Genomic DNA, 98754 nt, shown 5'->3' on the forward strand with positions numbered 1-98754 from the left:
CCCCCCCCCCCCCCCCCCCCCCCCCCCCCCCCCCCTTTTTTTTTTAAACCCACAACCCGCCAACCCCGATGTGTATAAGAGACAGGTGTAACAGAAACACCGAGTCGCTTGCATCGCGAGCAAGCCCGCTCCCACCGTTTTTTGTGCTACATCAAATCGGGCAGGTCACACCGGTGCCGCCGATACCGCAATAACCCTGCGGGTTTTTCGCCAGGTACTGCTGGTGGTATGCCTCGGCGAAGTACACCGTTGGCGCCTGGTCGATTTCAGTGGTGATGGTGCCCAGCCCGGCCTTGTCCAGTTCCGCCTGGAACACCTTCTTGCTTTCCAGTGCCTGCTCAAGCTGTTCAGGGGTGGTGCAGTAGATCACCGAGCGATACTGGGTGCCGATGTCGTTGCCCTGGCGCATGCCCTGGGTGGGGTTGTGCAGTTCCCAGAACATGGCCAGCAATTGCTTGTAGCTGACCACTTCCGGTTCGTAGACCACCAGCACCACTTCGGTGTGGCCGGTCAGGCCCGAGCAGACTTCTTCGTAGGTCGGGTTCGGCGTGTAGCCGCCCGCATAGCCCACTACGGTGCTGACTACGCCTTCGCGCTCCCAGAACTTGCGTTCTGCGCCCCAGAAGCAACCCAGGCCAAAAATCGCGAAGTCCACGTTCATCGGGAACGGGCCCAGTAGCGGCTGGCCGGTGACGTAGTGGGTTTCCGGCAGTTGTACGTGAGTGTCACGGCCGGGCAGGGCTTGTTCTTTAGTGGGTAGCACGTTTTTATTCACCAGGATTTCCGAGCGCAAGACCATGTTTCATGTCCTCTCAGTCAGAGTGTAGGAAGTCAGGCTGCTAGTGTGCCCGAGTGTTACGGCGCTGTCAGGCCAGTGGGCCACGCGGGTAGCGTTTGAGTTTTTCTATCAGTTCGCTGCCGGGGATAGGTCGGTCGAACAGATAACCCTGGCCTACATCACAGCGATGGCGGCGCAGGAATGCCAACTGTGCAGCGGTTTCTATGCCCTCGGCAACCACTTTGAGCTTGAGGTTGTGGGCCATGGCAATCACGGCGGAGGTGATTTCCATGTCGTTCTGGTTGTCGGGGATGTCTTTGATAAAGCTGCGGTCGATCTTGATGATGTCGATCGGAAATTTTTTCAAGTAGCTGAGCGATGAGTAGCCGGTGCCGAAATCGTCCATGGCCAGGGTCAGGCCCAGTTTTTTCAGTTGGTCGAGTTGCAGGCGGGTGTCGTCGGTGGCTTCCAGCAGCAAGCCTTCGGTCAGCTCCAGCTCCAGCAGCGCAGCCGGTAACTGTTCTTCCTTGAGGATACTGGCAATCGAGGCAACCAGGTCCGGGTCGGAAAACTGCTTGGGCGACACGTTGATCGCTACTTGCAGACTGCCCAGCCCGGCCAGGCTCAGTTGCCGGCTCATCCGGCAGGCCTGGCGGGCGACCCATTTGCCGATAGGGATGATCAGCCCGGTTTCTTCGGCCACGCTGATGAACTGATCGGGGCGGATCATGCCGTTTTTAGGGTGGTTCCAGCGCAGCAGGGCTTCCATGCCCAGCAGTCGTCCGGTACGCAGGCACAGCTTGGGCTGGTAGAACACCTCAAGTTCGTTCTGGGTCAGGGCGCGGCGCAGGTTGTTTTCGACAAACAGTTTGTAGCTGGCTTCGGCATTCAGGGCTTCGGTAAACACCTGCACCTGGTGCTTGCCGCAGGCCTTGGCCTTGTGCAGCGCCAGGCCTGCGTTGCGCATCAGGGTTTGCGGATCCCGGCCATGCAAGGGCGCACAGGCTACCCCGACCGAGCCGGTGACGCTGATCAGCTGGTTATCGACGAACATCGGCTTGTCGAGGGTCATCAGCAACTGGCTGGCAATTTGCTGTCCGGTCGTCAGGTCAGTATCGTCCAGCAATACCGCGAATTCGTTACTGGCAAAGCGCGCCAGCCCATCGCTGGCGCTCAGGCTGTTGCGCAGGCGCCGGGCCAGGCTGATCAGCAGCTTGTCGCCGGTCTGGTGGCCAAGGCTGTCATTGATGCGCTTGAAGTTGTCGATGTCCACCAGCAACAGGCACACCGGCGTGTTGCTGTTGCGGGCGAAGCGTTCATCGAGGTTGCGGATAAAGGCCGGGCGGTTGCCCAGGTTGGTCAGGTTGTCGGTGTAGGCCAGGCGTTCGATGCGCTGCTGCGCCAGCTTGGCCTCGGTGATGTCTTCATAAATACCGATGTAGTGGGTCAGCTCACGGTTGTCGCCATACACCTTGGAAATCGACATCTGCCCCCAGTAGGGTTCCAGGTTTTTGCGTCGGCTCTTGAATTCACCCTGCCAGCTGTTGCCTTTGCTCAGGCTGGAGTGAGCATCGAAGAGCAGTTCGCTGAGGTTTTCCAGAGCGGGCAGCTCGGACAGTTTATGGCCCTGGACTTCCTCGGTGCTGTATTGGGTGATGGCGGTAAAGCTGGGGTTTACGTACTCCACCACGCCATCGCAGTTGACCAGTAAAAAGGCGTTGGCACTTTGTTCGACAGCGCGCTGGAACAGGTGCAGGGCGTTGGTGGCGGCGCGGCGGTTGTGGTTGTTGATGACCTGGGCAAACTGGTCGGCCAGCTCGCCGGCGAAGGCGATTTCGTCCGCTTGCCAGGCGCGGGTTCTGCCGACCTGCTCCAGGCACAGGACGCCCACCACCTGACCGTCGATGCGGATACCTGCGTCGAGCATGGCATTGGCTTCGTGCCGGCCCAGGCTGGCCACCAGTTCGCGGGTGCGCGGGTCGCGGCTGGCGTTCGGCGCGTCGATCGAACGGCTGGTGTGCAAGGCTTCCAGGTAGTCAGGGAAGTGGCTGGCATCGAAAATGTCTTGCGCGACATGGGCCTGGGTCTCGCGTTCGAACGCCGAAACAGGCAGCAACCGGTTGCCTTCAAGATTCCACAGGCTGGCACCATCGATTTGATAGATATCGCAGGCGCTGCGGGTGATCAGCTCGGCGGCTTCTTGCAGCGAATTGTGCTGGCTGTAGCGATGACGGGCGAGGCGCAGGATCAAGTCCTGCTGGGCACGCACGCGCTCCAGATGCTGAAGTTGATCCGCCTGGGTACGCTGGTTGAGCGCCAGGGCGATCTGCAGGCGGCTGTTTTGTGTTTCAAGTTCGGCCACCGGGGCGGGCGAAGGGCTGGCAGCGCTGTCTTCAATGGCCAGCAGATAGCCGCGCAAAAAATGTCGATTGTGCTGTTTGTAGGCCTCGCCCAGCTCCATCAGGTTCAGTGGGCCCAGGGCGGTGTGCAGGGTGTAATGCACAACGTAGTGGTGGCTGGTCCTGAGCTGATGCTCGATTGCATCGTGCAGGTGATAGCGGGCGCGGGGTTCCATCAGACTGGCGTAAGGCGAGCCAACCAGCGCGCACAAGTCTGCCGCGGGCATGCCGAATTGGCGCTCGCAGTGCGGGTCGAGATAGAGCATGGCCCAGCTGGCTTCATTAAGCCGTTCGAAACGCAGCATGCCGAGCCTGGAAGGTACGGGGAGCTGGGTCACGACCTCGGCTGCCAGGCGCGGGGCAGCATCAGGCTGGCTTTTCATTGGGGCACTCGCTTCACAAATGCGGATTGCGCACGGGCTGTCACCCTGTCTCTGTGGTAGACGGCAAGGTTGCATCATGCTCGGCGTGCTGACAAGTGAACATAAAGGCTAAGTGCTATAAGGGCTTATCGGCCGGTCGGGGATTTCCTGCAGGCCGATCGGCAAGGTTTGCAGCTTATTTAAGCTCAACAGTTGCGGACTCGATAATCCGGCCCTTTTTATTGTGAAAATCAACCTTGAGTTGTTGGCCGCTAATGCTCAGGCAGACGAAGTTGTCTTCGCTGACCACTCGACTGTTGAGCTTGAGTGAGTAAGTGCCTGTGCCCACGCTGGTCAAGGGGGCGTTGACGAGCAGGTCTCTGACGTTCGCGTACGGCAGCAGTCTGGTATTGCACAGGGGTGAGGACACCACGCTGTGTACGATAAAGTCCGGGCTTTTGTCGTGGGTCAGATGACAGCAGAGCGAGCCATGAATATCGCCCGACACGAACACCACGTTCTTGATGGCGTTGCTGCGAATGGTTTCGAGGATGCGGTTGCGCTGCGCCGCAAAGGCCTTCCAGCCGTCATTGTCGCGCCGTTGGTCGGGCATAAGCATGACGCTGCTGACGATGAACTTGACCCTGGCGTTGCTGTTGATCAGCCATTTGAGCAGTGCCTGTTCCTGAGTAACGCCGATCATGCGTTTGTCACGCCCCGTAAGGGTGCGCTCGGTGCGGCAATCCATGACGAACCAGTCGATGTCAGCGTTGGCAAACCTGTACCAGTAGCGGGACAGGTTGCGGTTGATGCGCCCGTCGGGCAGCAGGTCGTGGGCCGGGCCATGGCTGCACTGGTAAGCCTCGTAAGCTCTCATGGCGTTGTTGTAGAGTGTTTTATCTCCGGTATCCCGATTGGCTGGCCAGTTATCTTCGATTTCATGGTCGTCGAGGATCATGTAGGTCGCAGTGCCTGCCATTAGCTTGCGGATATGGGGTTGTGTGAAAGCGGCGCGGTATTTTCGGGTGATGCTGGAGTAGTCGCGGTCCGGGGCCACAATATTCAGGTCATCGACATACACCTGATCGCCGGCCATCACCACAGCATCAATGCTTTGCTGGCGGGTCAGTGCATGGATGTTGCCGAAGATTTCGTCCCCTAGGTGCGGAGCAGAAGGGATGCCTGCCGTGAGCCTGAGGTAGCGGCAAGAGCCAACGACATATCGGCGAGTACGGTTGCGTGCAGTTGAGTCGGTCTTGAAGCTGTATACCGTGGCAGACCATTGAAGCGGGATCTGCTTGACGGTTTCAGTCGTGTGCCCGGGGTTTGCGGTGGCGAACCAGCCAGCCTGGTATTCGTAGCGGGTATCACTGTGCAGAGTGTTCAAGACCAGCGTATCGGACATGTCGAACTCAGGGCTCAGTCTTGAAAACACACCGACAGACCACTGGCTGTCGCCAGCCTTGCGATGCCGGATACCGGCGAAGACGGCGTTGTTTTTGTCGAGTTCGCCGCGGACAAAAATGCGCGCGTGCTGTGAAGTGGTAAAGCCCACTATCGGGCCAACGGTGGGTGGGATCACATCGAAATCCTTTCTGATGTTTGGGCGATGGCAATCGCGTGGTTCAATTCCTTTGGTTAACGGTAGAAGTGGTTGGGTGGTTGACCCATTCATGGATTCAGCGCTGGGTGTAGTGCTTGAAGGGCAGTGAGTGTCAGAAAAGGCCCTCACCCTAGCCCTCTCCCAAAGGGAGAGGGGACTGAGCGCACGCAACTTCAAAAACACCGCCAATCAGCTCCCTCTCCCTCCGGGAGAGGGTTGGGGTGAGGGGCTCTTCAAATCGCAGGCAAAAAAAAGCCCCGCCAAATGGCGGGGTTGAGGTACGAGCGTGGCGCTCGGAAAACAGTGCGCTACCCCGGCCTTCAGTGACGAAGGCCAGGGCGTGGCTTACAACAGGATAGTGCGGATGTCGCCCAGCAACTGGCTCAGACGCTGGGTGAAGCGTGCAGCAGCAGCGCCGTTGATCACGCGGTGATCGTAGGACAGCGACAGTGGCAGCATCAGCTTCGGCTGGAAGGCTTTACCGTCCCAGACTGGCTGGATGGTTGCCTTGGATACGCCGAGGATCGCCACTTCCGGTGCGTTGACGATCGGCGTGAAGCCGGTGCCGCCAATGTGACCGAGGCTGGAAATGGTGAAGCACGCGCCTTGCATGTCGTCTGCGGTGAGCTTCTTGTCACGGGCCTTGGCGGCCAGTGCAGCGGCTTCAGCAGCCAGTTGCAACAGGCTCTTCTGATCAACGTTCTTGATCACAGGCACCAGCAGGCCATCCGGGGTGTCAACGGCGAAGCCGATGTTGACGTACTTCTTGCGGATGATCGCTTTGCCGCTTGGCGCCAGCGAGCTGTTGAAGTCCGGCATTTCCTTGAGCAGGTGCGCGCAGGACTTGAGCAGCAGAGGCAGTACGGTCAGCTTCACGCCGGCTTTTTCTGCGACGGCTTTTTGCGCGACGCGGAAGGCTTCCAGCTCGGTGATGTCAGCCTGGTCGAACTGAGTCACGTGCGGAATGTTCAGCCAGCTGCGGTGCAGGCTCGACGCGCCGATTTGCATCAGGCGGGTCATGGCCACTTCTTCCACTTCACCGAAACGGCTGAAGTCGACAGCAGGGATCGGCGGAATGCCAGCACCACCGGTTGCGCCGGCGGCCGGTGCTTCCTTGGCTTTTTGCATCATGGCTTTGACGTGCGCCTGCACGTCTTCCTTGATGATACGGCCGTGCGGGCCGCTCGGAGTGACTGCACTCAGCTCGACGCCGAATTCGCGGGCCAGTTGACGCACGGCAGGGCCGGCGTGAACCTTGCCACCTTTTGGCGCAGGCGCGGCGGCCGGGGCAGGAGCAGCCTCGGTTTTCGCAGCAGGTGCCGGGGCAGCAGGTGCTTCAGCTTTTGCCGGTGCAGGAGCAGCAGCGGCCTGGGCAGGAGCAGCAGGTGCCGCAGCGCCTTGAACCTTGAGCTTGAGGATAAAGTCGCCAGTGCCGACTTCGTCATCCAGCTTGACCGAAATACTCTCAACTACACCGGCGGCTGGCGATGGAATTTCCATGCTGGCCTTGTCGGACTCGAGAGTGATCAAGGATTGATCAGCCTCGACGGTATCGCCGGCCTTGACCAGGATTTCGATGATTTTAGCTTTGCCCGACGAGCCGATATCCGGGACATGAATGTCCTGGATGGTAGCAGCGGCAGGTGCAGCCGGGGCCGCAGGGGCCTCGGCAGCAGGAGCAGCAGGTTTTTCGGCCGCAGCAGGAGCTGCAGCAGGGGCCGGTGCTTCAGGCGCCGCAGCGGCGCCCTCGGCTTCCAGTTCCAGCAGTTCGTCGCCTTCTTTCAGGCGGTCGCCCAGCTTGATCTTCAGGCTCTTGACGATGCCGGCCTTGGGAGCAGGGATTTCCATGCTCGCCTTGTCCGATTCCAGGGTCAGGATGCTCTGATCGGCTTCGATACGGTCGCCGACTTTTACAAACAGCTCGATGACTTCACCGTCGCCGCTGCCGATGTCAGGTACTCGAATGAGTTCGCTCACAAATATTCTCCTCAGCAGTCCAGTGGGTTGCGTTTTTCCGGGTTGATGCCGAACTTGACGATGGCTTCTGCCACCACTTTAGGTTCGATATCGCCACGGTCAGCCAGTGCTTCCAGGGCTGCCAACACCACGAAATGACGGTCTACTTCAAAGAAGTGACGCAGTTTTTTGCGGCTGTCGCTGCGGCCGAAACCGTCAGTGCCCAGCACTTTGAATTCCTTGACCGGTACCCACTGGCGAATCTGTTCGGCGAACAGCTTCATGTAGTCGGTAGAGGCAATCACCGGACCTTTACGGCCAGTCAGGCACTCTTCAACGTAGCTCAGCTGAGGCTTCTGGCCAGGGTGCAGGCGGTTGTGACGCTCTACGGCCAGGCCGTCGCGACGCAGTTCGTTGAAGCTGGTAACGCTCCATACGTCAGCGCCGATGTTGAACTGTTCACGCAGGATGATCGCCGCTTCACGGACTTCACGCAGGATGGTGCCGGAGCCCATCAGCTGAACGTGGTGCGCCGCTTCCTTGGTGTCTTCCTCGAGCAGGTACATGCCCTTGACGATGCCTTCCTCGACACCGGCCGGCATGGCTGGCTGCTGGTAGGACTCGTTCATGACGGTGATGTAGTAGAAGACGTCCTGTTGCTCTTCGGTCATCTTCTTCATGCCGTCCTGAATGATCACCGCCAGCTCATAGCCGTAGGTCGGATCAAAGGTGCGGCAGTTCGGGATGGTACCGGCCAGGATGTGGCTGTGACCGTCTTCGTGCTGCAGGCCTTCACCGTTGAGCGTGGTACGCCCGGCGGTGCCGCCGATCAGGAAGCCACGGGTGCGGCTGTCGCCAGCGGCCCAGGCCAGGTCGCCAATACGCTGGAAGCCGAACATCGAGTAGAAGATGTAGAACGGCAGCATCGGCTGGTTGTGGTTGGAGTACGAAGTACCGGCGGCGATGAAGGAGCTCATGGCGCCTGCTTCGTTGATGCCTTCTTCGAGGATCTGACCTTTTTTGTCTTCGCGGTAGAACATCACCTGGTCTTTATCGACTGGCTCGTAGAGCTGGCCGACAGAGGAGTAGATGCCCAGCTGGCGGAACATGCCTTCCATACCGAAGGTACGGGCTTCGTCCGGGATGATCGGAACGATGCGCGGGCCGATTTCCTTGTCCTTGACCAGCTGCGCGAGGATGCGCACGAAAGCCATGGTGGTGGAAATTTCACGGTCGCCGGAGCCGTCAAGGATGGCCTTGAGGGTTTCCAGTGGCGGGGTCGGAATGCTGATGCTCTGTGCGCGGCGCTGAGGTACGAAACCGCCCAGTGCGGCACGGCGCTCGCTCAGGTAACGGGCTTCGGCGCTGCCTGCTTCCGGTTTGAAGAACGGCAGGTTTTCGATTTCGTCGTCTTTGACCGGGATGTCGAAACGATCGCGGAACAGCTTCAGGCTTTCAACATCAACCTTCTTGGTGTTGTGCGCGGTGTTTTTCGCTTCGCCGGCGCCGGTGCCATAACCCTTGATGGTCTTGGCCAGGATAACGGTTGGCTGGTCTTTGTGGTTGACCGCTTCGTGGTACGCCGCGTAGACCTTGTACGGGTCGTGGCCGCCACGGTTGAGCTTCCAGATCTCGTCATCGGACAGATCGGCAACCATCGCCTTGAGTTCCGGCGTGTTGAAGAAGTGTTCACGTACGAACGCGCCGTCTTTGGCTTTGTAGTTCTGGTACTCGCCGTCGATGACTTCGTCCATGCGACGTTGCAGGATACCGTCGACGTCTTTGGCCAGCAGCGGGTCCCAGAAACGGCCCCAGATGACTTTGGTTACGTTCCACTGAGCGCCGCGGAACACGCCTTCGAGTTCCTGGATGATCTTGCCGTTGCCGCGAACCGGGCCGTCGAGGCGCTGCAGGTTGCAGTTGATGACGAAGATCAGGTTGTCGAGGTTTTCACGGCCTGCCAGGGAGATTGCGCCCAGGGATTCCGGCTCGTCGCACTCGCCGTCGCCCAGGAAGCACCAGACTTTCTGGCCAGCAGGGATGTAGCCACGGGCTTCCAGGTACTTCATGAAGCGCGCCTGGTAGATCGCCTGGATCGGGCCAAGGCCCATCGATACGGTCGGGAACTGCCAGAAATCAGGCATCAGCCAAGGGTGCGGGTAGGACGACAGGCCCTGACCGTCCACTTCCTGGCGGAAGTTGTTCATTTGTTCTTCGCTGATGCGGCCTTCCATGAACGCACGGGCGTAAACGCCTGGCGAGGTGTGACCCTGGAAGTAGATCAGGTCGCCGCCGTGTGCGTCGGTCGGGGCCTGGAAGAAGTAGTTGAAGCCGATGTCATACAGGGTTGCGCTGGAAGCGAAGCTGGAGATATGACCGCCCAGGTCAGAATCTTTCAAGTTCGTGCGCATCACCATGGCCATGGCGTTCCAGCGTACCAGCGAGCGAATGCGGCGTTCCATGAACAGGTCGCCAGGCATGCGTGCTTCGTGGGTTACGGGAATCGTGTTGCGATAAGGCGTGGTGATGGCATACGGCAGCTGCGAACCGGTGCGGGTAGCGAGCTCACCCATACGGGTCATCAGATAGTGAGCGCGGTCTTCGCCTTCTTTGTCGAGAACCGATTCCAGGGCGTCCAACCATTCCTGGGTTTCGACGGGATCGAGGTCTTGCATGGCTTGCTCCAGGGCGGATAGGCTTCCAGAATCGGTTGCCTGAGTTTGCGACTGGCCTTGTGGGCAGACGACATAAATTCTTGGATGGCCGGAGGTTGATTCCAGCGGCGTGTAGTTTTACTACAAATCGTCGGCCATTTCAGCCTTTCGAGTGTGTCATGCAGTAGTAAAACTACAGGAATGGTCCTGATGGCCACCTGTTTCGTTGTGCGAAAAATCGATATTGTTGGTGCTTTTATCTGCAATAAGCCGGTGATCTGCGGGCTTGATGCTAAACAAAATGATCTTACAGCTATTTATAACCTTTGTTCGACAGTCGGATTAAACCGCTGTTTCTTCCTGTCACCGTACTCGGCAACACCATAGCCGATCAAGGATAGACCATGAGCCTCCCGTCGCTTGCTCCAATTCCCGGTCTTTTACAGCCACTGGCCAGCCGTGCCGAGCAGTCGTGGCGCACGGCAGTCGCCGGGCTTGAGGGCGGGCACGGGCTCGATGACTGGTCGCCAGAGCGCTGGTCGGCGTTCAGCCGGGTCAGTGCGGCCAGCGACTTCTTTATAGAACAGTCTTTGCGTGACCCCTTGATGTTGCTCGAACTGGCGCGCTCGGGTGAGCTGGACCGCACCTTCGCCCCCGGCGAGTTGTGCGGGCAGATTGCTGCTGCCGCGCAGGCCGCAACCAGCGATGACGAACTGGGCCGCGCACTGCGTCGTCAGCGCACCCGTCAGCAAGTGCGGATTATCTGGCGCGACATCAATCGTCAGGCCGACCTGATCGAAACCTGTCGCGATCTGTCGGACATGGCCGATGCCAGCATCGATCAGGCCTATCGCTGGTTGTATCAACGTCATTGCCAGCAGTTCGGCACCCCCATTGGCAATCGCAGTGGCGAGCCGCAGGCGATGGTGATCCTGGGCATGGGCAAGCTCGGCGCCGTGGAGCTGAACCTGTCTTCGGACATCGACCTGATCTTTGCCTACCCTGAAGGCGGCGAAACCGTGGGGGCCAAGCGTGCGCTGGACAATCAGGAGTTCTTTATCCGCTTGGGCCAGCGCCTGATCAAGGCGCTGGATCCGATGACGGTCGACGGTTTTGTGTTTCGCGTCGACATGCGCCTGCGTCCTTATGGCTCATCCGGTGCGCTGGTGTTGAGCTTCAACGCGCTGGAGCAGTACTACCAGGATCAGGGCCGTGACTGGGAGCGTTATGCCATGATCAAGGCCCGGGTCGTGGCCGGTGATCAGGTGATGGGCGCGCAGTTGCTCAGCCTGTTACGCCCGTTTGTGTATCGTCGCTACCTCGATTTTTCCGCGATTGAAGCGCTGCGCACCATGAAGCAGTTGATCCAGCAGGAAGTGCGGCGCAAAGGCATGGCTGACAATATCAAGCTGGGGGCGGGCGGTATCCGCGAGGTCGAATTTATCGCCCAGGCATTCCAGCTGATTCACGGCGGCCGCGATCTGAGCCTGCAACAACGGCCGCTGCTCAAAGTCCTGACCATCCTGGAAGGCCAGGGCTACCTGCCTGCAGAGGTGGTCGGCGAACTGCGCGAAGGTTATGAGTTCCTGCGTTACACCGAGCATGCAATCCAGGCCATTGCCGACCGCCAGACTCAAATGCTGCCCGACAATCAGCAGGATCAGGCCCGCATTGCCTTTATGATGGGTTTTGACAGCTGGACCGCATTCCATGAACAGCTGATGGCGTGGCGTGGTCGTATTGACTGGCACTTCCGTCAGGTTATTGCTGACCCTGATGAAGAAGAGGTCATCGACGAAGGCGAGCTGATTGTCGGTGGTGAGTGGTTGCCGCTGTGGGAAGAGGTCCAGGACGATGCCGCAGCCTGCGCGCAGCTGGAAGAGGCCGGGTTTGTCGATGCGCCCAAAGCCCTGAAGCAACTGGCGGCCCTGCGTTCCAGTCCGCAACTGCGGTCTATGCAGCGCTTGGGGCGCGAGCGTCTGGATGCTTTTATCCCGCGCTTGCTGGCGCAAGCCGTTGAGCACGCCAACCCTGATCTGGTGCTGGAGCGGGTACTGCCGCTGGTCGAGGCGGTGGCCCGGCGTTCTGCTTATTTAGTGTTGCTCACCGAAAACCCTGATGCTTTGCGCCGTTTGCTGACGCTGTGCGCGGCCAGCCCGTGGATCGCCGAGCAGATCACCCGTTTCCCGTTGCTGCTCGACGAGTTGCTCAACGAGCGCCGTTTGTTCAAGCCGCCGCTGGCCCCTGAGCTGGCCGCAGAGTTGCGTGAACGCCTGACGCGTATCCCCGAAGACGACCTTGAGCAGCAGATGGAAGCCTTGCGCAACTTCAAGCTGGCCCACCGTTTGCGGGTCGCGGCATCGGAAATCTCCGGCAGCCTGCCTTTAATGAAGGTCAGCGATTACCTGACCTGGCTGGCCGAGGCCATTCTGGAGCAGGTGCTGGCCCTGGCCTGGCGCCAGACAGTGGCCAAGTACGGCACGCCACAGCGCACCGACGGCAGCCTGTGCGATCCCGGCTTTATTATTGTCGGCTACGGCAAGGTCGGTGGCATCGAGCTGGGGCATGGCTCGGATCTGGACCTGGTATTTATCCACGATGGCGACCCGAATGCTGAAACCGATGGCGCCAAGCCCATCGACGGTGCGCAGTTTTTCACCCGTCTGGGCCAGCGGATCATCCATTTGCTCACGGCGCAGACCAACTCCGGGCAGTTGTATGAGGTCGACATGCGCCTGCGCCCGTCAGGCGCTTCGGGGTTGCTGGTCAGCTCGCTAGGTGCTTTTGAGCGCTATCAGGAAAACGAAGCCTGGACCTGGGAGCATCAGGCACTGGTGCGCGCCCGCGTGCTGGTGGGCTGCAAACAGGTGGGCGCGGCCTTTGAACAGGTGCGCGCGAGCGTATTGGGCCGCGAGCGGGATTTGCCGACCTTGCGTCAGGAGGTCAGCGAGATGCGGGCCAAGATGCGCGACAACCTGGGCACCCGTATTACCGCTGCCGGAACCGCAGAAAACGCCTTCGAGGCAACGGTGCCGTTCGACCTCAAGCAGGACGCCGGAGGTATCGTCGATATTGAATTTATGGTGCAATACGCGGCCCTGGCGTGGTCCAGGGAACACCCGGCGTTACTGCGCTACACCGACAATATCCGCATTCTGGAAGGGCTGGAGCAGGTCGGGCTGATGCCCGCCACCGATGCCAGCCTGTTGCGCGAGGCTTACAAGGCCTTTCGCGCCGTCGCCCACCGGCAAGCCTTGCAGAAGGAAGCCGGGGTGGTCACGGGGGATCAATTTGTGGTCGAACGCCAACACGTACGGCGCATCTGGTCCGAGCTAGGATTGAGCTGATTTGCTGGCTCACACACAGAGTTAAAGCTGTAAGAACGTATCCGGCGGGTCCATAAGGCCCGTCCAATTTGCCTGCCGCCTCGTGGTGCGGGTGCTGGATTCTTTGAGGAGCGTAATGATGTCGATGGCTGATCGTGATGGTGTGATCTGGTATGACGGCAAGCTGGTGCCGTGGCGTGATGCCACGACCCATGTGCTGACCCATACATTGCACTACGGCATGGGCGTGTTTGAAGGTGTGCGCGCTTACGAAACCCCGCAGGGCGCGGCGATTTTCCGCTTGCAGGCGCACACTGACCGTCTGTTCGATTCGGCCCACATCATGGGCATGAAGATCCCGTTCAGCAAAGACGAAATCAACGAAGCGACCCGCGTAGCGGTGCGTGAAAACAACCTCGACAGCGCCTATATCCGCCCGATGGTGTTCTACGGTTCCGAAGCCATGGGCCTGCGCGCCACCGGCCTCAAGGTGCACGTGATCATCGCCCCCTGGAGCTGGGGTGCCTACATGGGCGCCGAAGCGCTGGAAGTCGGAATCAAGGTGCGTACCAGCTCCTTTACCCGCCATCATGTGAACATCTCCATGACCCGGGCCAAGGCCAACGGCCATTACATCAACTCGATGCTGGCCCTGCAGGAAGCGATTTCCGGTGGAGCCGACGAAGCGCTGTTGCTCGATCCGGAAGGCTTTGTGGCTGAAGGCTCGGGCGAAAACGTATTCCTGGTCAAGGATGGCGTGATCTACACCCCGGACGTGACCGCGTGCCTGAACGGCATTACCCGCAGCACGATCCTGACCCTGGCCACCGAGCTGGGGTACAAGTTTGTTGAAAAACGCATCACCCGCGACGAGGTGTATATCGCCGACGAAGCGTTCTTTACCGGCACTGCCGCTGAAGTGACGCCGATTCGCGAAGTCGACGGGCGTCAAATCGGGATCGGCCGCCGTGGCCCGATCACCGAAAAACTGCAAAAGGCTTACTTTGACCTGGTGACCGGCAAGACTACGGACCATCCAGAGTGGCGTACACTGGTCAAGTAATGTCGGCATAGCATCACAGCAGGGAGGCGAATGCCTCCCTTGCTTGTTTATGGAAACTTATGAATATTTTGATCGTTGGGCCCAGCTGGGTCGGTGACATGGTGATGGCGCAGACACTGTTCCAGTGCCTCAAGCAGCGCCACCCGCAGTGCGAAATCGATGTGCTGGCTCCCGAGTGGAGCCGGCCCATCCTTGAGCGCATGCCTGAAGTTCGCAAGGCCTTGAGCTTCCCGCTCGGCCACGGCGCGCTTGAACTGGCCACGCGACGCAAGATCGGCAAGTCCCTCAAGGGCCAATACGATCAGGCAATCTTGTTGCCCAACTCGCTTAAATCGGCCCTGGTGCCATTTTTTGCGGGTATTCCCAAACGTACCGGCTGGCGCGGCGAGTTCCGCTACGGCCTGCTCAACGATGTGCGCAAGCTCGACAAAGAGCGCTACCCGCTGATGATCGAGCGCTTTATGGCCCTGGCCTATGAGCCTGGGGCCGACCTGCCCAAGCCGTACCCGCGCCCTGATTTGCAGATTGACCCGCAAAGCCGTGCCGGCGCACTGGCCAAGTTCGGCCTGGAGCTGGATCGTCCGGTGCTGGCGCTGTGCCCGGGTGCCGAATTTGGCGAGTCCAAGCGCTGGCCGTCCGAGCACTACGCCAAAGTTGCCGAACAAAAGATCCGCGAAGGTTGGCAAGTGTGGCTGTTCGGCTCCAAAAACGATCACGGGGTAGGCGAAGATATCCGTTCGCGCCTGATCCCGGGGCTGCGCGAAGAGTCGGTCAACCTCAGCGGCGAGACCTCACTGGCCGAAGCCATCGACCTGTTGTCCTGTGCAGATGCCGTGGTATCCAACGATTCCGGGCTGATGCATGTGGCCGCTGCGCTGAACCGCCCGCTGGTGGCGGTCTACGGCTCCACTTCGCCAGGTTTTACCCCGCCCTTGGCGGACAAGGTCGAAATTGTGCGGCTGGGCCTCGATTGCAGCCCCTGTTTTGACCGTACCTGCCGTTTTGGCCACTACAACTGCCTGCGCGAACTGATGCCGCAGCCGGTGATTGAAGCCTTGCAGCGCCTGCAGGGTTCACCGGTCGAGGTTAACTAGGTGCGCGTTCTGTTGGTCAAAACTTCATCCCTCGGGGATGTGATCCATGCCTTGCCGGCGCTGACCGATGCGGCGCGGGCGATTCCGGGCATCACCTTTGACTGGGTTGTGGAGGAGGGCTTTGCCGAAATCCCGACCTGGCACCCCGCGGTGGGCAAGGTGATTCCGGTGGCGATCCGCCGCTGGCGCAAAAATATCTGGCAGACCCTCAAGAGCGGCGAGTGGAGCCGCTTCAAGCAAAGCCTGCGCGCCGAAAAATACGACCTGGTGATCGACGCTCAGGGCCTGGTGAAAAGTGCCTGGTTGACCCGCTACGTGAAAGCCCCGGTTGCCGGGCTGGATAAAGACTCTGCCCGTGAGCCGCTGGCCAGCCGCTTTTACCAGCGCCGCCTGGCGGTAGCCCGCGGGCAGCACGCGGTTGAGCGTCTGCGTCAGTTGTTCGCGGTCGCGCTGGGCTACGACCTGCCCAAAGGGCTGGGCGATTACGGCCTGGATGTCGAAAAACTGGTTGAGCTGCCGCGCAAAAAGCCCTTCGTGCTGTTTTTGCATGGCACCACCTGGGACACCAAGCACTGGCCCGAAGTCTATTGGCGCGATCTGGCCCAGCGCATGGGCCATCTGGGCGTCGAAGTGCGCCTGCCGTGGGGCAATCCGGCTGAAAAAGCCCGGGCCGAACGTATTGCCAATGGCTTGAATAATGCCGTGGTGCTGCCCAAATTGAATCTGGCCGGTGTCGCCAAGGTACTGGCCAGCGCCAGTGCCTGTGTGGCGGTCGATACCGGGCTGGGGCATTTGGCCGCTGCACTGGATGTGCCGACCATTTCCCTGTTCGGGCCTACCAATCCGGGCCTGACCGGGGCCTATGGCAAGGTGCAAATTCACCTGGCCAGCGATTTTCCGTGTGCGCCATGCCTGCAGAAAAAATGCACCTACACTCCGACTGCACAGGACCAGCAGCGGTTTGATCTGAAAAACGAGTGGCCACTGTGCTTCACCCGTTTGAACCCTGAGCGTGTCGCGAGTCGATTAAGCACGTTGTTACTGGCTGAGGAACTGCGCTGATGCAACTGGCTTTTGTGCTGTACAAATACTTTCCGTTTGGTGGGCTGCAACGGGATTTCATGCGCATTGCGCTGGAATGCCAGAAGCGCGGCCATCAAATCCGCGTCTACACCATGATCTGGGAAGGCGATATCCCGCCCGGATTCGAAGTGCTGGTGGCGCCGGTCAAGGCGTTCCACAACCATACCCGCAATGAAAAAATGCTCGCCTGGATGCAGGCCGATCTGGCCAAGCGCCCGGTAGACCGGCTCATCGGCTTCAACAAGATGCCGGGGCTGGACGTGTACTACGCGGCGGACGGCTGCTTTGAAGACAAGGCGCAAAACCTGCGTCATTCGTTTTATCGCTTCTTCAAACGCTACAAGCACTTTGCCGAGTACGAGCGCGCGGTGTTCGCCAAGGACGCCAAGACTGAAATCCTGATGATTTCCGAAGTCCAGCAGCCGCTGTTCATCAAACACTACGACACCCCGCTGGAGCGTTTCCATCTGCTGCCACCGGGTATCGCCCTGGATCGCCGCGCGCCGAACAATGCCGCCGAGATTCGCGCCGAGTTCCGACGTGAATTCAATCTGGCAGACGACGACTTGCTGCTGGTGCAGATTGGCTCGGGCTTCAAGACCAAGGGTGTGGATCGCAGCCTCAAAGCGCTGGCGGCCTTGCCGGGTGAGCTCAAAAAACGTACGAAATTGTTTGTAATCGGCCAGGACGACCCCAAAGTCTTTCAATTGCAGAGTGCCACTTTGGGTTTGGGCGATCATGTGCAGTTCCTCAAGGGGCGCAGTGATATCCCGCGCTTCCTGCTGGGCGCCGATTTGCTGATTCATCCGGCCTATAACGAAAACACCGGCACTGTATTGCTTGAGGCACTGGTAGCGGGTTTGCCGGTGCTGGTCAGCGCTGTTTGCGGCTACGCCCATTACATCAGCGACGCCGATTGCGGTCGGGTCCTGGACGAGCCGTTCGAGCAGGCGCAACTCAATGAATACCTGACACACATGTTGTCCGACGACACTGCGCGCGCGGCCTGGAGCCGAAACGGCCTGGCCTACGCGCAGACGGCCGACCTCTACAGCATGCCGCAGCACGCTGCGGATGTGATTCTGGCGGAGCAACACTGATGAAACTGATTCTTGCCGAACCGTTCAAGAGCTTGTGGGCAGGGCGCGATGCGTTCACCGAAGTCGAGCGTCTGGAAGGCGAGGTTTACCGCGAACTGGAAGGCCGGCGTACCTTGCGTACCGAAGTCGACGGGCGCGGTTTCTTTGTGAAAATCCACCGTGGCATTGGCTGGGGTGAAGTGTTCAAGAACCTGCTGACGGCCAAGCTGCCAGTTCTTGGCGCCGGCCAGGAGTGGCGGGCGATCAAGCGCCTGCACGAAGTGGGTGTGCCGACCATGACGGCCGTGGCTTACGGCGAAAAGGGCAACAACCCGGCAGCCCAGCATTCCTTCATCATCACCGAAGAACTGGCGCCGACGGTCAGCCTCGAAGACTTCAGCCTCAACTGGGTCAAGCAGCCACCGCAGCCCAGGCTCAAGCATGCGCTGATCGCTGAAGTGGCACGAATGACCGGCATGATGCACCGTGCCGGGGTCAACCACCGTGACTGCTATATCTGCCATTTCTTGCTGCACACCGACAAACCGGTGACCGCAGACAACTTCCGCCTGTCGGTGATCGATCTGCACCGCGCCCAGACTCGCGCCGTGATCAGTAAGCGCTGGCGCAACAAGGATCTGGCGGCACTGTATTTCTCGGCCCTGGATATCGGCCTGACCCAGCGGGACAAACTGCGCTTCCTGCGCGGTTACTTCCAGATGCCCCTGCGCCAGATCCTGCGCGAAGAAGCCCGCCTGCTGGCGTGGCTCGAAGGCAAGGCGAACAAACTCTACGAACGCAAACAGCGTTATGGAGATGCACTGTAATGGCGGGTTGGAATCTGGAACCTGCTTACAGTGCGTTGGCGTCTGATTTTGGCAGTCTGGAGGCAGTATTTGCCTTGCAGGGGGAGCATCTGACGCGCGATCCGCTATCGGAAGTCATCCGTGTGCAGCGCGATGGCGTGAATTATTACGTCAAGCGCTACACCGGGGCCGGCAAGGGCCTGCGCCGTTATCTGGGCCGCCCGCGGGTCAAGTCCGAATGGCAGAACCTCAAGCGCTTCGCCAAGTGGGGTATCCCCACGGCCGAGGTGGTGGCTTGGGGCCTTGAACGCAGTGGGTTCGCCTACTCCCGTGGCGCCATGATCACCCGCGAACTGCCCAATACCCGGGATTTGTCAGAGTTGGCGGACAACCATGATCCGCTGCTCAAGGATCGTGCCTGGGTAGATTGTGTCAGCCGTCAGTTGGCGCGTTATACCAAGACCATGCATGACCATCGCTTTACCCATAACGACCTGAAATGGCGCAATTTGCTGATCGATGAGCAGCCCAAGCTGTTTTTGATCGATTGCCCCAACGGCGATTTCTGGCGCGGCTTCTGGCTCAAATACCGCATCACCAAAGACCTGGCGTGCCTCGATAAAGTGGCCAAGTACCATTTGTCCTACACCCAGCGTTTGCGTTTCTATTTTCAATACACCGGGCGCACGACGCTCAATGCGGCGGATAAGGAACGTGTCCGTCATATCGTGCGTTTTTTCGAGGGCCGGGAATGACAGACTTTATGGCAGACGCCGACCGGGCATTGCTTGAGCGCAATGGCCTGGCTGACTTTGATGCCCTGTGGGCCGTGCAGCTGGAAGCGGTGGACGAGCCCAATACCAGTGGTGGTGGCTGGAGTAGCGTGTTTCGCATGGATCTTGAAGGTCAGGGCTATTACCTCAAGCGTCAGAGCAATTACCTTACGCGCACGCTGCACAGTCCGCTGGGCGAGCCGAGTTTTGCCCGCGAATTCCGTAATATTCAGCGCTATAAGCACATAGGTATTCCTGCGCTGGAAGCGGTGTTTTTTGGTGAGCGAAAAGTGCCGGGCGAGCGTCGTGCAGTGCTGATGACCCGTGCGCTGGACGGTTGGAATGACCTCGACTCGCTGCTCGAGCAATGGCCCCAACTGACCACAGAGCAGCAGCAGGCGATTTTGCGCGAATGCGGCCAATTGGCTCGTCGGCTTCACGCTGCGCGGCAGGTGCATGGTTGTTTTTACCCCAAACATATCTTCCTGCAGGCCGATGGCGCGGGGGGGTATCGCGCTCAATTGATCGATCTGGAAAAAACCCGGCCCTTGTTGCTGGGCCAGCGGGACAGGGTCAAGGACATTGAGCCGTTGTTGCGTCGGGCCGATGTCTGGAGCGAAGCAGAGGTGCGCGCCTTGCTCGCTGCTTATCTGGAACAGCCCGTCGACAGTTCCTTGGTCGATGCCTGGCTGACGCGACTGTATGTGCGGCGCAATCAAAAAGGGGGGCGCTGATGCGTTTGTCCGAACTGCTGAAGGCTGGCCGTGCGCCAGGCTTGCCGCTGAGTATCGAACTGGCCGACGCAGCAGGGCCTGCGCAATTGCAACTGCTGACCTTGCTGCGGGTATTGCCGGGCCAGCGTTATGTCGGTGCCGGGGTGTGGCGCGGGCGTACCGTACTGGCCAAGATGATGGTCGGCAACAAGGCTGCGCGCAACTTTCAGCGCGAGCTGACCGGGGTGCGTCTGCTGGCTGAACAAGGCTTGACCACGCCGCAACTGCTGGCCGATGGCTTGCAGGAAGGTGAGGGGGGCTGGTTGCTGTTCGAGTACCTGGAGGGCGCTCAGAGCTTGGGCGATGCCTGGGATGCAGTCGCGTCGTTGCCGGTGCTGGCTGATGAACAAGTGGCCGTACTTGCCGAGGCTTTGACTGCCATCGGGCAGATGCACCGCAAGGGTCTGTGGCAGGAAGACCTGCATCTGGACAACCTGTTGCGTCAGGACGGCAAGCTGTATTTGATCGATGGTGCAGGCATCTGTGTCGAAGAGGCAGGCAAACCGCTGTCGCGGCAAAAAGTGCTGGAAAACCTCGGCGTGTTTTTTGCCCAGTTGCCCAAAAGCCTTGAGCCGTTTATCGAAGAATTACTCGTGCACTACCTGCTGAGCAACGGCGAGCATGCCTTGCCGCTTGAAGCGCTGCTCAAGCAGGTCGAGAAAGTCCGTGCCTGGCGCCTGAATGACTTTTTAAACAAGGTTGGCCGTGATTGCTCATTGTTCAGCGTGCACCGCGGGGCGTTTGCCTTGCGTGCCGTCCTGCGCGAAGAAGAGCCGGCGATGTTGCCCGTTTTGGCCAGGGCTGATGCGTTGCTTGATCAGGGGCATCTGTACAAGACCGGTGGCGCGGCGAGTGTCGGCAAGGTTGAAGTAGCGGGCCGCATGCTGGTGGTCAAGCGCTATAACATCAAGGGCTTTGCCCACTGGCTCAAACGTTTCTGGCGCCCGAGCCGGGCCTGGCATTCATGGCGTGAAGGCAACCGTCTGGCGTTTTTGGGGATTGCCACGCCTAAACCGTTGGCAATGCTGGAGACCCGTTTTATGTGGTTGCGGGGCAAGGCGTATCTGGTGACGGAGTTTTTGCCGGGGCCGGATATCATCGAGCGTTTTGCGCCGTATGTTGAGCACGGAGATGCGCCCGAAGCCGAATTGATGGCTTTGGAGCGGTTGTTTGCCGATTTGATCCGCGAGCGTATCAGCCACGGTGACCTCAAGGGCCATAACGTGTTCTGGGATGACGGGCGCTGGGCGCTGATTGATCTGGATTCGATGTGCCAGCATCGCTCATCGAGCAGCTTCGCTTCAGCGTACGCCCGCGATCGTGCACGCTTTATGCGCAACTGGCCGGTGGGCAGTGCGTTGTATCAGGTGATTGACGGGCGATTGCCGACAAACCCTGACTGAAACCTAGCCAGGACTTTCTGTGGGAGCGAGCCTGCTCGCGAATGCTCTTCGCGAGCAAGCCCGCTCCCACAGGGGCGTGCCCGTGCTGTCAGAAGCTGTACTGCGCCCCGGCTCCGGCATACCACGAGCGGCCCGGCGCAGCTTCGTAGTAGCGACTGTTGGAGTCGCCGACAATCACCGAACCCACATACTGACGGTCCAGCAGGTTGTCCAGACGCAAGGTCTGGTGGAAGGTCCAGTGCTCGATCTTCTGTTCAAACTTCGCCCGCCAGTTGAATACGGTATAAGCAGGTGCTGCCTTGGCGGTGTTGGTGTCTTCCACATATACCTTGCTGCGGTACATGCCTTCAATAGCCGTACTGACCCAGTCGGCCGGCTTCCAGTTCACCTCGGCAAACAGCGTGGTCTGCGGTACGCCCGGCAGGTAGTTGCCTTTGTCTACGGTACCGCTGGTGCTGGCGAAGTCGCTGTCGTAGGTGGCTTGCAGGCGAGTGTAAGCGAGGGTTGAGGTCCAGTGTTCTGCGAGCTGGCTCTCTACACCCAGTTCAAAGCCCCGGCGCAAGGTGCGGCCGGCGTTCTGGTAGGTCGTACGGCCACCGGTATTACTCAGCACCACCAGTTCATCTTCTGTGGTGATCTGGAATATGGCCGCATTGATCCGCGTATTGTTGAGCTGCGCCTTGAGGCCCATTTCATATTGGGTGCTCTCGGAAGGTTTGAGGCCGAAATTGAAGCCCTGGCCGCTGGGCGAGTATGCCAGTTCGGCCTGAGTCGGCGTTTCAAAGCCTTTGCCTGCACTGATATAACCATGCAGCTCGGGGGTAAAGGCATACATCACGCTGACGGATGGCGTGGCCTTTTCGTAACGCTTGGTGCCACTGGCGTCGCCGTTGCTCAAAAATTGATCATCGACGTCCATCTCCATGGTGCTGTAGCGCAAGCCGGCCTGTACCGTCCAGTTGTCCAACGCCCAGTTGGCCTGTACATACGGGTCGAGACTGCGGGCGGTATCTACCTCATCACGCACCAGTGCGCCTTTGACCCCCAGCTCACTGCCGATAAAGTTTTGATAACCGTGGCGGCTGTCCTGGCTCTGATCGAAGTCCAGGCCGCCAATCAGGGTCAGATCGCCCGGTACACCGTAGACCGGTTGCATCCAGCGCAGGCTGCCGCCGTAGAACTTGCGATCGAATTGCACGACACCGCCGCCCTGTTTATTGCTGGCTGCTGTGGGCGGAATCGCCAGATACTGAATAACGCTGCGCGTACCGGTATAGGCATTGACCTGCAGGGTAGCGTCACCGATATAGCGCTCGTAGTTCAGGCCCAGTTGCTGATGGTCGATGCTCTTACGGGTGTTGTAGGTAATGGCATTGGGCGTTACCGAGCGCGGGTCGGCCTTGTAGGCTTCCCAGCTTTGGCCCAGCGGATCCTGTGTGCCGTTTTGCTCAAGGCTGCTGTAGATCAGCGCCAGCTTGCTGTCTTCGTCGGGCTTGAGGTTGAGCTTGGCGAAGGTCTGGTCCCGGCGTGCGGCGCTGTGGTCGCGGTAGCCGTCGGTGTCCATGCGTGAGGCATCAAGCACAAAGCCGACGTCGTCGGTGGCGCCCTCGGCGGTCAGGTGGTTCTTGCTCATGCCGTCGCTGCCGACCAGGGTCTCGGCGCCAATGCGCGGCGGGCCCTCGCCGTCGCGGGAGAACATTTGAATCACGCCACCGGCGTTACTGCCATACAGGGTTGCCGCCGGGCCGCGCAGCACTTCAATGCGCTCGGCGGTATCGAGGTTGAAGGTTGCAGCCTGGCCCTGGCCGTCGGGGGTGCTGGCCGGTATGCCGTCGGCAATCAGCTTGATGCCGCGCACCCCAAACGCCGAGCGGGCACCAAAGCCACGGGAAGATATTTGCAGGTCCTGGGCATAGTTCTGACGGTTTTGCACCACCAGCCCCGGTACACGGGACAGCACCTCGGATGCATTGATGCCCAGTTGGCCATCCTGGATTTGCTCCTGATTGATACTGTCCACCGAGTACGGCAGGTCAAAACTCGGGCTGGCGCTGCGCGAGCCGGTGATGACACTGGGATCCAGCTCCAGGGTTTCGGCGCAGACGACAGGTGCCAGGCACAGGCCTGGCAGTAACAGGGCAAGGTGAGCAGGTGTGAAATATTTCATGGGCAAATCGGGTTCCGTGTGACGCGACCCGTCCAGGGCGACGGGGGGAGGCTAGCAGAGGGCGCGCAGTTTAGCGGCTGAGGTGCGGATATCCAGCAAAACAAGTGACAAGGACGCGCTGAGCCGTCCCTGTCTTGAACGTGATGAGCGTCGGGCGCGGGGTTATTGCACTTGGGTCATGTTGATGTCTTGTAAGCCATGGATCAGGTCTTTGAGGGTGTCGTAGCGTTTTTGGTGGATGGTTGGCCAGCTTTCACGTTCGATAAAAATCTGACCATTGGCGTCGGTTCTCAAAGGGGTATGCACAATTTCGTGGTTATTTGAGCGATGTATCAACTGGGCGCCTTGAGGGGATGCGCTGTCCAGGCGGAAGAACCCCGGAACCGGTAGCCTGTTATTGGTTTGCGATGGGGAGAGGGCTGGTAAATGGGGCTTTGTGCCTGGAATGTCGATTTGCAGCCAGTAATCGTTTTTCAAAAAGCGGTAGTTAGCATGTTTGTTATCCGCGGGGATGATTTCACCGATGTCCTGACGCAAGCCGCGGCTGGTGCCCGGGGCTGAATCCGATACTCGCACGGATATCGCCCCTTCAAGTTCGGCCAGCCCCGGTATGCCCTCAAAGGTGTTGGCATGTGAGTTGCCCGTCAGGGCTATCCATTTGCCTCCTGGGTTTTGGGCCTGATGAGCGCGAATCGTACGGGAGGCAAAGTAGCTGAACATTTCATAACGGTTTAGCCAGGGCGTTTCGCTCGGTGTGCTTTTCGGGTAGTAACTGGCCGAGCAGTCAACCGCGATAACCCTGATGCCATGCCGTCTGGCCTCGCGCACCAGTTGGCTGAAGGTATGGCGGCTGGAGGGGTTGATCTGATGACCAAAATCCTGATCCTCAAGGTATTTGTTCAACCTGAGGGGCATTTTTCCGCTTTGGAAGTAGTCATCCAGAAGGCTTTGGTGCAGGTCGCTTTGCAGGTGCTCCATGTAGAGGACCTTTACGTCGTGCCTGGCAAACTCGGCCATGTTGTCGATCAGGATCTTTTTACTCGATTGGTGAGAGTGGGTTTCACCCCACACGATGCCATCTGACTGCTCGAACAGGTGGTTGATCAACGCTTGTTCCTGCACGTTGCCAGGTAATTGCGGGCGGGTGGCCCGGGGTTTTGCAGGTTTTGTCAGGAAGTAGGCCTTGGCATCCGCGAGCAACTTGATCCGCAGCTCCTTGAATGCCCGGTGGGCAAGGCTGCGCTCGGACGCAAAATCCATAAAGTCAGTGATGCCATCGAGTACTGAACGATGGTTCTCGGTGATGTCCCGAAGTGCTTCCTGGTACTCGGCGGGCATGTCGTAGTCGCTGTATTTGAGGTGGGGCACATCGCCAGGCAACTCGGTGAGATGCCCGGTCAGAGGTACCCAGCGTTTGCTGTTGTCCGCCAGCCTGTGCTTGATTTGCCAGCGGCCTGCGGTGCGCCGGACCTTGAAGCTGGCGCTTGCGCCAGCGCTTGAACTCGATTGCGGTTGCAAGTACCAGTTGCGGCCCAGCCAGCTGCTGTAGACTTCGAACACGTCGCTGTCCTGCTTGATATATCGCATGTTGTCTATGCGATAGATGCCCTGCTCGTCAGGGGTGTAGCGGCTGAGATCGACGCCTCTGACGCGCGCGTTGTCGATTACCCTTTCAATGCCGGGTTTTTGTTTGAGCAAAGGGGTTGTTGGATCGACATCCCATTGCCCGGCCGAGAGTTCGCGCAAGGGGATGCTGTACGGTGCGTTGGGTTTGCGCTCATCCAGTGCGCGCCAGGTGTTGTCCAGGTTGTCGTACTGGCTGCGATAGAACCTGCCGTTTGTGTTTTTGGTGTAGCAGGCGGTCTGACCATTGGCAGTGGGCGCTTCATACACACCTGCACCGTATTCATCCCCCGTGCGCAGCCTGAGCCTGGCACCGGGATAATGGCTGGCAGCAGCGGGACTCAACGAGGGTACGGGCTGTTTTGCGCGTTGACGTATCGAATTGCCGAATACGGCTGAGCCGGTAAAGTCCGAGGCGCCGTCAGTCAGGTAGGTGATGGACTCCATAAAGTGCAGCAGAGCTTCGTGTTTTTCGTCGCGCTGCAGGGCATCAAGGCCTCTGATGATCTGAGCGATAAACCGCGCCAGTACGATGGGCAGCAGCACTCGGGTGGGCAATGCGAAAGACAGGATGTCGATTGCCGTCAGTACGGCCTCTTTGGCAGTGTTTACGTTGCTTTCCCAGGTAGAAGTCGACTGCTCGTCAGCATCGCGGATGGCGTGCAAGGCCTCGGTGTCGTAGGACGCTTCGAACAGGTCATGGCTGATGCCCTGCAGTTGCAGATTGGCCTCGCTCAGTCCCCGCTCCAACAGCGGCTTGATATACGGCTGTTGCGCCGGTGTCACGTGGCGCATCACATAGGCTCGCCAAATAGGCCGTGACAGGATCTGGCCCAGCTCGTTGCGTGAGTTGGCAACCAGGAACCAGCGGCTCTCAGGCCCGCCGGGGGTGTAGCACAGCAGTTGCCCGGAGCCGGTGGCGCTGAACACCAGCAAACCCGGTAGTGGTTTATAGCGCAACATCAGCAGATGGACTTTGACCTGCTCACCGTTGATTTGTGCACGGTTGTTCTCTACGGGCTGCTCAAGCGCAGCCCTGACCCATGACACCTGTTGGGTGGTCAGCGCACCCGCCAGCGTGGCTTCAAGCAAGTCCAGGTTCAGTTGTGCCTGCTTAAAAGCGACATAGCGCTCCTTGCGCCATTGGGCCTGGCTGGAGTTGACCAGCAGCTCCTTGAGATTTTTTTTGTAGCGCTCGCCAATATCCAGCTGGCGCACCAGCGTTTTCAGATAGCTGCTGGTCAGCACGGCATGTTTCTGGCCCGCTCCATCCTTGACTTGTGCAGTGAGGGCGAAAGTGACGTCCCAGATACCGACATTGGACAGCGCCAGCTCACTCAGGCTACGGCGTGTGGTGTGGTAACTGATGATCGGCCCGGTTCTGCCCAGGCTCATGCCTGCAGGAAACCCGGAACCACTGACAGGGTTGATCAAAGGGCCGGTGCGCAGGGCTTCAGTGGTCGAGATGAAGATCTCGTCCGGGTCGACGTCTATGCCGTGGTCTTTTTTGATCTGTTGCTGTAACTGAAGGCGGGCATAACCCAGCAGTGTATGTTTGCGGCCGATTTCGCTGAGGGGTTGGGCGTCATCGGATTCTGCCGCCAGGCGCTCGTGATTCAGGCGCTCAACGGCCAGCCGCCACTGGGTTTTTTGGCTGTCTGAAGCAGTCTTCAACCAGTCGGGCAATTGGCTTTCCAGCAATCGGGTATAGCGCCCGCGCAGTATGTTGGCGGGATTTAGGGGCAGGCTTGCAGCCAGGGATTGGTCGACGCAGTCGGATAGCTGATCGAGGGATGTGTCTTGCTTGAGATTGCGTGCCACCGACCAGGCATGGTGCATGTCGCTTTTTTGTTTGTTGATCAATTGATCGCTGAAGACGGTAGCTATGGCGCTGTCTGCAACCGGGCTGTAGTCGACTTGCTCATGGGCCAGGGCGCGCTCCCGATCTTCGGTGAGTACGCACGTGAGCAGTGTTTCACGCTGGTAAGGATCGTTGAGCCGGGTCGACAGTTCCTGGCTGAGGGCGGCGAGTGAATCGAACACTTCCAGGCCAGTGTTCGGCAGGTAAAGCACTGAAGGCCGCGGGGTGGGATCCAGGGCAGTGCGCTTGTCCTGCACGCTGGCTGAGATCAGGGGCAGGTGTTTCGTGGTAATCACGAAGGCGCCGTGCAGCACTGCAGTCCTTTGCATGAGACGACTGCTGAGTGCCAGCGTGTAAAAGCCGTAGGGGCCGGGCGTTTTTGGCGCGGGAGATGGGCTGGCATCAGGGAGTACCTGATTGATCATGTCCAGGGCGGTGGGGCTGAAGGTGCTGTCCTCGTGGCGCACGGAGGCTTCTGCGCGGATCAGCCTGTGGGCAAATTGCGACAGCCAGTCTTTGGGCGCTTGGCCATTGAGGTCCTTGTGGGGTGTGCGCCAGAAGTCGTTAAGGGCATCCCTCACACACAACTGCGGGGAGCGGACGACAAACTCAAGGTATTTTTCGAGTTCAGGGGCGGATACCCCGGCCGTTCGATCCTCCTCGTCAAGGGTATAGGCGTAGTTGTAGACGCGGGTGGCACCCTGTACGAAGGTCGGGATCTGGCCGGTCAGGTAGCACTGGTCTATCAGGGCAGTCACCGACTGGCTGGTGATAGTGGGGTTTTGGCCAGGCTGGGCTGCGATCTCTTCATTGATGAAAAGAAAGTCGGTGCAGGTGTCAGCGGGCAACCGCGGAAAAAATACCCGCAGGCAGTGATCCAGCGACAGATCAAGGTTGGGCAAGGCATTGCGCAGCACGAGCAGTTCGCGCTCTGCGTCTTTGAGGTTAGCGAGTGCACTGGGCATGGGGTCGTTCCTGTCTATTGACGCGTACGTCGGTGTATCCACAGGAAATCCCAAAACGTTCGGGTGTTAGGGCTACATATATGTGCCCCGGCGATTTTTTTGCAGATGAGGGCGCGCAATAGGGCGTGGCAAATCGTGCAGGGTCACTGCGGGCGTCTTTACGCTATAATCCCGCTCTTTAGCTGTTTCTCGAACTGCGAGGAACGCATCATTTTTTCAGGCGCCCGCCGCCTGCCTGCATTCAAAAGAGGCTAATCCAGTGGCATTGACGATTCTTGGCCTGTCCGGCGCCCTTAGCCATGATCCCTCCGCAGCCCTCTATATCGACGGCAAGCTGGTAGCGGCGGCTGAAGAAGAGCGCTTCGTACGCGATAAGCATGCAAAGAACCGCATGCCCTACGAGTCCGCAAAATTCTGTCTTGAACAAGCGGGTATCAAACCTTCCGACGTTGACGTGGTGGCGATCCCGTTCGCTCCGATCAGCTTGTTCGGCAAGGCTCGCTGGCACTACGCCAAGCGCTACTGGTACGCCCCGGACCGCGCCCTTGACGCGATCCTGATGGGCAACCGGCGCTACAAGCGCTACCGCAACAAGATCGTGTTCTGCCTTGAGCAGCTGGGCTTCGACCCGAAGAAAATCAAGATCGAACCGGTCGAGCACCACCTGGCTCACGCATCCAGCGCCTACCATTGCTCGGGTTTCAAAGAGAAAACCGCGATCCTGGGCATCGATGGCAAGGGCGAGTACGCCACGACCTTCTTCGGCTACGGCGAAAATGGCAAGATCACCAAGATCAAGGAGTTCTTCGACCCGGACTCCCTGGGTGGCCTGTACGGTGCAATCACCGAGTTCCTCGGTTTCGAGATGCTCGATGGCGAATTCAAGGTCATGGGCATGGCGCCGTACGGCGACGCCAGCAAGTACGACTTTTCGCGTCTGGCCTCGTTCGAAAACGGCGAACTGGTGATCAACACCGAATACGCCAACGTGATCGGCCTGCGTCGCTATAAAGAGAACGGCAAGGGCTTCTACTTCTCGCCAAAACTGATCGAGTGGCTGGGCCCCAAGCGCGAAGGCGATATCGCCGACGAGCCGTACATCCACTACGCGGCCAGCATGCAGGCGCTGTTTGAAAAACTGTCTCTGCAGATGATCGACTACTACCTGGGCGACATCCTCAAGGAAACCGGCAAGATTGCCTTTGCCGGCGGCTGCGCGTTGAACGTGAAGCTGAACCAGAAAATCATTGCCCGCCCGGAAGTCAAAGAACTGTTCGTACAGCCTGCGTCCGGTGATGCCGGTACCGCAGTCGGCGCAGCGGCGTATGTATCCCACGCTCGCGGTGTGCCGGTCGAGAAGATGGAACACGTCTACCTCGGCCCTGCGTACAGCAACGAAGACGTGATCGCGGCCTGTGCCCGTCACCCTGGCAAACCTGCCTACCGCCGCATCGAAAACACCCCGGAGCGCATCGCCAAGATCATGGTCGATGGCAACCCGGTAGCGTGGTTCCAGGGGCGCATGGAGTTCGGCCCGCGTGCATTGGGCGGTCGCTCGATCATCGGTTGCCCGAGCAGCGAAGGCGTGGCAGACCGCATCAACGAACAGATCAAGTTCCGCGAGCGCTGGAGGCCTTTCTGCCCGTCGATGCTCGACACCGTAGGCCCGCAGATGATCAAGGTCGATCACCCGGCACCCTTCATGACCTTCACTTTCGAAGTGGCTGAAGAGTGGAAGACCCGCGTGCCGGAGGTTGTCCATGAAGATGGTACTTCCCGCGCCCAGGTGCTCAAGCGCGAATACAACCCGCGTTATTACGACATGATGAAGGCGCTGGAAGTGCTGACCGGTAACGGCGTTTCGCTGAACACTTCGCTTAACCGTCGTGGCGAGCCTATGGTTTGCTCGCCGACTGACGCGCTGAACATGTTCTTCGGTTCCGATCTGCAGTACCTGATCATGGAAGACATCCTGGTGGTTAAAGACGGCGCCGAGACTTATGAATCGCTCGACTGAGCGTCATGTGCTGCAGTTCTGCCACGGCTATGACGGGCCGTTCCTGGACTGTGCGCGCCAGTACGCGAGCCTGTTTGCCGGTACCGGGTACAAGGTCACCACGGTCTTCCTGACCGGAGCAACCGACCCTGAAGTGGCAGCAGGCTGTGCGTCTGATGAAGTGATCTTTATGGAATTCAGCTCCAGGGCCATTCGTGGCCTGAAGCTGGGTGCCATCGCCAGGCTGCGCAAGATCGCAGCCTCGCGCAATTTCAGTTTTTGCATCGCCCACCGCTTCAAGCCGATTTATATCGCCTTGTTGGCCACCGGCTTGCCGGTGATCGGCGTGCATCATGCGTTTGGCGATTATCAGCGTCGCAGCCGCAAACTGTTTGCCCACCTGTTTCGCAAGCGCCTGAGCCTGCTCGGTGTTTCCGACGCGGTGCGTGACGACATGCGCAAGTGCCTGCCCAAGTGGCCATCAGGGCGTATCAACACGCTCTATAACCGTATCGATATCGATGCGGTCCAGGCCGGGCAATTGTCTGGCACCCCGGCGCGCGAAGCGTTGGGGCTGTCGGTCGATGGCTTTATTGTCGGCAACGTCGGTCGCCTGCATCCGGACAAGGACCAGGCCACGCTGATTCGCGGTTTTGCCCTGGCGTTGCCCAATCTGCCGACTGACAGCCAACTGGTCATTATGGGCAAGGGGCGTCTGGAGGAGGATCTCAAAGAGCTGAGCAATGAGCTGGGGATCGGCGATCAGGTGCTGTTTTTGGGCCAGGTGCCTGATGCACGCCGCTATTTCAGGGCCTTTGACGTGTTTGCGTTGAGCTCTGATCACGAACCGTTTGGCATGGTGCTGCTTGAGGCTATGGCTGCCGGTGTGCCGTTGCTGGCAACGGCCTGTGGCGGTGCCAAAGAAGTGGTCGAGGGCGTGGGGATTTTGTTCCCGCTGGGCGATGCCGAGCATCTGGCCCAGGGCCTGCAGCACCTGGCTCAACTCGATGATGAGCAGCGCATGGCTTGCGCCGAACTGATGCTTGAGCGTTTGCACGAACGTTTTAGTGATCGGGCGGTGCGCAATACCTTCTGGCACTTGGCGCAAGTCACCGACCTGATTGCGGAGTCCTGATGCTCAATCGATTTCAAGGCTGGCGTGAGCGCGGCTGGAGCGTTGTGGATTCCGGCACTTATGCCGATGCCTGGCAGCGTTTTGGCGGCAGCGTCGCTACCCACCCGATGGTCGTTGAACGTCTGGCGCAGTTGGCCGGTATTCCTGTGCGTTATCTTGCCTGGGAGCAGGACGGCAAGCTGAAGGCGGCGATCCCGACCTGGGGGCGCGATCTGGCCTTGTCCAAGGATGTGCTCAAGCGTCATGGCAAAAAAGGTCTGTTCGATCTGGGCAACGCCGAGCTGATCCTGCCCGCAGCTGCGGATGCAGCGGCGCCTTTGCGTCATCGAGCACGCTACCTGTCGCAGCTCAATGAGGGCCGTTTCAGCAATCTGCTGCCGCAAGCCGAGCAGTTGGCGATGGCTCGCACGCCGGAAGAACTGTCGAAAAAATTCCGCTACAACCAGCGCCGCGAACTGCGTTTGCTGGAGGAGGCGGGTGGGGTAGTGCGCCCGGTTTCGGAGTTTTCCAGCGTTGAGCTGGCAAGCATTTATTGCGATCTGTTTTTGCGCCGCTGGGGCTTTGTTGCCACAGGGGCCGAGCGGATGGCCGAGGTCATCGAACTGTTGCGCGAGCTGTTGATCGGCTCGGTGATTTTCCTCAACGATGCGCCGATAGCGATTCAATTGGTGTACCGCGCTGAGTCGCCCGAGTGGATCAGTGTCGAGTACGTCAATGGCGGTGTTGACCCTCAGACCCGTGAATTCAGCCCTGGCAGCGTGTTGAGTTTTATCAATACCCAATCTGCCTGGGAGCAGGCCCGCAGTCTCAACAAGCCTTTGCGCTTCTCGTTCGGCCGCGCCGACCGTGAATACAAAGAGCGTTGGTGCAACCCGGTGCCCGTGTTCAAAGTCTGAAACACAAATCTTGTAGGTGCGGACTTGCTCGCGATGGTATCACTGCGTTTTTTAACATCCCGCAGTGCCTGCATCGCGAACAGGTTCGCTCCCACGAGAGATCAATCACAAGAGCCTAGCCATGAGCCAACCCGCCTCGCGCAAACAGCAACTTCTCAAGCGTCATCGGCGCAACAAGCGTATTGGCCTGCTGATCGGCCTGCTGGTGCTGATTGCCAGTGGCGTGTTGCTGGCCTGGTGGTTGCCGCCGGTGTTGGCGGTGCTGGGCTGGGTGGCCCATGAAGCATGGTTTGCCGATCATCTGTTCTATTCGCCCAAGGACGATTACCAGTACAGCTTCCCGGCCGGCAGCGAGCAGCCGGCGGTGCGCCTTGAGGGCGACAAGCTGGTAGCGGAGCACCCGCTGCAACTGGCAGGAGATGAAACCCTGATCCTGGAGGTCAAGGTTAAAAGTGGCTGGCTGGGACGCTTTGTTGACCCGTATGTGCAACTGTCGGGTGGCGAGTCGGCGGACCGGCAAACTTTCGAGCGTGGCGTGAATGGCCAGCGCTACCTGAACGTGAGTGGTTGTGCGCAGGCGCTGGTCGCGGGGCAGTTGCGTGTGCGCGGGCGCTACTGCCGCGTTTTGGGCCAACCTGAACTGCGGATTTTCCGTCAACCCGATTATCGCCAGCAGCGGATCATGGTTGTTGCGCCCCACGCCGATGATGCAGAGCTGGCCGCGTTTGGCCTGTACAGCCAGGCCAAAGAAGCCTGGATCGTGACCCTGACCGCTGGCGAAATCGAAGCCGGGCATTATCAGCAAATGGGCCTGCCACGGGCAGAGGCCGCCCGCCTCAAGGGCCGTTTGCGCGCGTGGGACAGCATGGTCGTACCGCGCTGGGCCGGGGTGCCTGAAGCCCATTGCGCGCAATTGGGTTATTTTTGCCTGCAATTGCCCGCCATGCAGGGCGCTCCCGATCAGCCGATGGCCTCGCGCGAGGCCGATTTGAGCGACATTCGCGTATTCCGCCAATTCAACCCGTTCCCGTTGCCCGCCGATCAGGACGGCGCGCCGACCTGGCATAACCTGCTGGCCGACTTGCGTGCATTGATTCTGCGCGCGCGCCCTGAAGTGATCGTGCTTCCGCACCCGTCAATCGACCCGCACCCGGACCATATCTGTGCCCATGACGCTGTCATCGAGGCCCTTGAAGGCCTGGAGTGGCAGCCGACCACGGTGCTCGGCTACGCCAACCACCTGCATGACAACGATCGCTGGCCGATGGGTAACAGCGGTGACGGCATTGCCTTGCCGCCGGTGTTCGATGCCACGCTCTGCCTGCGCCCTTGCAGCCTGCCGTTGAGCCTTGCACAGCAACGCGACAAGGCCATGGCGCTGGGGATGATGCATGACCTGCAGCCACGGGCTGCGCTCAAGCGCAGGATTAGACGATCGATACAGCAACTCCTGGCAGGCAGAAAGCCATCGCCTTATGGCGAGAATGAGTTTTTCCGCAAGGCCGTCAGGCGTCATGAGCTGTTTTGGCAACTAAAATAATAAGCACATATAAAAAGCGGTCATGGCATTGACCCTAATCTCGACCTTTACATTGAGTTCCCTGTGATAAAACCATCACCGCGTATTTTATTTGTGATCCCGTACTTCGGCCGGTGGCCGTTCTGGATGCCGTTTTTCCTAGAAAGCTGTCGGCACAATCCCGATATTAACTGGCTATTTTTCAGCGACTGTGGGGTACCTGAAAATCTGCCGGCCAATGTGACCGTTGAATCGATCAGCTTTACCGACTATTGCCGTAAGGTTTCTGAGCGCCTGAAGATCAATTTCGCACCCAAAGAGGCTTATAAACTGTGCGATATCAAGCCGGCGTTGGGCTATATCCACGAAGATCGTCTGCAGGGCTATGATTTCTGGGCCTTCGGCGATATTGATCTGGTGTACGGAGACCTGCGCAGTTATTTCACCGCCGAGCGGCTGGCCCGCTATGACCTGTTTTCAACCCACGAACGCCGGGTCGCGGGGCATTTGTGCCTGATGCGCAATACGTCATGCAAGCGCGAGCTGTTCATGCGGATAAAGGACTGGCAGCAGCGCTTTACTGACAATCAGCATCATGCGCTGGATGAAGGTGCCTTCAGCCGGATCTTCCTGTGGCGCAAGAACCTGCCCAAACCGCTGTTCGAGCTGGTGGGCAAGTTCAACCCGCTGCGTCGCACCAGTGAGTTTACCGAGGCCTTCAGTACCCCCGGCGGCTGCATTAAGTGGCATGACGGCACGGAAAATTTCCCGGGCAAGTGGTTCTGGAAAAACGGCATATTGAAAAACGATCGTGACGGCGATCACACCTTTCCTTACTTTCACTTCGTGTGCTGGAAGCGTAACGAGTGGGCCAAGCTGCCTGCTCCCGATCCAGTTGCAATCCAGCGTCTGGCGGCAGAGCCTGCCTGGGTTATTGATGCCACCGGATTTCACCGGGGAGAGTTATGAAGCGTTCCAAGGTTTTGCAATTGCAGCCCGACTACAACGTCAAGTCCCATGACTTTGCCGACCTCGCCGAGCAGATCGTACGCGCATTGCCCCGTGAGCATTACGAGATCACGGCGGCCTTTTTGCGTGGGCGCCCGGGGCCGGGCGAGCCAGTGAGCAAGGCCGACCACTCGGTGTATTTCGAGTTCAGCGACAAGTCGCTCAAGGGCATGCGGTTGCGCGCCATGTGGGCGTTGTACAAGTTCTGCCGCAAAGAGCAGTTTGATGTGGTGATCTGCAACCGCTTCAAGCCGGTGAACATGATGCTGCAGCTCAACCGCTGGCTGAAAATCCCGCTGTGCGTGGGTATTTCCCACGGGTTTGGCGAGTACGACCGTTTTTACCGGCGCAGCCAGGCCAAGCGCCTGATCGACAAGCACTGGCGCTTTGTCGGCGTGTCGCCTGCGGTCAAACAGTACCTGCTGGACTGCCAGTGCGGTTTCACCGACGCCAATACTTACGCGATCACCAACGCCATCGATATCGAGCAGGCCGAAGCCCTGCAGCTGCCACGCCAGCAGGCGCGTGAAAAGCTCGGCCTCGATCAGGATGCGCGGATGATCGGCGCGCTGGGACGTCTGGTGCCTATCAAGGGCCACCGCTTTTTGCTGCAAGCCTTCGCGGCATTGAAAGACAAATACCCGAACGCGCAATTGGCCATTATTGGTGCCGGCCGCGAGGAGTCGCGTTTGCGCGAGCAGATCGGGCAACTGGGGCTCGATGGTCGTGCGCATTTGTTGGGCTTCCAGGAGAACGCCCTGCAGTACGTGCGTGCTTTTGATATCTGGACCATGCCTTCACTGGCCGAAGGCCTGGGGCTGGCGCTGCTCGAAGGCATGAGTGGGCACTTGCCGGTGATCGCCAGCAATGTGCCGGCCATGCTGCCGCTGATTGAAGGGGCGGGTGGCCTGGCGGTGAAGCCCAGCGACGTGGCAACGCTTACCGCAGCGCTGGACGAGTACCTGGCCCTGTCGGACGACGCTTTGCGAGCCAAGGGCGAGCAGGCGTTCCGCTACTTGCAGCAAAACCACGACATTGAGGTATTCCGCCAGGAGTATCTGGACCTGATCGACTCGGGCCTGCGCCAGGCCCGTAAGGAACACCCATGACTGACTCGCAACCCCTGGTGACGGTGATCATCGCCTCCTACAACCACGGGCCCTACATAGAACAAAGCATCCAGAGCGTTCTGGATCAGACTTATCCCAATATCGAATTGCTGGTGATCGATGACGGCTCGCCTGATGACAGCGTGGAGCGTATCCAGCGTTTGCAGGCGGTACATGGTTTCGACTTTCGAGTGCAACAGAACCAGGGCCTGACCAATACCCTCAATGGTGCGATTGCCCGGGCCAAGGGCAGCCTGATCGTGCCCTTCGGTTCCGATGACATCATGATGCCGGACCGTATCGCGGTGCAGGTTGCCTACATGGATGGCAAGCCGGAAGTAGGTATTTGCGCGGGCAATATCGAGTTGATCGATGCCAATGGCAACCTGTTCCCGGAAAAACGCCAGCGCCGTGATGTACCGTTCCGGCGCCTGGACTTCGATGATATGTTCCTGGAGCGCAAACCGTATCCGCCTGCGCCGACCCTGATGATCCGCCGTGAAGCACTGGACAAGGTGGGGGGGTTTGACCCGAGCATTCGCCTGGAAGACTTGTATATCGAGCTGAAGATTACCCATGCAGGGTACTTTATCGACGGCCTGAACGTGGTGATGGCGCGCTATCGCAAGCACGCGACCAACTCGTACAAGAACCACCGGTTCATGATCGACAGCATTCTGCGCATTTATGCCCAGTTCAGCGATCACCCGCTGTACGACGAGGTGCGCTACAAGTTCCTCAATTCCATGTTCCTGAAAACGGCCAACCGCAATCGTGCCCTGGCTCGCGAGCTGTTGGCGCAGATTCCGTTCAAGCGCTGGACGGGCAAAACCTGGCGTGGGCTGGGGCGGCTGTATTTCTCACCCCTGGAAAAAGACTGACGGCGTGCGAGGGGTTATTCCGGCTCGACCTGTGAGGTTGTCCGGGTACGCCGGCGCAGTCGGCGCACAACCCTTTTGCCTGCGGCCATGCCCGGCTTCTCGATGTAGAGGAAGCTCAGGCTGCTGAGCACAATCAGCAGGCAGCTGCTCAGGGCCGCCAGCAGCAGGAACACCAGCGGCTCTCTGGTATCCAGTGGCAGCCCCAGTGGCAGGCGTTGCAACATCAGCCAGATCAGGAAGCCGTGTAACAGGTAGGTGCTGTAGCTGATTTCACCCATCCAGCGAATGCTGCGCTTGGCCAATGCGCCAAACAGCGTATGCCCGGAGGCGATGATCGAGAACGCCAGGGTAAGCAACAGCAGCGGGAAGAACGCAAAGCTCTTGCGGAACAGGGTCAGCACGGCCATCAGCACAACCAATGCAATGACCCCTGCAACGGGCGTCCGGCTCCAGGCCAGCAGCCTGGGCGTGCGTACCCAGTACGCCGCGGCCACGCCACCGAGAAAGCTCATCAGAATGTGCTTTTTCAGCGAGTGCTCCCAACCTACCACCTGATACAGCGCATAGATGGCGATCAGGCACAGTGCAGTCTGTCGCCAGTCGCTGCGGTACAGAAACACCATCCCGAATAGCGGCAACGCCATATAGAAGAACACTTCGTAGCTCAGGGTCCAGGTGACGTTGGCAATCAGCCCGCCGGTTTGCGGGAATTGATTGATGTCCGGGCGATCAAAAAACAGCCAGGCCAGTATCTGGCCGGCAATCTCCAGCGGGGTGTCCTTGAGTGTCCAGTCCTGGATGTAGAACACGCTGACAATCACCAGCAGCATCAGCGGCAAATATAGCGGGTACAGGCGGAAAACCCGGGACACGGCGAAGGCCAGCCAGTCGTATTCACGGCCTTTCTCGAGCAAACGCCCCCAGAACAGAAAGGCCGTGATCATGAAAAACAAGGCCACGCTGGCCAGGCCGATCTGGGCGTAGAACCGGGTCGAGGGCATTTCAAATGCCCCGGTATGCAGGAACACCCAGGTAATGGCGGTATGGTGAATGAACACACCAAAGGCCAAATAGCCGCGCAAGCCATCAACACTGCTATAGCGGCCTTGAGCTGAGTGCTCCAGATTGCGCTGGATGGTCGGCGACCACCGCAGCAGCAATGCTGACGTCATGATCGCCAGGCCATAGGCCAGCACCGCCCACAAGGGGTTACTGCTGTCCAGGCTCAAGGTGCGTTGGTTTGAGCAAGTGCCATAACCTGGTTGCGCAGGCTTGTAACGGCAGGGGCGGGAGCCAGGGTGGCATAACCTTGCAGCAGTTCGGGCAGTTGCTCTTCGAACAGCCAGCGACGGTCTTCGGGGTAGCGTTGCATATGCCGCAAGTTGCGCTGGCGCAGGGCTATGCGCAGTGCCGAAGGATAAAGATGCATGTCGGCGATATCGATCAGGGCGAACTCGCCATCGTCCATCAACAACACATTGCCCAAGTGCAGTGAGCGGAAGTAAACGCCCTTGTCATGCAGGATCGCCAGGAACTTGCCGAAGCGCTCGACCAGGGCCTGGCGCATGGCCGGCGAACCCATCGACTGCATGACCTGGCGCAGGGTCTGGCCGGGCAGTGGTTGGTACAGCACGGCAGTGCTGCCATTGCGCAACTGAAACAGGTCGAGGATTTTCGGCGCGGGAATGCCCATCGCCTGCAAGCGCTCACTGTTGACGGCAAAACGTTCCGAATAAGGGTTGAAGCTGCCCGAGGTATAGCAGCGGCGTGCGCGGAACAACTTGAGGAAGTTGCCGTTTTGCAGGCGCAGCACCTTGGGGCCCAAGCCATCTTCTTCAATCACCTGGGCATGGCTGGCAAGGGTATTGAAGGCGGCATCGGACAGGCGGTGAACCGGCCTGTCGCGCAGGGTCTTGAGGCGCAGGCCGATATTCAGTGCGGCGATCAGGGCCAGCGGGATCCACAGCAGATACCAGTGTTCCTTGGGGCGCGAGATGATCCCTCCACCCTCGGTCAGGCCGGCACCGATACCGTATACCAGCCAGGCGGAGGCCAGGATGAACAACGGCTGCACGCGGTGACGCCAGCTGCTGTACAGGCCCCAGGCCTGCATGAACAACCAGGGCAGCAGGCCGAGCAAACCGACGTAGAAAAGTACCCCCAGGAAAAAATTATGGGGCTCGCTCAGGGGGTACTCGGGGTGCTCGGACAGCGTCAGGGACAAGTGCGCGTCATAGCCATGGCCGATCCACGGGTTTTGCGCGATCAAGTCCAGCGCCATTTGCCACAGTTCAAAGCGGAACGAGCTGCCACGGCCGACGAGCATGTCCCAGAACAGTGCCGCCACCACCACGCTGCCGATGGCCAGCATACTTATTAGGGCCAGCGAGCGCCGGTTCCAGCAGATGAAGCTGAGCCAGACCATAGCCATCACGATGGCCACCAGTGGAGTTCTGGAACCGGTGGCGATCAGCGCGACGAACATGATGACACAGGCGGGAATGGCCACAAACAGGGCTGGCGGGCGCTTGCAGGTCATGCCCAGGGTTAGCCAGTAGATGCAAAAGAACCCGAATGCGTGGGAGCTGAGCAGCGGATTGTCGAACGCACCGGCTCCGATCATCCGCAGTTGCGGATCATGGTTGGGGTAGAACATGTACAGGTTGTACAGGGTCGCGACCAGGGCAATGACTGCGGCACCAAAAATGACCGGCTGCAGGCTGTCACTGCGGTATTTGACCAGCAAGGTACCGCCCGCGAACAGCATGAACAGGTGCAGCGGGGGTTTGAGCAGGCCGAGAACGCTCTCCTCGGTGTTGCTCCAGATCAGGCTGACCATGGCCCAGGCAGCAAACAGCAGGAAGCCTGCGATCAACGGTTCACGCAAGATGTCCCGGAGTTCTTTGGGCCGCAAGACAAGGGCAATCAGGGTCGGAATGCTGAACAGCCCGTAATACAGTTTGTGATGCAGGCTTCGTCCAGGCAGAAAATAAAGGTCGGATAAAAGTAATAAAAGGCCGACAGGCAGCAGCCATAGGCAAATGAAATCAAACACCCGTTGTTTTGAATAATTTAAGTAGCTCAATTGCATGCTGAAAGGTTCGTTCCAGATTTTGGACGGCCATACTAGCGCACTGGCCCTGTAGTGTCGTTTTTACTGCCCCACGAGGCCGGGCTACAAGCGGCAGTCAGTACACCAGAGAAGCTGTGATAAAGTCAGCTTCCTTTTTTACTAACCGCCGCGTGATATGACCGAATCCAGCCCCAGCACAAGCGAATCGAGCTTGAAGATATATCTGCGCCTGCTCAGCTATGTCCGGCCTTATGTCGGCCTGTTCCTGCTGAGTATCGTCGGGTTTCTTATTTTCGCTTCGACCCAGCCAATGCTTGGTTACATCCTCAAGTATTTCGTCGATGGCCTGTCCAATCCGGACGCAGTGCTGTTTCCTTCCGTTCCCTATTTGCGTGATCTGCGCCTGTTGCAGGTCGTGCCGATCCTGATTGTGTTGATCGCCGCATGGCAGGGCCTGGGATCCTTCCTGGGCAACTACTTCCTGGCCAAGGTCTCCCTGGGCCTGGTACACGACTTGCGGGTTCAGCTGTTCAACAACCTGCTGGTCTTGCCCAACCGCTATTTCGACAAGCACAACTCGGGCCATCTGATCTCCCGTATTACCTTCAACGTGACCATGGTCACCGGTGCTGCCACCGATGCGATCAAGGTGGTGATCCGTGAAGGCATGACAGTCGTATTCCTGTTTGGCTCGTTGCTGTGGATGAACTGGCGCCTGACGCTGGTTATGGTCGCGATCTTGCCACTGATTGCGGTCATGGTGAGCACAGCCAGCAAGAAATTCCGCAAGCAAAGCAAGAAGATTCAGGTTGCGATGGGTGACGTAACCCACGTTGCTTCGGAAACCATCCAGGGCTACCGCGTTGTGCGCAGCTTTGGCGGTGAGGCGTATGAGCGCAAGCGCTTCCTGCAGGCGAGCCAGAGCAACACCGACAAGCAACTGCGCATGACCCGCACCGGGGCTATCTATACCCCGATGCTGCAACTGGTCATCTATGTAGCTATGGGCATCCTGATGTTCCTGGTGCTTTACCTTCGTGGTGACTCGTCGCCTGGCGACATGATCGCCTACATTACCCTGGCCGGCCTGTTACCCAAGCCGATTCGTCAGCTGTCTGAAGTCAGCTCGACGATCCAGAAGGGTGTAGCGGGTGCCGAAAGCATCTTTGAACAGCTGGATGAGAAACCGGAAGTCGATACCGGCACTGTTGAGCGCGACCACGTCACTGGCCGTCTGGAAGTGCGCAATCTGAGCTTCACCTACCCGGACACCGACCGTCAGGTGCTCAGGGACGTGAGCTTTTCGGCCGAACCGGGGCAAATGGTGGCATTGGTGGGGCGTTCCGGCAGTGGCAAGTCGACATTGGCGAACCTGATCCCGCGTTTCTATCACCACACAGCGGGCGAAATTCTGCTCGATGGTGTTGAAATCGAAGATTACCGTCTGCTCAACCTGCGCCGTCATATTGCCCAGGTAACCCAGCATGTGACCCTGTTCAGCGATACCGTGGCCAACAATATTGCCTACGGTGACCTGGCGGGTGCCCCGCGTGCCGACATCGAAAAAGCCGCGCGTGATGCTTACGCGATGGACTTTATCGAGCAATTGCCACAAGGCCTGGACACCCAGGTCGGTGAGAACGGCGTGCTGCTTTCCGGCGGTCAGCGTCAGCGTCTGGCAATTGCCCGGGCGTTACTCAAAAACGCACCGCTGCTGATCCTGGATGAGGCCACCTCGGCGCTGGATACCGAGTCCGAGCGCCATATCCAGGCGGCACTCGACCACGTCATGAAAGGTCGCACCACGCTGGTGATCGCTCACCGGCTGACCACCATCGAGAAAGCCGATCTGATTCTGGTGATGGATCAGGGCCAGATTGTCGAGCGCGGTACCCATGCCGAGCTGATGGCGCAAAACGGTTACTACGCACGCTTGCACTCGATGGGGCTTGATGCGCCTGAGGTCTCCGGCGATATCGCCTGAGGCCTATACTGATACCTGTGGAGGCAGGCCTGCCTCCACGGGGAATCTTCATCTTGAGTCTTGTAGCTCATGTCTGATTCTCATTCGCTGCGATTAATACCGTGAACTGACCTGCGTTCACCCTGTGTTAATATCGCGCCCCTGTTCATTTTGTATGTGGGTTGTCCATGAAGTTGTCCATGCCGCGATTCGATCAAGCCCCTGTCTTGGTGGTAGGCGATGTCATGCTCGACCGTTATTGGCATGGCGGGACCTCACGGATTTCCCCTGAGGCGCCGGTGCCGGTGGTCAAGGTCGAGCAAATCGAAGACCGCCCGGGCGGCGCTGCCAACGTTGCGCTCAACATCGCTGCACTGGGCGCGCCTGCCTCGCTGGTGGGGGTGACCGGCGACGACGAAGCCGCCGACAGCCTGGCCAACCGGCTCAAGGGTGCGGGTGTTCGTGCACTGTTCCAGCGTATTGCGCACCAGCCGACCATCGTCAAGCTGCGGGTCATGAGCCGTCACCAGCAATTGCTGCGTATCGATTTCGAAGAACCGTTTGCCACCGACGCCCTGGCGTTGGGCGCTGAAGTTGAAAACCTGCTTGAAGGCATCAAGGTGCTGGTGCTGTCCGACTACGGCAAGGGTGCCCTGAAAAACCATCAGGTGCTGATCCAGGCCGCACGTGCCAGGGGCATTCCGGTGCTGGCCGATCCCAAGGGCAAGGATTTCTCGATCTACCGTGGCGCCAGCCTGATTACGCCAAATCTCAGTGAGTTTGAAACCATCGTCGGTGGTTGCACCGACGAGGCCGACCTGGTGGCCAAGGGCGCCAAGCTGATGGCAGATCTGGACCTGGGTGCCTTGCTGGTGACCCGTGGCGAACATGGCATGACCCTGTTGCGTCCGGGCTTTGCCGCCATGCACCTGCCGGCCCGTGCCCGAGAAGTGTTTGACGTAACAGGGGCTGGCGATACCGTCATCTCAACCCTGGCCGCAGCCATTGCTGCCGGTGAGGAACTGCCCCACGCCGTGGCCCTGGCCAATCTGGCGGCGGGTATTGTGGTCGGCAAACTGGGTACGGCAGCCATCAGCGCGCCGGAGCTGCGCCGGGCGATCCAGCGCTCAGAAGGGTCGGAGCGTGGTGTGCTGAGCCTTGATCAGCTGTTGCTGGCCATCGAAGATGCGCGGGCGCACAACGAAAAAATCGTCTTCACCAATGGTTGTTTCGATATTTTGCATGCCGGGCATGTGACCTATCTGGAGCAAGCGCGGGCCCAGGGCGATCGTTTGATCGTTGCAGTCAACGATGATGCATCGGTGAGCCGCCTCAAAGGCCCGGGTCGCCCGATCAACAGTGTGGACCGTCGCATGGCTGTACTGGCCGGTCTGGGCGCCGTGGACTGGGTGATCAGCTTTCCTGAAGCCACGCCGGAAAATCTGCTGGCTCAGGTCAAGCCTGACGTGCTGGTCAAAGGCGGTGATTACGGCATCGATCAGGTGGTTGGCGCCGATATCGTGGCCGCCTATGGCGGTACGGTTAAAGTGTTGGGGCTGGTTGAAAACAGCTCGACCACAGCTATTGTCGAGAAAATTCGCGGTCAGTGATCGACCGCACACCCCCTGTGGGAGCGGGCTTGCTCGCGATCGGGTCGACTTGGTCTAACTGAAAAACCGAGTTGTCTGAATCGCGAGCAAGCCCGCTCCCACATTTGTATCTAAGACTTTTTCACCACCTTCCTGAATATCTGCCGCGCCTTGCCGGTCAGGCGCTTGAGCCGTGACTCGGGTTTGGGCGGGGTTAAACCCTGTTGCCGAACCCAATCCTTCCAGCGAATCCGCTCGTCATGGACCACCCAGCCGTCCTGCGGTGCAAAGCTCTCGGCCAGCCGCACGCCACGGGTACTGGCAGGTTGCAGGCGGTCTTTGCTCAGGGTGTATAACTCGGCGCAGGGCCGGCCTTCCGTGAGCGGGATCAGGTACAGATCCGGGCGCTTGCGGTCCAGCCGCGCTACCAGTTGATCCCCTTCAAGCCGCTCTTCGACATGGAAAAGGCTCAGGGACTTGGCCTCTTTGGGCACTTCCAGACGCAGGTCGTAAATCAGTTGCAGCGATGCTGTCGGCAAGTGCACGTAGGTCCGTGGCCGCTCCAGCAAGGGCTGGCTGCCACAGCTTACAGGCCGTGTCGCACCGGACAGGGGGGTCAGGCGAAAGGGCATGGCCTCGCGGTAATGCAGCGCGGCGGCGTAGGGCGCAGGCAGCCATGTTTCATTGAACCGCCCGCTCAGCCAGCCTTCGGGGGTTTCCAGCAGGCACTCTTCGGCAATCTCCTGGATGGCTGTGTGCAGGGGCAGGCTGACCTCGTGGGCTGGCACGTAACCAGAGATCAGCTTGAGCACCACATCGCCCCGATCCTGACGACGCTGACGTACCAGCACCCAGTAGTCGCGACCTTGCCAACTCATGGTCAGTCGCACGGATACGCCAAGGTTGGCCAGCTCCAGCGAAAAACGCTCATTATCGGCAACCTTGACCGGGCGGCGCTTTAGCAGGGTCTGCGCGAAGTTCAACGGCATGCCGATGCTTTGATAGCTCAAGCCCTCTGGCGTGGCTTCGACAAATAACGGCAGGGTTTTGAAGTCGCTGGGGTTCTTGCGGATCAGCATGCGCGGCATGTCGGCTCCTCCTTGCGTCGGGGTCGGCCGCGTCGGCGGCTTCAGGTTTTACGCAGAACCTGCGCAACGGTCGCCACGTTATGGGCCAAGTGCAGCGGATTGATGGTGCCGACAATAGCACTGGCAACCCCGTGATGGCCAAACACCAGTTCGAAGCTGGCGCGCACCGGATCGACCCCAGGGCTCAAGCACACATGCCCGCTGGCCAGCGCCTTTTTAACCAGAATGGCCTTGCCGTGGGCCGCGGCGTAATCGATCACCGGCCGCTCGGCCTGTTCATTGAGGTTGTAGGTGACCATCGCGCAATCACCGGTTTCCAAGGCCTTGAGCCCTCCTTCAACGGTTTTGCCCGACAAGCCGAAACCGCGAATCTTGCCCTCGCGTTTGAGTTCGGCCAGGGTCTCGTAGACCTCGCACTCATTGAGAACCGCAAGGTCATTGCCGTCAGAGTGCACCAGCACCAGATCGATAAAGTCCGTTTCAAGACGTTGCAGGCTGCGTTCCACCGAGCGCCGGGTATGTGCGGCGCTGAAATCATGACTCGACTGGCCGTCGACAAACTCTTCGCCGACCTTGCTGACGATCACCCAGTCCTGGCGCTGACCACGCAATAGCGGGCCAAGGCGTTCTTCACTGCGGCCATAGGCGGGGGCGGTGTCGATCAGGTTGATGCCCAGATCGCGGCTGAGCTTGAGCAGCATCTGCGCTTCGTTATCATCCGGAATCTTGAAGCCGCTGGGGTACTTGACCCCCTGGTCGCGGCCCAGCTTGACGGTGCCCAGCCCCAGTGGCGAAACCAGCAGGCCGGTACTGCCCAGCGGGCGATGGAAGTCGTGCAGGGTTGGCTGGCTCATGGCAAAAGTTGCTCCCACGCGGTTTTTCCCAGGGGTGGACGTGGCAGCGGGGGGAGGGCCGGTGCATTGCCCGGTTTGATTCCGTCGTGCTCCAGCGCTTGCAGCACCCGGTCAGAGAAGTCCGGTGCCAGTGCCAGCTTGGTCGGCCAGCCGACCAGCAGACGGCCCTGGTCCGAGAGAAAAGCGTTGTCCGGGCGTACCAGCCCCGACTGCGCAGGCTCGGCACGGTTGACCCGCAACGTGGCCCACTGCGCCTGGCTCAGGTCAACCCAGGGCAGCAGGTTGCCCAGCTCTTTTTTCGCCACGGCGATTTGCTCGGCAGGTTCGCGAGCCACGCCATCGGCTTCGGCGATATCACCGCCCAGATACCACACCCACTCGCCATTGGCCGCGGGGTGAGTGGTTACCGTAATGCGTGGCTTGGGCCCACCGCCCAGGCAGTGGGCGTACAGCGGCTTGAGGCTGGGCCCCTTGACCAGCACCATATGCAGCGGGCGCAGTTGCTGGGCCGGAACGCTGATGCCGACACTGGCCAGCAGCTCGGCATTGCCGCCACCTGCACTGAACACAATACGCTGGGCGTGAATTTCGAGACCGTCGACCCGCAGGCCAATCAGTTCGTCGTTGTCAAACAGCGGCTCAATCACCTGCCCGGCCAGCAGGCCATCCCCCGCCAACTCCGCCAGACGCTCGATCAGGCTCGGGACGTCGACTACCAGCTCCGCCAGGCGATACACCTTGCCTTTGAAACGTGGATCTTGCAGGGCCGGGGGCAACTGGTCGCCCTTGACCTGATCGACCCGGCCACGCACGGCCTTGCTGGCAAAAAAGCTGGTGAGGTTGCCCGCGAGGGTGCCCGGCGACCACAGGTAATGGGCTTCGGAAAGAAGGCGCACACCACTCAGGTCGAGTTCGCCGTCGCCGGCAAGGGCTTCGCGCCAGCGGCGCGGCATATCGGCGATGGCTTCGGACGCCCCGGTCAGGGCACCGTGCAGCGCATATTTGGCGCCGCCATGAATGATGCCTTGAGATTTCACACTCTGCCCGCCCCCCAGGCTTTCACGCTCGACCACAATCGTGGAGAAGCCCTGGCGACGCAGGCGGGCATTGAGCCAAAGGCCGGCAACCCCAGCGCCGACAATCAGCACGTCGGTGGAAATAACAGATGGCATGGGCGACCTCGGCGTTTAAAGACAAAGACCGCAAGTATACAGCCTGATCCACAACCTGGCCTGAGCCTGTAAACCTGCGTAGCAGCTGCCGAAGGAACGAGGTGTGGTGTTTTCGTTGCTGGATTCAATGCCCCGCTGTTTTCGAGAACAGTTGAATCACCACCACCCCCAGCACAATCAGGCCCATGCCGAGCATGGCCGGGATGTCGAGTTTTTGCCCGTAGATAAACAGCGCTGCGACACTCACCATCACAATGCCCATACCCGCCCACACCGCGTAAGCCACGCCCACGGGAATGGTGCGCACCACCAGGGTCAGCATCCAGAATGCCGTGGCGTAACCGGCAATCACCAGGATCAGCGGCAGCGGTGTACTGAAACCCTTGATCGCTTTCATGGAGACGGTGGCGATGACTTCGGCGCAAATGGCAATGGCCAGGTAATAGTAGGCGTTCATGGTGGAGTCCTGAGTGTGGAGCGGGGCAATTTAGCAGCAAGGCATTCTAGTAGTTGTGAAAGTGTGTAGTGCGTTCTGGTTGCGACAGGGTAGGGAGTATTCGGTGCCATCATCGTGAATACTTTTTCAAGTAAACTCCGCACCCATGAATAGAACTCTCTACACCTTGCTGTTTCATCTGGGGCTGCCACTGGTGGCGATTCGATTGTGGCTGCGGGCGCGCAAGGCGCCCGCTTATGCCCGGCGTATTGGTGAGCGTTTCGCCTTGAATCTGCCGACCCTGCAGCCGGGGGGGATCTGGGTGCATGCGGTCTCGGTGGGCGAGAGCATCGCTGCCGCGCCGATGATTCGTGAGCTGCTAAAACGTTACCCACAGCTGCCAATCACAGTGACGTGTATGACACCCACCGGGTCCGAGCGGATCCAGGCGCTGTTCGCGAATGAGCCGCGTATTCAGCATTGCTACCTGCCTTACGACTTGCCGTGGGCGGCCGCGCGCTTTTTGAATCGCGTGCAACCCAAACTCGCGGTCATCATGGAAACCGAGTTGTGGCCCAATCATATCCATCAGTGTGCCAAGCGCGGCATACCGGTGGCGCTCGCCAATGCCCGCTTGTCGGCACGCTCGGCCAAAGGCTATGGCCGCTTCGCCCGCCTGACCCGGCCCATGCTGGAAGAAATGAGCCTGATTGCCGTGCAGACCGAAACCGAAGCCGAGCGCTTTCGTCAATTGGGTGCGCGACCTGAGTGCGTTGAGGTCACCGGCTCGATCAAGTTTGACCTGACCATCGACCCCCAGCTGCTGGTCGATGCCCGGGAGCTGCGTGAGCAGTGGCAGGCTCTGGCTCGCCCGGTATGGATTGCAGCCAGCACCCACGAGGGGGAGGACGAGATTGTGCTCGCGGCCCATCGGCAATTGCTTGGTCATTACCCCAATGCGTTGCTGATGCTGGTGCCTCGGCACCCGGAGCGCTTCAATCAGGTATTCGAGCTGTGCCAGCGCGAAGGGTTTGCCACGGTGCGCCGTTCCAGTGGCGAGCCGGTCACCGCAAGTACCCAGGTCATGCTGGGTGATACCATGGGTGAATTGCTGTTTTTGTACGCGCTGGCAGACACCGCTTTTGTGGGGGGCAGTCTGGTTCCCAATGGCGGGCACAACCTGCTGGAACCGGCGGCGCTGGCCAAACCGGTGTTGAGCGGGCCACATCTGTTCAACTTTCTGGAAATCAGCGCGATGCTGCGCGACGCCGGAGCACTGGAAGAAGTGGACGACGCCCAAGGGCTGGCGCTGGCGGTACAGCGCTTGTTCGAGTTGCCGCAAGACGCCCGGCGCATGGGCCAGGCGGGCCTTAAAGTCATGCAGCGCAATCAGGGCGCCTTGCAGCGGTTGCTCGATGGCCTGGGACGGTTGATGTCGCGCTAGTCGGCCAGTGGCAGAAACCAGCGTTCGGCCAGGTCTTTACCAATCTGGCCGCGATGCACGTTTACGATGGCAGGGGCAGTTTTAGCCTTGTCCAGCTGGACGATGTAGCTGAATTTTCGCTGCTCTTTTGTCTTCAAGTGAGCGGCCGTGTAGTTCGCTTTCGGGGTATGGGCCTCGTCATAGTGAAAATGGGCATACCACAGCGGGCTGCCCTGGCGGTCGTTGACGGCGTACTCCTGCATATAGTCCTGCCGCTCACCGGTTAACGGGATGCGCTTGCCTAGCCCCGCTATCTGGACCTGTTTCTCATCAATCAGGTACTGCAGGTTGCCATGGGTCGGCGGCAGTTCGAAGCTCAACTTGATGCGCATCTCCCTGCCTTCCCTGATCATTTTTTGGGCAGCACTGCGCATGCTGTCGATCAGGGTCTGATCGTCCTGGGACCTTGAATCCTCGGCTTGGGTCTGCAGGGCCAAGTGCAGTTCAGTGGCCAGCTTGTCGAGCTTATTGGCTTCGCGAATGAGTTCTTCCTCGACTTCCTGCGGGTAGCGGGTACTCATGCTGTGCACTGTGGCCTTGTGCAGATGCCATTCGGACAAGGCGTAAAGTTTGCGCGCATCACCCTTGATGATATTCAGTGCCCGTGTGCGCGGTGATTCAGTGCGCACGGTTTTAATCTCGATCCATTCGTCCTCGTGCTGCAAATAAGTCGACAGTAATTGCTCGTCATAGTCTGAGCGGATTTCAATGACATCACTCAGCCATTCGTTGTCTGCGGGCCGGAGTTCGCCGATCAATTTGCCCTTGCCACGGACATGAATCACTTTTTTGGAGCGACTGCCAGCGGCAGGTGGTGTGCGCTTTCCAGGTCTTTGTGCGGGGGGCTGCGGGGGCGGCTTGATCTCGGCCGCCAGTTGGCGGGTGACATCCTGATAGAGCTCTGTCAGCAACAGACGAAGCTTTTTGAAGTACTCGGGATCCAGTTCATCGGCATACATCAAGCCAATGCCTTCCAGGGCATCCAGCGCCTGGCCGTAGTTCTCCGCGAGGCTGTCCAGTACCTCCAGGCGTTTGTCAGCGTCGATTTCCAGAGTATTGAGCTGGTTATGGGTGTGGGTGTGCTCATTGAGCGGGTCAATGGCGCTATCAAGGCTTTCTTCTGTGAGACTGCTTGCGGAGGGGGTGGAGCTGGCCTGTTTCAGGCAGTCGAGCTGAAAACCCTTGAGAGTCAGGCTGGTATGTCCGGCCGCAGGTATTGAGCGGGCCAGTTCGGTAGCGGCAGCGATGCCCGCTTCGCCGAAGTTGTACAACTGCTCCAGATAGCCGTCTCTTTGCTCGATACGTTCTATCGTGATCTCGTTGATTGCCACCTGCTCGCGGTTTGACTGTGCATACCCCTGGGGGTCTGCCTGTACCGCGGCCTCGATATCAGCGTCCTCTGCATTGAACTGCGGCCACTTGTTGATCAGGGCTCTTTGTTCGTTTGCCGAGACAACCAGGGAGATGATCCGGTTGTCGAAGGACTTCTCCAGCATGGAAATCACGATCGTTTCGTGAAAGGGGATATCAAGCTTGCTGCGTTCCTCGGCAGTGGCCAGCAATGCCTGGTAACCGCTCAACTCCGCGTGCAGTGCGGTTTTGAGCCTCTCGCGTAAAGCGGCGAGCTGCTCGGCAGTGAAGCGTGGGTCTGCCATTGCACTTCTCAGGGCGCTGTGGGTGATATCAACGGCCTTCTGCCGCGGAGCTTCAAGGGGGTAAAAGTCAGTCAGCTGTGTTTGCAGTTCACTTTTACGCCGGGCTTTTTGCGCTTGCAGGGACGCTATGCGTCTGGAGAGGCCCCCAGCCTGTAAACGCAGGCGGGTGTCTACAAACCAATTACCTTTACCATCCGTTCTCAGGTTCGGGCCAATGCGATTGATATCGGTGCTTGAAGAGATGGCGACATTATCTTCGCTGTCGATGTGCACGGGGTACAGCCCTTCACCGAGCAAGGCGTGCCACTTCTGATCAATTAAATAAAGCCCCTTGAACAGGCCGTCGGGTATCGGAGGCGGTAAAGTTTCGGGTCGCGCCACCTTGAAACTGGCCAACAGCTCGCGTCTGCTGGCAGTCAGGCGATCGCTGGCGCTGGCGATGCCCAAGTCCAGCTCGGTGCTGCGGGCACCAGGCAACTCGCCGGGCAGGGCCACGATGCCCGTGACAATTTTGGGCGGCTCCGGCTCCGGCCAGATTTCGGCGATACGGGCCGGCGCCTGCGCTCGCAAGGCCTTGCTCATTAACCCTTCTGGAAGTGGTGTGAGTTTCTGCAGAGCCGTCTGGGACTGGTGGAACAGCAACATGCCCAGGTTAAGCAATACATCGGCGGCTGCCAGCTCGCGAGTCGCGGCGTCACTGCTGGCAAGAGCGGGGATGTCCTGGCTGGCCAGTTTCGCGACACTCAGCAAACCGCCGGTCAGCATGATGGGGGGTGGCAAGCCCGGCAGCAGCAACAGGCTGTTGAAAATCAGGCTACCACCTTCCAGTAGCACCCCCCAGCGGCTTTCCGTATTGGACACCGAATCTGTGTTCGCCTGCTCCACCAGCGCCCTGGCATTACAGCCAAAGAGGTACTGCATCAACTGGCCGTTCTGTAGAAATTGCAGTAACTCGTCGCTGCCGTTGGTGGCCAGCCTGGCAGGCCCCGGCCGTTCAATCGGAGCGAACTCACTGCCAAAACCGAAGCGCAGGTAATGTGGCTCCTTGAAGCCGCCGTTGTCGTAGATCGGACGGGCAATGTCACTCAACCAGGTCAGTACGCTGGTTTGCAGAGGCGAGGGCTCGACAATGGCGTCCAGCAGTGCGTCGCGGGTGCTGAACTCCAGCAGTGATGGCGAGTAAAAAGGCCGGTACAGCACATGTGGCCCATACTCGACGTTGGCCGGCTCGATGATAAACATGTTGCCCACAATGTCGGGCAGGGCTTCGGGGTGGCGTAGCAGGGCCAAATGACGAATGACCACTGCCAGTCCTTCGACCTGTTGCTCAGCGGCGCAGGTGTGTACCACTGCGGCCACATGGCGGGCGCCCAGCGGGGTCAGGCCATTTTGTTTTTTCAGGCTCAGTTCCAGCGCTTCCATCGGCAGTTGCACGCTGGTTTGAGTGGCGAAAAACCTTTCGCGCACCAGGGCGTCGGGTGTGTTGCTCAACAGTGCGTTTTCAAGATACTTGGGGTACACCCTGCCGATATCGACCTTTTCGATCAGCCCGCCGCGTCGGGTGATGTAGTCGGGCGTCAACCATCCTGGCAGTGGCTCCCCCAGGCGATGGCGCAGGCTGAGTGCACCTTCGGGCCGACCGATCAGATTTTTCAGGGACAGCTCGGTCAGGCTCATGGTGGTGCTCTCCACGATGCCGATGGTCCCGGGCAGGCCGGTGGCGGACAGAAAAGTCAGCTCGATATCATTGGGTGCAAACTGATCCATGCGCTCTTGCATGGGGATATCTTGCTCGAATTGTCGCTGGTCGGCGCGCATTTGCCAGTGCAACGCGTCGGCGGCATAGGTGTGGATGTCGCTGATGCCATACAGGTAGGTCTTGCCTTCGCTGGCCTGTTTGGCGGCATACAGGGCAAGGCTGTAATGGCGATAGCGTGCGATGCTGGCCGCTGACGCGTTATTCAGCCATTCGGGCAAGTGGTTTTTGACCGTTGTAAGGCTCTGCAAGGTGGCTTTGGGCGCGTCGGCAAAGTATGCCGAGGTATCCGTGATGGACCTGTAAACCCTTTGCAGTGCCTGCCAGCCGAGACTGGACGGCACTTTTAGCGTGGCTGTGCGTTCAAGTTGCCGGTTCAGAATGGCGGCGGCGCTGGCATCGAAAAAATTGCCCTCCAGCTCAAATTGCTTCATGCGAATTTCTTTTACGGTGTACGAACTGATGATTTTCCTGGCCCAGGCCTGACCCAGTGTGTCCATGCTTTTAAAGGTGAGGGTGTCGCCGTCAGCTTTGCACATCAGCACCTGGTTTCGGGTGACCAGAGCAATCCTTGTATTGAGCCCGGAGTAAACCACCTCAGGATTCAGCAGGGTTGCTTCGAGCCAATAGGCGCGCACAGCGTTCTCGCCATACAGGCGGATACGCTCTTCGAGGTCAGGCGTGGTGATGACCTGGTTGATGGCAGCAAGGGCGGCCGGGTTCAGACCGGTTTGCCGAATTGCCCCAATCGTCAGGGTGTCCCGCATCACATCGCTGAGCCACCGCCAGCGGCTGGTGCCGGTATCGGTTTTTTTTGTCCACCACTGGTGCAGTGCATTCTGCAGGCCGACGGGCAGGCGCCAGGGGAGTTCCTTGACCAGGCTTTCGATAACCTGCATATCCAACTCACCGTCATCGGGCTTGAGCCAGTCGGGGGCGTTATCGGTCAGGTAGTAGGGTTGTGTGTTGACGGGGCTTAAATCCAGCGTGACACCGCTACCCAGGTAATCCAGCACCCGGGGCATGAACGGCTCCAGCGACCAGCCTCCACCGGGCCTGGGCACGGCCAGGCGGGTGCGTTCGAGGCTGATTCGCAGTGAGGGATAGCGCTGTGCAATGGCCGCTGCGAGCATTTGCCGGGCGACCGTTGTGAGTGGGGGCGGGTTGGCGAACTGTGCCCGTACGGCATTTTCGGGCAGGGCGAGGGAGGGCGAGGGGACTGTAGGCATGAGCGTTCCTGTGTTGCGTTCCAGAAGGTCATACGACCGATGCCGTATTAACTTCTGGAGCGTTCAAGGAACGGTGTTAGCTGGATATGTCAGCCAATCAAATTGCGCGAAAGTCAGTTGCCCGGCGAGCGCAGATTGGCTTCGGCGGCCTTGGCCAGGTCCGGTGGCAGAAAGTCCTTGTCCGGGTTGTAGTCGGCTTTCAAATAATGTGACAGCGCTTCCAGATCCCCCGGGTTCAACGTTCCTGCAGCCTGCTTGAGGCGCAGGTTGTCGAGGATGTAGTCGTAGCGGCTGTTGTTGTAATCACGTACCGAGTTGTACAGCTGGCGCTGGGCGTCGAGCACGTCGACGATATTGCGTGTACCCACCTGGTAGCCGATTTCCGTGGCTTCCAGTGCGCTCTGGTTGGAGATGATCGACTGTTTGCGTGCCTGCACCTGTTCAACGTCGGTGTTGACCGCGCGGTGCAGGTTGCGTGTGTTTTCCACCACCTGACGGCGCAAGGCTTCACGCTGTTGTTCGGTCTGGTCCAGGCGCGAGTACGACTCGCGCACCTGGGAGCTGGTCAGCCCGCCGCTATAGATCGGGATATTCAACTGCACGCCGATGCTGCGCTGGGACACGTCGCCGCCGTAACGCTGGTTCAGGGCGTTGGGGTTGCTCAAACCGAAAGCGTCGTTGTCGCCGGTTTTGTACTGTGCCACGGCATCGAGGGTTGGCGCATGGCCAGCCTTGCGCTGCTTGAGGGTTTCTTCGGCGGCGTTTACTGCGTAATTGCTGGCCAGCAGGTTGAGGTTCTGCTGCGCGGCGGTGTCTACCCATGACTTGGCGTCATTGGGCATCGGCGGCAGGATCGGCAAGGTGTGACGCATGCCTTCAATCGCATTGTACTGGCGGTTGGTCAGGGTGATCAGCGATTCAAAAGCGTCTTCGACCTGACGCTGGGCCAGCATCCGGTTGGCCCGCGCCGTATCGTAGCTGGCCTGGGATTGCAGCACGTCAGTCTTGTCCGACAGACCCACGTCAAAACGCTCGCGGGACTGGTCCAGCTGGCGCTTGAACGCGGCCTCTTCGGCCTTGGTCGCCGCCAGTGTGTCCTGGGCGCGCAGTACCGAGAAGTAGGCATTGGCGCTTTGCAGAATCAGGTTTTGCTCGGTGGCCGAGAGTTGCAGTGCAGCCTGTTCGTTGATCGATTCGGCGGCTTTCAACTGGAACCAGCGGTCAATCCGGAAAATCGGCTGTGCCAGCGTGGCCTGATAGACCACGGCGCTGCGGGTGGTGGTCAGCGATGGCTGGTCGATGGCCGTGCGCACGTTGCTCGACTCGGCCCCCCCTGACAGGTTGGGCAGCAAGCCAGCACGGGCCTGGGGCACCACTTCCTTTTGCGCCTCGTAACCGGCGCGGGCCGCCGCCAGGTCGGCGTTGTTGTCGACCGCTTCGTGGTAAACGCTGACCAGGCCGTTTTGGCTGGACAATGGGGCGGTGGTTTCCAGCGCCATTGCGCTGGACGCCCAAGACACGGCGATAGCCAGTGATAGTTTGCGCAGCATGAGCGATCCCTAGTTCAAGAATGCGAAAAATGAAAGCCCGAGTCCGACTCGCGGTTTCAAGAAGTAGCGAGTGTAGTAGTGGTGGCACCTTGCAACAATGCCGTTCTTGCGCCTTTTATCACGCCATTGATTGAGGGGTTGGCGTTCTGCCTCACTCTTCTCTAGACTGGGCGCGTTCTTGTCGGGGTGCCTTGCTATGAGGCTGAGATCGAATAATTTCGGATCCCGTTGAACCTGATCAGGTTAACGCCTGCGTAGGGAACAAGATTTCTCGTCTCCCGGCGAGTCCTCTTGAGTGCTGTCCGGGATTGATTGGTCAAAAAATGATCAATCATTCGAGGCCGTCACTCAGCACCCAGTCCTTGGGTGCATCCGTACATTTTTCAGGTTCTCCCTCCGACAATCCGCCTGGATGCAGTCTGGAGAGCCGTGATGAGTACAAAACCAAAAAACGCGATCAATCTCAGTGATTCGGCCAAGGTCGATGAGCAGTCGGTCAAGCCGTTTACCCGCTCGCAAAAAGTCTACGTACAGGGTTCGCGCCCGGACATTCTGGTGCCGATGCGTGAAGTCAGCCTGGATGTCACACCTACCGATTTTGGCGGTGAAGTGAACGCCCCGGTATTGATCTACGACACTTCGGGCCCGTATACCGACCCGTCGGTGCAAATTGATGTGCGCAAAGGTCTGGGCGATGTGCGCTCGGCGTGGATTGACGACCGTGACGACACCGAGCGCCTGCCGGGCCTGAGCTCCAACTTTGGGCAGATGCGCCTTGAAGATGCAGAGTTGACCAAACTGCGCTTCGCCCACGTGAAGAACCCGCGTCGGGCCAAGGCCGGTGCCAACGTCAGCCAGATGCACTATGCGCGTCAGGGCATCATCACCGCCGAGATGGAATACGTCGCCATCCGCGAAAACATGAAGCTGCAGGAAGCCCGCGCCGCCGGTTTGCTTGACCAGCAGCATCCGGGCCACAGCTTTGGCGCGAGCATCCCGAAAGAAATCACCGCCGAATTCGTGCGTGATGAAATCGCCCGCGGCCGCGCCATCATCCCGGCCAACATCAACCACGTTGAGCTGGAACCGATGATCATCGGTCGCAACTTCCTGGTGAAGATCAACGGCAATATCGGCAACAGTGCGCTGGGCTCTTCTATTGAAGAAGAAGTGGCCAAGCTGACCTGGGGCATTCGCTGGGGATCGGACACGGTCATGGACCTGTCCACCGGCAAGCACATTCACGAAACCCGTGAGTGGATCATCCGCAACTCGCCGGTGCCGATTGGTACGGTGCCGATTTACCAGGCGCTGGAAAAGGTCAACGGCGTGGCCGAAGACCTGACCTGGGAGCTGTTCCGCGACACCCTGATCGAGCAGGCCGAGCAGGGCGTGGACTACTTCACCATCCACGCAGGTGTGCTGCTGCGTTATGTGCCGCTGACCGCCAAGCGCGTGACCGGGATTGTGTCCCGTGGTGGTTCGATCATGGCCAAGTGGTGCCTGGCGCACCACAAAGAAAACTTCCTTTACACCCACTTCGACGAAATCTGCGAAATCATGAAAGCCTACGACGTCAGCTTCTCGCTGGGCGATGGCTTGCGTCCGGGATCGATTGCCGACGCCAATGACGCGGCGCAGTTCGGCGAGCTGGAAACCCTTGGCGAGCTGACCAAGATCGCCTGGAAGCACGACGTGCAGTGCATGATCGAAGGCCCTGGCCACGTGCCGATGCAGTTGATCAAGGAGAACATGGACAAGCAGCTGGAGTGCTGTGACGAGGCGCCGTTCTACACCCTCGGCCCGCTGACCACCGACATTGCGCCGGGTTACGACCACATCACCTCGGGCATTGGTGCGGCGATGATCGGCTGGTTCGGTTGCGCCATGCTTTGCTACGTGACGCCCAAGGAACACTTGGGCCTGCCGAACAAGGATGACGTGAAGACCGGGATCATCACCTACAAGATCGCGGCCCATGCTGCCGACCTTGCCAAGGGTCATCCAGGCGCTCAGATCCGCGACAACGCCCTGAGCAAGGCGCGTTTTGAGTTCCGTTGGGAAGATCAGTTCAACCTGGGCCTGGATCCGGACACGGCGCGCTCCTATCACGACGAAACGCTGCCCAAGGATTCGGCCAAGGTCGCGCATTTCTGCTCCATGTGCGGGCCGAAGTTCTGCTCGATGAAAATCACCCAGGAAGTTCGTATCTACGCCGCCAACCAGCGCATAGATGCCATCGACGTGGATGTGGCCAAAGGCCTGGCCGAACAGGCCGAGCGCTTCAAGCAGGAAGGCAGCCAGTTGTACAAGAAAGTGTGATGTGAGCAGTCCCCTTGTGGGTGCGGGCTTGCTCGCGATTGCAGCACCTCGGTGATTCAGCTGCACCGAGTTGATTGCATCGCGAGCAAGCCCGCTCCCACAGGGTTTTTTAGGCGGTTTTCTCTTTGTGGGATTCATTCCTTGAACACACCCGGTACTTACTCTCCCGACCTTGCTGTTCCTTTGGACCGGCGTGCATTCGGTGGTCGCGATTTGTTCTCCCTGTGGTTCTCCCTCGGCATTGGCCTGATGGTGTTGCAGACCGGCGCGTTGCTTGCGCCGGGGCTGGGACTGTCGGGTTCATTGCTGGCGATTTTTCTCGGCACGCTGGTAGGCGTGTCGCTATTGGCTTCGGTCGGTGTGATTGGCAGCGATACCGGCCTGTCGTCGATGGCTGCGCTCAAGCTCAGCCTGGGCAGCCGCGGTGCCATGCTCCCGGCCATGCTCAACGTGCTGCAACTGATCGGCTGGGGCTCGTTTGAAATCATCGTGATGCGCGACGCAGCCAGCCTGCTTGGCGCCCGGGCTTTTGGCGAAGGCAGCCTGTTGAGCAACCCCCTGTTGCTGACGCTGTTGTTCGGCGCCTTGGCCACCTTGCTTGCGGTGAGCGGGCCATTGACCTTTGTGCGCAAGATTCTGCGCAAATGGGGTATCTGGTTACTGCTGGCGGCCTGTCTATGGCTGACCTGGAACCTGTTTGCCAAAGCCGATCTGCCAGCGCTGTGGGCGCAAAAAGGCGATGGTTCGCTGCCGTTCGCAGTGGGTTTTGACATTGCCATTGCCATGCCGCTGTCGTGGTTGCCGCTGATTGCGGATTACTCACGCTTCGGCAAGCGTGCACAAAACGTGTTCGGCGGCACGGCCTTGGGCTTCTTTATCGGTAACTTCTGGCTGATGAGCCTGGGCGTGGCTTACACCCTGGCATTCGCCCCGAGTGGTGAAGTGAATGCGCTGCTGTTGGCGCTGGCAGGGGCCGGGCTGGGGATTCCGCTGCTGCTGATTTTGCTCGATGAGTCGGAAAACGCATTTGCCGATATTCACTCGGCGGCGGTGTCAGGCGGGATTCTGTTGCGTTTGAAAGTCGAGCATCTGGCCCTGGCCATCGGCGTGGTCTGCACCTTGATCGCCTGCTTCGCGCCGCTGGCGCAGTACCAGAACTTTCTGTTGCTGATTGGTTCGGTGTTCGCGCCATTGTTCGGCGTGGTGCTGGTGGATCACTTTATCCTGCGCCAGCGCAGTGCCCGGGTTGCGCCTGAGTTGTGGCGCTGGCCGACGCTGCTGGCCTGGCTGGGCGGGGTGCTGACCTATCACCTGCTGGCGAACGTGCTGCCGGATGTAGGCGCAACATTGCCCGCGTTGTTGCTGGCCGGTGGGTTGCAGTGGCTGTTGGGGCGCGGGTCAAAAACGGCCTAGCACACTGTGGGAGCGGGCTTGCTCGCGATGCTGGCGACGCGGTTTTCAAGTGAGACCGTATCGATCCCATCGCGAGCTAGCCCGCTGCCACAGGGGCGGTTGGCGTTACCCGCGACCCGGAAACCACTCTGGCTTTAAAATCCCGTTCAAACGCGAGTACGGAATCTTCAACTCAACATGGCCCTCAGAGTACGGCGCAATGCTGTACACGTCGTACTTGAGCACTACGTTGTCTTTGAGCAGCGCCACATGCGGGGTTTTCTCGAACGGCCAGTTTTTCACGAACTCCGGATCGCTGCCGTAATGGCTGCTGATCAGCCAGTTGTTGTGAGCCACTTTGGCTGCACCCCAGAAAGCCTGTTCCTGACCCGGCAGCAGCATGTCCTGCAGGGTCACGTCCTTTTGCTGTGAGCGCGAGTAGTTGATAAAGCCGCGGCCCGGCATGCCATGGGCGCCCCCGGTATCCAGGTAGCTGGAAAGCTCGACAATCACCAGACCGTCATGCTGCTCGCGTACCTTGGCCTGCAAATAAGTGCTGTTACGGCTGTCGGCCGTACGCAGGAAGTGTTCGCGATAGGCGTTGAGCGAGGGCGCCAGTTTGTCCTCAGGCGAATTGACGGTCATTCGCAACAGGCGATTTTCGATCAGCGCATCGAGCTTGGGGGCGTCGGGAAAATGCAGTGTATCGATGTTCACCAGCGGGCAATCCTGGCCGGTGCAGCCTGCCTTGACTTGCTCGGAAGCGTCATTGGCAAACGCCAACGGCTTTTGCACCGCAGGCTGGAACACGCTTTGGCAAGCGCCCAGGGTCAGGGCGATGCAAGTCATGGAAGCAAACTTTAAAAGCGACATGGTCGTCCTTCATCGTCGGAAGAGTGGGGGAGTGATGGTGGTTCGACTGCCAGCATGGGCATCGGTTCGCCACTAAGCTTATGTAGAGCCAATTAGAGTTGTTTTGCAGGCGATCCGTCTATCCCCGTGTTAGAAAAGAGGCTGCATCCGCAGTCTCTGGCGCGTTAGGATGCGCGATGCCGAGGGTCCGCCCACGGTGAAATTCGCCAGCAAGGGGTTTGTAATGACTGACATCACCAAGGCCAGGCCAAGCACCGTCGAGATCGTAAAGCGCGAGAACGGTTATCAGGGTTTTTACAAGCTTGATCGGGTGCATCTGCGACACGAACTCTTTGCCGGAGGCATGAGTCGCGAGATCAGTCGTGAGGTGTTTGTACGACATGATGCAGTCTGTGTGCTGCCCTACGACCCGCAGCGTGATGAAGTGGTACTGATCGAACAGTTCCGCGTCGGCGCCCTGGGCAAGACTGACACGCCCTGGCTGATCGAGCTGGTTGCCGGGCTGATCGACAAGGCTGAAGTGCCCGAGGAAGTGGCTCACCGTGAAGGTGAAGAAGAGGCCGGGCTGACGTTCTCGTCGTTGTGGCCGATCACTCGCTACTTCCCGTCGCCGGGGGGCAGCACCGAGTTTGTTCATCTCTATCTCGGGCGTTGCAGCACTGAGGGCGTCGGGGGCTTGCATGGTCTGGAGGAAGAGGCAGAAGATATTCGTGTAACGGTATGGGCGTACGAAGATGCGCTGCAAGCAGTACGTGATGGGCGTATTTCCAATGCAGCGAGCATTATTGCCCTGCAATGGCTGGCGCTTAATCGCGCTGAAGTGAGGGGGTTATGGTCGTAAATGGGGTTCGCGATCGTTATCGGGTCGATCTGATCGGGCTGCAGGCCGCTTGCGAGGCCAACTATGCGCGTCTGATGCGTTTGTTGCCCGAAATGCGCGAGCAACCCGGCCCGCGCCAGATTGCCGTGACCCAGGGCGATCAGATGCTGGGCGTGCTGACGCTGGAGGTGATCCTCGATTGCCCGTACACCAGCACCCTGCGTGTCAGCCAGGAGCACAGCTTGCCGTGGTTGCCGGTGCCTCAATTGCAGGTGCAGGTGTATCACGATGCGCGCATGGCCGAAGTGGTCGCGGCCGAGCATGCGCGGCGCTTTCGCAGCATTTATCCCTACCCCAATATCGCCATGCACCAGCCCGACGAAAAGGCCCAGCTCAATGTGTTTTTGGGTGAGTGGCTAAGTCATTGCCTGGCCTGTGGCCATGAGTACGCAGATGTGCGCTGAAATCCTGGCAAGCGCACCAAAAAACTGGCCTCTGGATCAAGGCGCTTACTCCCATAATGGCCATACTCAATGGCATAATCGCGCCATTCACTGACCCTCCCCGGGAGAGCCACCTTGCCGAATGTATCCACGCTGACCACCGAAGACCCGGTGCTGCTGGTGCAGCTCTCTGACAGCCACCTGTTTGCAGAAGCGGATGGCTCGCTGCTGGGGCTCAAGACCGCGCAAAGCCTGCAGCAAGTGATTGATCTGGTGCAGGCCGAGCAGCCGCATATTGACGGCCTGCTGGCCACTGGTGATCTGACCCAGGACGGCAGTGTCGAGGCTTATCAACGCTTTCGCACACTGACCGCGCCGTTGGCACCCTTTGGCCGCTGGATCCCCGGCAACCACGATCAAGTTGCGCAGATGCGTGAAGCGGCCGTGCAAAGCCGTCTTCTGGAGCCGGTGGTCGATATTGGCAATTGGCGCATTACGCTGCTCAACTCGGCTGTTCCCCACTCCACCCCCGGTTACCTGGAGGACGATCAGTTGCAATTGCTGGCCCAGTCCTTGAGCGAAGCCCCCGATCGCCATCACCTGGTGTGCCTGCATCACCACCCGGTGTCGGTGGGCTGCCCGTGGCTGGAGCCGATCGGTCTGCGCAATGCCAAAGAATTCTGGTCGGTCATGGACCGTTATCCCCAGGCCCGGGCGGTACTGTGGGGGCATGTTCATCAGGCGTTCGACCAGCAGCGCAACGACGTTCGATTGCTAGCCACGCCCTCTACCTGCATCCAGTTCGCGGTGGGCAGCCCAGACTTCAAGGTCAGCGGCGAGGCACCGGGCTATCGCTGGCTGCGCTTGCAACCGGACGGCACTCTGCAAACCGGCGTGTCGCGCCTGGCGGATTTCACCTTTGAGCCGGATTACAGCGCCAACAATTACTGAATTATCTTGAAGCGAGTCATTGCCCCTGAGTCAGGCTAAACTGCGCGCCTTTATTGTTGCTGTGTTCAGCTTAACGGGTCTTCGGGGGTCATCGCATGTCAGGTTCCATCTTGTATATCCACGGGTTCAACAGTGCCCCCGAGTCCAAGAAAGCCATGCAGTTGACGTCGGCTATGCACGGCATGGGCCTTGGCGGGCAACTGCGGGTGCCTGCCCTGCACCATCATCCGCGCCAGGCCATTGCCCAATTGCAGGGCGTAATCAGTGAGCTTGGCAGCCCATTGCTGGTCGGCAGCTCGCTCGGCGGCTACTATGCGACATGGCTGGCCCGCCAATACGGCCTCAAGGCCTTGCTGATCAATCCGGCCGTCAGCCCGCACCGGATGTTCGACGGCTATCTGGGCACGCAAACCAATCACTACAGCGGCGAAACCTGGGAACTGACCCTCGATCACGTGCAGGCGCTGGCAGAACTTGAAGTGCCAGCCCCTCAGGACGCGCAGCGTTGTCAGGTGTGGTTGCAGACAGGCGATGAAACCCTGGACTACCGCTACGCTGAACAGTACTACGCGGCATGTACGTTGCGTATTGAGGCGGGCGGTGATCACAGTTATCAGGGCTTTGCCCAGCAGCTGCCCGACTTGCTGAACTTTGCAGGGATCGGCGCCGAACAGTTTGAAACCATCGACTTCGCGGCCCTTTAAGGCGCCCGTCGAATGGCCCTTTTTTTCACTTACGACTAACGACGAGACCCTATGGCCACTCCCAGCGCTAGCTCTTATAACGCCGACGCCATCGAAGTCCTCTCGGGCCTCGACCCGGTGCGCAAACGCCCCGGCATGTATACCGACACCAGCCGGCCCAACCACCTGGCCCAGGAAGTCATCGACAACAGCGTCGACGAGGCCCTGGCCGGTCACGCCAAGTCGGTCAACGTCATCCTGCACGCCGATCATTCGCTGGAAGTCAGCGATGACGGGCGCGGCATGCCGGTGGACATCCACCCTGAAGAGGGTGTGCCGGGCGTCGAGCTGATCCTCACCAAGCTCCACGCGGGCGGCAAGTTCTCCAACAAGAACTACCAGTTCTCCGGTGGCCTGCACGGCGTGGGCATCTCGGTGGTCAACGCGCTGTCGACGCTGGTGCGGGTCAAGGTCAAGCGTGACGGCAACGAGTACCAGATGACCTTTGCCGATGGCTATAAAGCCACCGATCTGGAAATTATCGGCACCGTGGGCAAACGCAACACCGGCACCAGCGTGTACTTCGCGCCGGACCCGAAATACTTCGATTCACCCAAGTTTTCCGTCAGCCGCCTCAAGCACGTGCTCAAGGCCAAGGCCGTGCTATGCCCGGGGCTGCTGGTTACGTTCGAAGACAAAAACACCAACGAAAAGGTCGAGTGGCATTACGAAGACGGCCTGCGCTCGTATCTGGTCGATGCAGTCAGCGAATTTGAACGCCTGCCCGACGAGCCGTTCTGCGGCAGCCTGGCCGGTAACAAGGAAGCCATCGACTGGGCCTTGCTGTGGCTGCCCGAGGGCGGCGACAGTGTTCAGGAAAGCTACGTCAACCTGATCCCTACGGCCCAGGGCGGTACCCACGTCAACGGCCTGCGCCAGGGCTTGCTCGATGCCATGCGCGAGTTCTGCGAGTTCCGCAGCCTGCTGCCGCGGGGTGTCAAGCTGGCGCCTGAAGATGTGTGGGAGCGCATTGCGTTCGTGCTGTCGATGAAAATGCAGGAACCCCAGTTCTCGGGTCAGACCAAAGAGCGTCTGTCATCCCGTGAGGCGGCGGCATTTGTCTCGGGTGTGATCAAGGACTCCTTCAGCCTGTGGCTCAACGCCAACCCCGAGTTGGGCATGCAACTGGCCGAACTGGCGATCAACAACGCCGGGCGCAGGCTCAAGGCCAGTAAAAAGGTAGAACGCAAGCGCATTACCCAGGGGCCGGCCTTGCCGGGCAAGCTGGCGGACTGCGCCGGGCAAGACCCTATGCGCTCCGAGCTGTTCCTGGTGGAAGGTGATTCTGCAGGCGGCTCGGCCAAGCAGGCGCGGGACAAGGAGTTCCAGGCGATCCTGCCGTTGCGCGGCAAGATCCTCAACACCTGGGAAGTCGACGGCAGCGAAGTGCTGGCGAGCCAGGAAGTGCACAATATCGCTGTGGCCATCGGTGTCGATCCGGGCGCGGCCGATATGAGCCAGTTGCGTTACGGCAAGATCTGCATCCTTGCCGACGCCGACTCCGACGGCCTGCACATTGCTACCTTGCTCTGTGCATTGTTTGTGCAGCACTTCCGCCCGCTGGTGGATGCCGGTCACGTCTATGTGGCGATGCCGCCGCTGTACCGCATCGACCTGGGCAAGGAGATCTTCTACGCCCTGGACGAAGCCGAGCGCGACGGCATTCTTGACCGTCTTGTCGCCGAGAAAAAACGCGGCAAGCCGCAAGTCACACGATTCAAGGGGCTGGGTGAGATGAACCCGCCACAGCTGCGCGAAACCACGATGGATCCGAACACCCGTCGCCTGGTGCAACTCACTCTTGAAGACTTCGCCGCCACGTCAGAAATGATGGACATGCTGCTGGCCAAGAAACGCGCCGGTGACCGCAAGTCCTGGCTCGAATCCAAAGGCAACCTGGCGCAGGTGCTGGCCTGATGCGCAGTGCCTTGCTGGGCTTGTTCTGTTTGGGTGCTGCGCCGGTCATGGCCGATACCTGGCCAGAACTGGCGTTGCAGTCAGAGCATCCGGTTGAAGGCATGCGCGGTGGCAATCTGTCCGGGCTGGCATTATGTTCGGGTGAGCTGTGGGCGGTGTCTGATCGTGATGATGATCAGATTTATCGCCTCGATACCCGCGAGTCTCTGTGGCAGGCCGAAGCCTTGCCTGTCGATGTGCCGCCAGCGCCGGAAAGCGGCTTGCCGTGGGGCGTGCGCATGATGGGCAAGGCCATCAGCCCGTTGCGCGGCGGCGAGCTGGACTTTGAAGGGATCAGTTGCGATGAGGCGGGCAACCGGTTCGTGGTCAGTGAGTCCCATGCAGCGGTACTGCAAATCCCTCAGGCCGGGGCGCCTTCATGGCTTAAAATCGACCCGGCGCTGGTGCGTCAGGCCCGTGCCAGCGGCATGTTGCTGCATTTCAATGCGCTGTTTGAGGGGATTGCCGTCAACTCGCAGGGTAATCAGATATGGCTGGCGGCCGAGCGTGAGCGCCGTGGCTTGCTGACGATTCGCAAAAAACAGAGTGTATGGGACTGCGAAAACGGCTGCGTGCTGATGAGCGAAGGCGGTCTTGAACAGCCGCCGACGCAACTCAACGCCAAGGCCCAGGCAAAGGACTTTGCCGACCTGGCGCTGTTCGAGGACAAGCTGTTTACCCTTGAGCGCATGGCCTATCGTATTTGCCGGCGTACCCCGAATACGGGCGAGATCGAACGCTGTTGGTCGTTTGCCAATGATGCCCTGACCGATGCCCGGCGTTACAACACCGGCTATGGCAACACCGAGGCCCTGAGCCTGGATGCCAAGGGCGCCTGGGTCGGGGTCGACAACGGCAGCCATAGACGCGCCGATAGCGAAAAACGTCCCATCGTCTGGCGCTTTGCTGCACCGCAAGGTGGCTGGAGTGCCAAGCAATGAGCCAGCAAGCACCGGGCAAAGGCGTGGGGCGTATCTTCATGATCGTGGCCTGGTGCGCGGGCCTGTACCTGGCCACGCAGTTTTTCGGGCGCTGGGAACAGCGTCAGCAAAACCCCAATACCGAAGTGACCTCGCAGCAAGGCGAGGGTTATATCGAAGTCAAACTGCTCGGCAACGTGCAGGGCCATTTCGTCGCCAGTGGCCGGATCAACAACGTGCCGGTGGAATTTTTACTCGATACCGGTGCCACCGATGTGGCAGTACCGCTGGATCTGGCCAGGCAACTGGCACTGCCCAAGGGCCTCCCGGTGACCCTGAGCACCGCCAATGGCCGCACCCAGGGCTACCAGACCCGCATCGATCGCCTGCAGCTGGGCGCCATTGTGCTGCGCGATGTGCGAGCTGTAGCGGCCCCCGGGCTGGACGGCGAGCAGGTGCTGCTGGGCATGAGTGCGCTGAACAAACTTGAATTTACCCAGCGCGGCGGCACCATGCTGCTGCGCCAGACAACGAACTGAATGAGGTCCGCATGAGCGACTCCCTTGATCTCAGCCTGGACGGCGTAGAACGCCGGTCACTGGCCGACTTCACCGAACAGGCCTACCTCAACTACTCCATGTACGTCATCATGGATCGGGCCTTGCCGCATATCGGCGACGGCCTCAAGCCCGTTCAGCGGCGTATTGTTTACGCCATGAGCGAGTTGGGCCTGGACGCTGACTCCAAGCACAAGAAATCGGCGCGTACCGTCGGTGACGTGCTCGGTAAATTCCACCCTCACGGCGACTCGGCCTGCTACGAAGCGATGGTGCTGATGGCACAGCCGTTCAGCTATCGCTACACCTTGGTCGACGGCCAGGGCAACTGGGGTGCGCCGGACGATCCCAAGTCGTTTGCGGCCATGCGTTACACCGAAGCTCGCCTGTCGCGTTACTCCGAGGTCCTGCTCAGCGAATTGGGCCAGGGCACGGCGGACTGGGTACCGAACTTTGACGGTACCCTCGACGAACCTGCGGTTTTACCGGCACGTTTGCCCAATATCCTGCTCAATGGCACCACCGGCATCGCCGTCGGCATGGCCACCGATGTGCCGCCGCACAACCTGCGTGAAGTGGCGGCGGCGTGCGTGCGTTTGCTCGACGAGCCGAAAGCCACGGTTGAGCAATTGTGCGAACACATTCAAGGCCCGGACTACCCGACCGAAGCTGAAATCATCACCCCGCGCGCCGACCTGCTGAAGATCTATCAGACCGGCCGTGGTTCGGTGCGCATGCGTGCGGTGTATCACATCGAAGACGGCGACATCGTGGTCACTGCACTGCCGCATCAGGTGTCGGGTGCCAAGGTGTTGGAGCAGATCGCCGCGCTGATGCAGGCCAAGCCGACCAAGCTGGCGATGGTAACCGACCTGCGTGATGAGTCCGACCATGAAAACCCGTGCCGTATCGTCATCATTCCGCGCAACAACAAGGTCGATCTCGACGAACTGATGCAGCACTTGTTCGCCGTCACCGAGCTTGAGTCCACGTTCCGGGTCAACATCAATATCATCGGCCTGGACGGCAAGCCGCAGCTGAAAAACCTGCGTGCCCTGCTGGTTGAATGGCTGGAGTTCCGCGTCAACACCGTGCGCCGCCGCCTGCAGTTCCGTCTCGATAAAGTCGAGCGCCGCCTGCACCTGCTGGACGGTTTGCTCACCGCTTACCTGAACCTCGATGAAGTGATCCATATCATTCGCACCGAGGAACACCCCAAGGCTGAGCTGATTGCACGCTTTGCCCTGAGTGAAACCCAGGCTGATTACATCCTTGATACGCGCCTGCGCCAACTGGCCCGTCTGGAAGAGATGAAGCTGCGCGACGAGCAGGATGCACTGCGTAAAGAGCAAGCCAAGCTGCAAGCCCTGCTGGGCAGCGAAGCCAAGCTGAAAAAGCTGGTGCGCACTGAACTGCTGGAAGACGCCAAAACCTACGGCGATGATCGTCGTTCGCCAATCGTGGCCCGCGCAGAAGCCAAGGCCCTGTCGGAAAACGAGCTGGTGCCGACTGAAGCGGTCACGGTGGTGCTCTCGGAGAAAGGCTGGGTACGTTGCGGTAAAGGCCACGATCTGGACGCTACCGGCCTGTCCTATAAAGCGGGGGATGGTTACAAAACCGCCGCTGCCGGGCGTTCCAACCAGTTTGCGGTGTTTATCGACTCCACGGGGCGCAGCTACTCGGTGGCCGCGCATACCTTGCCGTCGGCCCGCGGTCAGGGTGAACCGCTGACCGGTCGTCTGACCCCGCCGCCGGGGGCGACATTCGAGTGCGTGCTGTTGCCGGAAGACGACGCGTTGTACGTGATCGCCTCCGATGCCGGTTATGGTTTTGTGGTTAAGGGTGAAGACCTGCAGGCCAAGAACAAGGCCGGTAAAGCGCTGCTCAGTCTGCCCAAAGGCGCGCAGGTGATGCAGCCGCGGCCGGTGTCCGATCGCGAGCACAACTGGCTGGCGGCGGTAACCACTGAAGGGCGCCTGTTGATCTTCAAAGTCAGCGATCTGCCGCAGCTGGGCAAGGGCAAGGGCAACAAGATCATCGGCATCCCCGGCGATCGCGTGGCCAGCCGCGAAGAGTACGTGACCGACATCGCGGTACTTCCAGACAATGCCGCATTGGTATTGCAGGCGGGCAAGCGTACCTTGACGCTCAAGGCGGATGACCTGGAACACTACAAAGGTGAGCGTGGCCGTCGTGGCAACAAACTGCCTCGTGGGTTCCAGCGTGTAGATGCCTTGTTGGTAGAAACCCCCAATTAAGCCTGTTTAGTGCGCCCGGCCTGCGTTTTTAAGCGCAGATCGGCGCGACAGCGCTGGAGTCATGCCCAATATTCGCGGATGATATGCCGCGTTAGCGGCACGGCTTATGGCAATGTGCTTTGCGAGCCTTTCGAGAATTACACTGCGGCTCGCCCTGAGGCGGCCACCTGGATGGAATGATGAACGTTCTACGCCTTCCTATAATTGCGTTGCTGACCGGTGTGTTGGGTCTGGCGGGGTGCAGCACGCACCAGCCGGCGGCCTTGTACCAACTGGACAGCGGCACCCCCGGCCAGCCCGCGCAAAGCGCCGGCATGGCTGTGGTACTTGGCCCGATCAGCGTGGCCGACTACCTGCAACGTGAAACCCTGCTGCAACGCCAGCCTGATGGCAGTTTGAGCGCTGCGACTGACGGACGATGGGCGGGTAGCCTGTCGGCAGATATCGACCAGCTGCTGGTGCGCCAACTGGCATGGCGCCTGGACAGCCAGCGTGTGGTCCAGGCCCCGGCACCTGCGGGCTTCAGCCCGGATGTGCAAGTGTTGTTGTCGATCACTCGGCTGGACTCGGGCAAGGATCTGCCTGCAGTGCTGGACGCACAATGGCGCTTGATTGACCGTCGCGGTCAAGTGCGTGACAACCGCATCGTGCACCTGGAGCAGCCGCACGGGGGCAGTACGGCGGACCAGGTCAAGGCTCAGGGCAAGTTGTTGCAACAGTTGAGCGAGCAATTGGCGGTGGCACTCAAGCCTCTGGCCAACCAGCCGCCTCTGGTGGAAGCGCCCAAGGCGCCGTCCAAGGCAGCCCCCAAGCAGGGTGCGGATAAACCTCGTATCCCAATGGCCTCACCGATACGCACGGATATGGAAATCTTCCGCTTCTGAGGCTGTAGCCAGAAACAAAAAAATCCCGCACATGTGCGGGATTTTTTATGGCAGGTCAAAAGCCCCTCACCACGCCTCTCCCGGAGGGAGAGGGCCAGGGTGAGGGTGCTCTTGGCTTTGGCTACCCGCGACTCTCATGCATCCGCGCCAGCTGGCGCTCCAGCATCGAAGGGTAAGGCTCCATCAGGCGCTCTACGCAGCAGGCGCCTTCCGGGCTGGCAATCGGGCGGATTCGGGCGCGCTGGCGGATCAGCGGGTCATCGCTGATCTTGCGCTCTACCAGCAACAGGTTGCGGCTGTGTTGCGACAAGGCCAGTGCATCCTGCGCCGTTTCGGTCAGCAGCAGGTCAATCTGACTCATGCCGCTCAGGCCTTCACCCAGCACCAGGCCCAACTGCAATTGCAGGGTAATGCCGCTGTCTGCCACTTCGATCTGCAGGGCGTGACCCAATGCACGCAGCAGCTCGCCGCAGCAAATGGCGTTGGTCAGGTAGTCGTCGCCGCTGTCTTCACTGTGGAACAGCATCAGTGTGCTGCCATCGTTCAGCGTATGCAGTTCGCTTTGGTACAGCGAGGCTGCCTGGTTCAGACAATCACGATAGCGTTCCAGCAGTTCCATCAATCGGGCGCGGGGCAGGCGGCGCAATTGCTCCTGTGCCCCCAGTTGCACCGCGAGTACGGCACTCGGTTGCGGCGCCGCAGATGCGACCGGTTTTGGTTTGGCCAGGGCAACCGGCGCGGCACTCGCCGTGCTGGTGTCGCGCAGGTCGGCAAACGGGTCTTCGTCGTCGTTCTCGTCTTCTTCGGTGCTCACCAACTGTCGAGGTGCAGCCTTGGGCGCAGGTGCCGCCGCAGTCTCATCGAACGTCGGGTCACTCAGGTTGCGCACTTCAAAGCTCGGCTCGTTGTCTTCGGCTTCTTCGTAGTCGCTGTCGTCGTAGTCGTCTTCTTCTGGTTCCGGCTCGGGCTCTGGCGCCGGAGGGGCCAGGCGGGTGTGGAGCTGACGAGCCAGGTCGCCGATCTCATCCTGGCGCTGAATGGCCGGGGTGTAAGGATCGGGTTCGCGCAGCCATACCCGCAGTTGCAGCAGGGGCGTGGTGATATGACGGCCCAGACGCAAGCTTAAGGCCAGGGCAAGGGCCAGCAGGATGGCACTCAAAATGCCCATGCTTTGCAGGCTGATGGTCATCGGCTGCTCGAACTGGTGCATGTCCAGGCTGATGCGCAGATGCCCGGCGGTCACATCCTGAAAGGTGATCTTGGTTTGATACACACCCTCGGTTTCGCCTAGCAGGCCATTTTTGGGACGTTGCCCGGCTTCGGCGAGGATACGGTTATCCACGCTATAAATGGCCGCGTGGGCCACCAGCGGGTTTTTGGTCAGGTTGTTGAGCAGCACGTTGAGGCTGAGGATGTCATTTGACACCAGCAGCTCGGTCGCCGAGGTGGCGGTTTGCGTGGTCAGGCTCTGCCCCAGGGCGTCGGCCTGTTCGTGCATGGCCTGCTTGAATTGCAGGCCCATGACCACGGCATAGATGACCAGTGCCAGGGCGACCAGGATCACGTTATGGCTGGCGATACGCAGAGCAAGCGGAACGCGGCGATCGCGCAGGGCCCGGAAGATCAGCAGGAAGAAGTTATCGGTTTTGACAGGCGATGGCCGGTTCACTGAGCGCGGCTCTTAGTCCGTTAAGTTGGTGCGCAGTATAGCGAGCGGCCTGAGGGCGGCAAAGCCTTGGCGGTGCCCGATGGTCACTGAAAGTGGGTAGAATGCGTTTTTTTTAGCGAATGGGGGTGTGCCTTGCGCGAAATCGTCCTGATAAACATCACAGGTGAGGACCGTCCGGGTCTCACTGCGGCCATTACCGGTGTACTGGCCAGCAATGGTGTGAATATTCTCGACATCGGTCAGGCCGCCATCCATGGCGTTTTGTCATTGGGTTTTCTGGTCGAAATTCCACAAGCCGAGCTGGTTTCGGCAGTGCTCAAGGACCTGCAGCCCTTAATCGCGAAGGAAGGTTTGCAGCTGCGTTTCGACCCGATCAGCGAAGAGCATTACCAGCGCTGGGTCCACGAACAAAGCCAGACCCGGCATGTGGTCACGCTGATGAGCCGCCAGGTGACCGCCCATGAGCTGCAGCGCGTGACATCGGTGATCAGCCAGCACGGTTTGAACATTGAGCAGACGGATCGCCTGTCCGGTCGCGTGCCGCTGGATGCGTCGACCGAGTCGAGCAAAAGCTGCATCGAGCTGCGTGTGTGTGGCGAGCCTGTGGATGTTGACGCGCTGCGTGCCGATTTCTTCAACCTGGCCCAGGAGCTGGGCGTGGATATCGCCCTGCAGGAAGACACCCTGTTCCGTCGCAATCGCCGCCTGGCGGTGTTCGACATGGACTCGACGCTGATCGAAGCTGAAGTGATCGACGAGCTGGCCAAGGCGGCAGGCGTGGGGGATCAAGTGGCGGCCATCACCGAGCGCGCGATGGCTGGCGAACTGGATTTCAAGGCCAGTTTCAAGGAGCGCATGGCGCTGCTCAAGGGCCTGGACGTGGGCGTGCTGGATGCCATCGGTGCTTCGTTGCGCCTGACCGAGGGCGCTGAAGTGCTGTTCGCCGAGCTCAAGCGTCTGGGTTACAAAACTGCGATTCTGTCAGGCGGTTTCACCTACTTTGCCAAACAAGTGCAGGCCAGGCTGGGCATCGACTATGTCTTTGCCAACGAACTGGAAGTGGTGGACGGCAAGGTGACCGGTGTTGCGGTCGAACCGATTGTTGATGCCCAGCGCAAGGCAGATTTGCTGCGCGAACTGGCACAAAAGGAAGGCTTGAGCCTGGAGCAGACCATTGCGGTCGGTGATGGCGCCAATGATTTGCCGATGCTGGCGATTGCCGGGCTGGGTGTGGCATTCCGTGCCAAGCCGCTGGTCAAGAAATCGGCCAAGCACGCAATTTCGACTTTGGGCCTGGATGGCGTGCTGTACCTGCTCGGTCAGCGTGACCGTAACAGCCAGGGCTGAGCCCCCCTGTAAATGACCTGTGGGAGCGAGCTTGCCCGCGATTGCATCACCTCGGTGAATCAGATGCACCGAGTTGCCAGCATCGCGAGCAAGCCCGCTCCCACAGGGTTATGGGTTATTCGGCGTGCGCCGGTGCACCCATTTTCTGACCCATCATCACCGGCGTTCCTGCCGTCAGGCCTTCGGCCCATTTCACCTGATCCGCGCCAAACAGCACGATCGCCGTCGAACCCAGTTTGAAACGACCCAGCTCGGCACCTTTTTCCAGGTGGATCGGCGCACGGGCAGCTTCGTCGTAACGGAAGGTTTTCAGCTCGCGTTTCGGCGGGGTAACCAGACCGGCAAACACGGTTTCAATGGATGCCACGATCATGGCACCGACCAATACCACGGCCATAGGGCCGCGCTCGGTGTCAAAAATGCACACCGCACGCTCGTTGCGGGCAAAAAGCTCCGGCACGTTTTCGGCGGTGGTCTGGTTGACCGAGAACAGGCGCCCCGGCACGTAGATCATTTCACGCAGGGTGCCCGCCAGTGGCATGTGCACGCGGTGGTAGTCCTTGGGCGACAGGTAGATGGTGGCAAATTCGCCGCCCATAAACTGGGCTGCTACTGCAGCATCGCCACCCACCAGCTCCAGCACGCTGTAGCTGTGGCCCTTGGCCTGGAACACGCGGCCGTGTTCGATCGGGCCCAGCTGGCTGACCGCGCCATCGGCAGGGCTTAGCACCGCACCTGGAGTTTGATCCAGCGGGCGGGCGCCGTCTTTCAGGGCGCGGGTAAAGAAGGCGTTGAAGTGCTCGTAGGCGGTCACGTCTTCAACCAGGGCCTGGGACATGTCTACCTGATAACGCTTGGCGAACCAGCTGGTGAACGCATTCTTGAACCAGCGTACGCGGCATTCGGCAATACAGCCGGCCAGGCGTGACAGCAGGTGATGCGGCAACAGGTACTGACTGAGGAGGAACAAACGCTTTTTCATTCAAGGTCCTTAATTTTTTACAGGTAGCTCGACGGGGGTGTCGGGGTGGTTGCCCCATTCGCCCCAGGAGCCGGCGTAGCCTTTGACGCGCGGGTAACCGAGCGCCTTGGCGACGAGATAGGTAAAGCCGGAACGGTGGTGGGTCTGGCAGTGGGTAATCACTTCTTTGTCTGGCGTGATGCCCAGATCCTTGAGGATCTGCGCCATGTCCGGGCGGATACGCAGGTTACGGGTTTTATCCATGCCGGTGGTCCACTCAAGATGCTTGGCCCCGGGGATATGCCCGCCCTTGGCTGCCAGCACTTTTTCGCCGCTGTATTCGGCGGCACTGCGTGCATCCCAGATCGCCAGGTCGGCGGCGCCCAGGCGGCTTTGCAGGTACTCGCGGGTGGCAGTGGGTTCATCGTGCAAGGTCAGCGCCACCGGGCCATTGACGGCGGCAGGCACGTCCTGGCTGAGGGCATAGCCTTCGCCAATCCAGGCGTGAATGCCCCCGTCCAGATAGTGGTATGCCTTGTGCCCGATTACATCAAGCAGCCAGATAAACCGCCCGGCCCAGCCGCCGCCTTCGTCGTCATAGACCACATAGACCGCGTCGGGATTGTGCCCCAGCTCGCCGAACAGGGTTTCGAGTGACGCTTGCGACGGCAGCAGGCCGGGTGCCGGTGGCAAGCCCAGTTGCGTGCGTTTCGGGTCGACAAAACGGGCGCCCGGAATATGCCCGGCCTCGTAGCGTGCAACACTGGTCAGGTCAACCAGGATCAGTTCGGGTGCGTCGAGCCGGGCGAGCAGGTCGCCGGGCTCGATCACTAATGGCAAGCCAGAGAAGCCAGGCATAGGAAGCCTCCAGAGCAAAAAGGGGGGATTGTAGCGCTAGCGCCCGCGACTACTAAAGGTATTCAAGGCTTTCTCGATGCATTGGGCCGTTTTGCCAAAGGCTTGCACGCTGGTTTCGGAAAATGGCCCGCCGCCCTGGTCTGCCAGTATGAGCATGACCACGCGACCGTTATTGCTCAGCGAGCGTAGCAGCAGATGCTCGCCGGGGAACAGGCTGCGCAGGCTGTAGGGCAAGACTGCGGAGATCACCGCGTTGTTTTCGGGCGTCAGGCGCACTTGTGCAGGTTGCATCATCAGGCGTTGCAGCGCGGTGCTGTCACTGATGTTGACGGTCAGGTCGAAGGCGGTTCTGCCCAGGCCGGCAATCTGGTTGACGCTCAGGCTGGTCGAGGTCTTGTCGGGGGTGAGTATCATCACCCGGCGCATGCCGCACGCCTGCAAGGCTTCGCGGGCACAGGTGCTCAGATGCATCGGGTTGCTGAATGCGCTGGGTTGCTCCAGCAGCTGCCCGCAATGTTTGCGCCAGGCGACGAGTGCCTCGGCCGAGGGAGGCGGGGCTGCCTGCGAATTGTCCCCGTTGCGGCGTGAGTCCCACGGCCAGAGCAATGCCTGGGCCGGATGCCAAAGGTCGGGGCTGGAGTGATAGCGCGCGCTGCTCGCGGCCTGCTGGTGTGCCTGCTGCTGAACTTCGTCCAGGGGCATTTGCAGGTAAAGGCTGGTGACGTACTGCCAGCGCAGGTTGTGCGGTGTGTCCCAGCCCTGCTGGGCTGACAGCGCCAGGCAGTTGGCCAGCAACACACTGTTGGCAGGCTGGTTGAGCCAGCGCCGCAGGGCCGGGTCGGCGTCCAGCAGTTGTTGCTGACGCAGGGGGTGATGGGTGTCGCGGGCGATATGCAGCACCCTGACCAGGGTGCGGCGCTCTTCGGTGATCACCGTATAACCTTGCATCACCCACCCCGGCAGACGCCACAGCTCGGCCAGGCTGCGGCAGATATCAAACAGTGGCACACCAAAAAGCTGGCGCTCGACTTTACTGGCGCACTCATTGTGCCCGACCACCCGCCGTTCCCAGGTTTCGAGCAGCAGTGGGTGGGTCAGTGCCAGGGCCCATAGCGGTGACAGAAACAGCAAGCTGCTCCAGTAGATTTCCTGCCAGAGCCGCGCCAGGCGATTGCCGAACAGGCCAATGGCCTGTTGTGCGGCGTGCTGGCTGATCAGCTGGATTTGTCGGTAGGCCAGCGGGATATCCTCGATCGCCAGCGCCGGCACATGTTCGAGCAGCATCTGGGTGCGTTTGAGGCCCAGGCGGTTGATCGCCACTTCAAGGCTCTCGGCCGGCTCGCTCAGGCTGCTTTGGGCTTGCTGGTTGGCCTCGCGGATCAGTCTGAGGGCCAGCGCCGGGCTGTCCTGCATAACCTCGGCAATTTCGCGTAACGAGCGGCGACTGTCGTTGAGGGTCTTGAAGACCCGCGCATGGCTGGTTTGCGGGATCGGCAGATCGACGGCGTCCAGGTGTGCAACCCAGGCATCCAGGGTGGTGGGTGTTGATATCGGTGCGCGGGTTTCGTTGGCCATAATGAGGACGCGATGATCATCCAATCTGGGGGTCGAATGGCTTTTCGGCTCTACCGGCTATAGTCTGGCGCAGATTCGCCGATAAGGAGAAGAAGAGTTTTAGCTACGCTGGAATATGACCTTGAACCGACCCAAGAAGTACTTTTATATCTATGGCTAAAATTATCGGCATCATCGTCGTGTTCGCGAGTGTGCTCGGCGGATACGTACTTTCCCACGGCAAAATCGGGGCGCTGATCCAGCCGTTCGAGGTTTTGATCATCGGCGGTGCGGCCTTCGGTGCGTTCCTGCAAGCCAACCCCGGTTACATGACCATGCATGTGATCAAAAAATCACTGGGCATGTTCGGTTCGCGTTTCTCCCACGCTTTTTATCTTGAAGTGTTGGGCCTGGTTTACGAGATTCTCAACAAAAGTCGTCGCGAAGGCATGATGGCCATCGAGAGCGACATTGAAGACGCGGCCGCCAGCCCTATCTTCGCCAAATACCCCACTGTCCTTAAAGATGAGCGCATGACCGCGTTTATCTGCGATTACCTGCGCATCATGTCCTCGGGCAACATGGCCCCCCACGAGCTTGAGGGGTTGTTTGACATGGAGCTGTATAACCTCAAGGAAGAGCTGGAGCATCCTTCCCACGCCGTTACCGGTATCGCCGACGGCATGCCGGGTTTCGGTATCGTCGCCGCGGTACTGGGTATTGTGGTGACCATGGCCTCGCTGGGCGAAGGTGATCAGGCGGCCATCGGCATGCACGTTGGCGCCGCGCTGGTAGGTACCTTCTTCGGTATTTTGGCGGCCTATGGTTTCTTCGGTCCGTTGGCGACGTCTTTGGCTCACGATGCCAAGGAAGAACTCAACGTGTATGAATCGATCAAGGCCTCGCTGGTGGCTTCGGCCTCAGGCATGCCGCCGTCGCTGGCGGTCGAGTTTGGTCGCAAGGTCCTGTACCCCAAGCACCGGCCCAGTTTTTCCGAGCTGGAACAAGTGGTTCGTGGTCGCTGATTTATGGAAAACAACCAGCCCATAATCATCAAGCGCGTCAAGCGCTACGCCGCAGGCCATCACGGTGGCGCCTGGAAAATCGCCTTTGCCGACTTCGCCACGGCGATGATGGCGTTCTTTCTGGTGATGTGGCTGATGACGGCGGCCACGCCCGAGCAAAAGATCGCCATTGGTGGTTATTTCAAAGATCCGATCGGATTCAGCGAAAGCGGCACGCCCTACGTCATCGACCTGGGCGGCACTCCGGCCTTGGCGCCGGACAACACCCTCAACCCTGAAGAAAAACTGCAGCCCCAGCCCGACAAGATCAAGGTAGATGCCGAGCAGGTTGAAAGCATGGCCGAGCAGGTCGAGAAAGAGCGCCTCGAACTGCTGTTGCAGGAGTTGCAGAACAAGGTCGAAGAAAACCCGCAGCTGCGCAAGTTCAAGGATCAGTTGCTGTTTGAAATTACCCCGGACGGCCTGCGTATCCAGATCATGGATGCCGCAAACCGGCCGATGTTTGATGTGGGCAGTGCAAGGCTCAAACCGTACTTCGAAGATATTTTGCTGGCCATGGCCGACACCATCAAGGCAGTACCCAACAAGGTCAGTATCAGCGGCCACACCGATGCCATGCCTTATGCGGGGGGCGGTGATTACGGCAATTGGGAGTTGTCGGCCAACCGTGCCAATGCAGCGCGGCGTGCGCTGGTGGCGGGCAGCTACCCGGAAGGGCAGATTGCGCGGGTGGTGGGTTATGCCTCGTCAGTGCTGTTCGACACGGCTAACCCCAATAATCCGGTCAACCGTCGTATCGACATTGTGGTGCTGAACAAAAAGGCCCAGCAGGCGATTGAAGGCGAGCAGGGTGCGGAGTCAGTCAAGCCCCAGGAACTGCCCAAGGCGCCAGTTGACCCGATCAAGCTGCCCGCCGACAAACAGCCACTGCCGATGCATGAAGAACGGCAGAAGCTGAATCTGTTTGACGACCCGCCGCCCTCACCCTAACCCTCTCCCAGAGGGAGAGGGGACTGAGCGCACGCGGCTTCAAGAACACTGATAATTTGCCCCCTCTCCCTCCGGGAGAGGGCTGGGGTGAGGGGGCTTCTGGCCTGAATCAGTAACTCGACTCAGGCAAGCTGGCAATGATCGAGCGATAGCTGTTCATGCGCTGTTGCTGCACGCGGCCATCTTCCAGGGCCATCAGCAATGCACAGCCCGGCTCGCGGTCATGCTTGCAGTCGCGGAAGCGGCAACGGCCGATCAGGTCGTTGAACTCGATAAACCCCGCCTCGACATCGGCACGGCTGACGTGGCCCAGGCCGAACTCACGAATACCCGGGGAGTCGATCAGATCGCCGCCGCCCGGGAAGTGGAACAAGCGCGCCGTGGTCGTGGTGTGCGTACCCTGGCCGGAAATCTCCGACAGCGGCCCGACCCGAAGGTTGACCTCAGGCAGCAGGCTGTTGACCAGGGACGACTTGCCAACGCCCGACTGACCCACAAACACACTGATATGGCCGTCCAGTTGCGCTTGCAACTGCTGCATGCCATCGCCGTGATGGGCCGACACTTCCAGCACCGGATAACCCAGTTGACGATAAACCCCCAGCAACGCATTCAGCGCGGGTGCGTTCTGCTCGTCGATCAGGTCAGCCTTGTTGAGCAGCAACAGCGGGCGAATCCCGGCGTGCTCGGCAGCGACGAGATAGCGGTCGATCAGGTTGGCGTGCGGCTCGGGCATGGGTGCGAACACAATCACGATCATGTCGACGTTGGCTGCAACCGGCTTGAGCTGACCACGGCTGTCCGGGCGGCATAGCTCGGTCTTGCGCGGCAACTGGGCGACGATAACGCCGATGCCCTGATTGCCGGCGCGCCACACAACCGTGTCACCGGTTACCAGAGCGGGCAGGTTGGCGCGCAGGTGGCAACGGAACATCTGGCCTTTGAGCTCACCTTCCTGGGCTTCGACTTCGACCTGCACACCAAAGTGCGCGATCACCAGGCCAAGTTGCTCGGGGCCTAAATCGCCGCCTTCAAGCGCTTCGACGGCACTGGATTCGCGTTTGGCGGCGCGGGCAGCGCGCTCGCCCTGGATCTTTTCGATGCGCCAATTCTGACGACGGTTGAGCTGGCGTTTGGCCATGGGTGTTCCGTGTTGATAAAACGATAAGAAGGGTAAAACGCCGGGGAGTTTAGCACGAGGGCCGCGTGCCTAAGCTAAACTGCGCACCTAAGCACTGGAGGCCATTATGCAAAACGCGCAGAACCTGATCTGGATCGACCTGGAAATGACCGGTCTGGACCCTGACAACGACGTCATTATTGAAATGGCCACCATCGTTACCGACAGCAACCTCAATACCCTGGCTGAAGGCCCGGTCATCGCCATCCACCATAGTGATGCCGTGCTGGCGCGCATGGACGAGTGGAATACCCGTACTCATGGCGGCAGCGGCCTGACCCAGCGGGTCAAGGACAGCACCACTACTATGGCCGAAGCCGAAGCGCAGACCATCGCGTTTCTTGAGCAGTGGGTACCCAAAGGCAAATCGCCGATCTGCGGCAACAGTATCTGCCAGGACCGCCGCTTCCTGTACACCCATATGAAAGCGCTGGAAAGCTACTTCCACTATCGCAACCTGGACGTTTCGACGCTCAAGGAACTGGTTGCACGCTGGGCGCCGGAAGTACGCGACAGCCTGGTGAAAAAGGGTACGCATCTGGCGCTGGACGACATTCGCGAGTCGATTGCCGAGCTGCAACACTACCGCAAGCATTTCATCAAATTCTAAGCTGCCGTTGATCCCCCTGTGGCAGCGGGCTTGCTCGCGATGCAAGCGACTCGGTACATCTACCGAACCGCAGCGAAGCCGTCGCGAGCAAGCCCGCTCCCACAAAGAACAGTATTTGTTGCCCGCTTTTGGTGCCAATGCCAACTGAGAGTAGACTGCGCGCCTTCTTGCAAGGATCGCTGCCATGTTGCTGATGCTTTATTTAGTTGCCATTACTGCCGAAGCCATGACCGGCGCGCTGTCTGCCGGGCGTCGGGGCATGGACTGGTTCGGTGTGGTGCTGATCGCCTGCGTCACCGCGCTAGGCGGCGGTTCGGTGCGTGACGTCCTGTTGGGGCACTACCCGCTGACGTGGGTCAAACACCCGGAATACCTGGTACTGACCACGTTCGCTGCATTGGTGACGATCTTTATCGCGCCCTTGATGCGTCATCTGCGCTCGCTGTTTCTGGTGCTTGATGCCCTGGGGCTGGTAGCGTTTACCCTGATCGGCTGCATGACCGCGCTGGAGATGGGTCAGGGCATGCTGGTGGCTTCGGTGAGCGGAGTGATTACCGGGGTCTTTGGCGGCATCCTTCGTGACATCTTCTGCAATGACATCCCGCTGATCTTCCGTCGTGAGCTGTATGCCAGCGTTTCGTTTGCTGCGGCGTGGTGTTTCTTGTTGTGTACTTATCTGGAAATGCCCAACGAACAGGCGATTTTCGTCACCTTGTTCGGCGGGCTGCTGCTGCGTTTGCTGGCGATCCGCTTTAACTGGGAAATGCCCAAGTTCGTTTATAACGACGAGCATTAAGCAACTGTGGCCGCGGGCTTGGCTCAGGCCCGCTTGGCGTGTTGTGTCAGCGCCCACTCCACATGCTCGCGCACCAGCTCCGACGGGTAATCACGCCGCGCATTCAGGGCTTCCAGCACCGGGATCGTCGATGGCGCATTGCCCAGGCCTACCGCCAGGTTGCGCAGCCAGCGTTCGTACCCGGCCCGGCGCAGCGGCGAGCCTTCGGTGCTGCTCAGGAATTTGTCTTCATCCCACATAAACAGCTCGGCCAAGCCGGCATTGTCCAGGTTATGCCGTGGCTTGAAGTCCCCTTCTGCGGTGGTGCGGGCAAAACGGTTCCAGGGGCAGACGATCTGGCAGTCATCGCAACCGAATACCCGATTGCCGATCATCGAGCGCAATTCTTCAGGGATCGCGGTTTTCAGCTCGATGGTCAGGTACGAAATGCATTTGCGCGCATCCAGCACATAAGGCCCGACAAAGGCATTGGTGGGGCAGATGTCCAGGCAGGCGGTGCAGCGCCCGCAGTGTTCGGTTTCGTGGGGGGCGTCGACCGGTAGCGGTAAATCGACAAACAGCTCGCTCAGGAAGAAGTAGCTGCCCGCCTTGCGATTGAGCACCAGGGTGTTCTTGCCGATCCAGCCCAGACCCGCCTGTTGCGCGATGGCCTTTTCCAGTACCGGGGCGCTGTCGACAAAGGCGCGGAAGCCAAACGGGCCAATGTCCTTCTGGATGCGGTCGGCCAGTTGTTGCACGCGCTTGCGGATCAGCTTGTGATAATCGCGGCCCAGGGCATAACGTGAAACGTAGGCTTTTTCCGGTTGGGCCAGCAGCTGCGCCATATGGGTGTCACCGGGCAGGTAGTCCATGCGCAGGGAAATCACGCGCACTGTGCCGGGCACCAGCTCTTGCGGGTGTGAACGCTTGCTGCCGTGGGCGGCCATGTAGTCCATGTCGCCGTGGTAGCCGGCTTCCAGCCAGCGTTGCAGATGGTGTTCGTGTTCTCCCAGGTCGAGGCCGGCAATGGCGACTTGTTGAAAGCCCAACTCGCGGCCCCATTCCTTGATGGACCGGGCGAGAGCGGGGAGGTCGGCAGTAATAGCAGGCATGGGACAAGAGAAACCGGAGCTGAGATGCGTATAATTCTGCCAGACATCGGAGCCAAACACGCATGCCGCAGACCAAACACCTGTTAGCCGACCCCCAAGCCCTTAGCGCAGACAATCTGGCGCCACTACCTCGACGAGCCCCGAGCGCCCATAAAGGCCAGTTCGGGCATGTGCTGCTGGTGGGTGGCGATCGCGGATTTGGCGGCTCGATTACCCTCAGCGCCCAGGCTGCACTACGCTGTGGCGCTGGCCTGGTATCACTGGCCACGCGCCCCGAACACGTGCCTGCTGCGCTGGTGCGGGTGCCCGAGGTGATGGTGCTCGGCGTATCGTCGGCCAACCAGTTGATGGGCGTACTGGCGCAGGCTTCGGTGGTCGTGGTGGGACCGGGTTTGGGGCAGGCGCCCTGGGGGCGCAGTCTGTTGTCGGCCGCGGCACAGGCAAAAATGCCGCAGGTGTGGGATGCCGATGCGCTTAATTTGTTGTCCAACGCAGTCATCACGCTGGCACCAGGGTCGGTGATGACCCCGCACCCGGGTGAAGCCGCACGCTTGCTGGGTATCAGCACCGGGCAGGTACAGGCCGATCGACCGGCTGCGGCCAGGGCGTTGGTTAAAAAATACTCAGCAGTGTGCGTCCTTAAAGGTGCAGGCAGTCTGATTGCAGGGCTCAATGGCGAGTTGGCCATTTGCAGTCACGGCCATCCGGCAATGGCTACGGCCGGTCTTGGGGATGTGCTGGCAGGCGTGATCGGCGCGCTGCTGGCTCAGGGGTTGGGCGCTTATGACGCCGCATGCCTGGCGGTGTGGCTGCATGCCCGCGCCGGTGAGCAACAAGGACAATTGGGCCGTGGGCTGGCGGCCAGTGATTTGATTCCAGCCATTCGTCAGTTGTTGGAGGAACACGCACCGTGCACGAAATAACACTGCAACTGGCCGACGAAGAGGCCATGACCGCATTTGGCGCGCGCCTGGCCACTGTCACTCAAGGTCATGGCCTGATTTTTCTCGACGGCGACCTGGGTATGGGTAAAACCACCCTGTCACGTGGCCTGATTCGCGGCCTTGGTCACACGGGTTCGGTCAAAAGCCCGACCTTCACATTGGTCGAGCCCTACGAGATTGGCGATATTCGGGCCTTCCACTTTGACCTGTATCGGCTGGTCGACCCGGAAGAGCTGGAATATATGGGGATTCGCGATTATTTCGACGAAGACGCCCTATGCTTGATCGAGTGGCCCGATAAAGGTGCAGGCTTTTTGCCAAAGCCTGACCTGACCATTACCATTAGGCCGCATAACACCGGGCGTTTGCTGACGCTGACGCCCCAAGGTTCTCGTGGCGAGTCTTGGTGTGCCGCATTGGCGCCGGAATACAAATAATGATGGGGTTTGGTATGCGCTTTCGCGCGTTAGCAAGTGTGGTGGGTGTGTTGCTCAGTGTCATGGCATTCAATGCTGTGGCCGCAACCCAGGTCAAGAGCGTGCGTCTATGGCGGGCGCCGGACAACACTCGACTGGTTTTTGATCTTACCGGGCCGGTGCAGCACAGTGTGTTTACGCTGACTGCACCTGATCGTCTGGTCATCGACATCAATGGCGCGACCCTGGGCGGGCCGCTGAATGTGCAAACAGCCAATACGCCAATCACCAGCATGCGCTCGGCGCAGCGTACCCCCACCGACCTGCGCGTGGTTATCGACCTGAAAAAGGCCGTGACCCCGAAAAGTTTCGTTCTGGCGCCCAATGCCCAGTACGGCAACCGCCTGGTGGTCGACCTGTATGACCAGGGCGCCGATCTGGCGCCAAGCCTGCCGGCCACCAACGTGGCAACGGTGCCGGTGGTGCCGGTGACGCCCGCGCAACCCGACGTTAAATTGCCGCCGATCCCGAGCGGTAAACGCAGCGTGGTGGTGGTGATCGATGCCGGCCACGGCGGTGAAGACCCGGGGGCCTCGGGCTCGGCTGGCCAGCGTGAAAAAGATGTGGTGTTGGCGATTGCCAAAGAACTGCAGCGCCAGATCAACGGCATGAAAGGCTTCAGGGCCGAGCTGACGCGTACCGGCGACTACTTTATCCCGCTGCGTGGCCGCACCGAAATCGCCCGCAAGAAAGGCGCCGACCTGTTTGTCTCGATCCACGCCGATGCTGCACCGTCCAAGGCTGCCTTTGGTGCTTCGGTGTTTGCCCTGTCTGAACGCGGCGCGACTTCCGAGACGGCGCGCTGGCTGGCCGACAGCGAAAACCGCTCCGACCTGATCGGTGGCGCAGGCAACGTCAGCCTCGATGACAAGGACCGCATGCTGGCGGGTGTATTGCTTGACCTGTCGATGACCGCGTCGCTGACCTCCAGCCTCAACGTCGGGCAAAAAGTGCTGAGCAACATAGGTCGGGTCACCCCGCTGCACAAGCAGCGCGTGGAGCAGGCCGGGTTTATGGTGCTGAAGTCGCCGGACATTCCGTCGATTCTCGTCGAGACCGGGTTTATCTCGAACTCCAACGAAGCGTCCAAGCTGGCTTCGAGCAGTCACCAGCAAGCGCTGGCCCGTTCGATCAGCAGCGGCGTACGCCAGTTCTTCCAGCAAAATCCGCCGCCGGGCACTTATATCGCCTGGCTGCGTGACACCGGCAAAATCGCCCAGGGTGCCCGCGAACACACGGTTCGCCCCGGCGAAACCCTGGCGATGATCGCTGTACGCTATCAAGTGGGCGTGGCGACATTGCGCTCGAGCAACAGCCTGAAAACCGATGAGCTGAAGGTCGGCCAGAACCTGAATATTCCGGCAACTGCCCTGGCGGCACAGTAATGAGTGATGAAGCATTGAGCAGCAGCGCGCGGATTGAATTGCTCAGCCCGCGCCTGGCCAACCAGATCGCTGCGGGCGAAGTAGTTGAACGCCCGGCTTCGGTGATCAAGGAACTGCTGGAAAACAGCCTCGATTCAGGTGCCAAGCGCATTGATGTGGACGTGGAGCAGGCCGGGATCAAGCTGCTGCGGGTACGTGACGATGGCAGCGGAATTTCCAGCGACGACTTGCCGTTGGCGCTGGCCCGTCACGCCACCAGCAAGATTCGTGATCTGGAAGACCTTGAGCGGGTGATGAGCCTGGGCTTTCGCGGTGAGGCGCTGGCTTCCATCAGTTCCGTGGCGCGCCTGACCCTGACCTCGCGCACCCGTGGTGCCGATCAGGCCTGGCAGGTCGAGACCGAAGGCCGCGACATGGCGCCCCGGGTTCAGCCGGCTGCGCATCCGGTGGGCACCTCGGTTGAAGTGCGCGACCTGTTTTTCAACACCCCGGCACGGCGCAAATTTCTCAAAACCGAAAAGACCGAATTCGATCACCTGCAGGAAGTGATCAAGCGCCTGGCGCTGGCACGTTTTGATGTGGCGTTCAATTTGCGCCACAACGGCAAGTCCATCCTCAACCTGCACGAAGCCCGCGACGATACTGCCCGCGCCCGGCGTGTGGCGGCCGTGTGCGGCTCCGCGTTCCTGGAACAGGCAATGCCCATCGAGGTTGAACGCAATGGTTTGCACCTGTGGGGCTGGGTCGGTTTGCCGACTTTTTCCCGCAGTCAGGCGGACTTGCAGTACTTCTATGTCAATGGCCGCGCAGTACGCGACAAACTGGTGGCCCATGCGGTGCGCCAGGCGTATCGCGATGTGCTGTTCAATGGTCGCCACCCGACCTTTGTGCTGTTCTTTGAGGTCGACCCCTCGGTGGTCGACGTCAACGTACACCCGACCAAGCACGAAGTACGCTTCCGTGACGGGCGCATGGTGCATGATTTCCTCTATGGCACTTTGCACCGTGCTCTGGGTGACGTTCGTCCCGAAGACCAACTGGCCGCACCAGCGCCGGTGCCCGGGGCCGAGCGCCCGACGGGGCTGGATGCTGGCGAATTCGGCCCGCAGGGTGAAATGCGTCTGGCGGCTAATGTGCTGGAGCAGCCGCAGTCGGCCCCGTCACCGCATGTGGCAGGTTCGGGCGCTGGTGCGGGCTATCAGTACCAATACCGTCCGCAGTCCTCCGCGCCCCCGGTGCCCGTCGAAGAAGCGCGCAATGCCTATCGCGAGTTTTTCGCACCATTGCCTGAGGCCAATGCCGCGCCTCTGCCGGACGGGCAAGGTGATATTCCGCCGCTCGGCTTTGCTCTGGCCCAGCTCAAGGGCATTTATATCCTCGCGGAAAACGCCCAGGGGTTGGTGCTGGTGGATATGCACGCGGCCCATGAGCGGATCATGTATGAGCGTCTGAAAATCGCCATGGCCAGTGAAGGCCTGAGTGGTCAGCCGCTGCTGGTGCCGGAATCGATTGCGGTCAGCCAGCGGGAAGCCGATTGCGCCGAAGAACACGCCGAGTGGTTCCAGCGCCTGGGCTTCGAGTTGCAGCGCCTTGGCCCGGAAACCCTGGCCATCCGCCAGATCCCGGCCCTGCTCAAGCAGGCCGAGGCCCAGCGACTGGTTCACGACGTACTGGCCGACCTGATGGAATACGGCACCAGTGACCGGATCCAGGCGCACCTCAACGAGCTGCTCGGCACCATGGCCTGCCACGGTGCGATCCGCGCCAATCGCCGTTTGGCGATCCCGGAAATGAACGGTCTGTTGCGTGACATGGAAAACACCGAGCGCAGCGGTCAGTGCAATCATGGTCGTCCCACCTGGACCCAAATGGGCCTGGACGACTTGGACAAACTCTTTTTGCGCGGTCGCTGATGACAGGTTCCAACGCTTTACCCCCGGCTATTTTCCTGATGGGGCCGACGGCCGCCGGCAAGACCGACCTGGCCATCGAGCTGAGCAAGGTGCTGCCGTGCGAGCTGATCAGTGTTGACTCGGCGCTGGTCTATCGCGGCATGGACATCGGCACTGCCAAGCCGTCGAAAGAAATTCTGGCGGCTCACCCGCATCAGTTGATCGACATTCTCGACCCGGCCGAGAGCTATTCGGCGGCCGATTTTCGTCGCGATGCGCTCAAGGCCATGGCCGAGATCACGGCGCGAGGCAATATCCCGCTGCTGGTGGGCGGCACCATGCTCTATTACAAGGCACTGATTGACGGCCTGGCCGACATGCCTCCGGCGGACCCCGAGGTGCGCGCGCAGCTTGAAGAAGAGGCGCAGCGCCTTGGCTGGCAGGCCCTGCACGATCAGTTGGCAGCCATAGATCCGGAGTCTGCCGCGCGAATTCACCCCAATGATCCGCAGCGTCTGACCCGGGCGCTTGAGGTTTATCGGGTCAGCGGCATGAGCGTGACGGCCCATCGGCAAAAACAATCTGAACAAACGACTAAAGCAGCGGCTTCTGGGCACAGCCAATTGCCCTATACTGTCGCGAATCTGGCCATCGCTCCGGCGAACCGTCAGGTGCTGCATGAGCGAATTGCACTAAGATTCGGGCAGATGCTGGAACAGGGGTTCATTGACGAGGTCATAAACCTGCGCAACAGAAGTGACCTGCATGCCGGGTTGCCGTCTATACGTGCAGTGGGTTACCGCCAAGTCTGGGACTACCTCGACGGTAAGCTGACAGCGGCCGAGATGCAGGAGCGCGGCATCATAGCCACGCGCCAGTTGGCCAAGCGCCAGTTCACCTGGTTGCGCAGCTGGAATGATTTGCATTGGCTTGACAGTCTGGACTGCGACAATCTGCCACGAGCCTTGAAATACCTGGAATCGGTCTCCATATTGAGCTGAGTCTTGGCAAATGCCGTCTATCCTATGGATGTGGCGACAGCGGTCATCTAATTTTTGTTTCTATTTTTTATCCTTACAGGAGTGCGGCATATGTCAAAAGGGCATTCGCTACAAGACCCTTACTTGAATACTTTGCGTAAAGAGAAGGTTGGCGTTTCCATCTATCTGGTCAACGGGATCAAGCTGCAGGGGACCATCGAGTCTTTCGACCAGTTCGTGATCCTGCTGAAAAACACCGTCAGCCAAATGGTTTACAAGCACGCAATTTCGACAGTCGTACCAGTACGTCCAATTCGTCTGCCTAGCGCAACCGAATCGGATCTGGCAGACGCTGAACCAGGTAATGCCTAAATAGGAGCATCCTTTGTTCTTTGAGCGCCACGGTGGTGGTGAGCGAGCGATCCTCGTTCACTTGGAAGGACAGGACCCTGAGGCGCGCGAAGATCCGCAGGAGTTCCAGGAGTTAGCTGTGTCGGCTGGCGCCGATACCGTCGCGTTTTTTAACGTGCCGCGTCATCGGCCATCGGCCAAATACCTGATTGGCAGTGGCAAGGTCGAGGAGTTGCGCGATCTGGTCAAGGCCGAGAAGGTCGACATCGTGATTTTCAATCACGTACTCACGCCCAGCCAGGAACGTAACCTCGAACGTGTTTTCGAGTGTCGCGTGCTTGACCGTACCGGGCTGATTCTCGATATCTTCGCTCAACGCGCCCGTACCCATGAGGGTAAGCTGCAAGTCGAACTGGCTCAGCTTGACCACATGAGCACGCGTCTTGTACGCGGCTGGACTCACCTTGAGCGTCAAGGTGGCGGCATTGGCATGCGCGGGCCGGGTGAAACCCAGCTCGAAACCGACCGCCGACTGTTGCGTGTGCGCATCAGCCAGATCAAAGCCCGTCTGAAAAAAGTCCGCAGTCAACGCGAGCAGTCCCGTAGAGGGCGTCAACGCGCCGATATTCCTACAGTGTCGCTGGTGGGCTATACCAACGCCGGTAAATCCACGCTGTTCAACAAGGTCACCGGCTCTGACGTCTTTGCCGCCGACCAGTTGTTCGCCACGCTAGACCCGACCCTGCGCCGCCTTGATCTGGGCGACCTGGGGCCGATCGTGCTGGCCGACACCGTGGGCTTTATTCGTCATCTTCCGCACAAGCTAGTTGAAGCATTCCGGTCTACGCTCGAAGAGTCGAGCAATTCCGATCTGCTGCTGCATGTGATCGATGCGCACGAGCCTGAGCGCATGGCGCAGATCGAGCAGGTGATGGTGGTACTGGGCGAAATCGGTGCGCAGGACTTGCCGATTCTCGAGGTCTACAACAAAATCGATTTGCTTGAAGGTGTCGAGCCGCAGATCCAGCGTGATGCCGATGGCAAGCCGCAGCGGGTCTGGTTGTCGGCCCGTGATGGTCAAGGGCTGGAGTTGCTTGAGCAGGCCATCGCCGAGTTGCTGGGCAATGATTTGTTCGTGGGCACCTTGCGCTTGCCGCAACGTTTTGCTCGACTGCGTGCACAGTTCTTCGAACTGGGGGTTGTGCAAAAAGAACAGCATGACGATGAGGGCTCCAGTCTGTTGGACGTACGCCTGCCGCGATCCGAGCTCAATCGCTTGGTCAGCCGCGAAGGGATGCAGCCGCTGGAATTCATCGAAGAACACACTTTGCAATAAAAGCCTCGCAAAGCGGTCGTGCCGCTGTGATAGGCATTCTGTAGCATTGGTCGGCGCGCCGTGGGCGCGTCTTTGCTTTATCAGATGGAGAGCGCTATGGCTTGGAATGAGCCGGGTGGCAACTCGAACAATCAAGATCCTTGGGGTGGCAAACGCCCTAAAAATGGCGACCGCAAGGGGCCACCAGATCTCGACGAGGCCTTCCGAAAGCTGCAGGAAAGCCTGAATGGGTTGTTCGGTGGTGGGAAAAAACGTACTGGCGGCAGCGGCAGTGAGGGTGGTTCGAATGGCAAGGGCGCCGGCTACGGTCTGCTCGGCATCGGCCTCGTCGTGCTGGCGGCTGCCTGGCTTTACAGCGCCGTGTATGTAGTCGATGAGCAGGAGCAAGCCGTGGTGCTGCGCCTGGGCAAGTACTACGACACCGTTGGGCCGGGCCTGAATATCTACTTCCCGCCGTTCGACAAAAAGTACATGGAGAACGTGACGCGTGAGCGTGCGTACACCAAGCAGGGTCAAATGCTGACTGAAGACGAAAACATCGTCGAAGTGCCGCTGACCGTGCAGTACAAGATCAGCAACCTGCGCGACTTCGTGCTGAATGTTGATCAACCGGAAGTCAGCTTGCAGCAGGCGACCGACAGCGCCTTGCGTCACGTCGTGGGTTCCACGTCGATGGATCAGGTGCTGACCGAAGGCCGTGAGCAAATGGCCGTGGAAATCAAGGAACGCCTGCAGCGTTTCCTCGATACCTACAAGACCGGTATCACCGTGACCCAGGTCAACGTACAGAACGCAGCCGCACCGCGTGAAGTACAGGAAGCCTTCGATGACGTGATCCGTGCCCGAGAAGACGAGCAGCGTGCCCGCAACCAGGCCGAAAGCTATGCCAACGGCGTTGTACCGGAAGCACGTGGTCAGGCCCAGCGCATCATCGAAGATGCCAACGGCTACCGTGATGAAGTGGTTTCCCGCGCCAAGGGTGAGGCTGACCGCTTTACCAAACTGGTTGCCGAGTACCGCAAAAATCCTGAAGTGACCCGCGACCGTCTGTATCTGGACACCATGCAGGAAGTCTTCAGCAACACCAGCAAGGTACTCGTGACCGGTAACAAAAACGGCCAGAGCAACCTGCTTTACTTGCCGTTGGACAAAATGATCGAAGGCCGTAATGGCAGCACCCCGGCAACGGGTTCGGCAGCCGCAGCGAGCAATACTGATTCCGGCTCGCACGTCAGCACGGATCTGCCGCCACAACCGCGCACCAGGGAGAGCCGCTGATGAGCAATAAATCGCTGGTTGCCCTTATTGTTGCTGTTGTCGTGGGGATCGTTGCCTGGAACAGCTTCTACATCGTCTCGCAAACCGAGCGTGCGGTACTGCTGCGCTTTGGCCGTGTGGTCCAGGCTGACGTTCAGCCGGGCCTGCATGTGAAGATTCCTTACGTCAACCAGGTGCGCAAGTTCGACGCCCGCCTGATGACGCTGGACGCGCCGACTCAGCGTTTCCTGACGCTGGAAAAGAAAGCGGTCATGGTTGATGCCTTCGCCAAGTGGCGTGTGAAAGATGCCGAGCGCTTCTACACCGCAACTTCGGGCATGAAACAGATTGCTGACGAACGTCTGTCGCGTCGTCTGGAATCCGGTCTGCGTGACCAGTTCGGCAAGCGCACCCTGCACGAAGTAGTGTCGGGTGAGCGTGATGCGTTGATGGCTGACATCACTGCATCGTTGAACAAAATGGCTGAAAAAGAGCTGGGCATTGAAGTGGTCGACGTTCGCGTCAAGGCCATCGACCTGCCAAAAGAAGTAAACCGCAGCGTTTTCGAACGTATGAGCACCGAACGTGAGCGTGAAGCACGCGAGCATCGGGCCAAGGGTAACGAACTGGCAGAAGGCATTCGTGCTGACGCCGACCGTCAACGTCGTGTTCTGCTGGCTGAAGCTTATCGTCAGTCCGAAGAAGCACGCGGTGATGGCGATGCCCAGGCAGCTTCGATCTACTCCAAGGCTTATGGCCAGGATCAGGAGTTCTACAAGTTCTATCGCAGCCTGCGCGCTTACCGCGAAAGCTTCGCGAGCAAGAACGATGTGCTGGTTCTGGACCCAAGCAGCGATTTCTTCCGCTACCTGGAAAAATCCAAGCCTTCGCAGCAGTAAAAGCGCTTCAAGCCTGTGGGAGCAGGCTTGCTCGCGATGCAAGCAACTCGGTCTGTCTGCTAAATCGAGTTGATGCCATCGCGAGCAAGCCCGCTCCCACACTGTTTTCAGAAGGGTTGGCATGTTCATCACAGGCCCTGATTCACTCCGCTTGGCGGTCAAATGGCCTCGCAGGGTGATCCTTTTAGAAAACGGGTGTATGATGCGGCAGCCGGGAAATTCCCGGCTTTTTTGCGTCTGCATGTTTGATTGTCCGAATGGCTGTTACAGCATCGGCAGAATTTTCGAGGAATGTGCGAGCCTGTCGTTCAGGCTTTTTTGCTGTGCGCGTTCAAGACGCAGCCACGTTCTGCTTTACTCAAGGCTCGCCTGCTGGCTGGCCGCCCGGATCACAGGGGAATGGCGTAATGGCAACGGTAGACCGCTGGCTTTTGCCAGATGGCATCGAAGAAGTACTTCCACCTGAAGCTGCCCGCATTGAAGTGGCGCGCCGTCAGGTGTTGGATCTGTTCCAGAGCTGGGGCTATGAGTTCGTCGTGACCCCGCATATCGAATACCTGGAGTCCCTGCTGACAGGGGCTGGCCAGGACCTCGACTTGCGTACCTTCAAGGTGATTGACCCGCAAACGGGTCGCCAGATGGGTTTTCGTGCCGACATCACGCCGCAAGTGGCGCGTATCGATGCGCATACCCTGCGTCGTGAAGGCCCGAGCCGTCTGTGCTACGCCGGCAGCGTGCTGCATGCTCAACCGCGTGCACTGTCATCCTCGCGCAGCCCGATCCAGCTGGGCGCCGAGTTGTATGGCGATGCAAGCCCGAGCAGCGATGTTGAAGTGATCAGCCTGATGCTGGCCATGCTGCAACTGGCCGATGTGCCGGATGTGCACATGGACCTGGGGCATGTTGGTATTTACCGTGGTCTGGCCCGTGCGGCCAACCTGTCGGTTGAAGTGGAACAACAATTGTTCGACGCCCTGCAACGCAAGGCGATCGACGAAGTAACGGCCTTGACCCAAGGCTTGCCGGCCGATTTGGCGGGCATGCTGCAGGCCTTGGTTGGTTTGTGTGGCGGTCACGAAGTTCTGGCTGCTGCGCGCGAGCGTCTGGCCAAGGCTCCGGCTCAAGTGCTGGCAGCTCTGGACGACCTGGTGGCGATTGCCGAAGGGTTGTCTGTGCGTTTCCCGCAGTTGCCGTTGTACTTTGACCTGGGCGAGTTGCGTGGGTATCACTACCACACAGGTGTAGTGTTTGCGGTATTTGTACCGGGCGTTGGGGACTCCATCGCCCAAGGCGGTCGTTATGACGACATTGGTGCTGTTTTCGGGCGTGCCCGGCCGGCAACCGGCTTTTCGACCGATTTGAAAACCCTGGTGACCCTGGGGCGTGCGGAAGTCAAGTTGCCGTCTGGTGGTATCTGGATGCCAGACAGCACCGATGCGGCACTCTGGCAGCAGGTTTGCCAGCTTCGCAGTGAAGGCCAGCGTGTGGTTCAGGCGTTGCCTGGGCAACAGCAGGCTGGTGCCCTGGAGGCAGACTGCGACCGCCAATTGATTCAGCAGAATGGCCTGTGGCAAGTAGTGCCGCTGGTTTCTTGAGTTTTCCTGCCGGCGGCTGCCGGCACCAAGTTTGCGCGAATGAGGACAAGTGTTATGGGTAAGAATGTCGTAGTCCTGGGCACCCAATGGGGTGATGAGGGCAAAGGCAAGATCGTTGATCTGCTGACCGAACATGCTGCCGCTGTAGTGCGTTACCAAGGTGGCCACAACGCTGGCCACACGCTGGTAATCGACGGCGAAAAAACCGTATTGCACCTGATTCCGTCGGGCGTGTTGCGCGAAGGCGTGCAATGCCTGATCGGCAACGGTGTCGTGGTTGCTCCCGACGCCCTGCTGCGTGAAATCATCAAGCTGGAAGAGAAAGGCGTACCGGTGCGCGAGCGCCTGCGTATCAGCCCGTCCTGCCCGCTGATCCTGTCGTTCCACGTGGCGCTGGACCAGGCCCGTGAAAAAGCCCGTGGCGAGCTGAAGATCGGTACGACCGGTCGCGGTATCGGCCCGGCTTACGAAGACAAAGTTGCCCGTCGTGGCCTGCGTGTTGGCGACCTGCTGAACATGCCGCGCTTTGAAGCCAAACTGCGTGAACTGGTGGATTACCACAACTTCATGCTGGTTGGTTACTACAAAGAGCCGGCTATCGACTTCGACAAGACCCTGGCCGAGTGCAAGGAATACGCCGAGCTGCTCAAGCCGTTGATGCTGGACGTGACAGCCGAGCTGCACGACCTGCGTCGCGCTGGCAAGGACATCATGTTCGAAGGCGCCCAGGGTTCGTTGCTGGACATCGACCACGGTACCTACCCGTACGTGACCAGCTCCAACACCACCGCTGGCGGCGTTGCGACCGGTTCGGGCGTTGGCCCGATGTTCCTGGACTACATCCTGGGCATCACCAAGGCTTACACCACTCGCGTAGGTTCGGGCCCGTTCCCGACTGAGCTGTTCGACGACGTTGGCGCTCACCTGGCCAAGCAAGGTCACGAGTTCGGTGCTACCACCGGCCGTGCCCGTCGTTGCGGCTGGTTCGACGCCGTTATCCTGCGTCGCGCTATCGATGTGAACAGCATCTCGGGCATCTGCCTGACCAAGCTGGACGTACTCGACGGTCTGGAAACCATCAACATTTGCGTTGGTTACAAAGACGCAAACGGTGTTGATGTTGCACCGACCGACGCTGACAGCTACGTAGGCCTGCAGCCTGTGTACGAAGAAGTGCCGGGCTGGACTGAATCGACCGTGGGTGCCAAAACCCTGGAAGAGCTGCCAGCCAACGCTCGCGCTTACATCACGCGCGTAGAAGAGCTGATCGGCGCTCCGATCGACATCATTTCGACTGGCCCGGACCGCAACGAGACCATCGTTCTGCGTCACCCGTTCGCTTAAGTCGCTGTTGATGTAAAACAAAAGGCCCTTCGGGGCCTTTTGTCGTTTCTGCCTGTTGTGCGGCACGACCCTTGCTGTGAAAACCGTCAATAAGCGTGCTATCAAAATAATGGCACCTAAGTGGAGGGTTTTCCGTGTCTGCCGTTCTCTCACTGTTACAAAGCCGTCTGCTGCGGCCTGTATTCGTTACCCTAGGTATCGCTCTTTTGGTGCAGGTTTTGGTGGCTGTTGCACTGACACGGAGCACGGTGACGGCGTTGGAGTCTGATCTGGATGCGCGTCTGGGGGCAGACAGCCAAAAGCTCACCGCGGAACTGGAGCAGGCCGGGCGTGAAGTTAAAAGCAGCCTTGATGCGTTGTCTGCCAGCACCCGGCAGCGTTTGACCGCGGGCCTGGAGCCACGCTTGAAAGACGAGCAAATGCAGCTCAGGCAATCGCTGGAGAAGAACCTGCAGGACTCGGCCAACGACATGGCGCAACTGCTGGCAGCTGTAGCGCCGCGTGCCATATGGGATAGCGACGTGCCCACGCTGTCCGATTTCGCCCGACGCGCTCAACGTAATCCTAATGTGTTATTCGTGGTGTACGACGATGCCACGGGGCAGCATCTGACCCGCTATCTCAATCGTGATAACCCGATCAACCAGGCGCTTTTGGCCAAGGGCAATGGCGAGCGGGCGCTGGATAAAGTCCTCGATGCAGCCCGTCATGATCCGTCGGTGTACTACCTCGAAGCCTCTATCAACCCCAATGGCGTCGAGATCGGCAAAGTGCTGATGGGGGTTTCCACCGCCTCGGTTGAGCAGGACCTGGCGGCCCTCGACCAGCGCTTTTCGACGTTGATAGCCAATAGCGGGCAACTGGTCGGCGAAAGCTTGCAAGGTGCTGCCAGCGACAGTTCGGCAGCACTGGGCGCGCGTCTGGAGTCGGCGCAGGCAGCGGCGGCGCAGATGCAGGCCAATACCGCGCAGACCGTGCGCGAGGCGGCGGACACCTTGCGCTGGCGTATTGGCATGGGGCTGGCGATTGTCGGATTTGGTGTGTTGCTGTTACTGGCGGTGGTGCTGGGGCGGCGGGTGGTCAACAAGTTGCTGCTGCTGATTGCCGCGCTGGATGACCTGGCCGCAGGCGAAGGCGATTTGACCAAGCGTGTAGGCCTGAACAGCAAGGATGAAATCGGCGATATGGCGGCGGCGGTTAACCGCTTTGTCGACAAGCTGCAGCCCATCGTGCGTGAGGCGGGTGATGTGGCGCAGCGCACCGGGGTCGAGATCGGTGTGATGACCTTGCGCAATGCCGGGGCCGATGCTGCCGCGCAGTTACAGCGCGATGAAGTAGCTCAGAGCCTGCATGCACTGTCGACCATGGCAGATGCAGCCCAGTCGGAAAGCCAGGCGATGCAGGCGGCGCTCCGGCAGGTGGTTGATATTCGTCAGGCTACTGATGAAAACACTCGCACCTCGGCCAAGGTCGGGGGGCTGATCGAGGCGCTGGCCGGACAGGTGGGCGAGGGAGCCAAGGTGATCGAGCGTCTGGCGCAGCAAAGTGAGCAGATTGAAGTGGTGCTGACGGTGATTCACGGCATCGCCGAGCAAACCAATCTGCTGGCTTTGAACGCGGCCATTGAAGCCGCGAGGGCGGGGGAGACTGGGCGTGGTTTTGCTGTGGTAGCCGATGAAGTGCGGGCTCTGGCCAGCAAAACCCAAAGCTCTACCGGTGATATTCAGGCGCATATCGTGGCCTTGCAGCAGGGAGCCAGGGAAGCCGTGGCGGCCATTGGCCTGGCGGGGCGTCAGGCCGATGAGGGCCTGGCGGTGCTGCGCGGCAGCGTGCAGTTGCAAAAGACCATGCAGGTATCGGTCGAGCAGGTGCATAGCGCGATTGGTGATGCGACCAAAGCTGCCGAGCATCAGGCGCAAGGAGCGTATGCGGTGCGTGGGCGGGTGGAAGTGATCCATGCCCAGGCCGAGCGTGCGGCCGAGGCGGTGACCCAGACCACGGCCAGCGGCAAGGTGCTGGACGGGTTGGCGGCGCAGCTCAAGGCGAGTCTTGGGCAGTTCCGGGCGTAGAGAAGCGGGGCTGCCCCTGTGGGAGCGGGCTTGCTCGCGATGCGGGCAGCGCGGTGTATCTGCATGCCCCCGTCGATGCCATCGCGGGCAAGCCCGCTCCCACACGGGGTATGCTGGATCCGCTGTCAGCGGCTCAAATACATCCTGGTGGTGAGCAAGTACACCGGCAGCCCCGACACCAGAATCAACAACGCCGCATAAGGCGCCGCTGCCGCAAACTCGATATTCGAAGTATGCGACCACACTTGTGTTGCCAGGGTGTTCAGCCCGGTCGGACTCAGTAGCAAGGTGGCGGTCAATTCCTTCATCGCATCCAGAAACACCAGGGCAAAGGCCGCCCCCAGCGCGGGGAAGATAATCGGCAGGGTCACCCGGCAAAATGCCGTAAACGAAGTGGCGCCCAGGGTCCGTGCTGCTTCTTCCAGTTGCGGAGCCGCCTTGTTCAGCGCCGTGCGGATGGGTGCCTGTGCCAGTGGCAAAAACAGCAGCGCATAGGCAATCAGCAGCAATGCCGAAGTCTGGTACAGCGCCGGCACATAATGCAGGGCGAAGTAGACCAGCGCCAAGGCAATCACCAGCCCGGGCAGTGCATGTAACAGATATGGCAAACGCTCCGCCCAGATGGCCAGCGGGCCTTTGTAGCGCACCACCAGCAATCCGACCGGCACAGCCAGCACCAGGCACAGCGCCGCACCGCCCAGGGCCAGTGACAGCGACGAGAACAGAGCCTCGCCAATCTCGGCCAGCGGGAATGCTGCCGAGCTGCCCTTGATCAGCCAGTACGCCAGCATGCCCAGCGGGATGCCGCTGCCAATCACCGCCAGCGCCAGGCAATACAGTTGCCCCGGTAGCGACCACTTGCCCAGGTTCACTTGTTCCGCATGCCGTGCAGCGCCCTGGCCGATACGAATATGCCGGCCTTTGCCACGAACCTTAAGTTCCAGCCATAACAGGCTCAGGCACATCACCAGCAGCACCGCAGACAGCATCGCCGCATTGGCATTGCTGAACTCCAGCTCGAACTGCTGATAAATGGCTGTGGTAAAGGTCTGCAGGCCGATGATCGACAGCGCGCCGAATTCCACCAGCATATGCAGGGCAATCAGCAACGAGCCGGCCAGCAGCGAAGGCCAGAGCAGTGGCAGGGTGATCTTGAAAAACACCCCCCAGCGGTTCTGCCCCAGGGTTCGAGCCGACTCTTCAAGGGCTGGGTCGAGGTTGCGCAGGGTCGCCGCCACCGGCAGAAAGATCAGCGGGTACTTGGACAGGCTCATCACCAGAATGGCACCGCCCAGGCCCTCGAAACTGGCGCTGAGCGATACCCAGGTAAAGCTGCTGACAAACGCCGGCACGGCAAATGGCAGGCACAGGATCACGCCCCACAGGCGCCGCCCCGCCAGGTTGCTGCGCTCCAGCAGCCAGGCCAGGCTCAGGCCGACCAGCGCGCAGGTCAGTGTGACGCCGATCATCAGCAGCAAGGTGTTGCGCATCAGGCCAAAGACATAAGGCCGCCACAACAGGTGCAGGGCTTCAGACCACCCGGCTTGCCAGGCCTTTGTGCCGACATACAACAGCGGCAACAGGCTCAGGCCCACCAGTAGCAGTACGGGCAACAACAGCCAGATCGAAGGCTTTTTGCGAGTGGGCGTAAAGCGTGCAGGTTGAGCGGCTGACAACATCAGAGCAGGCCTACATCACGTTCAAGGTCCAGTGCTTCTTCAGCGTTACCCAGGTCGGCAGGCGTCACTTTCGGCGGTTGCAGCTCTTCAAACGGTTTGAGGCCGCGTTCCGAGACCATGCCTTTGCGCATCGGGTATTCAGCGGTGGTGTTGGTGATAACGCGCTGACCTTCTTCACTGGCCATGTAAGCCAGCAGTTGCTGGGCTTCCTTGGGGTGTTTGCTGGCCTTGATCACGCCGGCGCTGGACACGGTGATCAAACCGCCCGCATCACCATCGGTGAAGTAGTGCAGTTTGGAATCCAGCTGGCCTTTTTCGCGTTGCAGGGCAAACCAGTAGTAGTTGTTGACCAGTACTGCGGCGACTTCACCGTTTTCTACGGCTTTGAGTGCCACCATGTTGTTGGTGTAGGTCTTGCCGAACGCACGCAGACCGGTCAGCCATTCTTCGGCGGCATCGCGCCCGTGCAGCTTGATGATTGCTACGGCCTGTTCCTGGAAGGCACCGCTGGTGGGTACAAAGCCGATCTTGCCTTGCCATTGCGGGTCAGCGAAATCCAGAACCGACTTGGGCAACTGGTCTTCGCTGATCTTTTTCGGGTTGAAGGCGACAACGCGGGTACGCGCAGTCACGCCGATCCAGGTGCCATTGGCGGCCACGTACTCTTTGGGCAGCGCTTGCAGGGTGCTGTCATCGGCCTTGGCCAGAAAGCCCTGTTCGCCCAGGCTGTTCAGAGGCGGCGACTCTTCGGCGTAGAACACGTCCGCAGGCGAGCGATCGCCTTCTTCCATGATCTGGCTGGCCAGCTGGTTGCTGCTGCCTTTGCGCACATTGACGTGAATGCCGGTCTTGGCTTCAAAGGCGGCAGCGAGGTTGTCGCCGACCTCTTTGTGCTGGCCGTTGTACAGGGTCAGCGTCACAGGATCGGCAGCGTAGGCGGCGGGAGCAAGCAGGGTCAGGCCAAGTGTTGCGATGGACAAACTGCGCAGTAGAAATGTCGCAAGCTGGGTATTTCGGAGCATCATTCGCTGGTTTCCTCGCTTGGGTACTACAAAACTTGTAACAATAATAAACGATATCGTTTCTCAAGTGCGCTTGACCCAGCGTCCAATTGCACCAGTGCGACGAAATGTGATGCTGCCGGCCTGTTCTGCTTTTGTGGGAGCGGGCTTACCCGCGATGGGTATGCTGCCGTTTTACCGGTACACCGTGTTGCCTGCATCGCGAGCAAGCCCGCTCCCACAAAGTCAGGCGCTGCCTACAGTGTGTCGAGAAAGCTGCGCAAGGCCCGCAGTTCGTCCTTGTCCATGTTCAGCGCCTTGAGCCGGTCGCTGGTGCGTGGGAACAACGGGTCGTTGACCTGTTGCGCGTTGGGGCGCGGGCGGGGCATGCCCATGTTGTAGAACGCCAGCGTGCCTTCCATGTTCACAAACAGGCCGTTGTGCATCCACGGTGCGGTTTTCATCACCAGGCGCAATGACGGCGTACGAAATGCCCCCACGTCTTCTGGTTTGCGCGTTACTTCGTAGCGCCCGAGGTCTTCGTATTTACGCCCGTAGTAACTCAGGCCGACGTTATGAAACTGCTCGTCGCTCAGCGCCGGGCCGAAGTGGCAGTTCATGCAGCGTGCCTTGGTGCGAAACAGATGCAGGCCATAGAGCTGCTCATCGCTCATGCGTTGCGGGCGCCCGCGCAGCAGTTGCTCGAAGGCGGTGTTGCGCGTGGCGCTGACCAGCGTGCGCTGAAAGGTGGCCAGGGCCTGGGCGGTTTGCTGTGGGGTGATCGGGCCTGGCCCGAAAACTTGTGCAAACTCCTCCCGGTAAGCGCTATCGGTATTGAGCCGTTGCAGCAGTTGCGGGATATCAAAGGCCATTTCCACCGGGTCGACGATGGGGTGCATGGCTTGCTGTTCCAGAGTGCCACCGCGCCCGTCCCAGAACAGCGCCGGGCTGTAGCCGCTCATTACCAGGCTGGGGGCATTGCGTCGGCCGCTCTGGCGGTCATGCCCGAACGAGACGCGGCGGCCATCGGCAAAGGCCATATCGGCTTCATGGCACGAAGCGCAGGCGATTTGCCCGGAGCGCGAGAGCTTGGGGTCGTTGAACAGTTTTTTGCCCAACTCGGCCTTGGCTTCGCTGAACGGGTTATCCGGCGGTGCGGGGGCGTGGCTGTCTCTTATACACATCT

Annotated in this window: 72 protein-coding genes, 1 pseudogene and 1 riboswitch; of the genes and pseudogenes, 48 read left to right on the forward strand and 25 right to left on the reverse strand. The window is 59.8% G+C overall.

Annotated features, from left to right (window positions below; all coding sequences use genetic code 11):
• Positions 1-151: 151 nt before the first annotated feature.
• The 5 genes from msrA to aceE form a co-directional block, all read right to left on the reverse strand.
• Positions 152-799, reverse strand: a complete 648-nt coding sequence (msrA, locus tag QN377_RS07395; protein ID WP_095000899.1) for a peptide-methionine (S)-S-oxide reductase MsrA — start codon at positions 797-799, stop codon at positions 152-154.
• Positions 800-866: 67 nt separating this feature from the next.
• Positions 867-3560: an EAL domain-containing protein gene (locus tag QN377_RS07400; protein WP_095000900.1), complete on the reverse strand. Its 2694-nt coding sequence runs from the start codon at positions 3558-3560 to the stop codon at positions 867-869.
• Between the two features lie 175 nt (positions 3561-3735).
• The gene (locus QN377_RS07405; RefSeq protein ID WP_095017703.1) at positions 3736-5121 is read right to left on the reverse strand and encodes an alkaline phosphatase D family protein; all 1386 of its coding nucleotides are present in this window, start codon (positions 5119-5121) and stop codon (positions 3736-3738) included.
• A 366-nt stretch (positions 5122-5487) separates the two neighbouring features.
• Positions 5488-7119: a dihydrolipoyllysine-residue acetyltransferase gene (gene aceF / locus QN377_RS07410; protein WP_095000902.1), complete on the reverse strand. Its 1632-nt coding sequence runs from the start codon at positions 7117-7119 to the stop codon at positions 5488-5490.
• A gap of 11 nt (positions 7120-7130) precedes the next feature.
• Positions 7131-9773 carry a pyruvate dehydrogenase (acetyl-transferring), homodimeric type gene (gene aceE / locus QN377_RS07415; RefSeq protein ID WP_095000903.1) on the reverse strand — a complete coding sequence of 881 codons (2643 nt, stop codon included), beginning with the start codon at positions 9771-9773 and terminating at the stop codon, positions 7131-7133.
• 383 nt (positions 9774-10156) lie between these two features.
• Here aceE and glnE point away from each other — a divergent pair, with 383 nt between their 5' ends.
• From glnE to QN377_RS07460, 9 genes are all read left to right on the forward strand, one after another.
• Positions 10157-13099 (forward strand): bifunctional [glutamate--ammonia ligase]-adenylyl-L-tyrosine phosphorylase/[glutamate--ammonia-ligase] adenylyltransferase, encoded by a 2943-nt coding sequence (glnE, locus tag QN377_RS07420; RefSeq protein ID WP_095000904.1) that lies wholly within the window; start codon positions 10157-10159, stop codon positions 13097-13099.
• Positions 13100-13217: 118 nt separating this feature from the next.
• Positions 13218-14141, forward strand: a complete 924-nt coding sequence (locus tag QN377_RS07425; protein WP_095000905.1) for a branched-chain amino acid transaminase — start codon at positions 13218-13220, stop codon at positions 14139-14141.
• A 59-nt stretch (positions 14142-14200) separates the two neighbouring features.
• Positions 14201-15235 carry a lipopolysaccharide heptosyltransferase II gene (waaF, locus tag QN377_RS07430; protein ID WP_095000906.1) on the forward strand — a complete coding sequence of 345 codons (1035 nt, stop codon included), beginning with the start codon at positions 14201-14203 and terminating at the stop codon, positions 15233-15235.
• Positions 15236-16297, forward strand: coding sequence for a lipopolysaccharide heptosyltransferase I (waaC, locus tag QN377_RS07435; protein ID WP_095000907.1), 1062 nt, complete (start codon positions 15236-15238; stop codon positions 16295-16297).
• Positions 16297-17418 (forward strand): glycosyltransferase family 4 protein, encoded by a 1122-nt coding sequence (locus QN377_RS07440; protein ID WP_095020178.1) that lies wholly within the window; start codon positions 16297-16299, stop codon positions 17416-17418. The genes waaC and QN377_RS07440 overlap by 1 nt, the downstream gene beginning before the upstream one ends.
• The gene (rfaP, locus tag QN377_RS07445; RefSeq protein WP_095000909.1) at positions 17418-18224 is read left to right on the forward strand and encodes a lipopolysaccharide core heptose(I) kinase RfaP; all 807 of its coding nucleotides are present in this window, start codon (positions 17418-17420) and stop codon (positions 18222-18224) included. Before QN377_RS07440 ends, rfaP begins: the two co-directional genes overlap by 1 nt.
• Positions 18224-18958, forward strand: a complete 735-nt coding sequence (locus tag QN377_RS07450) for a lipopolysaccharide kinase InaA family protein (protein WP_095000910.1) — start codon at positions 18224-18226, stop codon at positions 18956-18958. The genes rfaP and QN377_RS07450 overlap by 1 nt, the downstream gene beginning before the upstream one ends.
• Complete coding sequence (locus QN377_RS07455) at positions 18955-19710, forward strand: lipopolysaccharide kinase InaA family protein (RefSeq protein ID WP_095000911.1); 756 nt, start codon at positions 18955-18957, stop codon at positions 19708-19710. The genes QN377_RS07450 and QN377_RS07455 overlap by 4 nt, the downstream gene beginning before the upstream one ends.
• Positions 19710-21152, forward strand: coding sequence for a lipopolysaccharide kinase InaA family protein (locus QN377_RS07460; RefSeq protein WP_095017701.1), 1443 nt, complete (start codon positions 19710-19712; stop codon positions 21150-21152). Before QN377_RS07455 ends, QN377_RS07460 begins: the two co-directional genes overlap by 1 nt.
• Before the next feature lie 88 nt (positions 21153-21240).
• On the opposite strand, the gene QN377_RS07465 is transcribed toward QN377_RS07460, so the two are convergent.
• Together QN377_RS07465 and QN377_RS07470 are read right to left on the reverse strand one after the other, a co-directional pair.
• Entirely contained in the window at positions 21241-23319 is a 2079-nt protein-coding gene (locus tag QN377_RS07465) for a TonB-dependent receptor family protein (RefSeq protein WP_095017700.1), read from the reverse strand.
• Between the two features lie 162 nt (positions 23320-23481).
• Positions 23482-27768 (reverse strand): membrane-targeted effector domain-containing toxin, encoded by a 4287-nt coding sequence (locus QN377_RS07470; RefSeq protein ID WP_322214016.1) that lies wholly within the window; start codon positions 27766-27768, stop codon positions 23482-23484.
• Between the two features lie 259 nt (positions 27769-28027).
• Here QN377_RS07470 and QN377_RS07475 point away from each other — a divergent pair, with 259 nt between their 5' ends.
• The 7 genes from QN377_RS07475 to QN377_RS07505 all read left to right on the forward strand — a co-directional run bounded on the left by QN377_RS07475 (position 28028) and on the right by QN377_RS07505 (position 36312).
• Positions 28028-29785 (forward strand): carbamoyltransferase, encoded by a 1758-nt coding sequence (locus tag QN377_RS07475; protein ID WP_095000915.1) that lies wholly within the window; start codon positions 28028-28030, stop codon positions 29783-29785.
• Complete coding sequence (locus QN377_RS07480) at positions 29769-30899, forward strand: glycosyltransferase (protein ID WP_095020181.1); 1131 nt, start codon at positions 29769-29771, stop codon at positions 30897-30899. The genes QN377_RS07475 and QN377_RS07480 overlap by 17 nt, the downstream gene beginning before the upstream one ends.
• A complete protein-coding gene (locus tag QN377_RS07485) occupies positions 30899-31795 on the forward strand; it encodes an antimicrobial resistance protein Mig-14 (protein WP_095020182.1) in 897 nt (298 codons plus the stop codon). Before QN377_RS07480 ends, QN377_RS07485 begins: the two co-directional genes overlap by 1 nt.
• Positions 31796-31916: 121 nt before the next feature.
• Positions 31917-33335: a PIG-L family deacetylase gene (locus QN377_RS07490; RefSeq protein WP_322214018.1), complete on the forward strand. Its 1419-nt coding sequence runs from the start codon at positions 31917-31919 to the stop codon at positions 33333-33335.
• 63 nt (positions 33336-33398) lie between these two features.
• Positions 33399-34283, forward strand: coding sequence for a DUF6625 family protein (locus tag QN377_RS07495; RefSeq protein WP_170943714.1), 885 nt, complete (start codon positions 33399-33401; stop codon positions 34281-34283).
• Positions 34280-35431: a glycosyltransferase family 4 protein gene (locus QN377_RS07500; RefSeq protein ID WP_095020184.1), complete on the forward strand. Its 1152-nt coding sequence runs from the start codon at positions 34280-34282 to the stop codon at positions 35429-35431. The genes QN377_RS07495 and QN377_RS07500 overlap by 4 nt, the downstream gene beginning before the upstream one ends.
• Positions 35428-36312: a glycosyltransferase gene (locus QN377_RS07505; protein ID WP_095017695.1), complete on the forward strand. Its 885-nt coding sequence runs from the start codon at positions 35428-35430 to the stop codon at positions 36310-36312. Before QN377_RS07500 ends, QN377_RS07505 begins: the two co-directional genes overlap by 4 nt.
• Positions 36313-36326: 14 nt before the next feature.
• On the opposite strand, the gene QN377_RS07510 is transcribed toward QN377_RS07505, so the two are convergent.
• Together QN377_RS07510 and QN377_RS07515 are read right to left on the reverse strand one after the other, a co-directional pair.
• Positions 36327-37535: an acyltransferase family protein gene (locus QN377_RS07510; protein ID WP_232527670.1), complete on the reverse strand. Its 1209-nt coding sequence runs from the start codon at positions 37533-37535 to the stop codon at positions 36327-36329.
• Between the two features lie 2 nt (positions 37536-37537).
• Positions 37538-39403 carry an O-antigen ligase family protein gene (locus QN377_RS07515; protein WP_322214022.1) on the reverse strand — a complete coding sequence of 622 codons (1866 nt, stop codon included), beginning with the start codon at positions 39401-39403 and terminating at the stop codon, positions 37538-37540.
• A 157-nt stretch (positions 39404-39560) separates the two neighbouring features.
• On the opposite strand from QN377_RS07515, the gene msbA reads away from it, so the two are divergent.
• Together msbA and hldE are read left to right on the forward strand one after the other, a co-directional pair.
• Complete coding sequence (gene msbA / locus QN377_RS07520; protein ID WP_095000924.1) at positions 39561-41369, forward strand: lipid A export permease/ATP-binding protein MsbA; 1809 nt, start codon at positions 39561-39563, stop codon at positions 41367-41369.
• 167 nt (positions 41370-41536) lie between these two features.
• Positions 41537-42958 (forward strand): bifunctional D-glycero-beta-D-manno-heptose-7-phosphate kinase/D-glycero-beta-D-manno-heptose 1-phosphate adenylyltransferase HldE, encoded by a 1422-nt coding sequence (gene hldE / locus QN377_RS07525; protein ID WP_095000925.1) that lies wholly within the window; start codon positions 41537-41539, stop codon positions 42956-42958.
• A 110-nt stretch (positions 42959-43068) separates the two neighbouring features.
• Here hldE and QN377_RS07530 read toward each other — a convergent pair whose 3' ends face one another.
• The 4 genes from QN377_RS07530 to QN377_RS07545 form a co-directional block, all read right to left on the reverse strand.
• A complete protein-coding gene (locus QN377_RS07530) occupies positions 43069-44025 on the reverse strand; it encodes a metal ABC transporter ATPase (protein ID WP_095000926.1) in 957 nt (318 codons plus the stop codon).
• A gap of 41 nt (positions 44026-44066) precedes the next feature.
• Positions 44067-44879 (reverse strand): aldo/keto reductase, encoded by an 813-nt coding sequence (locus QN377_RS07535; protein ID WP_095017692.1) that lies wholly within the window; start codon positions 44877-44879, stop codon positions 44067-44069.
• A complete protein-coding gene (locus tag QN377_RS07540; protein ID WP_095017691.1) occupies positions 44876-46051 on the reverse strand; it encodes an NAD(P)/FAD-dependent oxidoreductase in 1176 nt (391 codons plus the stop codon). Before QN377_RS07540 ends, QN377_RS07535 begins: the two co-directional genes overlap by 4 nt.
• Before the next feature lie 124 nt (positions 46052-46175).
• On the reverse strand, positions 46176-46508 hold the full coding sequence (locus tag QN377_RS07545; RefSeq protein ID WP_095000929.1) for a DMT family transporter: 333 nt from the start codon (positions 46506-46508) through the stop codon (positions 46176-46178).
• 145 nt (positions 46509-46653) lie between these two features.
• Here QN377_RS07545 and waaA point away from each other — a divergent pair, with 145 nt between their 5' ends.
• Entirely contained in the window at positions 46654-47931 is a 1278-nt protein-coding gene (gene waaA / locus QN377_RS07550) for a lipid IV(A) 3-deoxy-D-manno-octulosonic acid transferase (protein ID WP_095017690.1), read from the forward strand.
• On the opposite strand, the gene QN377_RS07555 is transcribed toward waaA, so the two are convergent.
• Both QN377_RS07555 and QN377_RS07560 read right to left on the reverse strand, forming a co-directional pair.
• Positions 47928-52610: a dermonecrotic toxin domain-containing protein gene (locus QN377_RS07555; protein WP_323567616.1), complete on the reverse strand. Its 4683-nt coding sequence runs from the start codon at positions 52608-52610 to the stop codon at positions 47928-47930. The genes waaA and QN377_RS07555 overlap by 4 nt on opposite strands.
• A gap of 113 nt (positions 52611-52723) precedes the next feature.
• Complete coding sequence (locus tag QN377_RS07560) at positions 52724-54160, reverse strand: TolC family outer membrane protein (protein WP_095017688.1); 1437 nt, start codon at positions 54158-54160, stop codon at positions 52724-52726.
• A 172-nt stretch (positions 54161-54332) separates the two neighbouring features.
• Positions 54333-54438, forward strand: a riboswitch (TPP riboswitch).
• A gap of 154 nt (positions 54439-54592) precedes the next feature.
• Between QN377_RS07560 and thiC the strand changes: the two genes are divergently transcribed.
• Together thiC and cytX are read left to right on the forward strand one after the other, a co-directional pair.
• The gene (gene thiC / locus QN377_RS07565; RefSeq protein ID WP_095000933.1) at positions 54593-56482 is read left to right on the forward strand and encodes a phosphomethylpyrimidine synthase ThiC; all 1890 of its coding nucleotides are present in this window, start codon (positions 54593-54595) and stop codon (positions 56480-56482) included.
• 141 nt (positions 56483-56623) lie between these two features.
• The gene (gene cytX, locus QN377_RS07570) at positions 56624-57895 is read left to right on the forward strand and encodes a putative hydroxymethylpyrimidine transporter CytX (protein ID WP_169916129.1); all 1272 of its coding nucleotides are present in this window, start codon (positions 56624-56626) and stop codon (positions 57893-57895) included.
• A 105-nt stretch (positions 57896-58000) separates the two neighbouring features.
• Here cytX and QN377_RS07575 read toward each other — a convergent pair whose 3' ends face one another.
• Positions 58001-58747, reverse strand: coding sequence for an RsiV family protein (locus QN377_RS07575; RefSeq protein WP_095000934.1), 747 nt, complete (start codon positions 58745-58747; stop codon positions 58001-58003).
• A 223-nt stretch (positions 58748-58970) separates the two neighbouring features.
• Here QN377_RS07575 and QN377_RS07580 point away from each other — a divergent pair, with 223 nt between their 5' ends.
• The 9 genes from QN377_RS07580 to QN377_RS07620 all read left to right on the forward strand — a co-directional run bounded on the left by QN377_RS07580 (position 58971) and on the right by QN377_RS07620 (position 68279).
• Positions 58971-59588, forward strand: coding sequence for an NUDIX domain-containing protein (locus tag QN377_RS07580; protein WP_095001096.1), 618 nt, complete (start codon positions 58971-58973; stop codon positions 59586-59588).
• Positions 59579-60031: a DUF1249 domain-containing protein gene (locus QN377_RS07585; RefSeq protein ID WP_095017687.1), complete on the forward strand. Its 453-nt coding sequence runs from the start codon at positions 59579-59581 to the stop codon at positions 60029-60031. The genes QN377_RS07580 and QN377_RS07585 overlap by 10 nt, the downstream gene beginning before the upstream one ends.
• Positions 60032-60145: 114 nt before the next feature.
• Positions 60146-60961, forward strand: a complete 816-nt coding sequence (gene cpdA / locus QN377_RS07590) for a 3',5'-cyclic-AMP phosphodiesterase (RefSeq protein ID WP_095000936.1) — start codon at positions 60146-60148, stop codon at positions 60959-60961.
• A 95-nt stretch (positions 60962-61056) separates the two neighbouring features.
• Positions 61057-61665 (forward strand): YqiA/YcfP family alpha/beta fold hydrolase, encoded by a 609-nt coding sequence (locus QN377_RS07595; RefSeq protein ID WP_095000937.1) that lies wholly within the window; start codon positions 61057-61059, stop codon positions 61663-61665.
• Positions 61666-61716: 51 nt separating this feature from the next.
• The gene (gene parE, locus QN377_RS07600; RefSeq protein WP_095000938.1) at positions 61717-63621 is read left to right on the forward strand and encodes a DNA topoisomerase IV subunit B; all 1905 of its coding nucleotides are present in this window, start codon (positions 61717-61719) and stop codon (positions 63619-63621) included.
• Positions 63621-64601 carry an esterase-like activity of phytase family protein gene (locus QN377_RS07605; RefSeq protein ID WP_095017686.1) on the forward strand — a complete coding sequence of 327 codons (981 nt, stop codon included), beginning with the start codon at positions 63621-63623 and terminating at the stop codon, positions 64599-64601. Before parE ends, QN377_RS07605 begins: the two co-directional genes overlap by 1 nt.
• A complete protein-coding gene (locus tag QN377_RS07610; RefSeq protein ID WP_095000940.1) occupies positions 64598-65119 on the forward strand; it encodes a retropepsin-like aspartic protease family protein in 522 nt (173 codons plus the stop codon). The genes QN377_RS07605 and QN377_RS07610 overlap by 4 nt, the downstream gene beginning before the upstream one ends.
• Positions 65120-65130: 11 nt before the next feature.
• Entirely contained in the window at positions 65131-67395 is a 2265-nt protein-coding gene (gene parC / locus QN377_RS07615; RefSeq protein WP_095000941.1) for a DNA topoisomerase IV subunit A, read from the forward strand.
• Positions 67396-67574: 179 nt separating this feature from the next.
• On the forward strand, positions 67575-68279 hold the full coding sequence (locus QN377_RS07620; protein ID WP_170943716.1) for a PqiC family protein: 705 nt from the start codon (positions 67575-67577) through the stop codon (positions 68277-68279).
• 121 nt (positions 68280-68400) lie between these two features.
• Here QN377_RS07620 and QN377_RS07625 read toward each other — a convergent pair whose 3' ends face one another.
• Positions 68401-69948: an AhpA/YtjB family protein gene (locus QN377_RS07625; protein ID WP_095000943.1), complete on the reverse strand. Its 1548-nt coding sequence runs from the start codon at positions 69946-69948 to the stop codon at positions 68401-68403.
• A 132-nt stretch (positions 69949-70080) separates the two neighbouring features.
• On the opposite strand from QN377_RS07625, the gene serB reads away from it, so the two are divergent.
• Positions 70081-71295, forward strand: coding sequence for a phosphoserine phosphatase SerB (serB, locus tag QN377_RS07630; RefSeq protein WP_095000944.1), 1215 nt, complete (start codon positions 70081-70083; stop codon positions 71293-71295).
• Between the two features lie 115 nt (positions 71296-71410).
• Here the strand turns inward: serB and asd are convergent, their stop codons facing one another.
• The 3 genes from asd to QN377_RS07645 are packed head-to-tail and all read right to left on the reverse strand — an operon-like array spanning position 71411 to position 74689.
• On the reverse strand, positions 71411-72277 hold the full coding sequence (asd, locus tag QN377_RS07635; RefSeq protein WP_095017685.1) for an archaetidylserine decarboxylase: 867 nt from the start codon (positions 72275-72277) through the stop codon (positions 71411-71413).
• Between the two features lie 9 nt (positions 72278-72286).
• Positions 72287-73114 carry a rhodanese-like domain-containing protein gene (locus tag QN377_RS07640; RefSeq protein ID WP_095017684.1) on the reverse strand — a complete coding sequence of 276 codons (828 nt, stop codon included), beginning with the start codon at positions 73112-73114 and terminating at the stop codon, positions 72287-72289.
• Between the two features lie 36 nt (positions 73115-73150).
• A complete protein-coding gene (locus QN377_RS07645) occupies positions 73151-74689 on the reverse strand; it encodes an HDOD domain-containing protein (protein WP_095000945.1) in 1539 nt (512 codons plus the stop codon).
• Between the two features lie 152 nt (positions 74690-74841).
• On the opposite strand from QN377_RS07645, the gene motA reads away from it, so the two are divergent.
• The gene (gene motA / locus QN377_RS07650) at positions 74842-75693 is read left to right on the forward strand and encodes a flagellar motor stator protein MotA (protein ID WP_095000946.1); all 852 of its coding nucleotides are present in this window, start codon (positions 74842-74844) and stop codon (positions 75691-75693) included.
• 3 nt (positions 75694-75696) lie between these two features.
• The gene (gene motB / locus QN377_RS07655) at positions 75697-76683 is read left to right on the forward strand and encodes a flagellar motor protein MotB (protein WP_095000947.1); all 987 of its coding nucleotides are present in this window, start codon (positions 75697-75699) and stop codon (positions 76681-76683) included.
• A gap of 109 nt (positions 76684-76792) precedes the next feature.
• On the opposite strand, the gene rsgA is transcribed toward motB, so the two are convergent.
• Positions 76793-77824 carry a small ribosomal subunit biogenesis GTPase RsgA gene (gene rsgA / locus QN377_RS07660; protein ID WP_095000948.1) on the reverse strand — a complete coding sequence of 344 codons (1032 nt, stop codon included), beginning with the start codon at positions 77822-77824 and terminating at the stop codon, positions 76793-76795.
• A gap of 106 nt (positions 77825-77930) precedes the next feature.
• Between rsgA and orn the strand changes: the two genes are divergently transcribed.
• Positions 77931-78473 carry an oligoribonuclease gene (gene orn / locus QN377_RS07665; protein ID WP_086799078.1) on the forward strand — a complete coding sequence of 181 codons (543 nt, stop codon included), beginning with the start codon at positions 77931-77933 and terminating at the stop codon, positions 78471-78473.
• Between the two features lie 184 nt (positions 78474-78657).
• On the forward strand, positions 78658-79269 hold the full coding sequence (locus QN377_RS07670; RefSeq protein ID WP_019826256.1) for a trimeric intracellular cation channel family protein: 612 nt from the start codon (positions 78658-78660) through the stop codon (positions 79267-79269).
• Positions 79270-79292: 23 nt separating this feature from the next.
• Here the strand turns inward: QN377_RS07670 and queG are convergent, their stop codons facing one another.
• Positions 79293-80360, reverse strand: a complete 1068-nt coding sequence (gene queG, locus QN377_RS07675; protein WP_095000949.1) for a tRNA epoxyqueuosine(34) reductase QueG — start codon at positions 80358-80360, stop codon at positions 79293-79295.
• Positions 80361-80422: 62 nt separating this feature from the next.
• Here queG and QN377_RS07680 point away from each other — a divergent pair, with 62 nt between their 5' ends.
• The 13 genes and pseudogenes from QN377_RS07680 to QN377_RS22850 all read left to right on the forward strand — a co-directional run bounded on the left by QN377_RS07680 (position 80423) and on the right by QN377_RS22850 (position 94888).
• Entirely contained in the window at positions 80423-81283 is an 861-nt protein-coding gene (locus tag QN377_RS07680; protein ID WP_095017682.1) for an NAD(P)H-hydrate dehydratase, read from the forward strand.
• The gene (gene tsaE / locus QN377_RS07685; RefSeq protein WP_016783300.1) at positions 81271-81741 is read left to right on the forward strand and encodes a tRNA (adenosine(37)-N6)-threonylcarbamoyltransferase complex ATPase subunit type 1 TsaE; all 471 of its coding nucleotides are present in this window, start codon (positions 81271-81273) and stop codon (positions 81739-81741) included. The genes QN377_RS07680 and tsaE overlap by 13 nt, the downstream gene beginning before the upstream one ends.
• 2 nt (positions 81742-81743) lie before the next feature.
• On the forward strand, positions 81744-83165 hold the full coding sequence (locus QN377_RS07690; RefSeq protein WP_198417412.1) for an N-acetylmuramoyl-L-alanine amidase: 1422 nt from the start codon (positions 81744-81746) through the stop codon (positions 83163-83165).
• Positions 83166-83179: 14 nt separating this feature from the next.
• Entirely contained in the window at positions 83180-85078 is a 1899-nt protein-coding gene (mutL, locus tag QN377_RS07695) for a DNA mismatch repair endonuclease MutL (RefSeq protein ID WP_165446536.1), read from the forward strand.
• Positions 85078-86058: a tRNA (adenosine(37)-N6)-dimethylallyltransferase MiaA gene (miaA, locus tag QN377_RS07700; protein ID WP_095000952.1), complete on the forward strand. Its 981-nt coding sequence runs from the start codon at positions 85078-85080 to the stop codon at positions 86056-86058. The genes mutL and miaA overlap by 1 nt, the downstream gene beginning before the upstream one ends.
• 90 nt (positions 86059-86148) lie before the next feature.
• Positions 86149-86409: an RNA chaperone Hfq gene (gene hfq / locus QN377_RS07705; RefSeq protein WP_016783304.1), complete on the forward strand. Its 261-nt coding sequence runs from the start codon at positions 86149-86151 to the stop codon at positions 86407-86409.
• Between the two features lie 13 nt (positions 86410-86422).
• Positions 86423-87724: a ribosome rescue GTPase HflX gene (gene hflX, locus QN377_RS07710; RefSeq protein WP_095000953.1), complete on the forward strand. Its 1302-nt coding sequence runs from the start codon at positions 86423-86425 to the stop codon at positions 87722-87724.
• Positions 87725-87820: 96 nt separating this feature from the next.
• Positions 87821-89002, forward strand: a complete 1182-nt coding sequence (gene hflK, locus QN377_RS07715) for an FtsH protease activity modulator HflK (RefSeq protein WP_095000954.1) — start codon at positions 87821-87823, stop codon at positions 89000-89002.
• Entirely contained in the window at positions 89002-89880 is an 879-nt protein-coding gene (hflC, locus tag QN377_RS07720) for a protease modulator HflC (RefSeq protein ID WP_095000955.1), read from the forward strand. The genes hflK and hflC overlap by 1 nt, the downstream gene beginning before the upstream one ends.
• 407 nt (positions 89881-90287) lie before the next feature.
• The gene (locus QN377_RS07725; RefSeq protein ID WP_095000956.1) at positions 90288-91475 is read left to right on the forward strand and encodes an ATP phosphoribosyltransferase regulatory subunit; all 1188 of its coding nucleotides are present in this window, start codon (positions 90288-90290) and stop codon (positions 91473-91475) included.
• Between the two features lie 54 nt (positions 91476-91529).
• Entirely contained in the window at positions 91530-92819 is a 1290-nt protein-coding gene (locus QN377_RS07730; RefSeq protein WP_016783309.1) for an adenylosuccinate synthase, read from the forward strand.
• A gap of 1013 nt (positions 92820-93832) precedes the next feature.
• A pseudogene (locus QN377_RS22845) lies at positions 93833-93982 on the forward strand (hypothetical protein); the annotation flags it as partial.
• Between the two features lie 201 nt (positions 93983-94183).
• Positions 94184-94888: a methyl-accepting chemotaxis protein gene (locus tag QN377_RS22850; RefSeq protein WP_370824333.1), complete on the forward strand. Its 705-nt coding sequence runs from the start codon at positions 94184-94186 to the stop codon at positions 94886-94888.
• A gap of 125 nt (positions 94889-95013) precedes the next feature.
• Here QN377_RS22850 and QN377_RS07740 read toward each other — a convergent pair whose 3' ends face one another.
• The 3 genes from QN377_RS07740 to QN377_RS07750 all read right to left on the reverse strand — a co-directional run.
• Positions 95014-96567 (reverse strand): ABC transporter permease, encoded by a 1554-nt coding sequence (locus tag QN377_RS07740; RefSeq protein WP_095017680.1) that lies wholly within the window; start codon positions 96565-96567, stop codon positions 95014-95016.
• Positions 96567-97592 (reverse strand): iron ABC transporter substrate-binding protein, encoded by a 1026-nt coding sequence (locus QN377_RS07745; protein WP_095000959.1) that lies wholly within the window; start codon positions 97590-97592, stop codon positions 96567-96569. The genes QN377_RS07740 and QN377_RS07745 overlap by 1 nt, the downstream gene beginning before the upstream one ends.
• Positions 97593-97825: 233 nt before the next feature.
• The coding region (locus QN377_RS07750) for a cytochrome-c peroxidase (RefSeq protein WP_323567617.1) at positions 97826-98754 on the reverse strand (929 nt) is incomplete at its 5' end.

This window comes from Pseudomonas sp. CCC4.1 (assembly GCF_035019225.1).
Classification (GTDB): domain Bacteria; phylum Pseudomonadota; class Gammaproteobacteria; order Pseudomonadales; family Pseudomonadaceae; genus Aquipseudomonas; species Aquipseudomonas bubulae.

Bases quoted from the DNA above. Each gene is read 5' to 3' on its own strand.
- QN377_RS07465 (WP_095017700.1), bottom strand. From the start codon at position 23,319: ATGAAATATTTCACACCTGCTCACCTTGCCCTGTTACTGCCAGGCCTG.
- QN377_RS07530 (WP_095000926.1), bottom strand. From the start codon at position 44,025: ATGCCGCGCATGCTGATCCGCAAGAACCCCAGCGACTTCAAAACCCTG.
- QN377_RS07480 (WP_095020181.1), top strand. From the start codon at position 29,769: ATGAATCGCTCGACTGAGCGTCATGTGCTGCAGTTCTGCCACGGCTAT.
- QN377_RS07620 (WP_170943716.1), top strand. From the start codon at position 67,575: ATGAACGTTCTACGCCTTCCTATAATTGCGTTGCTGACCGGTGTGTTG.
- QN377_RS07470 (WP_322214016.1), bottom strand. From the start codon at position 27,768: ATGCCCAGTGCACTCGCTAACCTCAAAGACGCAGAGCGCGAACTGCTC.
- QN377_RS07505 (WP_095017695.1), top strand. From the start codon at position 35,428: ATGACTGACTCGCAACCCCTGGTGACGGTGATCATCGCCTCCTACAAC.
- msbA (WP_095000924.1), top strand. From the start codon at position 39,561: ATGACCGAATCCAGCCCCAGCACAAGCGAATCGAGCTTGAAGATATAT.
- QN377_RS07640 (WP_095017684.1), bottom strand. From the start codon at position 73,114: ATGCCTGGCTTCTCTGGCTTGCCATTAGTGATCGAGCCCGGCGACCTG.
- QN377_RS07485 (WP_095020182.1), top strand. From the start codon at position 30,899: ATGCTCAATCGATTTCAAGGCTGGCGTGAGCGCGGCTGGAGCGTTGTG.
- QN377_RS07455 (WP_095000911.1), top strand. From the start codon at position 18,955: ATGACAGACTTTATGGCAGACGCCGACCGGGCATTGCTTGAGCGCAAT.
- orn (WP_086799078.1), top strand. From the start codon at position 77,931: ATGCAAAACGCGCAGAACCTGATCTGGATCGACCTGGAAATGACCGGT.
- QN377_RS07585 (WP_095017687.1), top strand. From the start codon at position 59,579: ATGGTCGTAAATGGGGTTCGCGATCGTTATCGGGTCGATCTGATCGGG.
- QN377_RS07540 (WP_095017691.1), bottom strand. From the start codon at position 46,051: ATGCCATCTGTTATTTCCACCGACGTGCTGATTGTCGGCGCTGGGGTT.
- QN377_RS07730 (WP_016783309.1), top strand. From the start codon at position 91,530: ATGGGTAAGAATGTCGTAGTCCTGGGCACCCAATGGGGTGATGAGGGC.
- parC (WP_095000941.1), top strand. From the start codon at position 65,131: ATGAGCGACTCCCTTGATCTCAGCCTGGACGGCGTAGAACGCCGGTCA.
- QN377_RS07400 (WP_095000900.1), bottom strand. From the start codon at position 3,560: ATGAAAAGCCAGCCTGATGCTGCCCCGCGCCTGGCAGCCGAGGTCGTG.
- QN377_RS07535 (WP_095017692.1), bottom strand. From the start codon at position 44,879: ATGAGCCAGCCAACCCTGCACGACTTCCATCGCCCGCTGGGCAGTACC.
- rsgA (WP_095000948.1), bottom strand. From the start codon at position 77,824: ATGGCCAAACGCCAGCTCAACCGTCGTCAGAATTGGCGCATCGAAAAG.
- miaA (WP_095000952.1), top strand. From the start codon at position 85,078: ATGACAGGTTCCAACGCTTTACCCCCGGCTATTTTCCTGATGGGGCCG.
- QN377_RS07605 (WP_095017686.1), top strand. From the start codon at position 63,621: ATGCGCAGTGCCTTGCTGGGCTTGTTCTGTTTGGGTGCTGCGCCGGTC.
- glnE (WP_095000904.1), top strand. From the start codon at position 10,157: ATGAGCCTCCCGTCGCTTGCTCCAATTCCCGGTCTTTTACAGCCACTG.
- QN377_RS07690 (WP_198417412.1), top strand. From the start codon at position 81,744: ATGGGGTTTGGTATGCGCTTTCGCGCGTTAGCAAGTGTGGTGGGTGTG.
- QN377_RS07440 (WP_095020178.1), top strand. From the start codon at position 16,297: ATGCAACTGGCTTTTGTGCTGTACAAATACTTTCCGTTTGGTGGGCTG.
- waaF (WP_095000906.1), top strand. From the start codon at position 14,201: ATGAATATTTTGATCGTTGGGCCCAGCTGGGTCGGTGACATGGTGATG.
- QN377_RS07425 (WP_095000905.1), top strand. From the start codon at position 13,218: ATGTCGATGGCTGATCGTGATGGTGTGATCTGGTATGACGGCAAGCTG.
- asd (WP_095017685.1), bottom strand. From the start codon at position 72,277: ATGAAAAAGCGTTTGTTCCTCCTCAGTCAGTACCTGTTGCCGCATCAC.
- hflK (WP_095000954.1), top strand. From the start codon at position 87,821: ATGGCTTGGAATGAGCCGGGTGGCAACTCGAACAATCAAGATCCTTGG.
- motB (WP_095000947.1), top strand. From the start codon at position 75,697: ATGGAAAACAACCAGCCCATAATCATCAAGCGCGTCAAGCGCTACGCC.
- QN377_RS07460 (WP_095017701.1), top strand. From the start codon at position 19,710: ATGCGTTTGTCCGAACTGCTGAAGGCTGGCCGTGCGCCAGGCTTGCCG.
- QN377_RS07555 (WP_323567616.1), bottom strand. From the start codon at position 52,610: ATGCCTACAGTCCCCTCGCCCTCCCTCGCCCTGCCCGAAAATGCCGTA.
- hldE (WP_095000925.1), top strand. From the start codon at position 41,537: ATGAAGTTGTCCATGCCGCGATTCGATCAAGCCCCTGTCTTGGTGGTA.
- QN377_RS07500 (WP_095020184.1), top strand. From the start codon at position 34,280: ATGAAGCGTTCCAAGGTTTTGCAATTGCAGCCCGACTACAACGTCAAG.
- QN377_RS07560 (WP_095017688.1), bottom strand. From the start codon at position 54,160: ATGCTGCGCAAACTATCACTGGCTATCGCCGTGTCTTGGGCGTCCAGC.
- hfq (WP_016783304.1), top strand. From the start codon at position 86,149: ATGTCAAAAGGGCATTCGCTACAAGACCCTTACTTGAATACTTTGCGT.
- rfaP (WP_095000909.1), top strand. From the start codon at position 17,418: ATGAAACTGATTCTTGCCGAACCGTTCAAGAGCTTGTGGGCAGGGCGC.
- QN377_RS07515 (WP_322214022.1), bottom strand. From the start codon at position 39,403: ATGCAATTGAGCTACTTAAATTATTCAAAACAACGGGTGTTTGATTTC.
- parE (WP_095000938.1), top strand. From the start codon at position 61,717: ATGGCCACTCCCAGCGCTAGCTCTTATAACGCCGACGCCATCGAAGTC.
- hflC (WP_095000955.1), top strand. From the start codon at position 89,002: ATGAGCAATAAATCGCTGGTTGCCCTTATTGTTGCTGTTGTCGTGGGG.
- QN377_RS07610 (WP_095000940.1), top strand. From the start codon at position 64,598: ATGAGCCAGCAAGCACCGGGCAAAGGCGTGGGGCGTATCTTCATGATC.
- queG (WP_095000949.1), bottom strand. From the start codon at position 80,360: ATGCCTGCTATTACTGCCGACCTCCCCGCTCTCGCCCGGTCCATCAAG.
- motA (WP_095000946.1), top strand. From the start codon at position 74,842: ATGGCTAAAATTATCGGCATCATCGTCGTGTTCGCGAGTGTGCTCGGC.
- QN377_RS22850 (WP_370824333.1), top strand. From the start codon at position 94,184: ATGGCAGATGCAGCCCAGTCGGAAAGCCAGGCGATGCAGGCGGCGCTC.
- QN377_RS07745 (WP_095000959.1), bottom strand. From the start codon at position 97,592: ATGATGCTCCGAAATACCCAGCTTGCGACATTTCTACTGCGCAGTTTG.
- QN377_RS07725 (WP_095000956.1), top strand. From the start codon at position 90,288: ATGGCAACGGTAGACCGCTGGCTTTTGCCAGATGGCATCGAAGAAGTA.
- QN377_RS07680 (WP_095017682.1), top strand. From the start codon at position 80,423: ATGCCGCAGACCAAACACCTGTTAGCCGACCCCCAAGCCCTTAGCGCA.
- QN377_RS07595 (WP_095000937.1), top strand. From the start codon at position 61,057: ATGTCAGGTTCCATCTTGTATATCCACGGGTTCAACAGTGCCCCCGAG.
- QN377_RS07575 (WP_095000934.1), bottom strand. From the start codon at position 58,747: ATGTCGCTTTTAAAGTTTGCTTCCATGACTTGCATCGCCCTGACCCTG.
- waaA (WP_095017690.1), top strand. From the start codon at position 46,654: ATGAATAGAACTCTCTACACCTTGCTGTTTCATCTGGGGCTGCCACTG.
- msrA (WP_095000899.1), bottom strand. From the start codon at position 799: ATGGTCTTGCGCTCGGAAATCCTGGTGAATAAAAACGTGCTACCCACT.
- QN377_RS07670 (WP_019826256.1), top strand. From the start codon at position 78,658: ATGTTGCTGATGCTTTATTTAGTTGCCATTACTGCCGAAGCCATGACC.
- QN377_RS07645 (WP_095000945.1), bottom strand. From the start codon at position 74,689: ATGGCCAACGAAACCCGCGCACCGATATCAACACCCACCACCCTGGAT.
- QN377_RS07450 (WP_095000910.1), top strand. From the start codon at position 18,224: ATGGCGGGTTGGAATCTGGAACCTGCTTACAGTGCGTTGGCGTCTGAT.
- thiC (WP_095000933.1), top strand. From the start codon at position 54,593: ATGAGTACAAAACCAAAAAACGCGATCAATCTCAGTGATTCGGCCAAG.
- QN377_RS07545 (WP_095000929.1), bottom strand. From the start codon at position 46,508: ATGAACGCCTACTATTACCTGGCCATTGCCATTTGCGCCGAAGTCATC.
- QN377_RS07740 (WP_095017680.1), bottom strand. From the start codon at position 96,567: ATGTTGTCAGCCGCTCAACCTGCACGCTTTACGCCCACTCGCAAAAAG.
- QN377_RS07580 (WP_095001096.1), top strand. From the start codon at position 58,971: ATGACTGACATCACCAAGGCCAGGCCAAGCACCGTCGAGATCGTAAAG.
- QN377_RS07490 (WP_322214018.1), top strand. From the start codon at position 31,917: ATGAGCCAACCCGCCTCGCGCAAACAGCAACTTCTCAAGCGTCATCGG.
- aceE (WP_095000903.1), bottom strand. From the start codon at position 9,773: ATGCAAGACCTCGATCCCGTCGAAACCCAGGAATGGTTGGACGCCCTG.